This is a genomic window from Sphingobacterium sp. HMA12 (assembly GCF_002933815.1).
GTDB lineage: Bacteria > Bacteroidota > Bacteroidia > Sphingobacteriales > Sphingobacteriaceae > Sphingobacterium.
Genome location: NZ_BEYR01000005.1, coordinates 115,603 through 230,945 on the forward strand (window position 1 = coordinate 115,603; position 115,343 = coordinate 230,945).

Genomic DNA, 115,343 nt, shown 5'->3' on the forward strand with positions numbered 1-115,343 from the left:
TTAAGTGCCGAAGAGATCTACAGCATTAACCACTCGAGCTTAAAAGATGCGATCGTACAATTCAACGGTGGATGTACCGCAGAGATTGTGTCTGACCAAGGCTTGGTATTCACCAACCACCACTGTGGGTATGGTGCTATTGCCGAACTGTCTACACCGGAAAATGACCACTTAACAAATGGTTTTTGGGCAAAAACAAAAAGCGAGGAATTGAAACCAAAATCCCTATCTGTCCGCTTTTTCGTACGGATGGATGATGTTTCAAAACGCATCTTAGGTTTGGTCAACAATAAAATGACTGAAGATGAGCGCAACAAAATTATTGCCGCTGAGATCGCTAAAATCCAAAAGGAGAACAGCGAAAATGGGAAGTATGTTGTTGAGGTAAAATCTTTCTACCAAGGTAATGAGTATTATTATTTTGTGTACCAAGATTATAATGATGTACGTTTAGTGGGAACGCCACCAAATAGCATCGGTAAATTCGGTGGAGACACAGACAACTGGGAATGGCCACGTCATACAGGTGACTTTTCGATTTTCCGTGTCTATGCAGACAGAAACGGAAACCCCGCGGAGTATGCACAGGACAATGTTCCGTTGAAACCAAAACATTTCCTACCGGTCAGTTTAAAAGGTGTTCAAGAAGGCGATTTTGCGATGATTTTGGGATATCCCGGCCGCACAAACCGTTGGATGCCATCGGGTGGAATCAATCAAAACGTAAAATTTGCGTACCCGGCTTGGGTAGAGGCCTCCAAAACAGGCATGGATGCCATGAAAAAATTCATGGACCAAGATCAGGCGGTTAAGTTGAATTATGCGTCGAAATACTCTCAGGTTGCCAATTATTGGAAAAACCGTCAAGGTATGATTGACGCATTGACCTTACATAAAACAGCAGCTTCAAAAGCTAAAGATGAGGTTAAATTTGACAAATGGGCAAATAAGGCAGCCAACAAAGCAGAATACGGAGATGTGATCAAAACAATCAATGCTTACTATGCCGCAACCAACGAGAAAGCTAGACATGATAACTACCTCATGGGAATGATTCGCTCCAGTGCTATTGCGACACTGCCTTACACGATCGGTTCTGGCTTAGAAATTTATGCTGCGGGTGATGAAGCACGGAAAAAAGATATTCTTCCTCGCTTAAAATCGGCTATCGATGCTGGCTACGAAAAAATGTATATGCCTTTGGAAGAACAGGTGTTGATCGACGAATTGAATCTATATGCAAAAAAAGCAGGGAATATTGCCCCTTATGTTGCTGAGTTGGCTGCTAAAAACAACAATGATTTTACCGCTTACATCAAAGAATCTGTAAAGAACAGCATTTTTGCTTCTGCGGAGCGTCTGAACAATTATTTAGAGAACCCAAGTGCTGAAATTTTGGCAAACGATCCGTTGTACAAATTATCGTCCGCATTGATCAGTAAATACCGTCAGGAAGATCCAAGCTTAAAAACGGAGCAAGACAAGTTTGATGGAGCTTATCGTAAATACGTTGCCGGTGTATTGGCTTCCAATCCAAAAGGAAAATTCTATCCGGATGCAAACAGCACATTGCGTCTCTCATATGGTTCAATCAAAGGCTTGCCACAAGACCCACGTAATGACGCTGACAAGAACTTCTATACGACCTTAAAAGGCACTATCGCGAAGTACAAAAAAGGTGATGAAGAGTTCGATTTGCCCCAACGTTTGATGGATCTGTACAAAAATAAGGACTATGGACGTTACGCTGATAAAAAAGGGTATTTACCAGTAAACTTCCTAAGTGACAACGACATAACAGGCGGAAACTCAGGTTCTCCCGTAATAAATGGTAATGGTGAATTAATTGGCCTAGCTTTTGATGGTAATATTGAGGCCATGGCCGGTGATGTGATCTTCGACCATAAGCTACAACGTACAATTTCAGTTGACATTCGCTACGTTTTATTTATCATTGATAAATTTGCAGGAGCAACCAACATTATTGACGAACTTAAGATTGTTGAATAGTTTTTTTTAAGCTTTTTCGATAAAAAAAAACGAAATTTATTTTCTATTTGATTCGTTTTTGTATATTTAAGGAGTGTTTAGGAAAAACCATAAAAACTAAAATTATAATTATAAAAAAATGGAAAACTACGTAAAATTAAAAGAGTTAGTAGCTTCTATCGAAGCTGATGCAGACAAGTTCTTCAACAATGGTAATTCTGCTGCTGGTACACGTGTACGTAAAGGATTACAAGACATCAAAACCTTAGCACAAGAAATTCGTAACGAAGTTACTGCTAAGAAAAACGGCGGAAAATAATCTTTCCTGAGTTTACATAAAAAAGGCCTTTCAAATGAAGGGCCTTTTTTATGTGTTAATGGACTTAGCACTTGTTACAAGTAATAACAGCCCATTACAAGGTTATACACTTTAACACCAAGATAGTCTCCTACAACAGCATTTAGTTTGTCGTAAACTTGCTTTCTATTCAAAGGTTTGTCTTTTTTCTTAAGAAATTCGGCAGAAGAAATCGTTACTGGACTCAGTTCGACTTTGGTCGCAAACATATTATAATGAAGCTCAGGAACAGCCAACCCCAAAATCATCCCCGGTAAACCATTGAATGCGGAGGGTCCGCCAGATACTGGAATCTGATCCGTATAAAATGCCACAGCATAGATCGAGTCAAGCACAAGTCCATTTGCCCGCCGACATTGATATCCCGCGATCTCCCGGTACTCATTCGTAATTTTCCATTTTATCCTTAGCGTTGAATCAGCGATTACGATACGTTCTCCTCCCAATTCGAAGGTGGATTTGAATTCCTTTGTTTTCAGGTTCTGATAACTGCTAATTCCAGATTCAAAAATACCCATCTGCATTAACCCCTGTGTGACTTCAGGATAATCCTCAACAATATGCTCATACAACACTTCATTTGGAGAAAATTTCAAGGTCTTTCTCAACACTTGATTTTCTGGAGCCGCATCACCCAGTCCCTTAAAGGCATTACGGCTCTCTTCGTCTTTGGAATAGGCTGCATACCGCTTGATCAAATTTTTAAGAAATACGGTTTTCTCAAAAGTAATCGTCCCACGGTCCGGGAAATAAGCGTATTGCCCCATGGCCACTTTTCCCAAAAATAGGACTAAAAATAAGGTTATTGTATTTTTGATCGTTCTCATTTTATTTCGATTTGGCTATCATCTTGTTGATTTCCCAGCTTAGTTTTACCATATAATACCTACCGATTGTATTAAATCGACGCTCGGTAAGCAGCGTTCCGTTTTGATTTCGTTCAAAGCCAATATTTTGATTCAATATGTCATTAACCATAAAGGTTGCTTCGAGCTTCTCGTCTTTCATAAACTTTTTCGATAGTGCAGGGCTCAACACAAAACGTTCGAACTTTTTACTATACACCGCCGTCGGTGCCTGATATCGATAGTTAAAATCTGTCCGCAATACAAATTTAGCCGGAAGAAAGTATTTAAGACTTCCATTAGAAGATAATGTAAAACCTTTACTGTCTTCCATCTTACCAATTGAATTATTCTGAATGACATAGCCCGGTGAAACTTCAAATTCAAAATCCAGACCTTTTGTTGTGGACTTTTGAAGCCCATAATTCAATGAATAAGTTTGAAATTTCGCATTCGCCAAAACATTGTTCACATAATTATAATTGTTACCAATGGAGATAGTAGGTCCTCCACCGTGTCTCAATTGATACTTTTTCCACAGGATCCCATAATACATAGGACTAATGCTGAGCTGATTATTGGTATTGTGATTTAAGTTATCCCAGATAAACGTAGTCTTACCCACAGAATCGATTGTTGCATTTTGAACCAGGGCTTTGTTGGTACGGGAAGCATTGATGAAAATACCATAAAACTCACCTTTAAGAATTGAAAAAGATCTAAAACCTAAATTCAATTCATTGGTATAGGATGGTTTTAAGTTTTCGTTTCCTAAATATTCGTTCAACGGATCAAGGTTTGACCGTAGTGGCTGAATCTGATTGAGTGAAGGCAATCCATTTGTGCCTCGATAGACCATTGAAATTGACCTATTTTTTTTAATCTCATAATTTAAATCCAAAACAGGGTTATAAACAAAAAATGACCTGGACAGATGTGCATTATCGGCTCGGTTTAACTGCGACAAATCGCTATTTTCAAATCTATTTGCGATATTAATAACAAATTTTTCCAGCGGTTTATAGTTGACCGAAAGATTATAGGTATTCTTTGTGGTTTTATACAAAAAATCGTTGCTATAAACTTCATCCGGATCATCGTATTTTCCTGTGACAGGATTTTTGTTAGATGATTTTACCGAATTATTGTCGCGGTTAAAGTTGATGCCGTACTCAAACGCTAAAATAAGCTTCTTTGATAGTGGTTCAGAGTAAGACACATCCCCCCCCATTGCAAACGATTTATTTGCAATCACCTTCTCTTGATCTAAAATCGTATTGCCGACAGAATCACCATCCCTGTAATAGCTTAGATTGGAATATAGCTGCTGTCTTCCGTCCTGCTTGTTGCCTGATGTTGCATAGCTAAATGTTAATGAACGCCCCTTTTTCTTAAATCTCCTCACATAAATTGCCGAGGTATTATACTGTTCTGACTCGGTATCATTCTTAAAATTTCGGGTATTTCCATTAATCTGTTGATCAAATTGGTCAAAGGTCGTTGAAATGGTTGCTGAAGAGCTAATATCCCTTCTCCGATTCGCACCAGCCCAAACCGTCAGATCCGATAAAGAATCTATTTTAAATTCATATTTCAGTCCGACGTTATGTTTTTTATTGTCGCTGGAAGCAGCCGTATTATTGTCGCTGATCAAAATGGTATCCCGTGCTGCATTTCTGGTGAATGTACTTCTGTCCAGATCTACATTCGATTGACCGTACTTATAGTCAATACGCCACGTATGTTTTTTATTTGCTGTTTTATCTGAATATAGAAAACCTGTATTTAAGGACTTCGGCACCCCTTCGCCCTCAAAATTTCCAGAACCGTCACCATCACCACCTATACTTGATGCCTCTTGACCATTCAGCCCTGTTTTTCCGGTATTACTTGCGATCAGATAAGTTGAAATCCGAAAAGATTGATTGAAATAATTCAAAAAGCCCTGACCAAGGTAAAATTTATTATTTCCGACACCAGCATCGGCTTTCCCAAATATACCACGTTTTGCTTCCTCTTTTAGTTTTACATTGATGGTCTGCGTACGTACTCCATCATCAATGCCCGTTTTCTCCGCTTTATCGGATTTCTTCTCATAGACCTGAATCTTGTCGACCATATCCGAACGGATATTTCGGCTCACCAATTTCGGGTCATCCCCGAAAAACTCTTCGCCATCGACAAGCATCTTTTCGACCGTTTTCCCCTGTGCGGTAATCTTCCCCGAAGCATCCACGGTAATCCCGGGCAGCACTTTCAAAAGATCTTCAACCTTTGCATTTTTCTCCACCTTGAAACTCCTGGCATCGTATTCCGTTGTATCGCCTTTAATTGTTATGGGGATCCGTCCCGTTACAATCACTTCCTCTAATAAAGTCGTACTGCTCGTAAGTCCAATCGACAAATTCGTGTAATCCTTCTCAGGTAAGATGTCTGCATAATATTCACCATATTTTGGATAGGTAACAATAAGAATATATTGTCCGGTATCTGGTTTGGCCAAAGAGAATTTTCCGTCCTCATCGGAGCGCGTAAAATCCGTTAGTATCGAATCTTGGGCCGTCAACAACATGATCGTTGCATTTTGTAACTTTAGCTGATCCTTTACATCGTTGATCTTTCCCTCGATTTTGGATTGTGCTTGAACTATTCCGCAGGAGCAAAGTAGGAAAAGTAAAAGTGGTAACCACAGGCTTTTCATAAAATTTATTGAATGGTATATAATGATAAATTGTATTAGCAGGCAAAACTACAATTTTGCCACTATTATTTTTCACTTCGACTTAAAAAAAATAACCATGTAATGAAAAAAACATGAAAATAATCGTACTAATTCGCTTTTAACCTATCATATAGCAGCTAAATTTCGCATAAAATTATTCCGATCAACATTGATTTTACTTTTTCTTACCAAGAAAGGGCTACCTATCGGAAGCCCTTTCTTGGATAGGCACTTGAGTGCCGGACAAATTAAACACACTTATGCTTGATGCGTCGTTACAAATTGCCCAATTCCATAATAAACTGAACGGTTTCTTTATTCATGTGCTGTGACAGAACGCCCGAAATCTGATCGGTCATTGTCTTTCTGGTCATCCGTTTCACTTTACTTTTTTCGAATCTCTTTTTATCCATGATCACATCATTGCTCAATTCGACTTTCGTGGCAAAATAGGAAACATGCTGGCTCGGCACTACCAATCCTAGGATCATCCCAGGAAGACCGTTGATGGACTCAGGTCCGCCACTGATTGGAATCTCATTACAATAATAGCCGATTACATAAATCGAGTCAGCTGTAAGACCATTGGCTCTCCGGCAATTATATCCCGCGATTTCCCGATACTCGTCAGTAATTTTCCATTTAATACGTTTCATCGTATCTTCCACAATAATCTTTTCACCAACGATATCATTATACCTTAGAAAAGAACGGGTCGTCATATTGGACAAAGTAATTCCTTCAAAGTCCAATGCAAGCATCATGATGTATTGCTTGACCATCTGATCCAGATTATCATCTTTGACTGGTTCAAACAAGGTTTCATTGGCATTAAATTTTAGGGTCTTTTTCAATACAGCATTTTCAGGAAGTTTGGGTAACACCTGTTCAAAAAATATTTTTGATTTATCATCAGCCTTCGCTAAAAACTTTTTGCCCACAATATTTTTCATGTACATGGTTTTATCATAGGAAATGCTCCCAGACCTTCCAAATAGCGTGTACTGCGCCTTGAGGCTTAGAACTGTACAACAAAAAAAGAGAAAAACGATATATTTTAACATGGTATTTATCTTAAATTTTATAAAAACATTTTTGTGAAATCCCAGGATAACTTGAGCATATAATATCTACGGATCGTATCATAACGTCGCTGTGTAAAAATTGATGTTGATGCCGAACGGCTAAAACCTTTATTTTGGTTCAGTACATCGTTGATCATAAAATCCAACATCAAAGATTCATTCTTGAGGAACTTTTTACTTACTCCGGGATGCAACAAGAATTGTTCGAATTTTTCATCAAAAGCCTTCGTTGCTGCCTCGTAGGTATAGCTATAGTTTGTATATACTTTAAAGGTTTTATTGATAAAATATTCCACACTACCATTCGATCCAAATACAAAGCCATTACTATTCGTGTTACGTTCCAAGCTGGATTTCATTAAGCGATATTGTGGGCTGAAGTTTAAATCGAAATTCAATCCAGTCTTTGTATCTCTTTTAAAATTATACGTAAAATTGAAATTCGTTGTGTTGACGTTGTTTAATTGCTGGTTGAATAGATTATAATTATCACTCATATTCAGGTAGAACTGTGGCGAATTGGACAAGCCCAATTTTTTGCTCAATTTGAAATGGTATCCGGACCAGATATTCACGGAAGTATTTGTTTTACCCTTTACATTATTCCAGGTGTAGATATTGAGTCCTTTTACAGTATCAATATTTTGTGTGATCGGATTTTTATCCAAAGTGATATTCCCGCCCGCATAGACATAACTTCCAGTCAAAATCCGAAATGAGTTATAGTTGATATTTAAGGAGTTTCTAAAAGAAGGTTTTAAATTTTCATTTCCCAAATACCGGTTGATCTGATCCGAATTATCCAGAATAGGCTGAATCTGACTCATGGAAGGTAATTGATTCTTTCCGGTGTAATTCATCCATAACCCTTTGGTCTTTGTGAAGGAATATCCGGCACTTACATTGGGATTATAAGTAAAATAACTTCTGGAAAGCCCCTCTTGACTATAGTAATTATATTGTTTGAGCTTATCATTATTAAAATTATTAGCAACGGTAAACTTCAACTTATCGGTTGTATGCACGACGGCTAATTTATATCTGCTGCTCCGTCTATCAAAATCGTAATTGTTACTGAAACGACTGTCCAGATCATCATATTTTCCGTCCGCACCTTTATTGAATGATTCAACACGGGAAGAGTTATTACTACTCTCTATTCCAGTTCCGACAACAAGGTTCCAAACTTTCGACATTGGCTCTGTATAGGAAACTGAAGCCCCCAGTACATCATTTTTATTATTGCGTTCCTTGCGTTGATCTGTCGAGTCTATCGGTGTATATCCTATAGTATCCTTTTTAAGAGAATTCTGAACGGTTGAAAATAGATGACCATCACCTATCATTTCACTTCGTCTGAATTGACCGTCAAATGTAAAAGAACGTCCTTTTTTCTTAAATTTATGGGTAAAATAAGTACTAAAATTCAACTCATTGACTGTGTTCTTGATGGTCTCCTGCGTTTTTTCAGCTACAGTTGTATCCATATTCTGGGCAAACTGATAGGCTTCACGTTTATTGTCCGACCAGAGATTTTTGCGGGAAATTCCACCCCGGATCGTCAAGGTATTTAATGAATCAAAATTCAGATCATATTTCAAATTGGCGCGATGCTGGTCATTTTCTGTATCTATGGATTTAGTTGACTTATTATTGATCAATCCCGTACTGATTGTCTCATCATCTCCATCACTGCTTAATCTTCCGTATTTATAGTTAATATTGACGTTATGTTTATCCTTGTTGAATTTATCCGAAAAATTGATCCCCGAATTAATCGCTCGCGGTATACCAATTACACCCTGCCCTGAAAAAGGATCCGTAAAATTAGACCAGGACATGGACCCGTCATCCCCGTATGAAACACCCGAGTCACCACCGTATTTCTGTGCATCCTGCCAGTTCATGCTTGTCGTCCCGTTATTTCCAAAAAGACCATAAACGGAGATCTTTTGAGATCCTTTGAATTTGTTTAACATCAACTGCCCCATGTAATAGTCACTGGTACCGCCACCGAGTAAGGCTTTTCCGAACATGCCATTTTTGGAACCATCTTTTAGTTTGACATTAATAGTCTGTTCACGTTGACCGTCATCTACACCTGTTCGCTCCGCCTGCTCGGATTTCTTTTCATACACCTGTACCTTATCAACCATATCTGATCGAATATTGCGGGTCACCAATGTCGGATCGTCACCAAAAAACTCCTCACCATCCACCAATACCTTTTTGACAGTTTTACCTTGTGCGGTAATTTTTCCGGACGCGTCAACGGTGATCCCAGGCAAGACTTTCAACAAATCTTCAACCTTCGCATTTTTTTCTACTTTAAAACTACCAGCGTCATACTCCGTGGTGTCTCCTTTTATAGTAATGGGAATTCGACCAGTAACAATAACTTCCTCCAATAAAGTGGCCGTTTTGGTCAGCCCAACAGCTAACTTGGAATAATCTTTATCCTTAGAAATCTCTGTATAATAATCACCGTATTTGGGATAACTTATGATCAATAGATAAGATCCTGTATCGGGCTTGGATAAAGAAAAAAGTCCATTTTCATCTGATCTCGTAAAACCTGTCAATATGGAATCTTTAGCGGTTAGCAACATGACTGTTGCATCAGATAATTTGACCTGATCCTTGACATCACTTATTTTTCCGGCAATAATTTTGGACTGCGCGAGCGCCATTCCCTGAGTACCGAAAACGAAAAATAAGAGAATTTGAAAAACTCTTTTCATAAAATTGTTGGATAGTATATTAATATCAATATAACATTAGTAGATAAAACCAATGTTTTGTTACAGTAAATTTAATTTTATTTCTAAAAAAATTTCCCCGGTTGCTCCGACTCTAATTGAAACGAAATAAAAAGGTCATATCTCTAGGAAACAATACTTGGCAAATTTCATAAAGGGATCTGAATTATTGATAGCTTTTATCCTGCTGCATCTTGATCAATTTCCATAATTGCAGACAGAAAGAGCAGATCAATGCCACAAAAACAATCTGGAAGAATATCGAGATATAATTGCGGTATGCGGCCATCATTTCTATGCGCTCAAGCTTATTCATCCAATAGCTATTGAGTAGCATACCACAGATTGATCCCAAAAGAAAAAATACGATGGCATATTTTTTATCCGAATGCGCTTTAGATTTTGCATTTTCCAAACCTGCAATCTTCCCCATAATACGTTGTTCAAAGTCGTCAAATGGCATGCTTACTTTGCTCATTTGCATGACCTGTTTCATTTTCTTGTGTTCGTTATCCATGATATTCGGATTTTTTAATCAATTGACTCAATACCAGTTGCATATTTTTGCGCGCCCGATGTAGTATAACTTTTGTGTTAGCGAGTGTCCAGCCCATGATTTCCTGAATTTCCTCCATGGATTGTTCCTCCAGATAGAATAGGCGTAGGGCAACAGATTCCTTGGGTGATAATATAGCTAGGGCATCATTAATCATTTCTTTTCGCTCGTTGTCAATAATTTCATCGAGAACAGACGCATCATAGGCTAGGTCATGATCCGTCAGCTCAAAATTGATCAATGCTATTTTCTTATACCGTATGCTATTAAAGGCAACGTGGACAACGATACGATAAAACCAGGTACTAAATTTTGATTTGCCTTTGAAAGAGGATAAGGATTGATAGCATTTAATAAAAGCATCTTGGACAACATCTTCTGCCAAATGTTCTTGCTTGACAATGGAAAGCGCAACAGAAAAAGCCATATCCTGATACGTTTTTATAAAATACCGGTATGACTCAACATCTCCCGACAGTACTTTTCGAATATAGATTTCATCCATTGAATGGCTAAATATCGCGTTTTTTATCCAATTTATTCGCTACAATCATTGCCACACCGGCAGCTATGATTAAAATTGCGACCACGAGTGAATCAGGCAAACCAGCACTCACATAGTTTTGTAATATGCCCACAATAAATAGTCCAATGCCTATTCCCAATACCAGGATCCCCGGCTTTTGCCAATCAGCGGGTTGCCTCCTTCTTTCCTCTCCGGGTATATTGATTGCTGTACTGCGATAACGCATCACAAAATAAACACAAAGCGTGATACAGGTGAATAATCCCACAGCCATCACTGCTGCCATTTGCTCTTTTCCCATAATAATTTGATTTAATTTTAACATTAGTCACCATCGGGTTCGAAAAGGTTACAACAAATTGAGTTAAATGTGCCGATTTGTGTAAATTTGTTTCAAATACAAACAATATGCAAAACATTAAAGAATATGTAGAAGCAAACAAGCAACGTTTTTTAGATGAGTTGTTTGATTTATTGCGTTTACCTTCGGTTAGTGCTGATCCTAAATTTAAGGGCGACGTACAGAAGACGGCTGAATTTGTTGCTCAAAAACTGCGTGACGCAGGCGCCGACAACGTAGAAGTTTGTGCCACTGCTGGCAATCCAATCGTTTATGGCGAAAAAATTATTGATCCGTCATTGCCAACTGTACTGACTTACGGTCACTACGATGTACAGCCAGCAGATCCATATGAGTTGTGGGATACCCCTCCTTTTGAACCGACTATCCGCGATGGTAAAATATATGCCCGTGGTTCAGCAGATGACAAAGGACAATTTTACATGCATGTAAAAGCTTTCGAATATATGATGCAAAACAATGCGTTGGCATGTAACATCAAATTTATGATCGAAGGTGAAGAGGAAGTTGGCTCTGTCAACTTAGGTACTTTCGTTAAGGAAAACACCGAAAGACTTAAAGCCGATGTTATTGTTATTTCGGATACCTCTATGATCAGCATGGCACAACCGTCTTTGGAGACCGGCCTTCGTGGTCTGTCTTATGTCGAGGTCGAAGTCACGGGGCCAAACCGGGATTTACACTCGGGTGTATATGGTGGTGCTGTTGCAAATCCAGCAACCATTCTCGCAAAACTTATTGCTTCCCTGCACGATGAAAACAACCATATCACAATCCCTGGATTTTATGACGATGTCGTTGAGTTAACGGCTGAAGAACGCAAAGCATTGAATGAAGCCCCATTTGATATCGAAGAATACAAATCAGATTTGGGTATTCAGAATATCTGGGGAGAGCAGGGATATACAACTTTAGAACGCACAGGAATCCGACCTACTTTGGAGGTCAATGGTATCTGGGGTGGATATATCGGTGAGGGTGCAAAAACTGTGTTACCTTCCAAAGCAAATGCAAAAATCTCCATGCGTCTTGTACCGAACCAAAATTCTGAACGCATTACTGAGTTATTCAAAAAACATTTTGAGGGTATTGCTCCAGATTATGTTAAAGTAGAAGTAAAACCGCATCACGGTGGTGAACCAGTAGTCACACCAACAGATAGCGTTGCCTATAAAGCTGCTGAAAAAGCGTTGCATGAAACATTTGGTGTAAAACCAATCCCTACCCGCGGTGGTGGATCTATTCCAATCGTTGCTTTATTTGAAGACGTTTTAGGACTAAAAACAGTGCTTCTTGGATTCGGACTTGACAGCGATAACCTGCATTCTCCAAACGAGAAGTATGGAATAGAGAATTACCTCATGGGTATCTCTACAATTCCTTTATTTCATAAATATTACGCAGAACTAAGTAAATAATTTAGTTTTTCTTTAGATAAAGGGTTATTTTTAAATTTTAGAAATAACCCTTTATCGTTTTATGGATTTTGATTTTCGTCTCATCGTTTTTTATACTGCAGCTCAGCATCTTAATTTTACCAAGACCGCTTCGGCACTTTTCATCTCACAACCTGCAGTCAGCAAAAACATTCAGGAACTGGAAAAAAAACTTGGTGTACCTCTTTTTGAACGAAAGGGAAATAATCTGGAGCTAACTGAGCCGGGACAAATTCTCTATAAATACGCCCAGCAGATCATCAATCTCTACAATCAGGCAGGACAGGAAATACAAGAACTACAAACAGGACGTAAGGGAAACCTTGTATTAGGAGCCAGCACGACGATTTCCCAATATGTACTTCCCACGTTACTGGCAGATTTCCTCTCCCAATACCCAAATAACCGCATCCAATCTTTCCAGTCCAACAGCCGTAGCATTGAAGAACAGCTTATTGACAAAACATTGGATTTGGGTATCACGGAGGGTTCAACAGATAACAGAGCATTAAAATATATCCCTTTTATGAAAGATGAGCTCGTATTGGTCACCAATAGCGAAAACCCACTATTAAAACAATTAAAAAAACCCATTCTTTCGGATATTACACGTTTACCTTTAGTGCTTCGCGAGCAGGGCTCAGGTACGCGTACCATTATTGAAAATGCTTTAAAAGAACAACGTATCAGCCTCTCAGAAATCCAGATAGAAATGATATTACCATCAACAGAAAGTATAAAAGGATACCTGGCCCGCCGCCACAGTTTTGCCTTTCTTTCTATTCATACGGTTCAACGGGAGGTCTTAAATAATCAATTGACCATTATAGATATTCCCCAGCTGTCTATTGAACGTTATTTTTATTTCACGCATCTATACGGTGGTCTTGCCGGTACCCCAAATCTATTCTTGCAGTTCTGCCTGAAACAAAATTTCAAGATATAACATTTGGTTATATCTCATAAAAAAACTTCGTTTTAATCGCTGTTAATAGACCGGTAGATTTGTACAAACGAATTAGAGGCATGGAATACAAAAAACTAACAAATTACCTAAAGGCGCTCAGTTGGATTATTATTGCATTGTTTATCACCTGTACAACACTCTGTGTATTTCCGCTTAAGCATGGAAGCACCGGTCAATCGACTGATTCACTCGCTGCAAGCAATGACTCACTGATTACCCATGTATCACAGTTCAAAGCCATATCCTTCAAAGACAATCCAGAAGGTGAAATGGCTAGTTACGGCGAGAAGCTGATCAAAAACACTTATGACTATTTTTACGATGGGGAAATAAAAATCGGAAATAAATTAGCATGCAGCAGTTGCCACCTCAACGGTGGGACAAAAGCTTTCGCAGCTCCCTATGTTGGACTCACAAATGTTTTCCCAACCTATATCGGACGGGAAAATAAAGTTGAATCACTGGAGGAGCGTATTAACGGCTGTTTTGAACGAAGTATGAACGGCCGCGCTATTCCCGAAAACAGCAAAGAAATGCGTGCTATTGTCACCTATATAAAAAATATCAGCATCAATACGGTCAATAAGGGAAGATTAACCGGCCAGGGATTTGTCAAAATGGACATACCAAATCGTGCTGCGGATCTAAAACATGGCCAGTTGGTCTTTGAAGGCAAATGTACAAGCTGCCATGGAAAAGATGGACAAGGTATGCCACAGTCCACGGGTAAAGGATATTTATATCCGCCACTTTGGGGAAAAGACAGCTACAACGATGGAGCCGGTATGGCACGATTGCTTACAGCTACACGTTTTATTAAAGCAAACATGCCCTTGGGAGCAAGTTATGACGCACCAGAGCTCAACGATGATGAGGCCTATGACGTCGCCGCTTACATCAATTCTTTTGATCGTCCCAAAAAAGCAAACAAGGAATTTGATTACCCGAATCTAGCAAAGAAGCCAAAGGATAGTCCCTATCCTCCATACGCAGATAACATTAGTTTAGAACAACATAAACAGGGACCTTATAATTTTTAATATGATGAAAAAACATTTGACAATTGCCTGCATCCTCTTAGCGATGACAACAATACAAGCGAAAGCTCAAACCAGCAAACTACTACTTGACAACCACCGATATACGGGCGCAATTGCTAAGAAAAAAACGTATAAAGCGATCTATCAATTGGATAGTAATGATCCAAAAACAATTGAGAAAGCCATTCGCAATATCAACAATGTGCTGAAAGATCCGCGGTTGAAAGGACATCTTCAAATTGAACTGGTGGCTTTTTCAGGAGGTACCGAGGCCTATCTAAAAAAGAATAGCCAGTATGAAAAACCATTGCAGGACCTCGTCGAAAAAGGTGTTATTGTCGCACAGTGTTTAAATACGTTGGAAGAGAAGCATATCGCAAAAGAAGAGCTATTTGATTTCATCGGTTATGTTCCCAGTGGGAACGGCGAATTGATCTTAAGGGGAGATGAAGGTTGGGTCATTGTTAAACCATAGTAAGATGAGAAAATTAATCACATTAAGTCTCGCTCTGGCTTGTTTTGCCGTTTCAAAAATTAAGGCGCAGGAACATCGTTTTGATCCACCTTGGAACAACCCGCCGGAATCAGCATTGAATTTCACAGTACCGGGAATAGATAACATTCCGGATCTGTACGGCGATATTGAAAATCCGCAACTCACTGTCTTTTTTGCCGGCAACCAATTTATGGTCGTGGATGATTTACTGGCATCTTTCAAAAAAGAATACCCACAATACGAACGTATTTTTGTCGAAACATTGCCGCCTGGAATTCTAGCGAAACAGATTAAAGGGGGCTCCATCACCATTGGCAATCTACGCATTACACACAAACCCGATATCTACACCGCAAGCAAACGCGCGATTAATGAAATGGCCGATTATTTCAGCCATACGCAAACTTATTGTTACAACAACATCTGTTTGATGATTCCAAAGGGTAATCCCGCAAATATCAAATCGTTGAATGATCTGGGGAAAGTCAATGTACGGATTAGCATGCCTAATCCGCAATGGGAAGGCATAGGTGAACAAATTAAGGCTTCCTATAAAAAAGCAGGCGGCGAACAGCTGGTCAAGAAAATTATGGAAGATAAGGTAAAGGACGGCAGTACGTATTTGACAAAAATACATCACCGCGAAAGCCCCATGCGCATCCTTTATAGTCAAGCAGATGTAGCGCCAGTATGGACATCTGAGGTCGTCTATCAACAGCTTATTGGTCATCCAGTAGAAGGCATAGCCATTCCAGATGCCCAGAATACCACAGCGACCTATGTGGCCGCAAAATTGAAAAATGCACCACACGCAGAGGCTGCAGATGATTTTTTAAAATTTATGGACTCCCCCACAGCCAAGCAGATCTACAAAAAGTATGGCTTTACAATAGACTAAAAAGAAAATGGATAATTAATTATCCATTTTCTTTTTTTACTTTAGGTCAAAATTAGTTGAATTGTATGGTTCTATTGCTCAAAAAACTCCATCGTTATTGGTATTTTATTAGCGTTCTACTTGTTTTCATCGTATTATTCCCTTATATCTATTTCCTGGCCCTGCATCCGGAAAAGAACTACGCCCGGATTGCGCGTATGCGGCGTTGGGTATCCATAGGGGGATCGGCATTGGCGGGTGTATTTTTTAAGGTCACCTATGAATCAAAAATGGACTGGAACAGACCAATGATACTTTGTCCCAACCATACTTCAGTGCTTGATATCACGGCGCTAACCTACCTATGTCCTGTCCCGTTTTCATTTATCGGGAAGGCCTCCCTTCTTAAAAATCCCGTAACCCGTATATTTTTCAAAACCATAGACATTCCGGTCACACGGAGAAGTAAAGTATCTTCATTTAAGGCATTTCAACGTGCCAACGAGCTTGTCCAAAATGGCCGCAGTGTCGTCATTTTTCCAGAAGGAAAAATAGATGACGGATTTCCACCTCAGATACATGCGTTCAAGTCTGGGGCTTTTCGTATTGCGGTACAAAATGATGTGCCCGTAGTTCCCATTATCATTGAGAACGCCTGGGATATCTTTTTTGATGATGGCGCCAAAAGAGGATCCCATCCGGGGATTGTCAGGGTCCATGTTTTTTCACCTATTGAAACAAAAGACTTTGACGACAACAATGCCGCAGACTTGGAGAAAATTGTTTATGACAAAATGCATTCCTATTGGATTATGAAGAATAAATCGTATTTTCATCAACCAGAGAACGTCCAAAAAATATGTCAGGAAAGATATTAATCGAAATCAAGGATATTGCACGTGAATACCAAATAGGCTCAGAGACAATCCATGCACTCAGCTCAGTAACGCTCAATATTCATAAAGGAGAATTTGTAGCACTTATGGGGCCTTCAGGATCCGGAAAATCCACGTTAATGAATATTCTGGGTTGCTTGGATACCCCCAGTAGGGGTGAATATATCCTAAATGGGATTAATGTAAGTGACATGTCTGAAGACGAGCTAGCTGAAGTAAGAAATAAGGAGATCGGCTTTGTATTTCAAACATTTAATCTCCTTCCTAAAAGCACGGCATTGGAAAATGTGGCACTCCCTTTAATCTATGCAGGATACAATAAAGCCAAGCGTGAAGAAAAAGCGACGGGCGCACTGGAAAGTGTTGGATTGGGACACCGTATGGATCACAGACCCAATGAGCTCTCAGGGGGACAACGTCAGCGCGTGGCTGTTGCCCGGGCGCTGATTAATGATCCGTCGATTATATTGGCCGATGAACCAACGGGGAATCTTGATACAAAGACATCCATTGAAATCATGGGTTTGCTCGAGGAGATTCATTCCAGGGGAAATACCATTATCTTAGTCACCCACGAAGAAGACATTGCGCTACATGCACATCGCATTGTACGCATGCGCGATGGTCTAATTGAAAACGATTACCCCAATCCTGATATTAAATCTGTGTCACCGCGGCTAAGTGCCCTAAATGAAAAAGGGAGCGACTTTGAGAATATTTAAAAATATTATTTCATTATAAATCAAACACTTATATTATTGACACAAAAATAACAGTTGATTTACTTGTTTAAGTTAAATTAAATGATAGTTTTGCGAAAATAGAGAACTTAAATTGTTTTTATATGTATTGGACATTAGAATTAGCTTCGCATCTAGAAGATGCACCATGGCCAGCAACAAAAGATGAATTAATCGATTACGCTATTCGTTCGGGTGCACCAGTTGAGGTGATTGAAAACTTACAATCTCTTGAGGATGATGGTGAGCCATATGAAAATATTGAAGAAATTTGGCCCGATTATCCAACAAAAGATGATTTCTTCTTCAATGAAGATGAATATTAGCAAATAAAAAACGCCTTTAGTCAAAGGCGTTTTTTATTTCAGAGAATTAATCCATTGTTATGAAGTTCAGTCTTAAGCTTATGAAGATAAAAGTAAAGGTATTGTTATTGACTTTCATAAGCTGTATGCTATCTATTCCCTTATTCGCTCAGGAAAGTCCCGCGGCGACAGAAAATATTGCTGTGTTAAGAAGATTTGTCCATCGTCTAAATGATCCCGATCTGGCGACTGACATCATTTTAAGTCAGGATATATTAACGTCAAAAAACCTCGATGAAGACCAACAGGAGTATCTTTTGGCCAGCTTAGACGAAATCCGGATCAATGTACAAAGCAAAGATATCAGTCAATTAGAATACATCAACTTTATAGCAGCTGGCCGGAAAGAAACCTACGATATTGACCTGGAAGGAATAGATCCGCAACAAGTATATTTCGTGAGGTATCTCAAACGTTTTGTTTTTGCCGCTGTTATTCGGGACAAAAAAATTGCCTCTTTTACCTTGGTCTCCAAAGGAAACAATAAAGCACATTTTGTATTCTATTAATCTTTCACATGTGTTATGGTCTTCCGTTTTTTCAGGCAATCTTATCTTTTTAAAATACTCATTTAGTTTGCCGTTGATCATCCTATTCCGATATGGAAAAGCACAATACGCTTGACTTATTTCAGGATTTCACGCAGCTGAACTTATGAGCCATCTTAAGCTTAGACTGCTTTCTTAAAAATTTTTCAATAAAAACACTTGCATTTTAGAATTCTATCAACCATATTTGTAATAATAAAAACGGAAATGATAATAACTGTATTAAATAAGGCTTGGTGGTGGCACAACGAATAACGTTGTGGCAAACACCTATTGCATTATTTGATATATACATCAAGATATGATGGGCTTGCCTGAATAAGGTAAGCCCTTTTTTATTTAAAAAAATATTATGAAAGAAATTTTAGCCCATTTATTTGAATACAAGACCTTTTCGCGGCAAGAAGCTTACGAGATTTTGACGAACATTGCCAAAGGTAAATATGATAGTCATCAGATCGCTGCTTTTATGACAGCTTATGGTATGCGCAGTATTCGGGTGGAAGAACTTGGCGGATTTCGAGATGCCATGTACGATCTGTGCCTCAAGCTGGATTTTGATGGCTATGACTTGATCGACTTATGTGGTACTGGCGGTGATGGCAAAAATACCTTTAATATTTCTACCATTGCTTCCTTCGTGACAGCTGGCGCGGGTTATCAGGTTGCAAAGCACGGCAATATAGGTGTATCATCGAGCTGCGGCTCCTCAAACGTAATGGAGTATCTAGGGTATCAATTCAGTAATGACAAGGCCGAATTACGGCGTCAGCTCGATGAAGCTAATATCTGCTTCCTTCACGCGCCGCTGTTTCACCCGGCTATGAAAACAGTGGCCCCTATACGCCGCGCATTGGGTGTAAAAACATTCTTTAACATGTTGGGCCCACTAACCAATCCGGCTAATCCCAAATTTCAATCTGTAGGTGTATTTAGCTTAGAACTTGCCCGGCTTTACGGCTATCTATATCAAAATACAAACAAACAATATTCCATCATCCATGCACTGGACGGTTATGATGAGATATCGATGACTGGAGATTTCAAGGTTATCAACAATCAGGGCGAAAATTATTATAATATGGAAGAGCTAGGTTTTCATCCAGTTCTTCCACAGGAATTAGCCGGTGGTGAGAGCATCGCCGAAGCAGCACAGACCTTCTTGTCCATCTTGAACAATACAGGCACAGATGTGCAGAACAATGTTGTTTTGACAAATGCGGCATTTGCCATAAAAACATTTCATCCTGAAAAATCTTTTGGTGACTGTTTCTATGAAGCCGAGGAATCACTTATGGCAGGAAAGGCGCTCCAAAGTTTCAAAAAAATAATAAAGCAATAAAATGGCGATTAAGATAAAAGTTTGTGGCATGAAACACCCTGACAATATCGTTGGGGTGGCCGCCCTTGCTGTTGACTACATCGGTTTTATATTTTATGAAAAATCCAAACGTTTTGTTGGCGATGCTAATCAAAAATATATCAAAGGACTCAAAGGTGTTATAAAAGTTGGTGTTTTTGTCAATGCGAACCTCACGGAGATCTATCGCAAAATAGAGGAGTTCGACTTAGATGCAGCTCAATTGCATGGTGATGAAAGTCCTCAATTCTGCGCAGAACTTAAGCAACATGCACCAGTGACCGTGATCAAAGCTTTTGGTATTGACACACATTTTGACTGGTCAATATTGGAAGCTTATGTAGGGGTAATTGACTATTTTTTATTTGACACCAAAAGTAATTCCTACGGTGGTACCGGTCTACAATTTGACTGGTCTTTGCTCCATCAATACAAACTTGATTGTCCCTATTTCCTCAGTGGCGGATTAGATGCGAACAATGTGAAAGACGCTGTACAAACAAATGATCCCAGGCTATATGCCTTGGATCTCAATTCAAAATTTGAAGTAGAACCAGGATTAAAAGATATCGATCTTTTAGCCCACAGTATAAATAGTATTAAGAAATGAGTATATATCAAGTCAATGAAAAAGGATATTATGGTCCATTTGGTGGTGCCTATATCCCCGAAATGCTCTATCCCAACGTAAAAGAGCTACGTGAAGAATATCTCAAGATAATCGAAGAGAAAAGTTTTCAGGAGGAATTTAACCAACTACTCAGTGACTATGTGGGACGCCCCTCCCCTTTGTATCATGCGAAACGACTGTCTGAAAAATATGGTACAACGATTTATCTCAAACGGGAAGATCTCAATCATACCGGCGCGCATAAGATCAACAATACCATCGGACAGATCCTATTGGCCGAACGTCTCGGAAAAAAACGCATCATTGCAGAAACAGGTGCTGGGCAACATGGTGTCGCTACGGCTACCGTTTGCGCACTAAAAGGGATACAATGTGCCGTGTATATGGGGGAAATTGATATCCAAAGACAGGCACCCAATGTCGCCCGAATGAAAATGATGGGTGCGGAAGTCATTGCCGCAACATCTGGTTCAAAAACACTCAAAGATGCGACAAATGAAGCTTTGCGCGATTGGATCAATAATCCTGTTGATACACATTACATTATTGGCTCTGTCGTAGGTCCACACCCTTATCCCGATATGGTTGCCCGATTTCAATCCATTATCTCTGAGGAAACAAAAAAACAATTGCTCATTAAAACAGGTAAAGAGAATCCAGACATCGTATTGGCTTGTGTGGGGGGAGGATCCAACGCTGCTGGAATGTTCTACCACTTCCTTGACGATGAAGCTGTACAGTTATATGCCGTAGAGGCAGCAGGACATGGCGTTGATTCCGGTGAATCTGCAGCTACTACAGCCCTAGGAAAAGAGGGCGTATTGCACGGTAGTCGATCCATCTTAATGCAAACTGATGACGGTCAAGTAACTGAACCTTATTCGATCTCTGCCGGACTTGATTATCCCGGTATCGGGCCACAACACGCTTGGCTATTTAAATCCGGAAGAGGAAAATACGTTAGTATAACAGATGATGAAGCTATGCATGCAGGATTGGAACTCACTCGACTAGAAGGCATCATCCCCGCGATCGAAAGTTCACATGCACTTGCGTATTTGGGTAAAATCCCTTTTAAAGGTGATGAAACCGTTGTGGTTTGTTTATCAGGGCGCGGCGATAAGGATCTCGATAACTATATGAAATACTTTGATTTTTAAAGCATGACTACAATTGAAAAAAAAGAAGGTAATCCCCTTCTATCGATATATTTTACAGCTGGGTATCCGGAATTGGATAGCACTCTCCGCATCGCTAAAAAATTAGAAGAAGCCGGTGCTGACTTTCTGGAAATCGGTTTTCCTTATTCCGATCCTGTTGCGGACGGACCTGTCATTCAACACAGTTCGGAAGTCGCCCTGGCAAACGGAATGACTGTCAAAAAATTATTTGAACAATTGCGCGAGCTACGCCAACAGGTAAAGATCCCCGTCTTTCTGATGGGCTATGTCAATCCTGTGATCCAATTCGGCGTAGAGAAATTTTGTGAAGAATGCAAAAATGTTGGTGTAAATGGCGTTATAATTCCTGATCTACCGATGTACGAATACGAGGATCTTTATAAGGAAACTTTTGAAAAAAATGGTATTGCAAATATCTTCATCGTTACACCGCAGACTTCAACAGAGCGTATCCGGAAAATAGACAGTCTATCCAATAGTTTTATCTACCTATTATCCTCCAATGCAACAACGGGTAAAACGCTGGATGTAGGCGAAGATACCAATGCTTATTTCAAGCGGATACATGATCTTCAGTTGAACAACCCCTTGATCGTTGGATTCGGAATTTCAAATAAAGAGGCTTTCCAGAAAGCAAGTCAACATACTGCCGGAGCAATTATCGGCAGTGCATTTGTAAAAAGACTTGGGGAAAAAGATTATATGGATCAAATCCCTGATTTTATCAAATCAATAAAAGGGTAAAACAACAACGATGTACTAACGTGAGTTCAAGGCAAGGCGATGGACTCACGTTATTACCTATTAAGTACCTCAAAAAATGCTGTATCACACAGCTATTGAATAGCCTATAGTTCCACTCTCTTTAAAAGATATATACCAACTTCATACATAATTTACTAATATTGTAGCGTAAATACGCTTGAGCTAATAATATGCCTTTTAGGAGTGTTTATTTAACCAAAGACGGATATACACAATCTGATTACATTCTGTTAACAACCAATTCATGTATAACCAATAGTTTCGCGAAATGAAGAGTAAAGCTGAAGATCTGAATTATACCGCATGGATCATTCGCTTAAATGCAGGTGAAATGATAGCTTTTGAATGGTTGTACAATACGTACAAGCATCAGCTAGCAGGCAATCTGCTTAAACTCGTAAAAGCGCCCGATATTGCCGAAGATATCCTCCATGATGTTTTTGTTAAAGTTTGGGAAAATAGAACGAAGATTGATCCTGAACGTTGTTTTGAAGGCTATCTCTATCGCATAGCAGCCAATATGGTTGCTGACTTTTATCGAAAAATCAGTAAAGATCGAAATTATCAGGACTATCTTATCAATATCCAAGAAACGGTTTACCAACATATAGATGAGCTTTTGGAAAATAAATACAGAAGAGAACTGATAAATAAGGCGCTAACAGAACTCCCTCCTAAATGCAGGACCGTATTCCAATTATGCAAAATAGAGGGCCGTAGTTATGAGGAAGTTTCAGATCTTTTACAAATATCTCCAAATACCATTAGCAACCACCTAAATCGGGCTAATAAGAAAATATTAATGTTTCTACAGAATCCCGTAAATCTCCCTTATTTCCTTCTTCTTCTGTGGGCTAAATAACTCTTCCGAAAAAAATAAAAAATAATTTCAATTTGATGTAGTGACTTTTCTGTAGTAAGGCGTAATAGATATAAAACAAGTGCCTTGGAAAAGAAAAATTTGAATAAACTGTTTCAGGATTTTATTGTCAACCGTAGCTCAGCTGAGGACATTGAACAATTGATGCAACATTTTGGTTCTACAGCATCCACGGAGCATCTATATGATCTGATAAAAGAACAGCTTACTATCCCCCAATCCGAACAGTCGCCCCAAGCTGTTGAGTCAATAGTAGGTTCTGTTGATAAAAAAATAGCACAAACACTATCAACGTTTCAGGAAAGGGAAAAGAAGCAAAGAAAAACACAAAAATTATGGAGATTTGCTTCGGCAGCAGCAATTTTAATCCTCAGCATTTTAACTATATTTTGGCAATACAAACCGAATATCTCCAAAAATGTAACGCAACAACTTGTCGAAAAGCATCCGGAAGAAATCCTTCCAGGAAAAAAACAAGCCCGCCTGACACTTTACAATGGTGAAAAGCTGGAATTCGATAAACAACACACAGTCAATGAGAAAAATAGTGCAGCCAATCTTAACTATGAAGAAGGCCGGTTGGTTTATAGCGGAAGCTCTCCTGAAGAAGCTATTCAATGGAACATGCTCGAAGTTCCAAAAGCTGGGACTTTTGAAATACAGCTACCAGATGGATCAACTGTTTGGGTAAATGCCAATTCCAAGCTCTATTTCCCCAACCGTTTTCCAACAGACCAACGCTTTGTCAGAATCGAAGGTGAAGCCTTCTTTAAAGTACAGAAAGACAAAAAACGTCCGTTTAAAGTTCAAACCGGGGATCTCAATATCTCGGTATTAGGCACCTCATTCAATGTCCGCGCCTATAATAACAAGCATATATCAACTACACTGGTAGAAGGATCGGTTCAATTGACATATCATGATCAGCACATCATCATGACACCAGGGGAAAAAGCATTTATAGATGAAACAAACAAGCTAAAAATACAAACTATTGATATTGAAAGTGCTACTGCATGGAAAGAAGGATATTTCTATTTTAAAGATGAATCTCTAGGAAAGATATTGCAAGATATTAGTAATTGGTATGATCTGAAAGTCAGTATAATTGGAAATTTACCTAGCGGCCGATATAGTGGTAGTATGGACCGCAACAGTAAATTAAATGGCGTACTGAAAATGCTTGCCAATGTTGGTAATCTGGATTTTACCCTGAATGGCAATCACCTTACAGTTAAACAAAAAAACAAATAAAAAACCGCCTATGATAAAAAGTTAATATAAAAAAATACGGAGATGGTGGTAACATCTCCGCAATCTGTTCAAAAAAGCTGTTCAAAAAATCATTAAACAACCTTATTCAAAATTATGGAATATTTCTGTGATCGTAAAGAAACGATACGACTATATCGTTTCTTTACTGTGCATTATTTAATCATTAGAAGAATGAAATTGACAATCATCTTCATCTTGTTATCAATTGGGCTAAATGCTAAAACCAATGGACAACAAATCAACCTATCAGTCAAGCAGATGCGCTTAGAAAGTGTGTTAAAAAAAATAACACAGCAGACTGATTACAAATTTTTCTATTCAAGTGATCTGATTAACAAAGTAGAGTCGGTCAATCTTACCATAGAACGAGCTTCTTTAGAAGAAACATTGGAAAAGATCCTCACACCGAGAGGATTGAGCTACCAAAAGATGGCCAGAACAATTACAATTACCGTCGCCAATACACTCCAACAGCTCGAAGTGTCAGGCTCTGTTAGAGATAGTAAAGGCCCGCTCGCGGGTGTCAACATCTATATAAAAGCCGACAGCAAAATTGGAACACGAACAGACTCGGAAGGAAGATTCACAATAAGGATACCGGCCGCATCGACACTTGTTTTTAGTTTTCTTGGATATGAGAAACAAGAAATTCCTGTCCGAGATACAGAAATGCACATTATCTTAAACGCCGCTAATAATGCTATGGCCGAAGTTGTTGTCACTGCTCTGGGCATCAACAAGGAAAAACGTAAAGTAGCTTATGCAGCACAAGACATCAAGGGAGAAAGTTTGACCACCGCCCGTGAGCCTAATGTTGCTTCTAGTCTAGTTGGAAAAGTTGCCGGCCTCCAGATCAGAACCAAATCTACTTTATTTGAAAATCCCGAAATTACATTGAGAGGCGGTAATGCTACAATCGTCATTGATGGGGTTCCTGCTCCCGATGGTTTTGATATGTGGAGCCTGAATGCAGATGATATTGAAAATATCACGGTATTGAAAGGAACCGCCTCATCAGCTTTATATGGCTCAGTGGCACAAAATGGTGCTATTATGATCACAACCAAAAAGGGCAAAGGCGGAAAGTCGGGAATTGAACTCACTTACAACTCAAGTACAGAATTTCAAGCTGGATTTTTACGTATTCCCAAGACACAACAGGACTATGGTATGGGATTCAATGGAAAATACGCCTTTGTAGACGGCAAAGGTGGCGGTATCAATGATGCCTATGGTTACGTTTGGGGACCTAAGCTCAATCAACCTGACCCCAGTACAAGCAGTGGTTTTGTCGAAATACCACAATACAACAGTCCGATGGACCCGCAAACAAATAAATTAAAACCACTTCCGTGGATCAGTAGAGGAAAAAACAATTTGAACAATTTCCTAGACAATGGGTTAATTACAACACATAATGTAAGCGTAGCCGGTTCGACAGAAAAATCGGATTACCGCATTTCCCTCTCCCATCTTTATCAAAAGGGACAAGTCCCCAATACTAAACTAAATGCAACGACTTTGAGTCTTGCAGGCAAGCTTAAATTAAATAGTAAACTCGATGCCGAAGCGACCTTATCTTATAATAGACAATACTCTCCGAATTACCCAAATAGTGATTATTCACCCGACAATTATCTTTACAACATCGTCTTATGGATGGGCCCAGATGTAGCTATACAGGATCTGCGTAATTATTGGAAACCAGGTCGCGAAGGCTTAGAGCAAGTAACATACAACTACAGTTGGTACAATAACCCTTGGTTTTTGGCATACGAGAAGGAAAGAGCTTACACGAATGACGTGATTGTTTCTCAGGGAAATATCAAATACAGCTTTAACAATGACCTAAAATTACTCGTTCGCGGCGGTATTACCACAAATTTTGCTAACAGTGAAAGCCGTATTCCCTACAGTTATATTAACTATGGCACAGATGCGGCACCTTATGGCAACTATAGTGTCAATCGTAAAAATCGGATGCGCTTTGTCAGCGATGCCCTGCTGACCTATGACAAAAAAATAGCTCAAGACTTTACGATTACCGCCAGTGTCGGGGCAAGTACCAGATTAGACCAATACAACAAACTGGAATCAAAGACAACCGGCGGACTATCTGTACCGGAGTGGTACAATTTAGATAATTCTAGGGATCCAGTCCGCTCGACTAATGAACGTATTGAAAAACAGGTCTATGGAATGTATGGATATGTTGATTTGGATTATCGCAATATGGCAACCTTAAGTTTAACAGGAAGAAATGATTGGACCTCAGCGCTGCAATCTCCTTATAACTCTTATTTTTACCCTTCAGCATCACTAAGCCTAATTGTGTCTGAAATGTTTCAATTACCCAAAGTAGTCTCCTATTTCAAACTTCGCGGTGCAGTGACAGATGCCACCACAGATATAGATGCGTATAGCGCACTGCTAACCTACGAAATCGGCAGTCGATGGAATGGAAATCCGTCCTTGTATCTACCTAATGCCTTACGTCCTCCAGGATTAAAACCTAATAAAACAATCTCTCAGGAATATGGTGCTGAATTACGTTTGTTTCGCAATCGGATCGGCTTTGATTTTACCTACTTCAACTATGACCGAACGAACAATGTTGTTGAAGTCCCATTATCGGAAGCTTCAGGATTTGCAAAACTTCAGGTGAACGGTGACCGTTACCGCCGGAGAGGTATCGAACTTGTCGTATCCGGAACGCCTGTACAAACGGAGAATTTTAAATGGAGTACAACATTAAATTATTCAAGATTACGCAATACTGTACTTGAATATTACGGTGGTGAAGAAATTCGCGGTGGCGTAAAAGTCGGGGAACGAATGGATGTTTATCGCGGCTGGGCATGGCAAAAATCTCCCGACGGACAAATTGTTCATGAAAATGGGATTCCACAATATATTAATCAGCAGGTCAATCTAGGCTATACAGATCCCAACTGGGAATTTGGTTTTCTGAATAGCTTTCAATATAAAAACTTTGGACTTTCTTTTGCTTTTGACGGCCGTATCGGCGGCAAGACTTATAATGGTTTAGAAGCGAAAATGTACGAGGGTGGTATGCATCCCAATACCGCAAATAGTTATCGTGAGGAGGCCTATCTCGGCCAGAAAACATACATGGCGGGAGGTGTAACCCAAACAGGAGGAAATGTGACCTATGATGCACAAGGGAATATTATGACGGATTCTCGGACATTTGCCCCTAATACTAGCTCTGTAAACTATGTAGATTGGGTATTTGCAACTTATACAAACGGAATTGATGAATCTGTTCTCTACGATCGTACATTTGTCAAACTTCGTGAATTAACACTGAGCTATCAGGTACCTACAACTCTTTTACGTAAAACACCTTTTAAGACTGCCAGCGTTTCGCTAGTAGGACGTAACTTATTGTTATGGTCTAAAGTTCCTTATATGGATCCTGATGGTTATAGTAATTTACAACTCGCTGAACCGACTGTTCGCAACATCGGTTTCAATGTCAATTTCAAATTCTAATACGAGAACTTATCATGAAAAAAACATATATTCTTTGGCTCGTTTGCTTCTTCACCATAGTGGCTAGCTGCAAAAAATTTGATTATTATCAAGACAATCCCAATAAACCTACTAAAGCTACGCCAGCTTTATTAATGACTTATATCTGCCAGGATATCTTTAACAACAACCCCATCAGTGCTGCTTATGCCTCGAGACACCTCACCTATTATGAGCGCCCTAACGAATCCATCAATTACAATTGGAATCGCGGTTCTTTTGGCGGGTATGCTGGCTTACGTCAGGTGCTCAAACTAGAACCTCTTGTTACGGACAACAAAAATTTCCAAGGACTTGTCCATTTGTTCCGTGTAATCTATTTTGCGCAAATGACAGAAACCTACGGTGATATTCCCTATACAGATGCCCTTCGCGCCGAGCAGGATGGCCGTACTCCAATATACGACAAACAAGAGGATATCTACGAAGGATTACTGCAAGAACTAGAACAGGCTAATGCCTCATTGGATGTAGCAAATGGAAAAATAGATGGTGATATTATATATGGCGGCGACTCCAATAAATGGAAAAAATTGATAAACGCATACCGATTACGTCTACTGATACACCTCTCAAAGAAAGAGGGTCAAACCAAAATAGCGATCAAGCAGCAGTTTCAATCTATAATTAGCAATCCGTCAAAATATCCACTAATGGAGAATATCGGTGACAATGCACAACTTGTATTCAATACCTCTGATCCCTCAAACTATTACCCCACTGCCGGACACCTAAGCGTCTCAACCTTAGTCTCGCTCGAACAATCTTTTGTAGAAATGCTGCAAAAAAGAGAAGATCCGCGTTTATTCTCCTTTGGGGATCCAATCGCCGGCAAAACTGCGGGAGTTTTCGCAAACTATAAAGGCGTAGATGCGGGCCTCTCTCCTGCTGACCAACAAGCTAGTGCCGCACAATCTTCGCTAATTGCCAGAAGATTTGTCGATCTTCGTAGTCCAGTGAATGAGCCAATGATCTTTTTAAGTTATGCTGAACAGGAATTCCTAATTGCAGAAGCAATTCAACGGGGTTGGATCTCCGGAGATATGAACGATCATTATCAAAAAGGAATAACTGCATCAATGGCTTTCTATAAGATAACTGGAACGATCGTTTCTGATTACCTGAATAAGGATCTCGTCAAATTAGCAACAGGCGATCCGCTAACAAAAATATTAACACAAAAATATATTTCTTTCTATATGAATTCCAGCTGGGAACCTTTCTTTGAACAACGACGCACTGGAATCCCCGTGTTACGAGTTGGCCCCGGAACGTTAAATGGGGGGAAAGTACCTAAACGCTGGCAATATCCTCTTTCAGAGTCACAATATAACGAAGCCAACCTGGATGCAGCGGTAAAACGGCAGTTTACTGAAGGGGATAATGTAAATGCCACAATGTGGTTAATCAAATAAAAAACATGGATACACGAAGAGATTTTTTAAAAAAGGCGGCCATGCTTGCTGGCGGAGCATCACTTTCTCAGGTTATTCCGCCTGCTATTGCCAAAGCAATGGCCATCAACCCTGCTTTGGGGAGTACCTTTTATGATGCCGAACATGTGGTTCTGCTAATGCAGGAAAACCGGTCGTTTGATCATGCTTTTGGTACACTACGAGGTGTCCGCGGCTTCAACGACCCAAGAGCGATCCGCCAGCCAAACAACCACAAAGTATGGTTACAGACACAAAAAAACGGGGAAACTTACGCCCCTTTTCGGCTGGACATCAAAGATTCAAAAATCACATGGATGGGCTGTCTTCCCCATAATTGGACCGACCAGACCGATGCGCGAAACAACGGAAAAATGGATAAATGGCTAGATGTTAAACACTCCGGATTTAAGGAATTTGCAGATCTGCCCCTGACCATGGGCCATTATACGCGAGAAGATATCCCATTCTACTATTCACTCGCGGATTCTTTTACCATCTGTGATCAGCATTTCTGTTCCAGTATCACCGGAACAAATCCCAACAGACTTTATTTTTGGACAGCTAATATCCGGGAAAACCTGAACGGAAAGGCGTTGGTATGGAACGGTGATTCCGAATTTAGCGGTAAAGCAAACTGGAAGACTTTCCCCGAGCGTCTTTCAGCACTGGGTGTAGACTGGAAAATATATCAAAACGAAATTTCTTCAAGCAGTGCGGGATACAGTGGCGAGGCCAATAGCTGGCTGGCGAATTTTGGCTGCAATCCCATGGAATATTTCCCTCAATACCAAGTCAAATATAGTGCGCGATACAGGGAACTCCTTACAAGGAAAAAAGAGGAACTCGAACAAAAAATAGCCGTAACAACGGCGAAAGATAAGCTTGAAAAGCTGCGTAAGGAGCACGCACAGGTACGCGAAGAACTGCAGCAATACAGCGCGGAGAACTTCGAAAAGCTTGATGAACGCACAAAAGATATCCATCGTCGTGCTTTCGTCAATAACAGTGCGCAGCCCGGTTACATGGAACTCGAAACCATGCACTATCAGGAAGGTGATCAGCAACGGGAACTACAGATCCCAAAAGGCGATGTGTTATATCAGTTCAGAAAAGATGTTGCCGAAGGTAAACTACCTACGGTATCCTGGCTTGCACCGCCACAACTTTTCTCGGATCATCCCGATTCGCCCTGGTTTGGTGCATGGTATGTCAGTGAAATCATGGATATACTCACACAAAATCCCGAAGTCTGGAAAAAGACAATCTTTATCCTTACCTATGATGAGAACGATGGTTATTTTGATCATTTTGCTCCCTTTGTAGCCCCCAATCCTTATCAAGCAGATAGCGGTAAAGTGTCCCCAGATATTGACCCAAAATTGGAATTTGTCCGTCGTGACGAACAGTATTACCCCGAAAGTGGAAGAGAAAGCAATATCGGCTTGGGCTATCGTGTCCCTTTGATCATTGCTTCGCCCTGGACAAGAGGTGGCTGGGTAAACTCACAGGTATTTGACCATACCTCAAGCTTGCAGTTTTTAGAGAAATTCATTAGCCACAAAGTAAAAAAAGAAGCAAAGGAAACCAATGTGAGCAGCTGGCGACGTGCGGTCTGCGGGGATCTCACTTCTGTTTTTAGACCTTACCATGGGGAAATCATCAAAAAACCGTTGGTATTGGAACGTCAGCCTTTTATCAAGGAAATCCACCGGGCAAAATTTAAAGGGCTCCCAATGGGATTCAAATCATTGTCAACTGCGGAGATCGAACAGATTGAAAAGACCCCTGGCCTTTCACCCTATTTTCCAAAACAAGAAGAAGGACTTCGTGACTCCTGTATTCTTCCGTATGAGCTGTATGTACATGGCGAATATCTACCGGAAGGAAAATATCAACTGACCTTTGAAGCGGCAAATACGATGTTCGGTTCCCGTTCCGCAGGTTCACCTTTTACAGTATACCACTGTAAGCCTTATAAGGGTGAAGTCGGCACCTCCCGTAACTATGCCGTATCTCCGGGGGATCACATCTCGGACAGCTGGTCTATCCATGCATTTGACAAGGAAATGTTTCAACTTGACGTACATGGCCCCAATGGGTTCTATCGTATGTTTAAAGGTGATGCGCAACGACCAAACATTAAAATTCGCTGCACCTACGAGAAAAGTGAGAATGAGCGGTCATTTACGGGTCACCTCTCCTTCACTTGTATAAATCACGACAGCAAAAGTCATCGTCTTTTGCTTGAAGACATCAGCTACGGAAGAGATAAAAAGGAAGTCGAACTCAAAGCCGGAGCGTCAACAACAGTACTATTTGATCTTTCCAAACAAAGCTTTTGGTATGATTTCCGTGTTAGCTGTAAAAATGACAACGCATTTGAAGAACAATACGCAGGTCGTATAGAAGTTGGAAAAAGCGGAAAAAGTGATCCACTATTAAGCCGATAAAGACACCGAAACGGGGTTATTTTGAAAAAGAGATAACCTCGTTTATCAGTTATTTATGAAGAAAAATAGATGATCAATCTAAAATCAACTCGTTTAAGCTATAAAAAATTAACAAAGCCCCATCACTATTATTCTTGTATACGACGAATAACGTGATAGAACCCTTTATATAGTAAAACTGCGCCAACAATCAAAAAAACAGCTAATAAATATAAACTGATGGAGTTAATAAATAATAGACACATCATAACGGTAATTTTTGGTTTTTTATTTCTTATGTACAAGTTATAACATTTATCCAAAATATTACAAAAAAAAAATACAAATTTTCTCTACTTTTGTTGGGATGAGGAAAATTGCATTGTTTATCGGCTTGTTTTTTTATTTGCTTGCGGCAAGTGGTGCAACTTTACACTTTCATTTTTGTCAGGGTGAGGCGCAAAGTGTTTCATTAAGCCAAAATCACACGGCGCATTGTCCACTGTGTGCCAAGTCGGAAAAAAAGTCTCAAAAACACTGCCATCAAGAAGGTAGTTGTAAAGATGTCGTTATTGCCGCTCAAAAGGTCGATGATTTTAACAGATTATCACAAACACTTGATTTCAACAATTTTTCTCCCGCGATTATTACACGCCATTGGATACATAATTATTACCAGTTTTCTACTGATGAGGATAGCTCATCCAAATTAAGTGTAAATCCGGACACCTTTATAAAAGCATACAGTCCCGCTGTATTTATTCTAAATCAGAATTTCAGAATTTGATTCTTTTCTTTTTTGATTTTTTTAATCAAAAGTAACTGTCGATGATTTTACCTTCGACCTTACATGCTATGCACGATTTTTTCAGGCCGTACATTATCAAAAACTATGAATCAAATTTTAAAAAAAATATATATAACGACTCTTTTATTCCTATTTGCCCTGACATCCGTAAAGGCACAAAGCGATAGCACCCGAACGCTTACCGTAGCCGGCAACTGCGCGATGTGCAAAAAGAGAATCGAAACCGCTGCGAAACTACCGGGTGTCGAAAGCGCCGTATGGAATGCAAGCGATAACTTGCTACATCTTAACTACAATGCTCAAAAAGTTGAACTGGAAACCATCAAAAAGAATATCGCACAGGTCGGACATGATGTCGACAACTTAGTGGCAAGCGAGGAATCTTATGCAAAACTTCATGAGTGCTGTATGTACCCGAGACTGGAAAACGGAAAAGTTCCCGAAAAGAAAGTGGTTTCTACAGAAGGTGGGCACCATGACCATCCCCATACTGTCACAGGTGTTGTTGTCGAAGAAAACGAAAAAGGCGATCTAAAACCTATCGTTGGGGCCAATTTACATTGGGCAAACTTACCAACTAGAAATACCAGAAGTAATGAAAATGGTGTATTTAAACTGGAGCACAAAGAAGGTTTTGACAAATTGGTCGTCAGTTATGTCGGGATGAAATCCGATACAATAACGATCAAAGACCTCCATGAAGTCGTCATGATTACTGCGAAGGGAAATGTACTCATGGAAGTCGAAGTCAAAGGGACACGTCGGTCCAATTATATTGACCGTATGACACCAGCACGACTGGAAGTTCTTACAGGAAAAGAGTTATTTAAAGCCGCTTGTTGTGATTTAAGTGAAAGCTTTGAGACCAACGCTTCAGTGGATGTCATTAGTGCAGACGCCGTAACCGGCAGTAAACAGATTCAAATGCTGGGTCTTAGTGGTATATATACACAATTGACGGTAGAAAACTTGCCTGGACCACGTGGTTTGGCCTCACCATTAGGACTTAATTCCATTGCCGGTACCTGGATCGAATCCATTCAAATTGCCAAAGGAGTGGGTTCTGTCGCCAACGGCTATGAAAGCATGGCCGGTCAGATCAATGTCGAACTGAAAAAGCCACAAAATTCTGAAAGATTGTTTTTTAATGCCTATGCAAATAACATGGGACGTACCGATGTGAATTTAAATTTAGCTCAAAAAATAGGTCAACATTGGTCTACATCGGTGTTGTTACATGATAACTTTATGTATAATAAATCCATGAACTTTAGCCACAATGGATTTAGGGATGTGCCCGTTGGCAATCTTTTCTCTGGAGTAAACCGTTGGTTGTATGAGAATGGCAAAGGTCTGATGGTTCAGTTTGGCGTCAAGTATTTAAATGACGATCGTACTGGCGGGCAAATAGATTTTGACAAAAAAACAGATAAGGGCACGACGAATCGTTATGGTCTTGGTTTCGATATTGAACGTGTTGAAGGTTTTGCTAAAATCGGCTATGTATTTCCAGAAAACAAACATCGAAGCATTGGCCTTCAATTGGCTGGTTCCAACTATAATCAAAAAAGTTATTTCGGGCTAAAAAACTATAATTCCGAACAGCAAAATGGTTATGCGAACCTCTTGTTCCAAGATATCATAGGTACAGTAGCCCATAAATATCGCGTGGGCGCCTCCATCAATTACGATAATTACGATGAATGGTACCTAACCGATCAAAATTTCAAACGTAAAGAAGTCGTTTCAGGTGCATTTGCGGAATATACCTTCAGTCCATCCGAAAAATTTGATGCGGTAGTCGGACTACGCCAGGACTATAATTCATTATATGGTTGGTTTACTACACCGCGGTTGAATTTACGCTATGCTCCTATTGCTGGAACGACGTTCCGCGCAAGTTCAGGTAGAGGTCAACGCTCCGCCAATATTTTTGCTGAAAACACTGCAGTTTTAGCCAGTAGCAGAAGATTGATCATACAGTCTCAGGATATGTACAATAAAGCCTACGGCCTGCAACCCGAGGTATCCTGGAATACAGGGATTGCGGTAGACCAAAATATGCGCATCTTCGGAAGGGAAGCCTCTGCCTCTGTCGAATTCTTTCATAACAGCTTTTCCAACCAGGTGGTAGTCGACTACGAAAATCCAAGAGAAATCAGTTTTTACAACTTAACCGGAAAATCATTCTCAAATAGTTTGCAGACAGAATTTCGATTTATGCCGGCACCACATTTTGAAACGAGATTGGCTTACCGTTTATTGGATGTCCAGACCGACTTTCAGAGTGGAAGAAAAACAAAACCACTGTTGGCAAAACACCGTGGTTTCGTCAACTTAGCGTATAACCACCATTCTGGATGGAGCTTAGATTATACCTTGAATGTGGTCGGACCAAAACGTATCCCTTCAACCATGGATAATCCAGTTGAATACCAAATGCCTACAGCATCAAAAACGTACGCAACGATGAACGCACAGATCAGCAAAACTTTTGGAAAAGATAAAAACTTTACCGTATATGTCGGTGGTGAAAACCTCTCCAATTATTTCCAGAAAACACCCATCCTTGCGGCAGATCAACCTTTCGGAAACTATTTTGATACCTCTATGTTATGGGGGCCTCTAACAGGACGTATGTTTTATACGGGCGTTCGATATTTCATAAAATAGGAAGAAGTTAATATAAAAAAAAGCGGCTCGGCCGCTTTTTTTATATTAACTTCTTCAATTCCTGGTACAATCTCGCCGTTGGAAGCCCCACAACATTATTGTATTCACCTTCGATCTTCTCGATTGCAATTAAGCCTATCCATTCTTGAATACCATAAGATCCAGCTTTGTCAAGCGGCGAAAAATGAGTAACATAATAATCAATTTCTTGTGGATCCAATACATGGAAATGCACTGTTGTCGTCTCGACAAAGGATTGCACGACACCTTGCCAACGTATTGCTACCGCGGTAATGACCACATGTTTATTTCCGGATAGTTCTGCCAAAGTCTGCTTAGCTTCAGCTGCGGTCTTGGGTTTCCCTAAAATTTCACCTGCGGCCGAAACAACGACGGTGTCAGCACAGATCACCAAGCCGTCTGTTTTATCTTCAAAAGCCTCTGCTTTTTGTAGCGCAATCTGACGAACAGCTTCACGAGCAGGAAGACTCGGATCAACATATTCATCTGTCTCCCGTACCTCGACTTCAAAGGTAATACCCAATCCAGATAAGAGTTGTTTGCGTCTCGGAGATTGAGACCCAAGGATAACAGTTGTGTTCTTTAAATTTTCTAACATCATTAAATACTTTTTATCGTTTCGTCCTCATACCAATTTCCCTGCACTTTAAGTACTTTTTCAATCAGTTCCCGAACAACTCCTTTCCCACCATTGAAAGCCGAGACATAATGTGATATCTTCTTAATCTCCTCCACGGCATCTGCCGGCGCCACAGCCAAACCAACAGATCGCATACAACTAAAATCAGGGATATCATCACCAATATACATCAATTGATCAAGTCCCAGATGATAATCTTTAGCCAATACTTTTAATGTCGAAAGCTTATTTACAACACGAGAGTGAATTTCTTTCACACCCAACCCCTGTAAACGGCGCTCCACCCCCATGGAGCCCCCCCCAGTGATAATAAAGATCGGATAACCTTTTTTAATGGCCAATTGCATGGCATACCCATCCTTTATATTAAAAGTCCGTAGCTGTTCCCCAGCTTCGTTCACCTGTACAGTTCCATCTGTCAATACCCCATCCACATCCAATACAAATCCTTTTATTCTTTTAAATTCAGTCAATACCATTGAAATATATTTTTGTAAAAATAAAGCATTTCCGCTAAATATACGATTCCATCCCCCCTTCTTATTCACTCAATTTACGCCATAAAATTATTCAAATAAGCCAAAATATCATTTGTATGTCACAACATAGTTGTATCAGCAACTTATTTATAAAAAACATTTGGATGGAACCTGATATTTAGCGTATCTTTGTAGAAGATAATTAAAGGTTATCTCGCTATGAAAACACTAACAGCACTGTTCAAACAAACTATTTTGTTTAAAGCAGCGTAAGATTTAAAAAACAATCAACTTAGTTTTTCACGGCAAAAAACACGGCAACTAATTTAGTTTGGTCGCCCTTAAAAAGTCTTTTCATAATTTAGGTTTATAATTGGTTAGTAACAAACCCTGGTGCCCATCATCAGGGTTTTGTTTTATTAGGACTTTTTATTCCCTAATGTACAATATTGTATCTATTTGCTTTTTTGACTATTTTAGGAATAGCAAGTTTTTTTGTTATTTTACATATATCTTTTTTTCCCCAGGTAACATCAGGAAACTACCGACAGAAAAATGAACGATAGTTGGGCGATCAAAATTCATTAAACTCATTCTCGCATGGAGCAAAAAAACTATAGAAAGCAAATTACCATAGGAGTGATAATTTCTTTTTCGCTTATCTTTATTTCCGCCTTATACTTTTTTATCTCTCTACATCATATCGTCGATAATGAGCGTAATATTGTCCGGATCGCTGAAAACAAATTTAATGTGATCAATGAAGTCAGATCCAACATTGATGAGGTCAATGATATTAAACTTCATTACTTCACAAAGGAAGATCGGAGCTTATTTATTCCCTATCAAAGCGAAAGAAAGCAGATAGATGAACTATTGCGATCTATTGGTCGAGCCGATGAGCTCTATACCGTCTCCCCACACGCCATTGAAACGTTGCGTAAAGAAATTGCACTTTTCTACAATTTCGAAAAAGATATAACTTATGCCAAACTGAACAATGGTTCGCTGCCGCCCTATATTCAGGAACAGAAAACTACGATCTTAAATCAGATAGATATTCTATCCAGAGATCTGCTTGATCAAAGGGCAAGTCGACTGGAAAAATCGAGAAACAGTCTTCAATTGGCGCAGAACATTACCTATCTTTTTATTGCGATCGGCTTAAGCGGTTTTTTCTATATTCTAGCAAAATTTTCCAGTATTTCAAAAGTATTAAGAGCGACCGTCAAAGGACAAAGAGAATCCAATAACCGGCTTCAGCTTTTACAGGATCAAACCAATAATGATAACTGGATCTTGAATGCTATCAACCATGTTGATGAACAGCTAAGGGGCGATTACAGTGATAAAAAAATAGCCGAGATCAGCCTAAATGCGATTACCAACACAACGAAAGCGCTGGGAGGCACTGTCTATATTTTTGATGATAATTACCAAGAATATCAATTATGTCATAAAATAGGAATTGCCTCGACACAGCAGATTAAAAAAAGTTTTAAAGAAGATGATGGTATTCTAGGGGAAGTAACAAACAAACATACCGTAGTTAAAATCAAGGATATTGATCATAGTCATCTCGTTTTAGAAACTTCTTTATCCAACAGAATAGAAACTGAAATCTACATTATTCCATTCACCTATGAAAATCACTGTGTTGGTCTGATGGAAATCTGTTGTCCGATCGTGCCGGAAAAGGAGGAAAAGTTACGATTCAATTTCCTGGATAAAGTAAAAGGTAACATCGCAATTATCCTCAAAGTTGCGCAGACCCATGGTAAACTTGCCGATCTCTATGAAGAACTCCAACAGCAAACGGAAGAACTGGAGGCACAACAGGAAGAATTGAGAACCACAAACGAGGAATTAGTCCATAAAACTCATTTGCTGGAAGCTTCCGAAGAAGAACTCCGGGTACAACAGGAAGAACTTATCCAAACAAACAATGAACTTGATGAGAAGGCGAGATTACTCTTTGCCCAAAATGAAGATCTGGAAAAAGCAAGACAGGCCATCGCACAAAAAATTGAAGAAGTCGAATTATCAAGTAAGTACAAATCTGAATTCATGGCCAATATGAGTCATGAACTCCGGACTCCGCTGAATAGTATTCTTATACTTGCCAAATTGCTACAGGACAATAAAAAGAAAAATCTGAATGACGATCAGATAAAATATGCTTCCGTGATCCACAGTGCAGGTTCGGATTTACTCCACTTGATCAATGAGTTATTGGATTTGGCAAAAATAGAATCTGGAAAAGTTGAAGTTCAAAAGGAAGATATCAATACAAGTGACCTGGTCAATTACATAAAAGATTTCTTTCATGATACCGCAGAATCCAAGATTATCCAATTTAACGTTGAAATTGATAAGGATACCCCACAAGAATTTATTGGTGATGAACATCGCATACAACAGGTTCTAAAAAATTTATTGTCGAATGCATTTAAATTTACGGGTGAAAATGGCACGGTATCGCTCAAGATCAATGTAGAAAATGAGAACATCTATTTTACGGTTAAGGATAATGGTATTGGTATCGCTCCGGAAAAACAAGAACTTATCTTTGATGCATTTAAACAGGAAGACGGATCGACAAGCCGTAAATATGGTGGCACGGGACTAGGCCTTTCCATATGTCGTGAGATTGCAAGTCTGTTGAAGGGAAGAATTACCCTAAGCAGCAAAGTTGGTGAGGGCAGTACTTTTATTTTCAGTTTACCATTGGAGGAAGAAGCTGAAGTTGAAAACATCGCGGAACAACCTGTTATTGAACAAAAAAGCGTACACTCCCATCCACAATTAGAACATATAACTCTCGAAAAAAATCCTCATACTGAAAATAGTAACAGAAACAATAAATTACTGATCATTGAAGACGACTTCATTTTTGCAGATATACTAAAAGACTATGCGATACAAAATGGTTATGATGTTTATATCAGCTATGATGGACAAGATGGCCTTCATAAAGCGCAGAACTTAATCCCTGCTGCCATCATATTAGATATCATGCTGCCAAAAATGGATGGCTGGGAAGTGCTACGTAATCTCAAAAAAACAGATTTAACGAAGAATATTCCTGTACACATGATGTCAGCGGGAACTTTCCTCCATGATGAGCCAATATCTGCTGGCGCTATCGGATTTATGTCCAAACCAGTTTCCGAAGAATCCCTAGCGGAGACCTTTCTGAAAATTAAAGCTTCTACAAGCCATCCTATCAAGAAAATTCTATTGGTGGAAGATCAGGAAATTCAAAGTGATTTTATCAAACAATCTCTTGAAGAACAAAATATTCAGATATTTCAGGCCTTTGATGCACAACAGGCACTTGATCTCCTGGATCAGGAAAAAGTATTTGACTGCATTATTATGGATCTAAATTTACCAGATAAATCTGGTATCGAATTGCTTAATGACATCAAATCAAACAGCCAGTATAAAGATTTACCGATTATCATTAACACCGCTATGGAACTCAGTCCTGAACAAACATCAGAGATTTTGCACCATAGTCAGGCCATGGTATTAAAATCAGCGAAATCCAATAATAGATTGATCGATGAAGTCAATTTATTCTTAAATAAAATCCGGAGCAGCAAAACGGAATACCCCGCATTTAACAACAGCGCCTCGGTACTTCTGGAGAATAACCTAGCCGCTAAGACCGTCTTGCTAGCAGACGATGATATGCGTAATATCTTTGCCCTAAGTACAGCTTTCGAAAGCTATGATATGAAAATAGAGATTGCAAATAATGGTCAAGAAGCACTGGATATTCTAGCACGCAACGAGCATATTGACCTTGTTTTAATGGACATTATGATGCCTGTCATGGACGGATATGAAGCGATCGAAAAAATAAGGGCGAACAAGAAATTCTCAAACCTCCCTATTATCGCCGTGACAGCAAAGGCAATGAAAGGTGACCGAGAAAAGACAATTGCTGTAGGAGCAAACGATTATATTAGCAAACCCGTTGATGTGGATAAATTGATATCCTTAATGCGCGTATGGTTGAGTTAACTACTAAAGTAGCAGTAATGATCACTTTTGAAGAGTTGGAGGAAATTATTGATGTTGTCAAAAACCTTCACGGCTATGATGTGTCCGGATATACAAGAGCATCTCTCAAGCGGCGTGTCACCAGAATTATGGAGCTAAACAAACTGGACTTGGTCGAATTAAAATCCAAACTAGTTAACCAGCCGGGATTTAGCACCCATTTTTTACAGGAAATTACCGTCAATGTGACTGAAATGTTCAGAGATCCGGAATTTTACAAAGCATTAAAAAACGATGTATTTCCCTATCTGGCCACTTACCCCCATATTAAGCTGTGGAGTGCTGGTTGTTCGACGGGTGAAGAGGTCTACTCATTGGCAATTTTGCTAAAAGAAGCAGGCCTTTATCAACGTTCATTTATCTATGGAACTGACATTAACACCAAAGTATTGGAGAAAGCCAAAAGAGGCATTTATTCATTAGCAAAAGTGAAGGAATATTCTGAAAACTTTATTAAAACGGATCCTAAAAGCTCTTTATCTGAATATTATACAGCAATGTACAATGCGGCCACGATAAACAATAGCCTTAAAAAAAATGTCCTTTTTTCACAGCACAGCTTGGTTTCTGATCGGGTATTTAATGAATTTCAATTGATCACATGCCGTAATGTATTGATTTATTTTGACACAAATCTCCAGGAAATGGTATTGGATTTATTTTATCATTCACTTTGCCACCTTGGTTTTTTATGTTTAGGTTCAAAAGAATCGTTAATTAACTACAAGAATGCAGCAAAATTTAAGGTTGTAAACAAAAAACACAACATTTATCAAAAAATCGGTTAGGTTAAGATGGAACGGAAAATTCTTTTATTAGCGGGCTCTGCTGGCGGCTTTAGCGTTATTTTAAACATCCTGAAGGCATTGGAACGTCCGGTTCAGATACCGATTATCGTCATTGTTCACCGCAATCCCAAATACGCATCAAGTATAGAAGATACCCTTTCGAAAGCCTTATTGCAAAAGATAAAAACGGCTGACGATAAAGAGAGTATAGCGAATGGAACAATCTATTTTGCTCCCGCAGGCTATCATTTACTTATTGAGCCAGATTATAGCTTTTCATTGGATATCTCAGAACCGGTTCAATATTCAAGACCTTCTATCGATGTGACTTTTGAGTCGGCCGCCGAAATCTATAAAGAAAATTGTACTGCAATTTTGTTTTCCGGGGCCAACCAGGATGGCGCGGAAGGACTGTTAATGATAAAAAAATACGGCGGAAAAACCTATGTACAGGACCCACTTGACGCGGAAGTTCCGATAATGCCTCAGGCCGCAATAGACCTTAATGCGCAAGATAAGATCTTAAGTATTGCCGAAATAAAAGATTACATTATGCAATTAACCTAAAGTTGTATTTTAGATTTGATATAATGAAGAAGATTAATATATTGATCGTCGATGATAAAATTGAGAATATTATCAGTCTCACAGCATTGCTGGAGGATATCGAATATGTAAATATAATTAGTAGTACAGATCCCAATGAAGCATTAAAAATCTGTTGGAAAGAAGAAATTGATCTCGCTCTAGTTGATGTACAGATGCCCGAAATCAATGGATTTGAATTCGTCACCTTCCTAAAGAAAAATCCAAAGACGAATCACATCATCCCGATCATGGTAACTGCGATTTCCAAGGAGGATAAATACCTTATTCAAGGACTTAACAGTGGTGCTGTAGACTATCTGTATAAACCTCTCAATCCAGAAGCTACCATCGCAAAAGTCAAGTCTTTTGTTCAGCAACTGTTGATACAACAGGAAATTAAAGAAAAAAACATTGCATTGGAGGAGTCTAAGCAGGCAATTCTGAAAGCAAAAGAAGAAGCTGAACTTGCCCGAAAGTCAAAAGAAACGTTCTTGGCCAATATGAGTCATGAGATTCGGACGCCTATCAATGGTATTATGGGAATCACCCAAATGCTAAAAAATTCACAGCTTACCGTTGAACAGGAAAACTGGATCAATAAACTCGATTCGGCCTCTCAAAATCTACTTACGATCATCAACGACATTTTAGATCTCTCCAAAGTTGATTCGGGCATGATGAAGCTGAATATGGAATCTACCTCTGTGCATGATATTACCGATGATTTGAATAATCTGTTTATAGATAAGGCGAACTATAAAGGCTTGAATTTCTATATCGAGGTGGACGACCGGATAAACAGTTATTTTTTAACAGATCCGCTTCGCTTAAAACAGATTCTCACGAACTTTATCTCCAATAGTTTCAAATTTACTTCCGCGGGCTCGGTCATTTTAAAAATTCAGCTTCTAACGGAGAGTAACCAGCAAATTGAGCTACAGTTTCAGGTCATCGACACCGGTATTGGCATCGCAGAAGATGCATTGGAAAAAATATTCATCGCGTTTGAGCAAGGAGAAGACAGCATCACAAAAAAATTTGGTGGAACGGGCCTGGGCTTAGCAATTGTGAAACGTATCGCTGCCCTTCTCAGTGGAAAGGTTTTCGCATCAAGTGAATATGGCAAAGGAAGCACATTTTCTTTTGAATGCGCTTTTGACAAAATAGAAGATAAACCTATAGAAAAAGAAACACAAGTGCTTTATACCGAGTTACCAAAATTTAATTCACCGATGATCCTTATTGCCGAAGACAATGAATTAAATAGCTTTATGTTAGCAAATATCCTTAAGAGCTGGAATTGCGAGATCACCTTGGCAACAAATGGGCAACTTGCCCTCGAGGAAATAAACAGAAAAAAAATAGACCTGGTATTTATGGACGCGCATATGCCTCTCATGAGTGGTTTTGAAGCAATCAAAGAAATACGTCGCCATGTGGATCCAACGATTGCGAATATGCCCATCATCTCCATTTCTGCTTCAGTTTTAAAGGCAGAGCAGCAAGAAGCCTTGGATGCAGGAGCCAATGAAGTGGTTGGAAAACCATTTGATCCTATCAAATTATACAAAACAATTGAAGCTTTATTGTCAAAATTGAAATGATTGTTTCGATTTACCGATGAAATCATTAATTTTAAAGAATTAACAAAACATAATAATGAAAAAACTTTTTATGATACCAGCAGTTGCAGTTGCCTTGTCAATTGCATCTTGTGGCGGAAACAGTGAGAAGTCTGGCAAATCAGCTAGTACAGAATCGACAACTTCAACAGAAAACCAAGCGACAGAAACAGTACCTGGAATTGAAAACGTAGCTATTTCCAACAGCTTATCTTTAGAAGGTAATGATCAGATGAAATTTGACAAGGATTTATTCCGTGTGAAAGCTGGTGAGCCTGTGGAATTATCCTTCAAAAATGCGGGTACCATGCCAAAAGAATCTATGGGGCATAATGTTGTCATCCTTAAACCGGGTGTAGATCTCCCAACTTTTGGAGCTGAGGCAGCAGCAGCGGCAGCGGATGAGTATATTCCAAAATCGGCATTGTCTTCCATCGTTTCCCATACGAAATTATTAGGTCCGGGTGAAACAGATAAAATTACATTTACACTTGAAAAAGGAGTCTATCCTTTCATCTGTAGCTTCCCTGGTCACTACGGCGTAATGCAAGGAAAAATCGTTGCAGAATAATAACATACAACCAAAAAAGGATAGCTAGATATAGGTATCCTTTTTTGGTTCTACGAACTAGTATCACGCCGATGCCTGCTCCTATTAGTTGGCGGCTTATTTCCAAAATTACTTTTATCGCATACAGATTTATCGAAATTAAATTATTTTTCGGCTGCATACGACTATCCATTTATCAAAAAAATGTAAAGTAAGTCTATTCGCCGACAAATCGTAAGTTTTGATTTCCTATCCCATTAATAATCATTAAATTTGTACTACTAAAAATTAAAACGTAATCAATGCAATACGACGTAATTGTAATCGGAAGTGGTCCAGGCGGATATGTAGGAGCTATCCGTTGTGCCCAATTAGGATTAAAAACAGCTGTTATTGAAAAATATAGCACATTTGGTGGTACTTGTCTTAACGTTGGATGTATTCCTTCAAAAGCGCTTTTAGATTCATCGGAGCATTACCACAATGCTGCCCATAATTTTGATGCATTTGGCATCAGTTTAAAAGACCTAAAGGTTGATATGGCAAAAATGATTGCTCGTAAAGACGATGTCATTGCTCAAAATACTGCCGGTATCACTTTCTTATTCAAGAAAAATAAAATTGACAGTTTCCAAGGTGTGGGTTCATTTGTGGACAAAAACACCATAAAAATAACAAAAGCAGATGGTTCTACAGAGCAGGTTACAGCAAAAAATGTAATTATTGCCACAGGTTCAAAACCGACTTCTTTGCCTTTTTTGCCAATTGACAAAAAAAGAATTATCACTTCTACAGAAGCCCTTAACCTAAAAGAGATTCCAAAACACCTGATCGTCATCGGTGGTGGTGTCATTGGCTTAGAATTAGGTTCAGTATACGCCCGTTTGGGTTCAAAAGTTTCTGTTGTTGAATTTGCGAAATCTATCATTGGTACAATGGATGGCGGTTTAGGTAAAGAATTGCAACGTGTATTGAAAAAATCATTGGGCATGGAGTTCTACCTGGGTCACAAAGTAACAGGGGCAACTGCAAAAGGCAAAACTGTAAAAGTAACTGCCGAAGATCCAAAGGGACAAGAAATCACATTAGATGGCGATTATTGTATTGTTGCAGTTGGACGTACCGCTTATTCTGAAGGTCTAGGCTTAGAAAATATCGGTATTACATTGGAAGAAAGAGGCAAGAAAATCCCTGTAAACGCTCACTTAGAGACTTCTGTACAAGGTGTATTCGCAATTGGTGATGTGATCACTGGCGCAATGTTGGCACACAAAGCAGAAGATGAGGGTGTATATGTTGCGGAATATATTGCGGGACAAAAACCACATATCGATTACAATTTAATTCCCGGTGTCGTGTACACCTGGCCTGAAGTCGCTTCAGTTGGAAAAACGGAAGAACAACTGAAAGAAGCCGGTGTCAAATATAAAGCTGGATCTTTCTCCTTCAAAGCTTCTGGTCGCGCAAAAGCCTCAGGCGATACAGATGGTTTTGTAAAAGTATTGGCAGACGCTGCTACTGACGAAGTGTTAGGTGTACATATGATTGGTCCGCGTGCAGCTGACATGATCGGCGAAGCTACAGTAGCTATGGAATACCGTGCTTCTGCTGAAGATATCGCACGTATCTGTCATGCTCACCCAACCTACACTGAAGCTATTAAAGAAGCTGCTTTAGCAGCAACCGCAAATAGAGCAATACACGCTTAAGCGTTAATAGCATAAATCAAAGGGGAAAAGGAAACTTTTCCCCTTTGTCATAAATACCTATATAAGATGAATTTTTACACAAGAAAATGGGTCAAACCCGAAGACCTTAATCCGAACGGTACATTATTCGGCGGAACACTGTTGCGTTGGATAGATGAAGAAGCCGTAATTTACGCCATTGTACAATTGGGCAATCCAAAAGTAGTTACGAAGTTTATATCCGAAATCAATTTTGTAAACTCTGCGAAACAAGGGGATATTTTAGAGTTAGGTATCGAGGCCACTAACTTTGGCAGGACATCATTAACAATGCGCTGTGAAGTCAGAAATAAAATCTCAAAGAAAACGATCCTATCCATCGACAAATTGGTCTTTGTCAATCTGGATGAAGAGGGAAATCCTTTCCCACATGGAAAAGATAGCATCACCTACGCATACATGGGAATCGAGAAGACAGGCAGAGATGATTAAACATCTCCCCTGTTTTTATGGTATAGATCCTTCTTTTTTATAAAACTCTGCCTGGAAATGTGCAATCACAGATTATTAAGGACGCTGCCCGATATTAACGTCATCAGCCTATGGCTGGCTGGATCGGATTCCCTTTAGGGACAGTTCACATCCTATCCCTAAGATTTCTGTCTTTTTCCTTCAATTTCTTTCTTTAAATCAAGTTCCACCCAAAATCCGAGGATAGGAACCAAAGATGCCAAAAAATATTTCACCGACTTTAGAATAGGCCATTTATATTCGATAGTAGACATAATAAGCATCACAACGAATATCACGACAAAGAAACCATGAATGGAACCAGCGATCTTCACCGCTTCAGGTATTCCCGCAAAATATTTCAGGGGCATTGCAATAAAAAACAAGCAAATCGTGGAAATAGCTTCCCACAGCGCAATCTGTCTAAATATTCTTAACATAATGATAAACTGTGTATTGTGAACCTCAAAAATAAGACTCTAAATACGGTTGACCCATTATTTTTCACCCTTTTACCAAGACGTGACATTAGCACCGATGAGATGACATTGTTTTATCAAAAACCGCCAATTTTACAATAAATAGTTCATATTCATCAGAAAAAATACGTACTTTTGAATGAATATAAGGTTCGATACCTTGGTATTTGAAGCTATAACACTCAACTACAGAATATTTATTTATATGAATTACGACATCATTGTAATCGGTAGTGGTCCAGGCGGGTATGTTGCTGCCATTAGAGCCGCTCAGTTAGGGTTCAAAACAGCGATTATTGAACGCGAATCATTAGGCGGAATTTGTCTAAACTGGGGCTGTATCCCTACAAAAGCATTATTGAAAAGTGCTCAAGTATTTGAATATTTAAACCATGCCGCAGATTATGGCATCAATGTTCAAGGTGGTGAGGCTGATTTCGAAGCTATCGTCAAAAGAAGCCGCGGCGTAGCTGAAGGAATGAGTAAAGGTATTCAGTTCTTGATGAAAAAGAATAAAATTGATGTCATCAATGGAACTGCAAAAATTAAAAAAGGCGGTAAGATCGATGTCAAAGGTGCAGACGGTTCGACCAAAGAATATGCAGCAAAACACACCATCCTGGCTACAGGAGCACGTTCCCGTGAACTGCCTAACTTGCCACAAGATGGTAAAAAGATCGTTGGCTACCGCCAAGCAATGACATTACCTAAACAACCAAAATCTTTAGTTGTTGTTGGTTCTGGTGCTATCGGTGTTGAATTTGCTTATTTCTATAATGCAATTGGAACAAAAGTGACTATCGTTGAATTTATGGATAGAATCGTTCCTGTTGAAGATGAAGAAATCTCAAAACAATTAGAAAAAAGCTTAAAGAAACAAGGTATTAATATCCTTACTAAATCAGAGGTGCAATCCGTTGACACATCTGGAGAATTGAGCAAAGTTTCCATTAAAACTGAGAAAGGTATTGAAATCATCGAAGCGGAAGTTGTACTGTCTGCGGTAGGTATTGCTCCTAATATCGAAAATATCGGTTTAGAAGAGGTTGGTGTAAAAACTGATCGTGGCCGTGTTGTCGTAGATGATTTCTACAAAACAAATATTGAAGGTGTATATGCTATCGGTGATATCGTTAAAGGTCAGGCCTTAGCTCACGTTGCTTCGGCAGAAGGTATTACCTGTGTTGAAAAAATCAAAGGTCTTCATGTAGAACCTATTGATTATAACAATATCCCCGGATGTACTTATTGTTCACCAGAGATTGCTTCCGTAGGTTATACCGAAAAAGCAGCAAAAGAAGCTGGATATGAAATTAAAGTAGGTAAATTCCCGTTCTCTGCGTCAGGAAAAGCTTCGGCAGCTGGAGCGAAAGACGGTTTCGTAAAAGTTATCTTTGATGCAAAATACGGTGAATTCCTAGGTGCACACCTGATTGGAGCTAATGTTACCGAAATGATCGCAGAAGTTGTTGTTGCCCGTAAATTGGAAACAACAGGACATGAGATGATCAAAACAATCCATCCGCACCCAACAATGAGTGAAGCTATTATGGAAGCATGTGCCGATGCATACGGTGAAGTGATCCACTTATAGCCGCATATCACATAAAAAAGAGGGGAAAATCAAATGATTTTCCCCTCTTTTTTATGTGATTCAATTCAGAAAAACTACATTACCAATCTCGACTTAAAAACAATCTGTTGATCTGCCACATCTGAATTCTCAATTCGTTCAAATAGAATTTCGGCTGCCTTACGTGCCTGCATACCGGGAAACTGCTCAATACGTCCCATTGGTGGGTTTTCCATATATTGCCACAGTGGATAATTAGCATAACTAATGAAAAAGATATCTTGATTTAGGACTAGCCCTTTGTTGCGCGCTGCTTTCATCAGATCCAGTGTAACAAAGTCATTGAAAGAAATAATCGCTGAAGGCCGTTCGGACATCGCAAATATAATATCCATGGCTTTTTCATTTCCCGCTGTGCTCAAGTCTGTTTCAATAATATTCTTTTCCAGAATATCCATTCCATTTCGCTTCATTGCAGACAAATACGCTACTTTTCGGTCCTCGCTGGCAGGCAATGTCTTCGGTCCATTAACTAAAGCAATCACTTTATGCCCACGGGCGACAAACGCATCTACAGCCTCATTCATGCCGGTCGATAGATCACTTTGAACTTTATTGATATTCGGCAAACTAGGAACACAATCAAAAAAGACAACCGGTATTCCAGATGACTCTAGTTTTTCGATAAATTCTAAGTTTGTCGTCTTTTTCCCGATCGACATTAATATACCATCTACACGATGATTTTTAAATGTCTTTAAAATCTGTTCTTCCCGATCCGGATCGTCCAATGATTGCCCCATTAAAACAGTATACCGTTGTGCCGAAGCAACATTTTCTATTTCGCTGATCGCGAAGGAAAAAAATGGTTCGGATAAACTAGGCAGGATAACAGCAATGGTAAATGTCTTGCGTTGTTTAAAGAAAATAGCTGTTTGATTGGGTTCATAGTTCAATTCTTCGGCCATTTTTTTGACACGCATTGTCGTTACCAATCCAATACTTGGATGATCATTCAATGCTCTCGACACCGTGGAAGGACTGATTTTCAGCTTCTTGGCAATTTCCTTAATCGTGGCAGGCTTGTTCACTTTATTCATAAATCCAAGGGCTTTATATAAAAATAGGGCTTTTATATCCCTAATCATAATTTTTTTTCAACAATGTTTTTCAGTATATTTCTATCTTCAAAACTTTGTTGGTAGATAATACAAAGATAATCACTACAAATTTAGTCCACAAATTGAATTGCAGAACTATCCACTGCAAATTCCAGGGCTAAGAAGGACATGGGATCGATCTGCCGGAATATAAGTTCATCCTGAAAATAAATTTTTATCTGATCGCTGAACGCTCCCCAATCCACAAATCTCACTTTGTTCAGTTGCTCCAGGGGATTTCCCTTTGTCAAAATACATATTATTTTACCCTCAGTATGCAATTGCGAAAATAATGTGGTGATATGATCAAACAGATGCAGCTTTAATGGCAAAACGGCATTTACATGCAATCGTTCAAAATTTTCCTTATACTTCATGTCAAAGCCAAATGTTGCTTGCGCATGTTCAAATAAGGATTCTTCCCCTTGGTTTTCCAAATGGTTTTTCATAAAATTAACCAGATCGCCCTGGGGCGGAAATGTCTCCGTGAATTCGATAAAATTAGCAAAGAGATAATAAACTTGGAGCAAGTAATCTTTTTTTGGAAATATAACATCATCCAATTCAAAGACATATACTTTTTTTTCTTCTGGAAATAGCATCACAAATAAACCTTTAAATAAAAAAAAAGTCACGCAAGCCAGGCTCAGCATATGGCGAACACAATAGCAAGATCGTTTTATTTCGATACGCAGACTAGTGCAAAATCTTCCTCAGAATCCGACCGGACCAATAGTCCATCCGCGGCAAGTTCAGCTACATCGTCACCCAATAAATTTTTGCCTTTGGAAAGCAAAACATAAGGAAGATCAGCAGGAGGATTTTCAATGATAGGGAAAGTGCCGAGAATATCTTTATCCGGAACAAGCACAGCTATCTGGTACTCCTCAAATAATACCTTGGCTTCAGCCAATGGTTCTAGTTCGAATCCCCCCAAAGGTAGCACATAGTCCACCTGCTGGTCCAAGCTCAATTTGAGCAGCTCATGTGCAAATGTGGGAAGCAATCCTTTGGGGATAGGCATATAATTCCCCGATTTTAAAAGTAATTCAGGAATATCTTCCGAGCTGGCATATAAAACTTCAAAACTACCTGTAAGTTTTTTGGCAATACGCATTGCCAGAGGTCTTGTTCCGAAGGTTATTAATATTTTCTTCATTAAAATAATTTGTTTTTCAATGGCGATCGGCTATCCTTGATCCGCCCTATAATACAACCAGTCCGTCACGCATATGAATTGTCCGGTCTGATATCCGGGCTAATTCTTCATTATGGGTTACGATGATAAAGGTTTGTTGGAATTTATTTCTAAGATCAAAAAATAGCTGGTGTAATGCTGCTGCATTTTCGGAATCTAAGTTTCCGGATGGTTCATCCGCCAAAATGATAGAAGGATCATTCATCAGGGCCCTAGCGACAGATACACGTTGTTGTTCACCACCGGACATCTCAGCAGGCTTATGATCAATACGATGCGAAACCCCAAGCAGATCCAATAGTTCCTTCGCTTTCGCTTCGGCTTCAGCTCGCCCCTGTCCATGGATAAATGCAGGAATACACACATTTTCCAATGCAGTAAATTCAGGTAATAAGTGATGAAACTGAAAAACAAAACCGATATGCTCATTACGAAATGCACTCAGCTTTTTGGCATTCAATTTATGGATATCAACACCATTAATAAATATCGAACCTTGATCGGGTTTGTCCAATGTTCCGATAATATGTAAAAGTGTGCTCTTACCTGCTCCTGAAGCTCCGACAATACTCACGATTTCACCTTTTTCCACGCTTATGTCAACGCCTTTTAAGATGGGCAATGCCCCATAAGCTTTGTGAATTCCTTTGGCTTGTAACATCATAGGACAAAGATAAATAAATTTACGATATCACGCCTTTGAATAAATAAGCAGTTATTTCTCTATTTCAGCCATTTTATTTTTCACAAATGTCAAAAAATAGATAAAAGAGCAATTTATCCCTTGTCTTATCCCTCAAAAAAACATATTTTTACGCCAAATATTTTTGCAAATGAACATTCACGAATATCAAGGAAAACAAATACTAAAGAGCTTTGGTGTGCGCGTACAGGAAGGTATCGTAGCAGATACTCCAGAGCAAGCTGTGGAAGCGGCTAAAAAAATGAAAGAAGACTACAATTCCGACTGGGTTGTTGTCAAAGCTCAAATTCACGCTGGTGGCCGTGGTAAAGGTGGTGGTGTCAAGTTAGCTAAGAACTTAGATGAAGTCAAACAAAGAGCAACTGACATCATTGGTATGCAATTAGTAACGCCTCAAACTGGACCTGAAGGTAAAAAAGTAAATAAAGTTTTGGTCGCTCAAGACGTTTACTATCCAGGTGAAAGCGAAACAAAAGAATTCTACATGTCTGTCTTATTGGACCGTGCTACAGGACGTAACATCGTTATGTACTCTACAGAAGGTGGTATGGACATTGAAGAAGTTGCAGAAAAAACACCGCACTTGATTTTCAAAGAAGAAATCGATCCAAAAGTAGGCTTACAAGGATTCCAAGCACGTAAAATTGCTTTTAATCTAGGTCTTTCTGGTGCTGCGCACAAAGAAATGGTAAAATTTGTTGCTGCCCTTTACAAAGCATATGATGCTACTGATTCTTCGATGTTCGAGATCAATCCAGTATTAAAAACTTCTGACGACAAGATCTTAGCGGTTGATGCCAAAGTAAATCTTGACGAGAACGCATTGTACCGTCATCCTGATTACGCTGCTATGCGCGATGTAACAGAAGAAGATCCAACAGAAGTTGAAGCTGGCGAGTCAAACCTTAACTATGTTAAACTAGATGGTAACGTAGGTTGTATGGTGAACGGTGCCGGTCTTGCTATGGCAACGATGGACATCATCAAATTGGCTGGTGGAGAACCTGCAAACTTCTTGGATGTTGGTGGTACTGCAAATGCTGAAACAGTAAAAGCTGGTTTCAATATCATTTTGAAAGACCCTAATGTAAAAGCTATCTTGATCAATATCTTTGGTGGTATCGTTCGTTGTGACCGTGTTGCGCAAGGGGTAATTGATGCTTACAGTGAAATTGGTAATATTCCTGTTCCTATCATCGTACGTCTTCAAGGTACAAATGCTGAAGAAGCGAAAAAATTAATCGATGAGTCAGGCTTACAAGTTTATTCTGCAATCTTATTGAAAGAAGCTGCCGAATTAGTAACGAAAGTATTGAAAGGATAATTCCTTCAATCATCATAAAGCTTAAAAGCGGATCGACTCAGTTGATCCGCTTTTTTTTGCCTCAAAGACAGTTGGCTCTTGTTGGATCCGATCTAAATATGAGTTCTGAAAAATTAAATCTAAAAGCTTATTGATCCTGCATTCAGCGAATTAAATCAACATTTATACCCAATAAACCAACAGAATAGCTTATTTTTGTATTGCTTTTTTAACAAAGCATCTTTTACAAGTCATTCTCCAAAAATTAAGATGGAACACACAAGAATAAAGGAACTATTGAATGCCACAGAATTTGGCAAAGAGGTCGTTGTTAAAGGTTGGGTAAGAACTTTCCGTAACAATCAATTTATAGCAATTAATGACGGTTCGTCAATCAATAATATTCAAGCAGTAGTCGATTTTGAAAATACACCTGAAGATATCCTGAAGCGTATCACTACCGGAGCAGCAGTTCGTGTAAAAGGTCAATTGATAGAATCGCTAGGTAAGGGGCAAAAAGTAGAAGTTAAAGCTACAGAAGTAAGCATTATTGGTGATTCAGATCCCGAAAAATACCCTTTACAACCGAAGAAACACAGCTTAGAATTTCTACGTGAAATTGCGCACTTACGTTTTCGTACAGGAACATTCAATGCAGTATTCAAAGTACGTAATGCCTTGGCATTCGCCGTACATAAATTTTTCCAGGAAAATGATTTTGTGTATATGCACACACCGATTATCACAGGTTCTGATGCAGAAGGAGCCGGTGAAATGTTTCAGGTGACGACGCTAGATCTGAACAATCCGCCGCGTAAAGAAAATGGCGAGATTGACTTCAAAGAGGATTTCTTTGGAAAATCCACTAATCTTACGGTATCCGGCCAATTAGAAGGTGAACTTGGTGCAATGGCATTTGGAAATATCTATACCTTTGGACCAACCTTTAGGGCGGAGAACTCAAACACGACACGTCACTTGGCTGAATTCTGGATGATCGAACCAGAGATGGCTTTCTATGAACTGGAAGACAATATGGATTTGGCTGAAGCCTTATTAAAATACGTGATTAAATACGCTTTAGAAACTTGTCCTGAGGAAATCGAGTTTCTGAAAAGCCGTTTGTTAGAAGAAGAAAAATCAAAACCAGCAGCAGAACGTTCTGAATTAAATTTGGTTGAAAAACTGAACTTTGTCTTAGAAAATGATTTCGAACGTGTAACTTATACTGACGCTGTTGAAATATTAAAACGTAGTAAGCCAAACCAAAAGAAACAATTCAAGTATTTGATTGATGACTGGGGAGCGGACTTACAATCTGAACACGAACGTTATTTGGTAGAGAAACACTTCAAGAAACCTGTTATCCTAACTGATTACCCAAGAGAGATCAAATCTTTCTACATGAAGCAGAATGAGCCAGATGCACAGGGCCGTAATACAGTCCGTGCCATGGACATTCTTTTCCCGGGTATCGGTGAAATGGTCGGTGGATCGCAACGTGAGGAGAATCTAGACCGGCTATTAGCACGTATGGCCGAGGTGGGTATACCCGCTGAAGAAATGGAATGGTTTTTGGATACCCGCCGTTTTGGTTCGGTTCCACATTCAGGATTCGGAGTAGGTTTTGAGCGATTGGTATTGTTCACAACCGGAATGACGAATATCCGCGACGTGATACCATTTCCTCGCACACCGAAAAACGCGGAATTTTAACATAAAGAACAACAGCCAAAACAAAATATTTTGGCTGTTGTTCTTTTACATAGATACGTATTTGGAATAATCCTTCGAAAACTCTACATGACATCTGTCCTGTTCGGCAGATTCCTGATAAAAAGCGACGATTTCCATATACCTTTATAAATAGACCATATTTGACATGCTCATTAAAATATATAACGACAACCCCAATCCAAAAGCCATTGCACAGGCCGTTGACATCCTTAGACGTGGTGGAGTAATCATTTACCCCACCGATACCGTCTATGGTATCGGATGTGATATTACACAACAAAAGGCAATTGAACGCGTCTGTGAGATCAGAGGTTTAAAACCGGATAAAGCTAATCTATCCTTTATCTGTTATGATCTGACCGATATTTCTCAGTACACCAAGTCTTTTGATACCACCGTATTTCGTGTCCTAAAGAAAGCACTCCCCGGCCCCTTTACCTTTATCTTTAACGCAACAACTAAAGTCCCCAAGTTATTGAGTTCGAAAAAGAAGACTGTAGGTATTCGTGTTCCAGACAATAACATTGTCCGCGAAATAGTGAAACAATTGGGCAATCCAATCGTAACCACATCTATCCACGATGAAGATGAAATAATCGAATATTCCACTGATCCCGAATTGATCTATGAGAAATATCAAGATCTCGTAGATGCCGTTATCGATGGAGGATACGGAGACAATGTCGCTTCCACTGTAGTCGACTTAACAGAAGGAACCTTTGATGTCATTCGTGAAGGAAAAGGCGATCTGGAACAATACTTATAGCATACGCAACATAGCGTATAATGATCTAACATTTCAACAGCTATATCAATGGGCCAGCGCATCTACTCAAATTATAGTGTTGGCATTTTGTGTATAAGATTCACTTTGTAGCACTTCAAATTCAACTTATCAACAAAAACGTCCACTTATTAACACCATAAATGTTAATAAGTGGAATACCTGTGTATGAACACCAACACGAAATGTGCATAACCTAACACTTATAAACACTAAAATGTTAATAACAAGAAAAAACAAACCCAATAATTAGCTTAAAATGTGTAAAATTCACACCTTATTAACATAAAAATGTTGATAAGGTATTTAAATGCTTTCTGATTTCAAAAATCATTGTGCAAAACAAAACAATATTCACATCTTAATGTTGAAAGTTAACACCAGATTCCACACGCTGCTTTATTGCCAGATTGAAGAGATCAAATCCTTGCCTTGTTGTCGATAACAATTTTCCAAAAAATGGAATTATTAATCCGGAGAATAGTTCACCTTGAGTGAGCCTAACCAAGTTGGGCTCCACTTGATCCAATATAAAATAATGTTCACCATCAAAGATGCCGGGAATAAATAACTCCCCTTTCCAACGCAACTCTCGGTCGGGATCAATACGCAAAAAGCGTGGATTCATCTTTATCTTAAAACCATTCGGTTGTTCTAACAGCACTACACAACGCTTCCCCAACACGGGCTCCCGTTCAAAACTTTTAATTGTTGGACTCCACAGCGGGTAAGCACTAAAGTTTATCAATACTTGCCAGACTTGTTCTACTCTCGCCAGAATCATAATACTTGTTTCAATCTTTTTCATCATTATATTGCTTTTACGGATGCTGCTCTCACGCGTATTCTTATTGCCAAGTGCAATAACGATAGCTCATCAGCGCAATCCCGTCGGATATACGTCTCCAGGAAATAAGTACCTACACTCGTCTGTATTGTATTGCATGCACGACTATACGAGCATTAGCACAATGCAAAGCATACTAGCTCAACTTGCCACTGGAGATAAAACAAAACTAGGATAAGTAGAAGAGATGGCTCTTGACTTTTATCAAGAACTTATTTTAGCGCGGATGCGACTGAGCGTTTCGGGACTCATTCCCAAAACTGAGGCGATATATTGAAGTGGCACCTGATGGAATAAAGGTTTATATTGCTCAAAATAGTGTTGGTAGCGTTCTTCAGCTGTCAGACAGATAAAATCTGATATCCGTTGCTCCATAGTACTAAAACATTTTGCCAAAAATGCCTTTTCAAATTTATTCCATTCAATGACTTCAGATTCCATCTTTTGGTAATCAAATTTAGATAGGCGATACATACGACAATCACTGATACATTGGAAATTCCATTTGGAGGGGATATCGAAAATAAAAGAAGAAAGATCTGTCACGAAGTGATTGGCCGTACCGATCCATTGCGTAAATTCACCTTTTTTGTTCCACCCGTATTGACGGATCAAACCGGACTCAATAACGAATAAATTGGAAGAGTAATCTCCTTCTTTGATGAGATAGTCACCCCGATTGAATTCAACTTGTTCAAAACGAGCGAACAGCTTTGCGCGCGCAGCTTCAGGGAGAGGAAATAGGTGATCAAACAATGGATTAAACATAGCTACGAAAGCAGGCTACAAAATCACGACCTCTTCGATGATAACATGCCCGACATACTCATTTACCCTTCCGAGGATTTGACGACGCATTAAAGCAAGTTCATTTTTAATGACTGCAGACTCCACACGAACAAACAACTTTTTGTCACGTACATACAGCTGTTGCGTGCGATTGGCAATTGCCTTTCCAATCAATTGAGGCCATACCGAGGCGATTGAGGTCTCATCAAATTTTCGACGTAGTTTATAAGCTTCTAGGAGACGCTCTACCCCCTGCTTAATGGTCATGTCATCGCTTGACCGGATAAATTCCAGGCTCTTTTTCGTTGGTTGCTTCTTATACATTCACTTGTCCTCCTTCGATACCAAATATACGAACAGGGCGATTGATTTCGTCAAAGATTCGTTGAATTCTTTTTGAGTCTGTATCCGTTAGAAAAATCTGTCCAAAATCATCGTCAGAGACCATCTGCATCAATTTATGCGTACGACGATCGTCCAGTTTATCAAAGATATCATCCAGAAGAAGTAGAGGTTTAAATCCTTTTTTTTGTTGTAAATAGGAATATTGGGCAAGTTTTAATGCAATGAGAAATGATTTTTGTTGCCCTTGGGAGCCGAACTTCTTCAGCGGCATTCCACCATGGATAGTAAATATCAGATCATCTTTATGAATCCCCTGACTAGTACGTTCCAAAATACGGTCACGCTCGAGGTTTTTCGTTAGAATATTCAAAAAGGAATCCGACATTAGGGGAGACTCATACTGCAGTTGGACAGATTCAGCGTCTTCGGTCAAGAATTCATAATGTCGATCAAACTCAGGTTGAAACTCTTCCATAAATGATCGCCTCTTCGCAAAGATCATATTGCCGACCTCCTCAAGTTGAAAGTTAAGAATTTCGATTAATCCCAGGTCCAGCACACTGGTTTGACGCGCCTGTTTGAGCAAGCTATTTCGTTGAGCTAAGAACTTGTTGTAGATAATTAGCGTATCCAGATATTTATTGTCCGTTTGGGAAATCACATTATCCACAAACTTTCGACGTTCCTCGCTCCCGTCCGTAATGATTATACTATCATTAGGTGAAATCATAACCAAAGGAAAAAGTCCAATATGATCGGCCAGTCGAGGATAATCTTTTTTGTTCTTTTTAAACTGCTTTTTTTGATTCTTTTTTAGGCTGCAGGAAATAACATCGCTATTCGATTCTTTATCAAATTCACCTTGTACCATGAACCAATCATTACCGGATTTGATATGTTGCGAATCTATAGGATTAAAATAGCTCTTACAAAGTGATAAGTAGTGGATTGCGTCCAAAAGATTGGTTTTGCCAACACCATTATTCCCTGTAAAAGCATTTACTTCAGGGAGAAATTCCAAAGAAGATTCCGAGTAATTCTTGAAATTTAGAACAGAAAGTTGCTTAAGCCACATAGCACAAAGATACGCTATTTGGGCCGCTTAAAATTATTTTATTTCCTCAAAATCGACAAACTCACCAGCCGTTTCCGTCCCTTTGCGCTCGGGTGTTTCCTTCGGTGGAATATAATCAACTTTGATTTTGCCTTCAGGCTGAGATCTTTTATTTTCTTGCTGCCCCTGACCGGTAAACTCATAATAGAAAGTACCACTTTGTCCCTGGCCGCTATATGCTCCCCCCTGTTCCTGCGCTTTTTTCATCAGCTTTTCAGCTGCTTTACGCATCGCAAACGGTAATAATAATTTGAATAAGAATCTTATTACAAAGTAAACAGCGAATGTAATAAGTATAAATTTTAAAAATGCCATAGTTAATTCGTTGCTATTTTATCAAATTTAACCAATAACTCCATAAACTGTTGTCTTTAAAATGTCAGATAAGAAATTATTAACAATTTTTAAGATTTCCCCAGTTTTCCCTTTGTTTCCATGATGGTACGGTAAAGTTCTTCTTGCCGCTGGGTTCCCAGCACGTAGGTCAATCCATCTTTATCCGTTAGGAAAACAGCGTTTTTACCCCCTGCAAAAAACTTAATCTTTCCTTTTGTATGCAGGTTATAAACAGGGTTATTAAAAAAAAATGTGCTATATGGACCCTTTTCAACCCTAGAAATAGAAGCTAAATCTATTTTCACCACCCGGGTGGACCAGAGGCCACTGATCAGGATATGGTCCTGAAATACTTCTATGCGAAACAAGACCATATACATCATAACAATGGATGTAATGATAATCCCCACTCCGACGATGAAAAACAATTGACTGGAAATCAAATGGTCCAAGTTCAGATAAAATGCGGTAAAACAAAATAACACAAGTACCAAACGTACGCTTATCCAAACACGATCGCGTCCTAAATATTGATTTTCCGAATAGAATACACCTTCTTTCATTTCTTTTTTTATAATAGGATACTGGAACAATTTTTCCCTTGCTCCTTAATCATTACCACATTTACAGACTAAAGTAAGGACTTTTTTTGTATTGCTGGTAATCTTATAGCGATTATCCATCCGATATTTGGCGAGCCAAAGAATATCGCCATTTCCATTCACTAGGATAGGAATATTTTCCTTTTCAAATAAGCTGATTTTCTTATTGATGAAAAAATCACTCAGCTTTTTCCGTCCATCCATGCCCAGAGGATAGAAGCTATCCCCAATCTTCCACGAACGGATCGTCAACGGAAAGACAAGCAGATCATAATCAAATTTCGCGATCTCTATGCTGTTGGTGATGGTCAGTTCTGTTGATACCCCTGCATGAAAACAATACTGTTTCCACTCCACTGTAGACGTTTCAGAAGTAATGATCGCTTCATCCGAAGATATGAATTCCTTTTCTCTGATAAAAAGTTCATTTCTATCCAAAAGCATATGATAACAATCCGATTGGAAAATACGTCCCGATTCACGTGTCCAGGTTTGCTGCAAATCGCTTAATACCGCTTTTGAAAAATTAAAACCGGAGAACAATTCATACAATAGTGGCAAATTGTGCAAATACTCTTCCAAGTCTTCTTTACGTACCACCCAGCCATCACCCGTCGACTGAAAAAGTTTATTCCGGATCGGTTCAACAAATTGCTGTAACAATTGATACGACTCCTTAAAATGCGTAATATTTTGTTCAAAAATCTGTTCAAAATCAGGTTGCAGCTTTTTGAAATGAGGAATAATATCTATTCTTATCTTATTGCGTGCATACTTTGTTGAAAAGTTAGATTGGTCATCCCGATAGGCAATGGCATATTCCTGGACGTAATATTCGATTTCACTTGCTTTGAGAAACAAAAGAGGCCGGATGATTCGATCTCGTACAGGCAAGATGCCCTGAAGCCCTTGCAGACCAGTTCCACGTGAAAGATTTAACAACACGGTTTCGATGTGATCGTTTAGGTGTTGAGCCACGGCAATTCGGTCAAACTCAAGTTCCGCCCGGAGTTTCTCGAACCAGGTGTAACGAAGTTCGCGTGCCGCCATCTGGATAGAAAGTTGATTTTCCCGGGCATAATTCTTGGTGTCAAATCGGTTGACAAAAAGAGGGATGCCATTGTCAGCTGCAAACTTTCTCACCAAAGCCTCATCCAGTTCAGCGTCCTCACCACGTAACTGGAAGTTACAGTGCGCAATAGCAATATTAAAGCCGGCTTTTGCGAATAAATGTGCCATCAGCATCGAATCCTTTCCCCCACTTACCGTAAGCAATATCTTGTCATGAGGCATCATTAAATGCTCCTTTTCAATATATCCCTTTAATCTTTCCAGCACATTCATACAACAAAGTTACGGTATATTTTGGCTGAATGATAAATTCACATCTTAAAATTTGTGAAATCCAATAAAGTAGCAATTAAAATCCATATTTTTGCCCTTGTGAGACAATACATTTTTACCCTTATTGTATTAATTTTAACTGGCTTGACGGTGCAAGCCCAGAAACAGGACGAATTAAAATTACTTTCTTCGTCACATATTATTACTGGAAAGAACGGTAACGTCGTTTTCTACCGTCCAGTTTACGAGCATGTTGGTTCGACCTTATCATCTGACAGTGGATATTTACACAATGATAAACTGGGGCGACAATTCTTTGAGGCCTATGGAAATGTGATCATCACCCAACCCGATGGCACACAGATATTTTCCAATAAACTACATTATGAAGCCGCAATGCAGCTCGCTACATTGACTGGGGCTGTCCGTATGGTCAGTACGAGTGGATCAATATTAACCACCGATCATCTGGTCTATAACATGCGCAGTAAGATCGGAAATTACTATAGCGGTGGACGTATTCTCTCCGGAAGTGACACCATCACCAGTCAACGCGCTACCTATTTCGAAAATACCGGCGAATCATATTTTAACCAAAAAGTTGTTGTCAGATCGACGAATGTAAAAGTCTATACGGACTCCATGAAATACAATGGCAACACCCGAATAACGGATTTTTATGGTCCTACTAATATGAAAGGGAACAAGGGCGAAAATCTATATACCGAGAAAGGCCGTTATCATATGGCTACCGGCCAGGCCTATTTTTCAAAGAACAACCTTTATACAGAAGGCACTAAATTCCTGAAGGGAGATAGTCTTTTCTACGATAGACAAGTCGGCATCGGTAAAGCCGTAAAAAATGTTGTCTTTGTGGACACATTGGACAAATTCTATGCTTATGGCGGGTTTGGCCTCTACAATGGAAAAAATGAATCCATCACAATGACTGACAAACCCTTGGTTGTTTCCGTGGTAAAAAAGGATTCAACCAAAAAAGATTCTGTCGCCTCCTTCTCACCTGTACAGAAAAAGTCTGAAAAGGAACTAAAAAAAGAAGCTAAGGAATTAAAGAAAGCTGAAAAAGAAGAACAGAAAGACAAGGAAAACAACAACAAAGCGGAGATTGTCACTGATAAGGATCCTAAGAAGACCGTAGTGGAAAATAAGAACGCCATCGGCAAGGAGGAGAAATTAAAGGAAAATTCAGAGATGGACTCTGTTTTTATGACTGCCGATACCCTATTCTCACAGATGATCTTCCGACGAGATTATATCGCCCGAGATTTTAAGTTGAACCGTGAGGGGGGAGCCATCGAAGAAGACAATGAAGTCGATTATGGTGACAACGATTCCACATCTTCCGCTATTGACTCAACCAGCAACCTACAACAGGTAGCAGATAGTCTAAAGAAAGGCATAGATAGTCTGCACAAAAAGGAAATCAAGAAGCCTGTCCTTGACAAGGAGGTTAAAAAATTACCGGATACAGTGACCACTACCAGACAGAATATTCCAAAAAAACAACCTGTGATCGTGGGTGATCAGAATCGGATAGAAATTGAGAAAAACTTGAAAGCTGATAGCGTATTACGAAAAAAGGCAATCATCCCAAAAGGCGGGGAATCCGATCAGATTATGGGCGCCGCATTGAAAAATGCACAGGAGGGAAAAAGAGATTCTCTGCCCCAAGATACGGCCAAAACAAGGATTCTAAAGGCCTACTATAATGCACGACTATTCAAATCTGATTTGCAGGCGGTTGCCGATTCCATGTATTATGGTATGCAGGATTCGATGTTTAGATTGATGGGAAAACCAATGATGTGGGCTGAGAATTCGCAGATATCCGGCGATACAATCTTCTTGCAGGTCAAAAATCAAAAACTGGACAATTCCCTTTTAGTCGGAAATGCATTTATGGTCAATGCCACGAGCGATTCATTAAAGTTCAATCAGATCAAAGGGCGAAAAATTACCAGTTTCTTTACCAATAACCGGATGGAACGCCTCTTTGTGGATGGAAATGCTGAAAACATTTTCTATAATATAGATGAGAAAACAAATGTGACCACAGAACTCGTTCATGATCGGAGCAGCCGTTTTAAAATTCTGATGGAAGACAATAAACTCAAAGAATACGTTTCTATCCGAAAAGTCGATGGCAAAGTCTATCCGATAGCAGAGGTTACCGCAGACAAAGAGTTTCTGCCAAACTTTACATGGCGTCCTGAGGACCGTCCTAAATCAAAAGCGGATCTACTAAATAGAAAACGTGACCTTTCCAAGTCATCTTTCACGGCTCCGACAGAAAAGGAAACGGAGGAAAATGGGAAAATGAAATCCAAGCCTAAAGAGGATAAGCAGGGCCAGGAGAAGAAAGGGAATGACACGAAAGCCGGAGCAAAAGCTGTTTCGAATAAAACAAGCAGTACGCCTAAAGCAACAAGCCCCGAAGTAACAATGGCTAAGCCGCAAGTAAAAAAAGACATTACGCCAACAACCGATAAAACAGCTGTAAAACGGGATTCAACAAATTTAAAACCGTTGACAGTAGCAGCTCCAGATAGTACCCAAACGTCCAAAAAGAAAGAAGCGAAATAGTCCATATAAAAAGGTAAACACAAACGGGGCAAAATAAATATTTTGCCCCGTTTGTGTTTACCGTCAAGGATAAAGTTTATCAACTAAAACTGCGCCTAAGCATTATTTTGTTTTTAGATATTCAGCAAGTTTGCCGACAGCAATCGCACGATGACTGATCGCGTTTTTTTCTTGGGCACTCATCTCAGCAAAAGTTGTATTGTAGCCATTAGGGATAAAAATCGGATCATAACCAAATCCATCCGCTCCCCTACGCTCTTTGATGATCTTCCCCTCGATACTTCCCTCAAAAAAATGCTGTTGTTCATTCAGGTGCAACGAAATAACAGTTTTAAATCTAGCCGTACGGTTTGGATTATCGCCCAATCTTTCCAGGACCAGATCTATATTCTTTTCCATATCCCTAGAACCCGAATAACGTGCCGAATACACCCCCGGTTCGCCATTTAAGGCATCTATTTCCAGCCCTGAGTCATCACCAAAACAATAAAGTCCATATTTGTTTACCAAATAGTCCGTTTTTTGTTGTGCATTTTCTTCAAATGTTACCCCAGTTTCTGGTATATCATCCTGACAGTCGATATCGTTTAAACTTTTAATAACAAAAGCATCTCCCACTATTGCCTGGACCTCCTCCAGTTTATGGGCATTATTCGTTGCAAATACAAGTTCTAGCATCTTCTTCAATTTTATATTGCCAAAAGTAGAAATTCTTATTTAAAAGACGGCAATCATTGTGATGGGACAAAAATCGCTTTTAAAAATTAAGAAACAATAAATGTTTTAAACTCGTTCCAGAACAGTTTCTTTTTATTGACATCGGCAAACATCTCCTCAAAGCTGAAGGTATTGAACACCGTCGCTATGCGCCCTTTCATATAGGAATTGTGTTCGATCGGAGGAAGCTTTAAGGATGCGGGCTCCACACCTAATAGAATAATCTTTGTAGGCTCAAAGAACTGCATGATACGTTTAAAATCATTTGGGTTATGTGCATTGGCTAAGTTAACCACCGCAACATTTTCCTTCGTCAATTTTAAGGCACCAATCGTCTTTTCAAATGCATCAAGAGCCGCTGGAGAGAAATAAGGATATTCTACATAACGCAGGATAAAGAGTATCCCTTGATCTTTGCTGCCCTGATAAATAAATTCTCCACCTAATACCTCCAGTGCATTGACAATACCCTTTTGATCTTTTTCGCTGCCTAGCGCACTTACTTCATTGCTTTTGTCTGTAATAGCTGGTTTAGCGAGATGATCAACCGAGGGAATTCCAACAGCGACATATTCCGTATCCTTTGCTATGGCTACAGCTTCCGGTTCCGACCGGAAGTCATACCCATTGAAAAAAATAGTTTCATCCATCAAGGCTTGAAGGGCTACTGGATTGTCTGTTGTTAAATTGCTCATCGTTCGAAAAGAAAATAGTGGAAAGTAAAGATAAACAAGAAAAGAGTAAAAGAAAAAAGGAGTAAAGAATAAAGAACTTGTCTGAGTCAAATTCTTTGTTCCCCACTCCTCTTTCTATAGAAAAGATTAATGTCCTAAGATATAAGAGAAAATCAAAGGCGCTACGATTGTCGCGTCAGATTCTACGATAAATTTAGGTGTGTCAATATCCAATTTACCCCAAGTGATTTTTTCATTTGGAACTGCTCCGGAGTAAGACCCATAAGAAGTCGTCGAATCTGAAATTTGACAGAAATAAGCCCAGAAAGGCACTTCTTCCCATTCCAAATCTTGATACATCATCGGTACGACACAGATTGGGAAATCACCGGAAATACCACCAGCAATCTGGAAGAAACCTACGCCTTTTCCAGCGGAGTTGTTACGGTACCATTCCGTCAAATAAATCATGTACTCAATACCCGATTTAACGGTGCTCGCTTTCAATTTACCCTTGATCACATTTGACGCGAAGATGTTACCTGTAGTTGAATCTTCCCATCCCGGACATACAATCGGCAAATTTTTCTCAGCAGCAGCTACAATCCATGAGTCTTTTGGATCAATTTCATAATATTGTTCCAATACACCAGAATTAACGACTTGATACAAGAACTCGTGTGGCAAATAACGCTCACCTTTCGCTTCAGCGGCATGCCACACATCTTCAAGATGTTTCTGCAAACGACGGAAAGCTTCTTCTTCTGGAATACAAGTATCTGTTACACGGTTGTAGTGATTATCCAATAATTCTCTTTCTTGTTCAGCTGTCAAATCTCTATAATTCGGAATTCTTTTGTAATGTGAGTGAGCAACTAAGTTCATCACATCCTCTTCCAAATTAGCCCCAGTACAAGAAATAAAGTGTACTTTATCTTGACGGATCATTTCTGCCAAAGAAACACCCAATTCTGCGGTAGACATTGCACCTCCTAGGGAGATCAACATTTTTCCACCATCCAAAAGATGTTCCTCGTAACCTTTTGCAGCATCTACTAATGCCGCTGCGTTAAAGTGACGGTAATTATGCTCAATAAATTGAGAAATAGGTCCTTTTTGAGTACTCATGATATTTTCTAACTTTTATAAAATAATAAGTACCGCAAAGGTACTGAATATAATCTATTTTAGGTTCCCTCTACCGCCAAAACAGCAATTGGTTGCTTATTTTTTAACAAATGTAAAAAAGAATGCCAGCACCATAAATAGAATTACATTCTTGAAACTTCCGTTTCGAGTGAGGTTTTCTGAGCTTTTTGTTTTTGATAGAGCCCAAATGTATAATTGAAATTTAAACCAACAATTTGTGAATCATTTATGGTTTTAGAACGGATGTTGAACCGATCTCCAACTATTTCACGTTTGATCACATTTGTATGAAATAAATCCCGTATCGTTAAAGCCAGACTGAGGTTATTGGAAAACTGTTTATTGATCGCCAGGTGCATCTGGTACAGTGGTTTAATAACTGTTTGTGCATAAAGCACATTTGTCCGATACGAATTGGTCCAATTTATTGTCAATTTATGCGGTAGCTTTACCTGTATCATCAAATTACTTTGGAAAGACCAAAGATTTCGATCAATCGATAGGTTATTTAGCTTATCAGGTGTGTTTTTATAGTGGATATATTGAATCTGACCAAAACCGTACAGTGTTAAGCTTTTAAAAATTTCTTGGCCCCCATTCAAGGAAATAGCAGCACTCCGAACAGCCTCAATATTTTGATAAGTCTGGGCATAATTCTTTTCATTAAGCTGATGGATCATGGATATATAATTTCGATGGTTAAGGAAAGTTACACCGATATTCCAACGCTGGCCATGCACATATTTTAACTCCATATTATCGGTCAGTTGTGGCACCAAATGAGCATTGCCCTGGTAGCTCGTATTAGCATCAAAAAAAAATATTGCAGGATTCAGATCCTGATAGTTGGGACGTACGATCCTTCGTCCGTAAGCAATTTGTATGGCTTTGTTATTTTCTTTATTGATTTTGTAAATGCCAAATAAAGTAGGAAAAAGATATAAAGTTTGTTTACGCTTGCCCAATTCGACATATACATCATTAATTTCGTTATGAAATTGCGAATATTCAGTTCTTAAGCCCAATTTAAATTCCCACTGTTTTAATTTTATTTGAAAATCTGTATATAGTGCTTCCAGATACTCTACTTGTCTAAATGCGCTTTCAAGTGCGTCTGCATCCCGCAGATTTTGGTCAGTTTCCCCCTTTTTGTAATATCCACGTGAGCTACGTGCCGATCGGCTTAGCTGGAACCCCGCTTCTAGCCCAAACCGTTCTTCAAATTTTCGCTGGAAATCGGTCTTAATTCCACAAAGATCAACAACAAAAGGATTGTTGGAATATAACAACTGCTCATCTTTACGCTGATGCGCAGCTCTCTGCATGATCATTGTTGTTAAATCTTGCCACCTATTACTTGTATAATTTAGGTAATCGACATCCCATTGAATGGTTGTCTTTTTATTTTCAGCGGCATAATCGTAGTGTAGGTTAGCACTATTTTTATGAACAGGATTGCGTAGGTTACTCCATGATGACGTGGATTGAAATAAGTCACCTGCGTTGGAAAAACTGGTCTGATAATCCCCTAATTCCTTATAGTTATTTTGAAGAAAATTCCAGTTCAATTCAATCGAAGAATTCTTGCTTATCCGATATTCAAGTCCGATTCGTGCATTCATTTCCAGTGCATGATTACGCTCTTGGTTGTGCTGAGCAATTGTATTGATCTCATTGTCCTCGGCTACCAACTGACGTTCGCGAGCAACATCGAAATAATTGGAAGACCGGGCAATAGAAAACCCCGAGTTGATGGTCCATTTTTTCGTGCCATATTGGATCAGCATACCATTGTTGTATTTCCACAGCCTGCCCTTTGATTCGCCCAAAAATACGGTTCCTTTCAACCCTTTTAATACATCCATTTTTGTCCTAATATCAATTACTCCAGCATAACCTTCAGCACTCCATTTTGCTGGTGGTATAGACATTAAATCAATGTTTGCTACTGATGTCGCTGGTATAGATTTCAGATAACTTATCAATGCCGTCCCAGTGAGGTGAGTTTGCTTACCATCTATGGTGACGAGCACGCCCATTTTCCCCTGCAAAGCCAAGTTCCCTAATTCATCGATCTGTAAACTCGGGATGTTGTTCAACACATCAAATGTATTTCCATTTAATAAAACAGAATTGCTTCTGGGACTAATCCGCACGCGATCCAAAAGTTGCTGTTGGAGTGGTATGTTTCTTTTAACCTCGACGGTATCTAGCTTTTGTGGATCGTGACCAGGCGGCTTCACTACGACGCTATCCCGCGATTGCACCGCATTTTTTGGCCCTACCTGCGCCAATAAAAGACATGGCAAGCCCAGGGATAGCCATAATAGTATCCTAAATCTCATGCTGTTTTATCCTTTAAAATTTAATGATCGAAGCTTTGATCTATTGCATTGGCTAATTTCCTGATAAAATCAGGTTTCACATTTTTATCAATAGCATTGATATTGTCCAGATCGAGTAAGAGTGCAGGTATGTTTGCATTACGTAGCACAGCATGATTTGTACTGATCTGGGGACTGCTCACCTGCAATCCATTTTGTTTCAGTTTCTGGTCTAAGCTAAACGCAAACCTCTGATTATGCTGTTCGAGTGCGTTATTGGTAAACCCTGATTGGTACAGAATCCGAATAGGGAGTGTCTCTTTTGTTTTTACGAGATCAAAATGAATGGAAAGAAATAAATCCCCTTCAATATTGGACCGCTCCTTCAACATCTTAAACTCGTCCCCTGCGCGCGAAAGCACCACTTTATATCCCTTGTGCTCTAACTCCCGCTTCAAGAGTAAACAGGTTTCCCATGTGAGTGATTTTTCAGTTAATCCGGAGGACGTTGTGGCTCCGGCATCTTTCCCCCCATGTCCCGGATCTAAGACAATTGTCTTCATACCGCCTTCTTCTACAGCATTAAAAATGGAATACAACGAACGCTTTGGCGGATTGATAAACGAATAAAACAATAGCGAAAGACATAAGACGGGAACAGTCAATATGTATTTCCATTTTGATCGGGCAGAAGATGGTTTAGACATCATTACCTGGACACGTTCTACCAGCTCATGCTGGTTATTAAACAAACTGCTCTGTAATCCGATCGGCTTTTCTTCCTGCGAAAAGGCAAGCAAAAAGCGAGCATAGCCGCTTTTCCCGTATGTATCAGCCAAAATACGATCGACTTGATATTCATGAGTAAGGTACAATTGCCCACGCAGCCAATAAATTAGTGGGTTCAACCAAAAAAGGCAACGAAAAATTTCGATAAACCATTTATCCAGACGATGCTTGAATAAAATATGTTGGCTCTCATGTTCAAAAATTAACTGCCCTGCCGCCGTATCGAGCAACTGCTCCTCCATAACGATAACGTGTTGTACAGAACAGTTTATATATTGATCAAATGGATCTACGATGATAAATCCCCTGTATTCACGCGGGTGCAACTGTCTAATTCTCCTACGTAATGTAATGTAGCGCACGATACAACGAAGTAACAGCAAGACTGTAACGAGTAGATAGAGATAAGCAATCCAATGACCAAGCGAAATTGAGCTCCACAGCGAATCGGCCATTTCTACTTCCGTGAATAGATCTCCGCCTACTTGTATAGTGTTTAATACTTTCCCGACCTCAGCAACTTCTGGGGCTGTAGTTACCGACGAAAAGAATAATTCCGCCATGCGAAATTTACCAAATGGCAATAGCAAGCTCAACAAACAGATTCCGATCAAATAATAACGGTTCCATTGAAAAAAAGAAAGACCTTTGATCACCAGAAAATAAAGGGCCGCTCCCAGCATTAGGCTGCAATTGACCTCAAACAGATAATAAAGTATATTATTCATGATCTTCATTCTTTTTGATGAGTTCTTCAATCTTCTGTATATCTTCAGCCGAAAGTTTCTTCTCCTTTACCATAAAAGACAGGAGATTTTCGACGGAATCGTCGAAGTAGTTATCCAGTACCCTCGAAAATGAAAATTTTCTATACTGCATTTTCGAAATCAATGGATAGTATTGATAAGTCTTTCCAAAAGCCTTATAACCTACATAACCTTTCTTTTCCAGTATTCTAACAATCGAGGAGATTGTATTGTAAGGGATTGAATTGGTAGGGTCCAAGTACTCTATGACATCTTTGACAAAGACCTCCTTTAGATGCCAGATTACTTGCATGACTTCTTCTTCTTTTTTTGTTAGTTCTTCCATAATATAAAGATGAAACTTATTTTTCAGTTATACAACTTATTTTTCAGTTTAAAAACTGAAAAATAAGTTGTATAATGAATTTCAATAAAAAAAAGAATGTCTAGAGGCTTATTTTTACTTCTTTAATAATCTCGAAAAGAAGAAATATGCAGCCATTAAGAAAATGATAATAACAATAAGGACGACAATCTCCTGAGCGCCTATCCCCCAGTTCATACTATTCATACCTTCCGTATATAAGTTAAATCACCCATTTTTCACAGCCATCCAAAAATGCCTGGTCTATATCTGCGCCAATCCCCGGTTCGTCCGATATATGGATTTTGTACCCGTCATATTGAATCCCCCCGATGACCGGATCCTCTAGGTGCCCAACCATGCAAGTATCTAAATCAAAAAATTTGACATTGGGAGCTGCATAGGCAAAATGGACTTTTGCTGCCAGGGCCAACCGAGATTCGAGCATTCCACCGATCATACAGTTAATCCCATATTCCACAGCAACGTTATTGATTTTCAGCGCTTCTTGAATTCCCCCTGATTTTGAAAATTTGATATTGATATAGTCACAAGCATCCGCTTTGCAAAGTCGTTCCGCATCATGATGCGAATAAACCGACTCATCAGCCATAATCGGGACAATCGTTTCTGTACGCAATTGGGGCAACAATTCATCATTCCAGGCGCGCATAGGCTGCTCACAAAATTGAATTTTAAACGGTTCTAAGCCCTGTAAGGCTTCCACCGCCTCTTCGTAGGACCAACCTTGGTTTGCATCAATCCGGATAGGCATCTCAAATCCTACCGCTTTACGAATTTCACGGATACGGGTCACATCTGTTTTCGGATCTTTGCCCAGTTTTACTTTCAGTAGCACGGCGCCCCCATCCTGCAGACGCTTAGCTTTCATTGCCATCTCCTCTGGAGACGCTATGCCCAGCGTTATATCCGTTGTTATCTCCCGTTTCGTACCCTTCAAAAACTGATAGAGCGGAATACCGGCATGTTTGGCCGCCAAGTCATGCAATGCGACATCAAAAGCAGATTTGATCGTTCGATTCCCTGCAATATACAAATCCAGCTCAGCCAGTCGTTCAGCAATGGCCAGTGGATCCTTTCCTTTCCAGATCTTAGCAAAATCACGTGCCAAAACCAGACAGGTATCCTGTGTTTCTCCCACGATCATGGGGAATGCAGAGCATTCACCGACACCGTAGATTCCAGTATCGGTATGAACACGTATAAAAGTATTCTGGGCATAATCCATAGTTCCGGTCGCAATAACAAATGGCTCCATCGGAATGCTTAGCCGGTATATCTCTATGTCAGTTATTTTCATCCTATGTCTATAAATTAAGTCATTTTTAATAGAGCACCAACGGTGTGCAATACTTTGCCTAATTTATACATATTATTGCAATCCCACGATGCTTTTTCCATATCCAATAAAAATTTATCGCCAAATGATGCATTATTCGTGTATCGTAAAAGCGTATTAGCACAACAAAACAACAAATGCAATATCCATAACAAAAACATTAAAAAGAAACAATAAAATCAAAACAATCACATTTTTATTAGAATATTTATAATTTTATTCATTTTTATTCCTATATTAGCAATGTATAATATTTGAAAAGGAAAGATGATTCAACAAAGACCGAAAACGGAGGGCCTTTACGACCCTAATTTTGAGCATGACGCCTGTGGAGTAGGCTTTGTCGCCCATATCAAAGGGAATAAATCACACGCACAAGTAAAAGACGCTTTGACCATGTTGGAGAACATGGAGCATCGTGGTGCTTGTGGTTGTGATCCCGAAAGTGGAGACGGAGCTGGTATCATGATTCAGCTGCCACACGAATTTTTGTGGGAAGAATGTATCAGCTTAGGAATACAGTTAGAGGAACCGGGATATTATGGAACAGGAATGGTATTTCTTCCGAAAGAAGAAGGCATGAACAAAATATGTCGGGACTTGATTGAGGAAGCCGCAGCCGAAAGGGGTATGAAATTCCTTGGCTACCGTCCAGTACCAGTCAATCGTGAAGGTATTGGACCAACAGCGCTCAGTGCCGAACCTGAAATCGTCCAATTTTTTGTTAGCAGACCGGACGGCGTTTCAAATACGGAAGAATTTGAACGCAAACTTTTTGTTCTACGTCGCCTGATCATTCAAAAAGTTAAACAACAACAAGAATACCCTCTCCCACTTTACTTTGCATCGCTTTCTTGCAAAACTATCATTTACAAAGGTCAATTAACAACATACCAAGTCGGCACCTATTACCTGGATTTACGTGATCCTCGAGTGGTATCCGCGTTTGGATTGGTACACTCACGCTTCTCGACCAATACTTTTCCTTCCTGGTCACTAGCACAGCCATTCCGTATGTTGGCTCATAATGGTGAAATTAATACCCTAACAGGTAACCTCAATTGGTTTTACGCTGGAATGCGTGCCCTTTCGTCACCTTATTTTACCGAAGACGAAATGGAAATCCTGCTTCCTATCGTTGATCGAGGGCAGTCGGATTCAGCCTGCCTTGACAATGTTGCCGAGCTCCTTTTACACAGTGGTCGTAGCCTGACACACGTCATGTTGATGTTGGTACCTGAGGCATGGGATGGTAATACCCAAATGGATCCACTGAAACGTGCGTTCTACGAGTACCATGCAACCTTGATGGAACCTTGGGATGGACCTGCAGCGCTATGTTTTACCGATGGTAAACATATCGGAGCAACACTAGACCGTAACGGTTTACGCCCATTACGTTATGCCGTTACCTCGGATGACCGTGTTGTGGTTGCTTCCGAAGCCGGGGCCCTTCCGATCGAAGAATCTACTATTATTAAAAAAGGCCGCCAACAGGCAGGAAAGATATTTCTCGTCGATATGGAGCAAGGCCGTATCTTGACGGACGATGAAGTAAAAGATCAATTGATCAACCAACAACCTTATAGTGATTGGTTGGACAACTATAAAATCAAGTTAGAAGAACTGGAAGAACCTCGTGTCACCTATACCTATCTTTCCAAAGAATCCGTTTTCAAATATCAGAAGACATTTGGCTTCTCCAGAGAAGACCTCGAAACAATCCTGACGCCAATGGCATTGACCGGGTATGAACCAACAGGTTCGATGGGTTCGGATGTTCCGCTAGCTATTCTTTCTGATCAGCCACAACATATCTCAAGTTACTTTAAGCAATTTTTCGCACAAGTAACCAACCCACCGATCGATCCCATCCGCGAGCGTTTGGTCATGAGCTTGGCGACCTTTATCGGTAATGCGGGAAATATCCTGATCGAGGACAAAAAATTCTGTCACTGCGTGACTTTACCTCATCCGATCCTCACCTCCAAAGAACTTGAAAAATTACGTTCCATTGATACCGGATTGTTTCAGGCAAAAACCATTCAGTCCTATTTCCGTTCAGACGGAAAGCCGGGTTCGCTGGAAGCAGGTTTAGAGCGTCTATGCAGATATGCCGATGACGCTGTACGTGATGGTTTTCAGGTATTGATACTTTCGGATCGTGCCATAGATTCCAAACATGCGGCGATCCCTTCTTTGCTTGCTGTATCAGCAGTGCACCACCACTTGATCAAAACCGGTAACCGTGGTGCTGTAGGACTAGTCGTCGAAGCCGGCGATGCTTGGGAAGTACACCACTTTGCCTGTCTATTGGCCTTTGGTGCTACTGCGATCAACCCGTATATGGCACTGGCAAGTATCCGTACCATGAAGGAGCAAAACACCTTGGATACCGAACTTACCTGGCCTGAGCTATCCAAAAACTACGTAAAAGCAGTTAACAATGGCTTGCTGAAAATTTTCTCCAAAATGGGGATTTCAACATTACAATCTTATCATGGCGCTCAGATCTTCGAGGTACTTGGTATCGACAAATCTGTTGTTGATAAATTCTTCTGTGGCGCAGTATCCCGTATCGGCGGTATGACACTGGATGACCTGGCCAAAGAGGCTTTATCTAAACACTGGCGTGGATTTGAAAAAAGCCGTACACCACAGAACCTATTACCGGAAGGTGGTATTTATCAATGGAAACGTCGTGGCGAAGGTCACTTGTGGAATCCAGATACCATTCACTTATTGCAGCAAGCATGCCGAACCGGAGACTATGCCACGTATAAAAAGTATGCGACCAAGATCAACGAACAGAAAGAACATATGTTTACCCTGCGTGGACTGTTGGATTTTGCAAAACATCGCAATTCCATTCCATTGGAGCAAGTTGAGCCGGCAAGCGAAATTTTAAAACGTTTTGCTACCGGAGCGATGTCCTTTGGATCTATCTCCCACGAAGCGCATAGTACCCTTGCCATTGCCATGAACCGCATCGGCGCAAAATCAAACACCGGTGAAGGAGGTGAAGATGAATTGCGTTATCAACCTCTTCCAAACGGAGATTCCATGCGTTCGGCAATCAAGCAAGTTGCTTCTGCGCGCTTTGGTGTCACCTCCAATTACCTGACGCAAGCTGATGAATTACAAATCAAAATGGCACAGGGTGCTAAACCGGGTGAAGGTGGTCAATTACCGGGTCCTAAGGTGGATGCCTGGATTGCGAAAACCAGACACTCTACACCGGGCGTCGGTCTGATTTCCCCGCCACCACATCATGACATCTACTCCATCGAAGATTTGGCACAGTTGATCTTCGATTTGAAGAATGCCAACCGTCAAGCAAGGATCAATGTAAAATTAGTATCTAAAGCCGGTGTAGGAACGATTGCAGCAGGTGTTGCTAAAGCACATGCAGACGTTATCCTCATCGCAGGTTTTGACGGTGGAACAGGTGCTTCACCGATCAGTTCGATCAAACATGCCGGATTACCTTGGGAACTTGGTCTTGCCGAAGCACATCAGACGCTTGTGAAAAACAAGTTGCGTAGCCGTGTGGTTTTACAGGCCGATGGTCAGGTAAAAACAGGTCGCGATATCGTTATCGCAACACTCTTAGGCGCCGAAGAATGGGGTGTATCCACAGCTGCCTTGGTGGCTGGAGGTTGTATCATGATGCGCAAGTGTCACTTAAATACATGTCCAGTAGGTGTAGCCACACAAGATCCCGAATTGCGTAAACTTTTCTCCGGGAAACCCGAAGATATCGTCAACCTATTCACTTTCCTTGCCGAGGAAGTGCGCGAGACCATGGCATACCTTGGATTCCGTACCATCAACGAGATGGTAGGCCGTGCCCAGTTCCTCAAAAAACGGGAGAACATCGAGCATTGGAAAGCAAAGAAAATCGACTTTACAGATATTCTCCATGTTGAGCGCAATGAACCGGGACAATCGTTGTACAATACGGAGGAGCAGGATCACGGCATGGCCATGATTTTGGACTGGGGACTATTGAAACAATCCAAACTAGCGTTGGAAAGCAGAACACCGGTTTTTGGAACATTCAAAGTAAAAAATACCGACCGTACCATCGGAACAATGCTATCCAATGAGATCTCCAAATTATACGGATCTGAAGGATTACCGGATAACACGGTCAATTTCAAATTTGAAGGATCGGCAGGTCAGAGCTTTGGTGCATTTTCAACAAAAGGACTGTCGTTCGAATTGCAAGGAGAAGCCAATGACTATGTTGGTAAGGGCTTGTCAGGTGCGCAGTTGGCCATTTATCCGGTAACGGAAAGTGCCCTTGTACCCGAAGATAACATCATTATCGGCAACGTAGCACTATTTGGAGCCACTTCAGGACACCTATTTGTCAATGGCCAAGCGGGCGAGCGTTTCGCTGTGCGAAACTCCGGAGCGACGGCTGTCGTTGAGGGTGTAGGTGATCACGGTTGTGAATATATGACCGGCGGACGGGCACTGATCCTCGGCGCAACAGGACGCAATTTTGCAGCCGGAATGAGCGGCGGTATTGCATGGATTTACGACATCAATGACGATTTCCGCGAAAACTGCAATCAGGAGATGGTGGACCTAGATCCATTGGAAAGTGAAGATGAAACAGCAATTATTGCCCTATTGAAACGTCATGTATTATTGACCAATAGCCGTAGAGCAGATTTCATCTTACAAAACTGGGCCCGGGAGAAAAATAAATTTATTAAAGTATTCCCTAGGGAATATAAAAATGTCATTCGTCAAAAATTAGTTGAAGCATAAAATAGGAAGCACAGATCATGGGAAAAATTACAGGTTTTAAAGAATTTGAGCGCGTGCTTCCAACAAAAGAAGCTGTTGAAGGCCGTGTGCAGCACTTCAAAGAATTTAATAAAGGATATTCTGAGAATGAGCTGAACAAACAGGCCGCGCGTTGTATGGACTGCGGTATTCCGTTTTGTCATTCAGGCTGTCCACTGGGCAATGTCATTCCTGAATTCAATGATGCCGTATACGATGGAAAATGGGAAGAGGCTTATCAGATCCTGACCTCTACCAACAACTTTCCTGAATTTACAGGTAGAATATGCCCTGCTCCTTGCGAATCGGCCTGTGTACTGGGTATCCATAGCACAGCGATCACCATCGAAGAAATTGAAAAGCATATCATTGAGATAGCATTCAAAAAAGGCTATGTTAAGGCCCATAAGAGCTATTTAAAAACAGGCAAGCGTATAGCTGTGGTTGGTTCTGGCCCTGCCGGACTCGCCGCCGCAGCACAATTGAATAAAGCGGGCCATGACGTCACCGTTTTTGAACGTGACGATCAGGTGGGCGGCTTACTCCGCTATGGTATTCCGGATTTCAAATTGGAGAAGTCTGTTATCGACCGCCGGATTAATTTAATGAGAGAGTCAGGGATTGAATTCAGTGTAAATACAGAGGTAGGAAAAGACATCAGCTTTTACGAATTGAAAGCTTATGATGCCGTGGTATTGGCTACTGGATCGACCGTACCTTGGCATATGCAGTTGCCCGGACATGAAGCCAAAGGGATCCATTTCGCCATGGATTTCTTGAAACAGCAGAACAAAGAAGTCAGTGGCATCAGCATTGATCAAGAACGTATTTTAGCGACAGATAAACATGTGGTCGTGATTGGCGACGGTGATACAGGTTCGGACTGTATTGGTACCTCCAACCGCCACCGGGCCAAGAGCATTACCCAAATTGCCCGTAAACCAACTCCAGCGAAAGAACGTTTAAAAAATAATCCTTGGCCAATGGACAAAGTAACCTTCGGAACCTCCTCTTCGCAAGAAGAAGGCTGCGAGCGTCTTTGGGCAACGGAAACGCAAGAGTTTGTTCACGACGAAAATGGCCATGTCAAAGCGGTAAAAATTAAGGAAGTTCAATACGAAGTCGACGAATTTGGACGCCGTACAAGACTGGGGGAATCCGAAGTTCGGGAAATTCCTGCCGATCTGGTTTTATTGGCTATTGGCTACAAACATACCGAGCAAAGACTATTGGAGCAACTCGGTGTACGTGTGGACGAAAAAGGAAATATCCTAGCGAACGATAAAGATTATCAAACTTCTGTGGAAAATATCTTTACAGCAGGTGACTGCCGTAAAGGGCAATCATTGGTGGTCTGGGCGATTTCTGAAGGCCGGGAGTGCGCACGGAAAGTAGACGAATACCTTATGGGATATTCCGAACTTGAAAGCAAGGATTTCTTGGCAGTGCAAAATGCCTAGCTATTGCAGTTCCAAGATATTAAACTCTTGCGCAAAGAAAAAGCAAACCAATAAGCAAGAGCTGGTTCTTTAGATTTTTGAATTAAATAAAAAACGCCTGCTGACATGAATTATCAACAGGCGTTTTTTGATATAAGCCAAAATAATTATTTCAACGGAGTCTTTAATTTAATAAAATAGATGCTATTCTTATCAACGGTGTTTATCGCTGGTAATATCTTCGATTTATAAGTCCCCTCTCCCGTAACGCCGAAATCATCATCATTACATACCGCAATTAAAGACGAATTAATAACAGCTAAACCCTCCGCTTTATCGTGTGGATATAGTTCCTTAATATCCGTCATTAAATCAGCAACCAAGGTTTTTGTTACAGGTTTGATATTATTCGCAGCCAAGGTAGCAGCATCTTTTAATGCTTCAACTGTTTTCTTTTCAGTCCCAAATAGTTTTCCTTGATCACCATTAATAGGATCTGATATATCCGTTGCACCCGCAAGATCTATCTGATAGATTTTCTTAAAAACAGTCCCCCGTGTCGCTTCTGTTGCATATTCTCCGTCACGTTCCAGCACAATAAAAGTAGAATTCGATACCGCAGCAATTTCACTGACAGCTTGCAAGTCTGGCTTTTCCATCATATACACAAACTGCTTGGTATTTCCTGTTGCAATATCCATAGTGACGATACGGATAATCAAGGAATTCTTCACCGCATCCTTGGAAGGATTATAGAGTGGGAATTGCATAATACCGACCAAAGTTTTACCATCTGGTGTTATGGTCAATCCCTCCATCCCACGATTTGGGCGACGTTTGGCGAATACCAATGGTAATTTTTTCCCTGTTGTCCAAGGGTTGATCCGCTCAATCTCCTTTCCTGAAGCATCAAAGTGAACGATATGTGGTCCATACTCATCACTTACCCACCAAGAACCATCGGCAGCTCTTGCCAAGCCTTCCGAATCGATGCCATCTTCGCTTTTCCCTAAATCCTTTCCATTCGTATCCAAAGCTTTCTCTCCCGAACCACCTTTACCCTCAGGGTTCGGCAAGCCGTTCAATTTTACACCGTTTTTATTCTTTAATTCAATAGCAGACTCGAAAACCAGCACATTATCCTTCAATCGAAATTTACCGATCTGAGGGGTGAACATCGGGTTAGCAAAAACTTTACTCTCTTTTTCTGTACCATCAATATTTGGCCCACGATCTGTTAAGAGGTAAAACACCGTTTTATCATTTGGGTCCTGAACCATAGAAGAGCCATACCCACCATTATATACCTTTACCTGCCCAACCGTACCCAATACTTTTGGATCTGTGGCAATGGCCTTATCCGGATAAGTTAAATTGACAATCGGATCAATGATCTTTGATACATCATCCTTACTGCAGGAAGCACACAAAAGAGCAATACCCAATGCGCTGTATAGTTTTTTCATAATTTATTCTATTATCCTGCAAACATAAACCTCGCATATTAGGCAATCATTAACAAATGTTTAAATAACTTACATCCACCGACCAAATCATAATGACAAATAAAAATAGATTGTCTTTATGGAATTTCCTTTTTCATTGCATCAAAGAAAAAATGGACAAAGGAGGGATGCGATGTCCCCTTGTTGATCGGGTTATGACAAATGAAACAGCCAAAGACGATACGAATGCTCGAAACGAAAATTGAACTTATGACTTAAAAATTTGGGCTAGACCAGCCCATTAATACCGATAAGACCAAAAAAATATGCTGCGGAAGGCAGCGAGCATATGTAAAAAACAAAATAATTGATAAGCAAATTATTCCAAAGATGAAAAAAACAGTATTAGCCCTCCTCACCCTATTGGTATTTTCCAATGTGGATACAAAGTCTCAAATAAAACCCACCCGTGAGGTACCCAGCTTAAAAATAAAAAATGAGCAAGGTGTAGACGCAACAAAACTCGTCGATCTAAAAGTAGCAGTCAATATTTTTGGAAACATTGCAAAAACATCGATGACCATGACTTTCGAAAACACGTCAAATCGGGATCTTGAAGGAGAACTTACCTTTCCGATGCCTGAAGGTGTTTCCGTTAGCGGTTATGCCTTGGATATCAATGGAAAACTACGGCAGGCGGTACCTGTGGACAAAAATAAAGGCACCGAAGTTTTTGAAAGTATAGAAACACGACGCGTAGACCCCGGACTGCTTGAAAAAGTAGAAGGAAATAATTTTCGCACACGTATCTATCCTTTGCCTTCAAAAGGCCGGCGTACCATTCAGATTAGCTATTCCGAGAACCTAATTCCAGAATCCGATCAGGCATTATACTATTATTTGCCTTTGAACTATAACTCCATTATTGAAAATGTTGAGCTGAACATCAACGTTTACCAAGAGAATAAGAAGCCAAGCTTTACTGAGCAGCCTGATGGATCCTTGGCATTTGCAGAACAAAACCATAACTATACCGCGACATTACGCAAGCAACAGTTTAAATCCTCAAAAAATCTCGCAATTAAACTTCCTTTAAACGAAAACGCCACCTCAGGATTAAAACAATCCAACCAAGATGGCAGTTTTTACTTTCTCGCCAATGCGAAAATGGAAATACCTAAACAAACACAAAAAAAATGGGGTAACAGCCTCGCCATTATTTGGGATCGTTCACTAAGTTCAAAAAATAGGGATCTGGAAAAAGAGTTCAGCCTCCTGGATCGGTTTTTCCATGAAAATCAGAATATATCAGTGGATCTAGGTTATTTAGATATTCGTTTCAGCAAAGCCCGAACATTTCAGATCAGCAACGGAAACTGGACGGAATTGAAGAATTATCTGAAACAGACCGTCTATGATGGTGGAACCGACTATAGCCAAGTAAAAAGCGGAGTACTGCATGGGGCAAATTATCTCTTTTTCAGTGACGGACTCGCTACATTTGGCCAGGGCAAAATTGTGCTTGATCAGCCTACCTACTGTATCACCTCCTCAACCAGCTCAGACTATGCCAACCTCAAACAGATTGCCCAGACTCATTATGCGAAAATGGTTAATTTGACAAATACAACGATCACGCAAGCCTATAAAACGTTAAATTCGATCGACCAAATCTTTTTGGGAATAAAAGAACAATATGCTTTTACCGAAATCTACCCCGAAAAAGGCTCACCAGTTCAATCCTATTTTTCTGTTTCGGGACTTAGCAAAGACAGTGGAGCAAAAGAAATCACACTGTTAGTTGGTGATGGAACAGACCTAATTAAAGAAATCAAAGTTCCATTAAAGCCCGACACTGGTGAGATTGATCTGCAAAGGATCTGGGCGCAGAAGAAAATAGAGGCATTGGACATCCAATACGAAGACCACCGTGAGGAGATTGAAGCAATTGGAACACAGTTTGGCATTGTCACCCGGAATACAAGCTTAATCGTACTTGAAAATGTGGAAGATTATATACGCTATGCAATTACACCGCCAGCAGAACTGCTTCCCGAATTCAATAGACTCAAAAAAGAAGAACGTATAGAAAAAGAAGAGCGTGTGGCGGATCTATTATCTCAGGCTCAAAATATCAGCGAACAGCTCCAGTCTTGGTGGAATACCGATTTTCAGCAAAAAACGAAATATCCACAACGGGAGCGCCGGACTACAGATTCCATGGCTGCGGCAGACGAGCCCACCGCAACTATTGTTGCTCCGCCAATGCCGTCTCGTCCTTCGGCAAGCCCAGTGGCTACACCCCCGGTCGTAGAATCCAGATCAGAGGTTGCTAACAAGAGCCTCTCTGCGTCCGCCAATTCAAGGGCAGCTAACGCAGCAGTCAGCGAAGTAGCGCTAGAGGAGATCTCATCCGCCGACGCACTTAAAGAATCCGTCACCATACTCGCTGATCAAGCTCTAGATGTGCCGGTAGCTGGAGTACGGATCCCTAATACGCTCGGTAGCACAACCGAGAAAATCAGTATCCCTGAAATCAAAGAAGACCAAGCTTATCTACAGGAGCTTAATCAATCCAAAGATCCTTACAAAAGCTATATTCAGCTTCGGGATCAGTATATGGGTACACCAACGTTCTATTTCGATGTCGCCAACTTCTTTTTCAAAAGAGGAGATAAACAAAAAGCATTACTTATCCTAAGTGCCATGGCAGACCTGCAAATTGAAAATGCTGATCTTTACAAAACCATTTCATACAAACTGAGGGAATGGGGGGATGTTGACAACGCTTTGTACATAACCAGTAAAGTACTGAAATGGCGACCAATGGATCCACAGAGTCATCGTGACTACGCCTTAGTATTACAGGATAAGGGGCGTTACAAAGAAGCCTTGGAAGAACTTTATGGCATCTTGACACAAAGCTATTCAGCGGAAGCCGCAAATAGAGATGATGGAATCGAAGAAATCCTTGTGATGGAGATCAATAACCTCATTAAACTTCAGAAAAGCGCAACTGCAAAAGTTGCTGTGGAGAAAAAGCTGATTGCCGACCTACCCGTTGATATGCGCGTCGTCATCAACTGGAATTCCCAAAACACCGATATCGATCTTTGGGTAACTGATCCAAACGCCGAAAAATGTTTCTACAGCAACCCCGCAACAGCAATTGGAGGCCGTCTTAGTAACGACTTTACCGGAGGATATGGTCCAGAACAGTTCTTATTAAAGAAAGCGTTGAAAGGAAAATATAAAATAGAAGTTGATTTCTACAACGATAGTTCCCTGACCCTGGCTGGCCCCGCTGCTGTTCTGGCAGAAATTTACACCTATTATAGTACTGGGAGACAGGAACGGAAACTCACGACAATTTACCTTAACAGAGATCAGGAGAGAAATGTTCTGGTAGGTGAATTCTCCTTTTAATCCGCCCGGTGGCAATTGGATGCTTGATATGGTGACCAATCAAAGCGAACCACTGCCAGCAACATGAGCGTGTACAACAAAAGATTACCGGGACTGTCCGTCTTTTTGGACAGCCCGGTAATCCTTAATGTAATTTTCGGATAATAAGATCTTTCTGCCTTTTCTCCAATTTCGTTTTCACATAAGGATAGGTAAACACTGCACCGAGGACAATACAAGCACCGAGATAAAATCCACCGCTCATGGTTTCTTTTTGCCCAAAGATCAACATGGCCAAAAGTATTCCATAGACAGGCTCTAAATTCGTCGTCAATGCAACCGTAAAAGCCGATAGCTCTTTCATGACCGCTACCCCCATGACATAGGCAACCGCCGTACAGACTACTCCCAACAATAAAAGGTAAATCAGATCCTGCTGTCCTAATTTCATCTCTGCATTGAAATCCCCCGTAAAAAACATCAGTATACTGATCCAAAAACATGCACCCAACATTTCGTAAAATGTGATCAGTGTCGGACTCGATTTCTTAACCATCCTTGCATTGGCAATGGAAAATATACTGGCGCAAAAAGCACAGCCAAGCCCCGCCAATAAGCCGACCAAATAATGTGTTTCAAAGGAAAATATGGTATAAATCCCCACGATAATCACCAGGCCAACGACAATATCCAATAGTGCGATCCGTTTTTTATTGATAATCGGCTCTAATATTGCCGTAAACAATGTCACCGAAGATAGCGTTACCAGAGTAACCGAGACAGTAGAGACTTTGATGGAATAGAAAAATAAAACCCAATGTAGACCAACCACGGCCCCCACCATAAAAAACTGGAGAAACTGCTTTTTGGAAACTACTATCGTTTGTTTGGTCAACAGGAAATAGGCCAGCAAAGAAATAGAAGCTATCGCCACGCGGTACCAAACCAGATGAATCGCAGAAACAGAAATGAGACTCCCTAGAATCCCCGTAAATCCCCATATCAGGATTGTTAAATGCAGAATTAAGATATTCCGATTTAGATGAATTTTGGACATATTCGATAGAATATAAATTATTTGTAATGGCAATGAAAAATCACCATGCGCAGCACTTATTTTCCCTTTAATCGTAAACTGCTTAAGCTGGTGATCGTAATCGGAGTTATTTTGGCGCCTTTACCGCCAGGTAAATTGCAACCAATAAAAAAGTCACATTTGGAATCAATACCGCAATTATTGGTGGTAATCCGCCTTTCAGTGAAAACATGGTGGCAAATTGGATAAAAACAATATATGTAAAACTTAAGCCGATTCCGATACCAAGACTTAAACCGATACCCCCTCTGACTTTCTTGGAAGAAAGCGCTACCCCCATGAGCGTCAGAACAAAAGCCGAAAATGGGTAAACATAGCGTTTATATTTTTCCAGCAATAGATCATTCATTACACCCGTTCCTCTCGTTTCCTCTTTATGGATACGGATATTGAGTTCACGCGTATCCATGGCAGTAAACATATTGTCCCTTAATTCAAAATCAGAGGGCTTCATATCCAAGGTCGTATCTTTGACTGTTCCTTTGTCCATTCGCTCGCGTAGGCCATTGATAATCCGATTGGTGTATCCCTCTATTTTCCATTTCGTCGCCACTGAATCCCAAGTAATACGGTCTGCCATCATCTTCTCCTTTAATGTATCCCCTTTGAAAATCTCAAGCACAAAACCATAGCCGGTCTTGGTCGTATTATCAAAATTGTCAATATATACGTAGCTGTTTTTATCCAGCTGCATATGCGTTGATACCCGGGAGTTATCCTTCAATGGTTTCACATAGATATTCTCAAAATCCACCTTCATTTTATTGGTATGCGGAATAATGAATATATTGAATACGAAAGATACAGCAAAAATTATTGTTGCAGCAATCATATAAGGCCGCAGCAAACGGTTAAAACTGTAGCCCGCACTTAATATCGGGACAATTTCGGTCTGATCTGCCATTTTCGAAGTGAAAAAGATCACCGCGATAAAGTTAATTAACGGACATAGAAAATTAAGGTAGAATGGAATAAATCCGGCATAATACTCAAAGATAATCTTATCCAATGGTGCTTTGTATTTCAGAAAATCATCCAATCTTTCGGACACATCAAAGACAACCATAACCACAGTGAATATGGCCATCGTGAACACAAATGTTGTCAGATACTTTTTGATGATGTAACGATCGATTAACGAAAGCATATTTTTAGATTTGAGTATTAAGATATGAGGTTTGAGACTCTACTTCTGCAAGCCCCAGGGCTCACATACTTTATCTATATTATTTTTTTATTTGACTCCATTACAAACGTTGATCCAAGATTTTCACCATTTTATTTTTCCAGTCATAGAATGTACCGTCTATGATTTTTTCCCGGGCTTGATTGACCAACCAAAGATAAAAATGTAAATTGTGTAATGAAGCAATTTGTGCGCCTAAAATTTCCTGTGATTTTATCAGATGTCTTAAATAAGCCTTTGAATAGAATTGATCGGTATGTAAATCACTTTCTGCTTCAATAGGCGAAAAATCATCTTTCCATTTTTCATTCTTGATGTTGATGATACCGTTTTGTGTAAACAACATACCATTTCGCGCGTTACGCGTTGGCATCACACAGTCAAACATATCAACGCCCAAAGCGATATTTTCCAAGATATTTACAGGAGTACCTACCCCCATTAAATAACGTGGTTTTTCTTGAGGTAGAATATCACAAACCACCTCGGTCATCTCGTACATTTCCTCTGCTGGCTCACCCACGGATAATCCACCAATTGCATTTCCATCCCGATTAAAGGATGCTATTGTCTCTGCGGATTTTATTCTTAAATCTTTATAAACCGATCCCTGCACAATAGGAAATAATGTCTGATCATATCCATAAAGGGGATCAGTGCTATCAAAACGATCTACACATCGCTTCAACCAGCGGTGAGTCATATCCAATGAACGACGTGCATAACCATAATCACATGGATAAGGCGTACACTCATCAAATGCCATGATGATATCCGCACCGATAATACGCTGCGTATCCATCACGTTTTCTGGCGTAAAAAGATGTTTTGAACCATCAATGTGCGAACGGAAAGTAACCCCTTCTTCTTTAATCTTACGTACTTCTGTCAAGGAGTACACCTGATAACCGCCAGAATCCGTCAAGATCGGACGATCCCAGCCATTAAACTTATGCAATCCCCCAGCCTTATTCAATACGTTCAATCCTGGACGCAGATAAAGATGATAGGTATTCCCCAAAATAATCTGTGCTTCAATATCATTTTTCAACTCATGCTGATGGATGGCCTTCACTGTACCAGCGGTGCCAACAGGCATAAAGATAGGAGTTTGAATGGGACCGTGTGCAGTTTCGACAACACCCGCACGTGCTTTTGATAGTGTATCTTGTGCTTGTAGCGTAAATTTCATTAATATTTTCCTCTGAGACTAATTTCATTTTAGTAGACAGACTTCCACATGTGTTTTTCCCGTTAATATGCGCAAGACAGTTTTCCCACAACGGAAATTTGGTTCCGCTTACGTGAATGTTTACGCCCGTCCTTTCCTAAAATATGTTGCAAAAATACTACAAAAAGATTTGCAAACAGGATGTTTCAGGAATAAATTATCATTTTCCTTTATAAAAAGATTATGAATGCGCTTATCTTTGTGGGCTATGCTTGACCTACATGTATTTTTGGCCAATCTTCCATATATTATATTTGGAATATTAGGTCTTTTCCTATTGGCACAATTATATTACATCTTATTTGTTTACAGCAAATTAAGCAGGTACCAAATTGAAGCTTATCAGGAGGGAACGGATCTCCCGGCAATATCTGTCATTATCTGTGCGCACAATGAGCAGGATAATCTCCGTGAATACTTGCCCAGTATCCTTGAGCAAGATTATCCCAATTTTGAGGTTATTGTCGTTAACGATTTTTCGACCGACGAAACACCCTGGATACTCCAGGAATTTGTTGAGCAATATGCCCATTTAAAAATTGTCGACATCAAAGAGCATATCCGATTGAAGCATGGCAAAAAATTCGCTGTAAGTATGGGGATCAAGGCTTCAAAACATCAGACACTGGTATTTACCGATGCAGATTGCGCTCCTCAATCTAATCAGTGGCTGAAAGAGGTCGCATCAGCTTTTAGACCGGAGACCGAAATCGTATTGGGCTACTCGCCTTATTTTAAAAAAAGAAGCTTACTCAATTTGCTGATTCGCTTCGAAACGAGCCATACCGCGATGAGCTATTTATCCTATGCGCTCAAAGGAGATGCCTATATGGGCGTGGGTCGAAACATGGCCTACAAAAAAGAACTCTTCTTTCGCAACAAAGGATTTGCAGCCCACATGCATATCAAATCCGGTGATGATGATCTTTTTGTCAACCAAAATGCCACTGCAACCAATGTCAATATCGTCCTCGCACCAACCGCTATTGTTTACTCGGCTCCCAAAACAACTTGGAAAAGCTATTATAAACAAAAAGCAAGACATTCGGGAGCCTCCACCATTTATAAAAAACGTCACCAGCGCATGCTGGGTACCCAGCTCGTATCTGCGGTACTGTTTTACGTAACCTTGATTGCTGTTGCGATTGCTTTTCCTGTGTTCTGGTACGTTCCACTTACCGCTTACCTGCTCAGACTATTCGCCCAATGGGCCGTTTTCTCATCTATTTACAAGAAACTCGAAGTGAAAGAACTGATTTGGTGGCTTCCTTTGGTAGACTTCATCTACTATTTCTATATTTGTATCAATGGTTTGTTCAGCCGAAAAAAGAAAAAAATAAGCTGGAAATAATTCACCCCTTTAAAAAATCACATGTTGAATCCTACAGTCGATATCATATACTCCTATTTTCCGAAATTAACGGATATACAAAAAGAGCAGTTTGCCAAACTTGCGGACCTTTATACTTTTTGGAATAGTCAGATCAATGTAATTTCACGTAAGGACATTGATAGTCTATATCTCCATCACGTATTACATTCATTGGGTATCGCCAAATTTGTGCAGGAGTTGGCCCCGGGAACACAAATTTTGGATGTCGGTACCGGAGGTGGGTTTCCGGGCATTCCCATGGCGATCCTTTTCCCGGAAGTCAAGTTTCACTTAGTCGATTCGATCGGAAAAAAAATCAAGGTAGTCCGTGAAGTTGCGGCCGGATTAGGCCTGAAAAATGTCGAAGCCGACCATATTCGGGCAGAACAATTGGACGACAAATATGATTTTGTCATCTCGCGCGCAGTAACCAGACTTGGGGAATTTACCCCCTGGATTCGCAACAAATTCGCAAAGAAAGATAAAAACGGAATTCCAAACGGAATTCTTTATCTGAAAGGTGGCGACCTGAGCGAAGAAATCAAAGAATCCAAACTAAAAGCCGAATTGTACCCGCTCTCAGGCTATTTTAAAGAGGACTTTTTTGATACAAAATATTTAGTATATGTACCTATGTAATCAAAGTCTTACTTCATCCATGGGCAATTGCAATTGCCTATGGATGATCTCCACTGAGTCTAGATAATTTTTCAAACATTTCTGGATATAAGCGACCTTTTCATAGGTACCGAGTTGCTGCACCCATTTTAATGAAGGTTCATAATACTGCCTGAATTTTTGTAAAGAGTCCCCCGATAATGTCGTATACTTCGTTGTTAAAGGAAACCATTCTGCACGGATGAGATCAGACTCATATTCACTTTCGAACCCGCGTTGAAGTCTTCTTGCATGCCGTCCCCTTCGGCTCAACTTATTGTAAAGTTTACTGATACTTAAGCCGATGCCCCCTTTCTTGGGTAAATTCACCATTTCTTTTGTATCCCCCAAAGCGTAAATGGAACTGTACGTCTCTTTTTTCTCGTTAAATTTATCCTCGGCAGTGTTATTTTTAGGATCAATCTGAATCGTATCCAGTCGGAGTGTATCTTTTCCGTTCTTCTTCTTCACGGTATCCTGCAAAATAACTGCTATAGGGTGCGCGAAAATCGGCCGATCAAAGGCATAATAAATGCAAAGAGCGATTAAAAACAGGAAACCAATACGTGCCATATCTATAATTGATTACCCTAAAATAATCAACGTCAGACAAGTGCGAAATGATTTTAACCATCTTTAACTTTCTGTCCTATCGGCTCAGTTCCTTTTTGATCTCCTCCCCAATCAGATTGACCTCTTCATCCATACCAAACATCGGCAATTCGGTTTCAGGATTTAGCTTCAGCCAAGTCGTATCCGTATCCTTTATAATTTTCACATATTCCATTCCATCTTTAAAGATCACATAGGTATCTTCCTCTTCCGGAAAAACAGAATAAATCATGTCGCCCAATTCTATATCAAAAGGTTCTTTCATTTCCATGCAAAAAAATATTGTTAATCCGACAAAGCTACCAAATCCAAACATTCTTCCCAAAAACAGCCCAAAATTGTTACCCTAAAAGGAACGCTTCCGAAATCACAGCTTCCCCCTATACGATAGCGCAAATACTGTTCTAGGCCATATATAAATCAATATTCGATCATTGTGCGGTATACGACCAGCAATACGATCTCCGGACTATGGCTGATCAGAGAAAACGGCCCACTTAATACTTGTAGAAAGCAGTCCCAAAATCAAATGATCAATTCTAATGAAAAAGCACTACGAGATTTATAATTTTTCACTATATTTAAAGTACCCAATTATGAAACTAATCTATCCCATAGCTTTGACTAAGATCAAGGGCATTGGCCCTAGAACAGCGCGTAATATCATGGCCCATTGCGACAGCTTAGCGGATTTCTTCTCTTATTCAAAAAAAGAACTGATGCAGATCCCGGGGGTGAAGGCATCTATCGCCGATGCTATCCGTAACAAAACTTACCTGCCAGCCTGCGAAAAAGAGCTCGCTTTTATAGATAAACATCAGATTAAAGCGCTATGGATCGAAGATAAGGAATATCCCAATAGACTAAAACAATGTGACGATGCTCCCCTCATGTTATATTACAAGGGAAATGCTGTGCTCAACGCAGCAAAAGTCATCAGCATCGTCGGTACAAGACATGCGACGCATTATGGGCAGAAAATATGCGAGGACCTGATCCGTGATTTAAACGAAAACCAGGACACACTGATTGTCAGTGGACTAGCCTACGGAATTGATGCCCTAGCACACCGCAATGCCTTAAAAAATAATATTCCAACCATCGCAGTATTAGCGCATGGGCTGGACCGGATATACCCAGCATCACATCGCGAACTTGCATCAAAAATGCTCGAAGAGGGAGGATTATTGACCGAATTCGCCGCAGAGACCATACCCGAACGGGTCAATTTCCCAATGCGTAATCGCATTATCGCCGGTATGGCTGACGTTACGATCGTGGTAGAAGCAGCGGACAAAGGCGGTGCATTAATCACTGCTGAAATTGCAAATAGTTATCATAGAGACGTATGTGCCTTTCCTGGATCCATTTACGAAAAAAGCAGTGAAGGAACCAACTATCTGATCAAAACAAATCGGGCCCACATGATCAGACAGGCACAAGATCTCGCTTATGTCATGAATTGGGAAATCAGTAAAAAAAACGATGCAAACCAGCAGCTAGCCCTCCCATTGCGTTTGACTAAAGACCAGGAAAGCCTGTTCAATCTCATTCACGTAAGTGGACAACTGGAGCTTGATCAAATGATCAAGGTGCTCAACTGGCCGCAGAGTAAGCTAGCCCTGGTCTTGTTAGAATTGGAAATGCAATCTTTGATCCGGTCACTCCCAGGAAAAATATATAAGTCGCTAGGGCAGTCACCATTGGTGGCCAAGTGATTGTCTCAAGGCAAACGAATAAAGGTAAAAATTAATTCAATTTCGACACGAAGCAAACATAACACTAAACCGATTATTAATGAACGAAAACAGTACAAAGAGCATCTGGAAAGTCATCGGCGCCTCATCCATGGGCACACTCATTGAGTGGTATGATTTTTTTATTTTCGGAAGTCTCTCCATCGTAATTTCAACGAAATTTTTTCCTGCCGACAATCCCACAGCGGCGTTTCTATCGACATTGGCTACTTTTGCCGCTGGATTTGTCGTAAGACCTTTTGGCGCATTGTTTTTTGGCCGCTTGGGCGATATCATAGGGCGCAAATATACCTTTATGGTAACACTCATGCTGATGGGTGGCGCAACATTCCTGATTGGCTGTATTCCGAGCTATGAAACGATCGGTTTCTGGGCGCCATTGATTGTTTTGATCCTACGGCTTTTACAAGGGCTCGCGCTGGGCGGCGAATATGGTGGTGCAGCTACTTATGTCGCCGAACATGCTCCTTTGGGGCAACGTGGTTATTGGACCTCGTGGATACAGACCACAGCCACATTTGGGTTGTTTATATCGCTTGTGGTTATTCTTTTAACCAAAAGTTTTCTGAGTGAGACACAATTTGACAGTTGGGGATGGCGGCTCCCTTTCCTGCTCTCCTTAGTGATGGTCTATGTTTCATACCTCATCCGCAAAAAAATGAAGGAATCACCTGAATTTAGCAAAGCGAAAGCAGAAGGTAAAACAAGTACCAATCCACTAAAGGAAAGTTTCGGAAATCGCTACAACCTCAAATTTGTGCTACTAGCCTTATTTGGCGCCGCCATGGGCCAGGGAGTCGTTTGGTACACGGGGCAGTTCTACTCCATGAGTTTTATGAAAACAGTCATGCACCTGCAATCCGACCAGGCAGATACCATTTTAGGTATCGCGTTGTTGTTAGGAACCCCATTTTTTGTTGTATTTGGATGGCTTAGCGATAAGGTTGGTCGCAAATGGATTATGCTGGGCGGTATGCTCCTGGCTGTACTGACCTATCGTCCAATCTACGAATCCATGTATCAGCTATCAAATGTACAGCAAAAAAACAAGCTGGACGAAACAACAGAACCGACCATACAGCAAAATTCAACCATTGTTACCATCACAAAAAGCCAATATGCCGATGGGACAGAAATGACCAGTTCAAAAATACAACATCAGGAAGGTGAACTAAAAGGAAAAGAAACAGTCAAAACAACCGTGCATTTGAAAGGTAAAAATTACATACTGCTCGTTGCCCTCATATTTATTCAGGTCATCTATATTACGATGGTATACGGCCCTATTGCTGCATTTCTGGTCGAACTATTTCCCGTAAAAATCCGATATACCTCCATGTCTTTACCTTATCATGTGGGCAACGGCATATTTGGGGGACTCCTTCCGGCAGTTTCTACCTACCTTACCACAAATGCAGAAGCATCGCATACGCCACAGTTTTATCTGGCGGGACTAGGGTATCCCATCCTTATAGCCGCCGTCTGCTTTATTATTGGTAGTCTATACATCAACAACAAATCAACACCTCCGAACCATGAATAATCTAAAAAAGCTTCTTGGTATTGTATGGATCCTTTTAGCCATATACACCGCATACTTTTCCATTTTTGAATTGGCATTACCAAAGATTTCAACAGGACATCAAGAGGATCTGGTCTTTGGTATCATCATACTCTGTATCTTAACACCGATCATTTCCCTTGGTTTGGGTCTGTTTGGTTACTATTCTTTGTTGGGCGAGTACGACAGAAAGAAAATGTAATGCATTAAAAAAACACTTCATGGCCATCTTAATGGATAATTTATACCAGCAAGATGGCCCTTAGAACAATTTATTCTAATGAGAATCAGCACCCTAGAATAAAAAGGCATTTTTTCTTTCCTAAAACTATTTTTTTTTCTACTTTTGTGGCGGGTAAGTCTTCTACGACCAGCTCCCATTGACTCCCCCAGGTTGGGAACAAAGCAAGGGTATTTGGTTGAGCGGTGCGATAGAAGTAGCTTACCCTTTTTTTGTGTCCAAATTTTTGATCAGGGATTGTCCTTAACCTCAACCCGGCCAATTCAGCCCGACAATATGTACTCAAATAGAGTGTCTCATCCGCTTCCAATTTATCGACGAGCATCCGTACCAAACGAAACAATTGATTTACTGCTATTTACATTCAACACAATTATAATTGTATATAAAAGCATTTTTATCTAAGTTTGTAATCGAATAAGAACTATCGTATGAGTTGGTTTAAAAGAGAAAAAGCTGGTATTAGCACAGCTACCGCTAATAAAAAAGAAGCACCGGATGGCATGTGGAACAAGTGTCCCACCTGTAAAAAACCACTGTTGCATCTTGAACAAGTAGAAAATGACTATGTTTGTCAATATTGTGGCCATCATTTAAGAATTGGCTCCAAAGAATATTTTTCAATTTTATTTGACAATAACGAATTTACTGAACTATTCCCTAACCTAAATTCTGGTGATCCACTGGAATTTTTCGATTCAAAACCATACCCTGAACGCTTAAAAGAAAGTCAAGCAAAAACAGGCCTTAAAGATGCGATACGCTCTGGTCACGGTAAAATGAATGGCCAGGACATCGTGATCGCTTGTATGGACTTTAGCTTTATTGGTGGATCGATGGGATCTGTCGTTGGAGAAAAAATCGCGCGCTCCATTGATTACTGTCTTGAGCATAAAATTCCTTTTATGTTGATCTCAAAATCAGGTGGTGCACGTATGATGGAAGCCGCATTCTCTTTGATGCAAATGGCAAAAACTTCAGCCAAATTGGCGTTATTAGCACAAGCAGGACTTCCTTACGTCTGTCTATTGACTGACCCGACCACAGGCGGAGTAACAGCATCTTATGCCATGCTGGGAGATGTTAATATCGCTGAACCCGGCGCGTTGATCGGATTTGCCGGCCCTCGTGTTATTAAAGAAACAATCAAAAAAGACCTTCCTAAGGGATTCCAGACATCTGAGTTTGTACTTGAACATGGATTCTTGGATTTTATCGTTGACCGTAGACAATTAAAAAACAAAGTGGCTACTTATCTCAAATTGGTCGGTTAAAACGTAAAATTAAATATACAAAAAGGCTCTTAATATATTTTAAGAGCCTTTTTTATGCAATCTAAATTGCTGATCGAACTAATTATATGTATTGCCAAAATGCCCAGATTTTTCTTCTTGTTAAGTAGACAGGATCATCTTCGTGGCGATAAGCTTCCCGTTCAAAGGAAATCTGGCGGTAAGCTTTGTCAAAATCCCGAAAACGGACAAAGCGAACCACAAATTCGCATAAATACCACAGATAAAAAAAGATAATCCCCAACTCTAAGGCTTGCCGCAAGTGGATACGCTCATGGCGGATCAACTCCTCGTTGTCCCTAAAAAATCCATGTTTCAGAAATATAATTGGAAAAATAGTAATTGCATTGGCTTTCCCAAACGAGAATAAATTTGTCCAAAATTTGCTAACGATAATCATCCGATCTGTCCATATAGGTTTCAATCCCAGTCAAACTTAGCTAATTTAGTCCTTATTTACAATGCGCATCCTAGCGCTACAAGAACAACTTGCTATGTCATAATCCCAAAAGATCATAGATAGGTCAGAATTCCAATTACCGGCTCTCTTTCACCGCTTTGTTTCCCGGCAAGCTAAAATAAGAAACCGCAAAATTTCTTTTTGAATTGGAATTTTTATTAAGTTTGCTATAGATTAATTGCGAAGATATGCCGTACAAAGAGCGTGAAATAAATAAATTGTATTATACAATGGGGGAAGTTACAGAGATGTTTGATGTAAATGCATCCCAGATACGTTTTTATGAGCGTGAGTTTGACATTCTTCAACCCAAGAAAAATAAAAAGGGCAATCGCCTCTTTACGCAGGAAGATATCGCAAACCTCAAAATCATCTTCAATCTGGTAAAAGAAAAAGGATATACACTACAAGGTGCAAGAGACTATCTCCGTGACAACAAATCCGAAGCAAAAGAAAATCAACGCGTTGTGGATTCCTTAGAACGTCTAAAAAGCTTCTTGTTGGAGGTACGTGACTCGTTGTAAGAAATCTATATATTCATCTTAAGGTCTTAGTCATAGCCCGGTCCTTTAAAGATGGATGACGCCAAGCAAAAACGCACTATAAAACGAGCAGCAGTTTTTCAGACTGATAAAATCTCATCTTACAAACTCCATAAATAGATCTATTTATGGGCTATCTCTCCTTGAGCTCAATCACTTCAAGGTTTTCGATCTTGTCTTTATTGATCTCAAAGCGCATAAGTGTTCTGACTTTATGCCAACCATGTTTGCCTGCAGCTCCTGGATTGAGATGAAGGCAACGGATTTTTGGATCAAAAATAACCTTGAGGATATGGGAGTGCCCAGTGATGAACAATTTTGGTGGATGAGCCAATAGCTCGGCCTTGATTCGAGGAGCATACTTCCCTGGATAGCCACCAATATGGGTCATAAAAACCTCCACTTCCTCGCAGGTAAATCTTAAATCTTCGGGAAAACGCAAGCGAAGATCTTTCCCGTCAATATTTCCATACACCCCACGCAAAGGCTTAAATGCTTCCAGCTGATCCGCAATATCAGCGTCCCCAAAATCCCCGGCATGCCAAATCTCATCGCAATCAGCAAAGTAATTGAATACAGATTCATCTAAATAGGAATGTGTATCCGAAAGAAGTCCAATTTTTGTCATAGTCTAGAAAGCTAAAAAATAAGGCGCTAAAGCATCCTTGTACGATTCCGAGTAAACGCCCCTGGATTTATAAATCACAAATTCACGTCGGTCGACCGTCGCTGTTGGTATACGTCCAAAAGTGACGATCTTTCGAATCACAGGATCCCCAACGAAGGAGCTTATTTGAATTTCAGCAGTACAATACAAGCGATGTGCTATTGCTAATGCTGTTACTGTTTCAGCCAGCTGTGTAGGAAGAATCAGTACTATTTTACCTTTAGAAGTTAAATACGACGATGCGAACTGTAGTAATTCTTGAAAAAAGTCCAGATCCGTATGCCGGGCTAATTTTTTCCGGATATCTGGGTTATGCAGTGAATCTGTGTAAAAAGGAGGATTCGATACAATCAGATCGTAGTGATCGCTTATTTGTAAATGCTGAAAAGCAGTCGCATGCAATACGAGCCGATCCTTAAACGTCGAATTATTAAAATTTCTGCTCGCCATCGCTGCTGCAAGTTGGTCTATCTCCACAGCCTCCACTTGGCTATCAATCATTCGTTGAGCAAGCATTAGTGCGATCACACCTGTGCCCGTACCAACATCCAGAATGCGCCTCGCACCATCCGTATCGACCAACGATGCCAGCAATACGCCATCTGTATTGATCTTCATCGCACAATTGGATTGATCAACTTCAAATTGTTTAAATCGAAATATCGACGCCATGAGCCAAAGATAAAACTTTTGAGATGTTTGCCACAAATAACAAAGACATCATTCAATTTATTTATTAAATTAGTCACTGATAAATCCATAAGCCATGATGATCCGTCAGTTCATTTTTGCAGTATTTGCTTTCATTTGCTTTCTTGCTCCACAACAAACTTGGGCGCAAGAAACATGCGAAAAACATACCGCAGAGATTCTTCCCTTACTAACAGGAGCGCTGAACAGCAATGAGTTCGACAAAATTGACCCCTTATTGAATACCTTACAGGCCAGCTGTGGCGTAACGGAATTCGGCCAACGCCTACGTATTCTCCTGCTCATTATCGATAAAAAAGATAGTGGTACAGAAATAGAACGTTATATCGGTAATCAATTGGACAAGACATTTGTTCAACGTTTAGATGCTGCAGACCAGGATGATTTTGCGTCTCAGTATGAACAAAATAAAGGAAAGTACAATTTCTACCCCTTGCGACATCCCTTGGATAATTTAATCAAGATCAGAGCCAAGGCGCTCTTGTCATCAGGCAATTATACGCTCAATAATGATGAAAGAACTATTCTTCATTTGTTTGCCGACACCAATAGCCCTGAAGATGAACAAGCTCCCCAGAATACCGAACAACCGATGAATCGCCCACAGACCTACGGAAACCGAAGCAGATCCAAACTGGGCTATGTTCCACTCATCGGTGTGATGAGTCCCCTTGGAGGCGCAAACAAGGTTTTTGGAACTAATTTCATGTTTGGATTTATGTTAATGAGTTCATTGGAACGCAAATTGATATTCGAGGGTGGTTTCAATGTGCGGATCAATTCAAATGATAAAAATATCGCCTATAATTATGAAGGATCCGATGTTACGGTCAATTCTTCCGCAACGGGGTTTATAGGCGGTTCTGTGGGCTATAAAATTTTTGACAATGAAAAATGCATCCTGATTCCCAAGGGAATAATAGGGATAGATATTACAGATACAGGCATCACCGAAAGCATCTATTCAGATGGATATTATGACCCAGATGGTTACTATTATGAGGGCGGTTACAACGATCGCATGGTAACCATTAATAATGTTCACTTAGGCTTGGGTTTTTCCTCTCTTTTTCAGATGAAAAACCAGAAATATGTCGGAGTTGAGGTGGCTTACCACTATGCTCCTTATGATGCGAGTAGCAAGGTCTTGACACCGATACAATCGAATTACGGAACTGCAGCATTCTTCTTCAGGTTCTAATTCTCTTTATCATCAATTGCGTCCACATTTGAAGCGCTCTTGCGCCTGTTAACGCAAGATCCTCGGGATCGACACGCACAATAAGCCAAGCTGTTTTTATCTAATTTTTTAGCAAACGCTGAATTTCATCTAATTTCATCAAGGCCTCCACTGGAGTAAGTGAGTTAACATCCAGGTTATTCAACATGTCCCGGATTTTATTCAGGACTGGATCATCTATGGAAAACATTTGCAACTGATAAGCCTGTTTCTGAATCTTACGCATACTATCTTTAATCTGCTCTCCTCCTGTACGTTCCTGTTCCAATCGTTTTAAAATTTGATTGGCACGGTTCAACAGCTTCGGCGGCATTCCGGCGAGCTTGGCAACATGAATACCAAAACTATGTTCGGATCCTCCGGGTACGAGCTTACGCAAAAAGATCACCTTACTATTGACCTCCTTGACCGTAACATTATAATTTTTTATGCGGTCAAGCGAGGTTGACAATTCATTCAATTCATGATAATGTGTCGCAAAGAGAGTCTTCGCTTTGGCAGCAGGATGATTATGTAAATATTCTGCTATTGCCCAGGCGATCGAAATTCCGTCATACGTACTTGTACCACGTCCAATTTCATCCAAAAGGATCAGACTTCGATCCGAAAGATTATTCATGATACTGGCGGTTTCATTCATCTCCACCATAAATGTAGACTCCCCGGAGGACAAATTATCCGAAGCCCCTACCCTGGTAAAAATTTTATCTACAAGACCTATTTTGGCTTCTTTGGCTGGCACAAAACAACCAATCTGCGCCATCAAGACAATTAGCCCCGTCTGGCGAAGTAAAGCCGATTTACCCGCCATGTTCGGACCGGTGATAATAATAATCTGCTGTGCTTTGGGGTCAAGATAAGTGTCGTTGGTAATATAATCTTCACCAATCGGCAGATTTTTTTCAATGACAGGGTGGCGCCCACCTTTTATATCCAAAATTTTGCTATCACTCACCTCCGGTTTGACGTAATAGTTTTTTTCTGCCACAATGGCAAAATTAAGTAGCACATCCAACTTGGCAATCAGCTGTGCATTCAATTGAATCGGCTTAATGTATTCTGCAATCGCAACCAATAGTTCAGCGTAGAGCCTATTTTCTAATGCCTGGATCTTTTCCTCGGCTCCAAGAATCTGCTCCTCATATTCTTTCAGTTCCTCTGTGATATATCGTTCCGCATTGACCAAAGTTTGCTTGCGGATCCACTCCGTTGGAACTTTGTCCTTATGTGTATTTGTTACTTCAAGATAATAACCAAATACATTGTTGAATGCGATCTTTAGGGACGGGATACCCGTCAGTTCCGATTCCCTTTTTTGAATTTCCAACAAATAATCTTTACCGCCAAAAGAAATCTTACGAAGGCGATCCAATTCAGCATCGACTCCCGCAGCAATGACGTTGCCCTTATTGATGGCCACAGGCGGTTCAGCCTGTATTTGTTGTTCTATTCGTTCTCGAATAGCGGCACAGGCATCCAATTGATCAGATATCAGGACCAGCGATTGCGCATCCTTACGGTCGGTCAGTTCCTTGAGTTTTTCTATGGCATGTAAAGCACGTTTCAATTGAACGATCTCTCTCGGGTTGGCCTTTTGAAGCCCGATCTTTGATATCAACCGCTCTAGGTCGCCAACTTGTTTGATCTGACCGATCAGCTCGTCCCGCAGTTCACGATTGTTAAAAAAGAAATCCACCACGTCCAAACGCTCCTGGATCCCCTTCTTATCTTTCAATGGCATGACAATCCAACGCTTCAAAAGCCGTGCGCCCATTGGACTGGCTGTATGATCGAGGACATCTGACAGTGTAACTGCATTTTCATTCATGGAACCGATCAGTTCCAGATTGCGGATCGTAAATCGATCCAGCCACATAAACCGGTCCTCTTCAATGCGGGAAAGTGTCGATATATGTTGTAGGTTACGGTGTTCCGTCTCATTGAGGTAATGTAGGGCAACACCCGCCGCGACGATGCCTGCAGACATACGTTCCACACCAAACCCCTTTAAGGAGGCAACTTCAAAATGTTTTAATAAAGCTTCAGTAGCATAATCACCGGTATACGGCCATTCGTCCAAAAAATAAGTGTAATAATGTGCGCCGAATTGCTCAATAAAATCCTTGCTCTGTTTCTTCGGTAAAATGATTTCCGTCGGCTTGAAGCCTTGAAGCAATTTATCTATATAGGATGTACTTCCCTGAGCGACTAGAAATTCTCCGGTCGAAATATCCAGAAAAGCAATACCGATTTTATCTTTATCTGTAAAAATAGAGGCCAGATAGTTGTTCGATTTCTGCTGAACAATGTTATCATTATAAGAGACTCCAGGAGTAACCAATTCCGTGACGCCACGTTTGACGATTGTTTTGGTTGTTTTAGGATCCTCCAGCTGATCACAGATTGCTACCCGTTGACCTGCACGCACCAATTTAGGGAGATAAGTCTCCAGAGAGTGATGTGGAAAACCCGCCAAAGCTGTCTCGGATTCCGAACCATTTCCTCGTTTTGTCAAAACGATACCCAAAATTTGAGCCGCCTTGATTGCATCCTCACCAAATGTCTCGTAAAAATCGCCAACACGGAACAACAATAACGCACCGGGATACTTAATCTTGATCGCATTATATTGTTGCATCAACGGAGTTACTTTCTTTTCTTTTGCCAACTTCTAAAATCAAATTTGTGAAGCGTAAAAATAGGATAATATCGTCGCTTTGACAAACAATACGCTCAACTTCTCGATAAAATCATTTCCATTAAACAAGAATATACGCTAAGTTTGTATCCGAAAAAATTTAGTCATGGCCATCAAAAGATCTGGTAAGCAAAATACTGCCAGCAAGCAAAAAAATACCTTTAAAAAAGTTTCCTTCAATCCGTTGAAGTCTATCAAATCGCCCATTCTACGCATCATAAGCAGAGTCGTCCTCTATTTTATTGGTATCAGCCTTTTTTGGGTAATTAGCTTACGCTTTATTAACCCGCCTATTACCTGGCTCATGATTCAACGTGGCTTTGAACTCAAGGAACAGGGAAAGGGATTTAAACTAGAAAAAAACTGGTTGAGTTACGACGAACTTTCGGACAATTTAAAACTAGCAGCCATTGCCGGTGAAGATGCCCATTTTATGACCCACTGGGGTTTTGACCTAAAGGGTATTCAAAATGCCATCAAGAAAAATGCGCAGGGTAAAAAACTGCGGGGCGGAAGTACAATCAGTCAGCAGGTCGCTAAGAACGTCTTTCTCTGGCCGGGACGCTCCTGGTTAAGAAAGGGATTCGAAACTTACTTTACCGTATTAATTGAAACCTTCTGGAGTAAAAAACGTATTCTTGAAGTCTATCTCAATGTCATTGAAATGGGACAGGGAGTTTATGGCGCTGACGCCGCGGCTGAATACTACTTTAGCAAAACCGGAAGCAATCTTTCCAAAAAACAGGCCGCATTGATTATTGCTATCCTGCCAAATCCCCGCGAATGGGATGCGCGTAATCCTTCTGCTTATGTCAACAGAAGAGCAAATGCAATTGCAAAGTATATGCATCATTATACTATTCCTGAATAGTCTATAACACAAAGTGTATCACATTTCTGTGCTCCCAATAGTTAATCACATTTTTAATGATAAGAAAAAGCAACAAAATTTTAAATCTAATTTAAGCTTGTAAAAAGCCGGAACAGCAATATCGCTCATTTCAGTCCCCTGGTAAAGAATTTTTGATCAAATTGAGAGATGGTCTAGCTTTATAAACAAAGGAAAAGGATCTTCAGTACATTTAAAAGATTGATGTTTGACTCAATTCGTAAAGAAAGCCTATTTTTGAAATAAAATCCGTATATATTTCGATCCTATCTCATGTGTCCCGATCATTGAACATTAGAAATGACTGAACATGTTTGGTCTGATAGAATATGTAACACGGCAAAAAAAGACCATTGTAGTAGTCAGTTTATTATTTACCATTCATTATTTCAATCAAGGAGCTACAGCTCAAAGAGTCACTCCCGGTCATCAACGATATGAGTAAATGGATCTTCCAGGAGATAAAAAACACATTGTCGAAAAGCCGGATAGGGAAGGCTATGGCCTATGCATACGCACGTTGGGACATGCTGTCGGAATATTTGCGCGATGGAAATCTGCAGATTGACAATAATCTTATCGAGAATGCCATTCACCCAGTTGCCCTGGGACGCAAAAATTGGATGTTCGCAGGAAGTCATGAGACAGCACAGCGTGCAGCAATGATCTACCTTATTCTTCGCTATCTGCAAAAAGCATGAGGTCACCCCATTTCAGTGGTTAAAACATACGCTAATGAATATAGCATCAATAAACCTCAAAATATAAAAGAGCTTTACCCGCAAAACTTCAAAAAATCAATTGACATGTGTTTCGTCCGGCGGATACGGATCTATGGACCAATAAAAAAAGATCTTAAATACTGTCTTCGATATTATGATAATAAAGTATAAAACTCAAGTTAAACAGAATGGGCCCAATTGAATATCGAGCCCATAATTACAAATCTAATAACTCAATTTGTTCATTCAGAAGGTTCAAGTACCATTTGTTTCTTAAGCGCAACTCATCGCTAAATGCATCCCACAGTATATACCTACTCCAGCTACCGCTGAACATTGAATACCGTCACTACATGTATAGGTTTTGCTTTCTGCCCCACACTGTGTTGTACACATACTGCCTGGCGTATGTGACCCGAATCCGCCGATCATTTTCTTCATTTCCTCTCTTGTAAGAACATCCTCGACATTCATAACACTAATTTTGATTTTTTTCATACCATAATTATTTATAATTTACAGCAAATTAATAAAAAAAATTAAAATAAAAAAAAATAAAAAAACCAATTACTATTTATTATATTTTTCTTCAAAACATTCTTTTTTACGTTTACAACCAATAATGCTAGCTCATAACGACAACTGACATAATCTCATTGCGACTATGTCTTTCCAGTTAATAATGGAATATAGGTGTGTAATAAAAAAACTTAGAATTCAGAATTCCTTTCGTACGGAGTTAAAAATGAGTTTATGGACATTAAAGAAATTTACTTAAGACAGGAAAAACCGGTAAATAATCTGTATATTGATTCCTTAACTCGAAGCTTAGGGGATTAATGTCTGGATGCGTACTATTCCTTAATAATTGGAAGACCCAATTAGCCAGAAATATATCAAACTTTCGGGCACAGTTGTGTAGGAGGTCCAACATAAGTATTACCTATTCTCGCTTAAGGCACCTACAAATAATTAAAAATGTATTGTCGAAGAAGAATATATAAAAAACTCAATGTAAAGAAGTTTAATCTGGTTCCAAATCACCTTTTAATTAAGCAAGAACACTGAGCATGGAAAAGAGAAGACAGCAATTTGTCTATTTTAATATTGATAAAGATTACAAGCATCATAATATCTCTATCCTCTTGCAATGGGCTACTTCATATAAAATCAAATTATTATTAAAAAATGAAAAATGAAGACTTACGTAATTAACCTTATAGAACGATACGATCGTTTAAAACATATAAAACAAGAATTCGAAAATCGGCATGAATTTGATGTCACTTATATAGAAGGTATCAAACATGTCGTTGGCTCTATTGGCCTTATGGAATCTTTTAAGATATGTGTCAAAGATGCAAAAACTAAAGGTTTGCCATTTGTTTTAATATGTGAAGATGATCATATGTTTACATCTGCTTACACATGGGATAAATTGAAAGCATGCGTATCGTGCGGAATGTACGATAAGTTTGATATTCTCTTAGGAGGTGTTAGTGGATTTCAGAACGCAATACCTTACAATGACAACTTATTTTGGATAGAGAATTTTAGTGGGGCTCAATTTACAATTGTCTTTCAGAAATTCTTTGAGAAATTTCTAGAGATTGACCTAGGGCCTTCACAAAATATGGACATCGAATTAAAAAAATATACAAGTAATATTTTTGCAATATTTCCACAAATTTCTGTCCAGAAGTCCTTTGGATACTCAGACATAACGAAAAAAAACAACACAATAGATGTTGAAAGTTATTTTAAAATTTCAGAGGAGCGATTTAAAAAGATTTTAACCATAGATGCATATTATCGAAAAGTAAATAATCGATTTATAGTAGAAGATTTAGATTTTAATATTCCAACATATGTCATTCCGTTCCATGCTCAATATGATATTAAACATTTGAAAATCGAATTTAAGGGCAAAAATGAGTTTGATTTAAGATTTGCATCTCTTGTTAAATTAGCCGATGGATCCATTGATCGATTAAATACATTGAAAAACATTGTAATGGGGGCTAAAATGGCGGACGAAGATGTTATCATTGTGTGTGACGATACGCATACTTTTACCACTGATTACAACTGTTCTAATTTTAAAAAGGCAATTATAAATGCATATTATCTTAAAACTAAAATGTTATTATGTGCTCTTTTAGGGGAAGCTAATAATATCTTATTTATAAATAATAGTTTTTTTTGGATAGATAGTTTTTTAGGTACATCCTTTATTGTATTATATAAAAGCAGTTTTCAGAATATATTAGATCTCATTCCTGACAATATGCTATGTTATGAAGAACAATTATCATCTATAACTAGCAATAAACTTGTATTATTTCCAACTATATCAGTTTCTCGAAATAATAGTGATATAGACGCGCAAATGCGCGCGCAGCATTATGTATGGAATACTTCATACCTATTGACTAAAGAACAACTAGAAAAATTGTTCAAAAAAAGTGTGTTGCTAGGTAGAGTTTAAAATTACAATCTCAAGGGGCATTTTCTATAGCGTAGTGTACAGTTCTGCAGCAGGTATCAATCGGGATTACTTTTTCTTTACGCTGCAAGTCGGTAAACCGTTTTCTTGTTAAGTATCCCCTCGGTCACCGAATAATAATTATGACGGTAGCTCATATGTGCCGGGCGCGTAACTTTTCTGAATCCAACTCCATTGATCTCACACCTTGCTGCTAGCAGGGGAGCAGCGCATCCTCTTCGTGCTGTTCGAACACAATCATCGGGATACAGCTCGTAGTTCCGTGTACGCGCTAAGTGCATGTCTGTTCGTTAACGGCTTTAGTCTGATTGATTCCAGATAGCTTACGAACTCCTTCATCTGCATGTCGATGACACTGTCGACTGCGAAGCGTTCTTTTAGGGGCGGCCAGTGTGCTGGTATCATAAAACTCGCAAAGTACGTTGACAATCTTGACAATATCTTTGTTGCACTTGGAAAGTGTAGAACAATCAAACTTACCAAATAAATCGAGTAGGTATAGCTGCCCAATCTGCGAATTGAAGTTCATGGCCTCGTTTTTCACTAACTGTTGCTACATGCACCACCAATAATTGCAGTACCATTTGACAGTACTCTGTATCCGCCCGATAAACACCGTCTATGAATAATTTTTCCGAGTTGTTATTTTTGCTAGATGAGCAAAGAAGAAAAAAGATTGCAGATGTTTGCGATGATAGCAGACTGGCATCAGAGCGGCCTGAGCAAGAAACGCTACTGCGAGGAAAATGGTGTCAATGAGGCTACATTTTATTATTGGTTTTCGCGCAGTAAAGAAAACGATACTGCCAGCGGAAGCTTTGTAGCGATGGATAATACCGGCAGAAAAGGCGATGTTGAGGTTTATCTACCCCAATGGGGTGCGGATCAAGGTAGATACCGATCTTGGTCTACTTTCCCAGTTGATCCGTCTTTACTGATATGTTTTCATTGGGGTCTTCTCACCGTTTTTATTTATATGATGGACACTGCGACATGCGCAAGAGTTTTGACGGGCTATGCGGCCTGGTTATATCGGTGATGCAGCGGCAGCCGACCAGTGGAGAGGTATTCGTGTTCCTAAACCGTAGCCGTACCCATATCAAGCTGCTACACTGGGAGCACGGGGGCTTCGTGCTGTACTACAAGCGTCTGGAGCAGGGTACTTTTGGCTCACCGGGACTTAAAAAGAGGGAGTTTTCCTGGAGTGGCCTGGTACTGCTGGTCGAGGGTATACAGGTGGTAAAGAGCATACAGAAAAAACGTTATTCACTGCCCGGAAAACAGCTTTTTTGATTGCGGGAATGCTGGTAAAACCGTATCTTTAGGATATGGAAACAGCGCTGGGATCCCTCTCGAAAGAAGACCTTCTGAAGGTTATTTCCAGCCGTGACCGTACATTGAAAGAGCGTGACGAAAAGATCACAGCCCTATTCGAAGACTCCTCCAAAAAAGACGAAAAGATCGGATATCTGGAATCCCAGCTTGCCATGTACAAACGCATACAGTTCGGACAGAAGCGTGAGCGTTTTGAGGGCGACCCCAACCAGACCGCACTCCCGTTTGAAGCAGGGCCTGTAGAAGTAGAGCAACAGCAGGAAGAAACCAAACAAAAGATCGAGTATACACGCAAGCGCCCTAACCATAAGGGACGTGCTAAGTTACCTGAACATCTACCTGTAGAAGAGATCAGGATCTATCCCGAAGGTGACCTATCGGATATGATCTGCATCGGAAAAGAGGTCACCGAAGAACTGGAGTGCGAACCGGCAAAGTTCTATATCAAACGTTATATCCGCTATAAATACACGCCTAAAAATGGAGATGGCGTACGTATCGGCGAACTTCCCGAGCGTGTCATCGACAGGGGTATCCCCGGAGCAGGCTTATTAGCGATGATACTGACCGGAAAATATCAGGACCACCTCCCGCTGTACCGACAGAAACAGATCTTCGCCAGGGAAAATATACAGATCGCTTCTTCCACGATCGAAGGCTGGACAAAAGAAGCGCTGATCAAGCTTGAGCCACTTTATGAACAATTGGTCTTCGATACAAGAACAAAAGGTTACCTGCAGGCTGACGAGACACCCATAAAAGTACTTGACAGCGATAAAAAAGGCGCTGCCCATCAGGGCTGGTATTGGGTATACCACTGCCCATTGGACAGGACCGTACTGTTTGACTATAATCCTTCACGTGGTGGTCACGTGCCTAAATCCATGCTGGATAACTTTAAGGGTTATCTGCAGACGGATGGATATCCCGCCTATGATAAATATGGCAAAAAGAAAGATATCACCCATCTGGCCTGCTGGGCACATGCACGTCGTGAGTTTGAAAAAGCCTTGAGCAATGATCGCCCAAGGGCTGAAAAGGCGCTGCTGATGATACAGGGGCTTTATAAGATCGAGCGTAAGGCAAAAGAAGAAAACCTATCACCCCAACAGATCAAGGAGCTTCGTCTAAAAGACTCGCTGGATATCATCAACGATATGGGCAAATGGATCTTTGAAGAAATCAAGAACACCTTGCCAAAAAGCCAAATAGGAAAGGCCATGGCCTATGCCACTGCACGATGGGATGCGCTTTCGGCATATCTGCACGATGGAAGCCTGCAGATAGACAACAACCTCGTGGAGAATGCTATCAGACCCGTGGCCCTCGGTCGCAAAAACTATCTTTTTGCAGGAAGTCATGAGGCTGCTCAGCGATCGGCGATGATATATTCATTCTTTGCTATCTGTAAAAAGCATGAGGTGAACCCGTACCAGTGGTTAAAACATACGCTAATGAACATAGCATCCATAAACCATAAAAATATAAAAGACCTTTACCCGCAGAACTATAAACAAATTAGCGACAAATCAAATATGTAGTTCATAGGGCGGATACGTACTCTTGGATCTTAGAAGCTTGTTTGACAGTTCTTCGCTTGCATCAAGTATAAGTTGATCAAAAGCGTTAAGTATCTTAATAGTTGTTTTATTAATGGCCACGACATTGTGACCATTAATAAAACACATGATTATGTATAACCCAGTTTATGTAAAGTTTTACATAAGCTGAGACGAAAAAACTACCTCTTTTGCTAGCAGTCATGAAGAAGCAAAGCGTGCCGCTATGATCTATTCATTCTTTGCCATCTGTAAAAAACAGGAAGTAAACTGGTTCCAGTGGTTGAAATATAACTTGGAAAATATCATGTCCATCAACCACAAAAATTTTAAAAATCTCATCCGCAGAACTTTAAGGATATTACACTGCAATCAAACATGTAGTTCGTCGGCCGGACACGTTGCTCCCCGGATTTCAGGTTGTCAAGTTTGACAGTACGCGGAATATCTCCAAAGTACTCGAAAGCTTTAATATGGCAGTCCAGAAATTCGTCAACCCGCTGGCTGGTCACCAGTTTATAAAAGCCGAAACGGTTATCGTACCGAATCATTAAAATTTCTTACTTTTATTAGGATGGGCATTTCTGTGGAACCTGCCCATATATCACGAAATCTACGTGGCATTCTTCTTCCAGATCGCTATGTAGGGAAAAAAACTCTGCTTCTTTAATGTTTCGATACTCCTTCCCATACTTGGGTAGGATTCATCCCCAACATACTAGTTACGAAGGTGCTGATGGATAAGTATGGTACCCAAACCCATTTCCTTATACATCTGGGTATCATCCAAGCAGTCGTCAAGCAGCTTTGCCCCAACTGGCACAACGGCTACTCTAAACCATGGGACAGGTCTTCCTATATTCGGGAAACGGTCTTGCGGCACAACCCAAGTTCCGAGGCTATCTCACATATGGATTTCCCGTGGGATAGCAGTGTTTTTATCGTATTATGCATTGCTACTTTATACATAATGTCTGACTTAAATACCCCGACAATTAGACCTTAATTAGACGATTATGGTGGCAGCCTTCTAGTGAGAATATATGGGGGAGTAGTGATATTTAACACTCCCCAAAGCATACCAGATACACCTTTACCTATGTTCACTGTTTGGATGTTTTCTTTTATTATCATGAAGACAGGTTGGACTTAGGAGCGAACATTTTACATCTTATTTAGAAACATATAATCACAAGTGTAAAAATAAGTTAACCTAACTTAAGTTTATCAATCAATAAATTTTGAAAAATAAAAATTTTATCCTACCTTAGTTGTACCCCAAGGGAGTTAGATTAGCCTTTGCTAATTAATAGTCAATATAAGTCGTTATTAAGAAACCGAAAATATAATTGAAATTTTGTTCCGAAAAGAAATTAAAACTTATTTAGTTTCTGTAAAAACAATTTATACTAGATGCCTAATAATAATATAGTCAGAAGCTTATGGATAGGATCGACATTGTCGAAAATTGAATTATTATGTATCAATTCATTTCTACAAAATGGACATGACTTTTATCTGTATATATATGATGAAATAAAAAATATCCCTGAGGGCGTTAAGATTAGGGATGCAAATCAAATAATTCCCAAAAATGAAATCTTTTTAGACAGTTCAGATTCTTGGGCCGCTTTTTCTGATTGGTTTAGATATAAATTACTTTATACACATGGAGGTTGGTGGACAGATTTAGATGTAATTTGTCTTAAATTTTTAGATTTTAAAACGTCTTATCGTTTTGCATCAGAATTGTATTATAAGGATAATGAGCCACATCCTTTAGTTACTACATCTCTGATTAAATCGCCAACCAATGCTGAATATCTTTTTGAAATTTTAGATTATATTGAAAATGAAACACATTCTAACGTCAATTGGGGTGAATATGGCCCCAAATTATTTGACTTAATTTTAAAAAAATATAATTGTACACCTTATATTGAGCCACCGGAGGTTTTTTGTCCAATCAATTGGGATAAAATAAATTTATTTTTTCTTAAAGATCCACCTACAATTTCGTGTAGATCCTATACAATTCATTTATGGAATGAGATGTGGACTCGATTAAAAATTAATAAAAATACTACTTTTGAACCTTCTAGTTTACTGGAGGTTTACAAAAATAAATTTAATTCTTATTAATTGTTTTTCAATTATTTTGGTAGCAACCAAAATCCTAAATATCTTGTTACGAGCTAAACTGCTTGCGCTAAGGATATATTTGAAATAAACATAGCTCCGAAAATATGAAGAATGAAGTATCAGTTATTATGCCATGCTATAATGCCTCGGATTACATAGAGATGGCAATCGAATCTATTTTAAATCAAACAATGGAAGATTTCGAGTTTATCATAATCCTTGACGGCTCCGATATTAAAACTTTTTCGATAATTAAAAAATATAGTGATCCAAGGATTCGATTATATAAATTCAAAATAAATAAAGGGAATTATATTGCTCGAAATTTTGGAATTCGCCAATCTAGGGGACGATATATTGCAATGTTTGACTCAGACGATATATCTACACCTGATAGGCTAGAAAAACAGTTAGACTATTTAAAAAACAAAAAAGAGGTCGGGGCTATTGGAAGCAATTATAATTTGATCGATAAAGATAATAAGGTTATAAGCGATGAGATCAAGCGACCGTCTGATTATGAAACATTTAAAATAAAATTACTAGAAGACAACTATATGCTTCAATCCACTATCTTCATTAATCGACAATTTTTAGATAAATATAATATAACTTATAATGAATCTTATAGATTTGCCTCTGACTATGATTTTGTCTTTCAGTGCAGCAAATTCTTTCCGATATATAACCTTGATCAGAACTTAGTAAGCTACAGGGTTCACGAAAAGAGCATTAGTACTAGCACTTTTGACGAACAGCAAGCCTTTGCTTCTGAAATCAGAAAAACAATCTTTTTACACTATTTTCCGGAATTAAACAACCAAGATTTGGATAACTTAGACATTTTGTTAAACCGATTTACTTTACAACGTAAAATTAACATGACTTCTTTACAATGTACAATAGACAAGTTATTAGATTTTGATCTTCAACACATTAGTTTTGGTAATGATAGAATTTATAGTTTCTTGTCTGAGAATATAGAACGATTATACACCCGAATTAGATAGTGTTCCTTTATTAGAGATATATTGTATTTGATCTCTCCCCGAATTTAGGGGTATTCTAAAGTAGAAAATTCCGCTGGTTTGACCTGGTTTTCGATAAACATTTCCGGTGTCAAATCTCTTAAACAGCTGTGAGGTCTGAAGGTGTTGTATCCACCCTCCAGACTTCAATTTTTTCCTTGGCATCTTCCAATGAAAGGAACCAATGTACGTTTAAGCACTCGTTCCGAAAACTTCCATTGAATGATTCAATATACGGATTATCTGTTGGTTTTCCCGGCCTGGAGAATACTAACTCCACCTGATGTTCGTAAGCCCACCTATCCAGTTCCTTCGAAACATCAAACTCTGATCCGTTATCAACTTGGATTTTTCTCGGCGTTGTCTGCTGGAATAGCCTGAGTTCTTCTAAAATAGCGACCACATCGCTTCCTTTAAGCCCCTGTCCGACTTCAATAGCCATGCATTTACGGCTATAGTTATCCACTATAGTTAAGCAGCGGATTTTCCTACCATCGAACAGTGCATCAGCGACAAAGTCCATACTCCAGCAGTCATGCAAATTGGAAAAAACCGGTCTCTCGGATCGATGCGCGGCGGCGCGGCAGCGTCTGGGCCTTTTCACCCGTAGATTTAAGCCTTCTTCCTTATAAATTCGATAAATCCGTTTTTGATTATCGCGCCAGCCTTCACATTTCAATAGAACAACGATCCGTTCTATACCGTAACGGACACGTGTTTCAGCAATGCTTTTTATGCGAAGGCGTAACGGACCGTCATCGCGTCTTTTGTGTTTATAAAACCAAACTGAGGTGCTCAGCAGAGATACCTCGCATGCTCTGCGTAGGGAAATTCGATAATCAGAAATGAGTCCGCTAACCATTGTTCTACGCTGCGAAGGCTTTAAAACTTTTTTTAATACATCCTGGAGCATCTGTTTGTCCAGACTGAGATCGGCCACAAGCTTTTTCAGCTGTGCATTTTCTTCTTCCAGTTGCCGAAGCTTACGTAACTCCGACACGCCCAGACAGCCATATTTCTTCTTCCAGTTGTAGAATGTAGCCTCGCTGATACCCATTTTTCTGTAGACCTCTTCCACGCGGATACCGGTCTCGGACTGTTTGATCGCAAAGGCGATCTGTGCTTCGGTAAACTTTGATTTTTTCATCGCTTTTCCTCCCTTTTAAAATTAGTAATTCATACCCGAATTCCCTACTTCTAAATGCTCCAGTTTTTTTGGGAGAGGTCAGAATCGTTATGCCTTAGTATTGATTCCCATTTAAATTTGATATTCCATTAAAGATTCTAAACATTTTTCTGCACTTTGCATGATTTTAAATACTTTTTTTCCGACATATAATGTGGCAGAATCCGCTACTCTTTTCTCATCAAAGAATTTCTTCAAGATCATCGACCTTATATCCCTCTGGCAATTCTCTTCCATTAACAAAGATTGTAGGTGTTGCGCGTATTTTCATTTTATTACACCATGAGTTCATTTTTTTCACCTTTTCAATTTGCAATTTAAAATCTTCGTTTATGGGAAACCTTGAAGCAAAGCTATCATAATTTTTATCTTGGTCTAAATACCATGCATCTAATGCCATTGTTAGTTTTTCTTTATCAGATTTTTCATAAAGATCCAAGATATGTGCAACTGGAAAAGTCGCTTTATCATTTAACTCTCCCGATGCTGTAAAGATTATTCGAACTTTTATGTTATTACTATTTTTAACAATACGATCCAAAATCAAATGGGCTCTCGAACAAGGATTACAATAAGGATTGCAAACTTTTATTATTTCAAGTTCAGCTTCGGGATTCCCAATAATTACTCCTAAATCACTCACAGGAAAAGAAATGGTTGCACTTTTATTTAATAAGCTATCGAATACTGTTGGATCATACCTCAATCTTTTCCATCTTTTTTCATACTCTTTAGAGTTATGAGCGGTCTTTATAATAGGAATAACGTAAGAAAATAGTACAAATATAAGTGCTCCATATGATATTAACAGAATTGTATCTAACCAATGAAATGCCAAAGCCCCCCCAAAAATATTAAATATTATATATAAAAATAAATTAACCAGAAGAACAAGCTGAATTCCTAAGCACATAACACACCATTGTTTAACGACTTTCCATTGGTAATAGATAGAATATACAATGTAAAAAGAAGCTAAAAAAGAAGTAATTTCCCAAAAATAGAATATGGAGATTTGTTTATTGAAAATTAAAAGACTTGTAAATAAAAAAAAGAAATAACTTCCACCAATCACTGACCAACTTATACCTAAAAGCTTGGCTCCTTTGGACAAAAGTACAGCATCACAATTCACGCCCTGTCCAAAACCACCACATATCTCCCGAATAAAAGGATTTTGTGAATCTATCTCATGCCAAATAATTATTAAAGATAGAACAAATCCTATGGTACTCGTCATAGATAATCCAAATCTCAGCAAAAAAAATTGGTCTAAATTTAACCCTTGAAAGATTATACAACTTGAAAAGAAAATCAATAAAAAATAAATTGGAATATGAGAAGTCATCTTATAAATCCTCTCTCTCTTCTCATTCTTTACAAAGTCAATTTCGTCTACCTTTTCAGTTCCATCTATTAACAAAATTACTTCCTTATCTATACTTTCAAATTCTTTCAATGAATTTGTTATTAATATATTTTTGTGAGGATCTAAATAGGTTATTTCATCTTCACCAACGCAAGTAACTACAGTAAATTCAGGGTCTCCCCAATCTTTTTTTTGAATTGCACATATAAATGGTATTTCAAAATCTATATACTCATATTTGTTTTTTTTTACTGCTGCACTACTAATACCAAATTTCCTTAGAGCTTCACTTACCGTCCAAAAAGATGGATAATCAACATGTTCTTCCAATAGTGTTTTTAAATTACTTTTTGTAAATCTAATTTCTAAAATATTTAATATATATTCTATTGAAAGAAAGGCGCTCGACCGCCGTTTATTAAAAAATGAGAATCCCATAAATAAGTTTATATAATTTAAAATAAAGATATTATACTTACACGATCTTTCCAAATTAAATTATCATAGTATAAATCAAATGAGATTATTACTTTACATTATCTATAGCTTGACATCACCTTTATCACAAAAGCCATCATAGAAAAAGAATCGTTGAGATGAATACCGCGAATTGGTATAGACGGATAACAGTAAAGAAAGACCTAGGTGACTTTCGACCTTTATATGGAGCTATCAAAGATTGCATTTTGATAGCTTTTTTCTTATTTATTCAAAGTACAAAGGTAAGCCTTAAAGCGACGCTAAAAAATATGTAATTGTGGGTGAATACCTTCCTATTCTACAGATATTTGCTACAAAACGTACAATGACTTTCAACTAAACTAGCTCCTTTAAATCTAGATTTTTTGTCAGATTATTCCAAATACGTCTAAAAATAGACCTATCTTCTGTAATGATTTCACTTTCTCCAAATAAACCAGGTTTAAGTTGAATCAATGAATTAGTTCCAGCAGTATCAAGGCTAACCGTTGTAAAGAACACACTGTCTCGGATCGGAATATCTGAAATATATTTCACTCTCCCCCTTAGATAACCGTATTCTTCAAAGGGATATCCGTTCACTTTAATCAAAACTTTTTGTCCTTTTTTCACTTTTGCTGAAGCATTTTGAGGCAATAATATCTCGCCGTAATATTTCTCGCTTTTGGGATTGATATAGAATAATTTTTGCCCAACTGTAACCTGTTGATTTATCTGCAAGAATTCTCCATAAATTAGCTTTCCACTGACAGGACTGGTCATGACATACTGTTTTTTCCAGTTCTCAGTCTCACTGATAAAACTATTTAATGCTTGTATAAATTTTTTCTGTTCTTCTCCGATCTGATTTTCAATTTCTGCCAGTTCTTTATTTTTAGACAGGATATTTCCTTCATAACTGATCAGATTATTTTCCATTTGGGGGATCATCTGGCGCTTAGCCAATAACAGAGCTTCTTTCTGCTCCAGTTCAGCCGGACTGATCACCTTCTTTTCTGCCAATAGTTTGTATTTCTCATACTCCTTCTCCGCCAGGCCAAGCTGACGCTTCTGCAATTCAAAAGATTGGCTATTCTTCTTGTACTGCTCCTTGAAATTTATAACTTCTTGATTGATAACCGATCGACGTTTTTGGTAGATCCCATGGTCTCGCGCGGAAATATAACTCAAATAGGAAAGATAGAAGTTCTGATAGGCCCCTTGTAGCTCGCCTAAATGGAGGTTCTTTGGTTCGTTCAATGCTTCCAAATTATAAGTAGCATTTGGTTGTTGTCGTATCTGCTGCAATTTATCCAATAGATCAACAATTTGGTCGTGATCCGCCGTACTTTCGAGATAGGCTAACGAGCTGTTTACTTCTACCCATTCGCCATCTTTCTTTAAAAGTTTCACTAAACTCCCATTTACTTTTGCAGAAAGAATTTTTGGGGCATCTGTTGTATTGAATCTAATCTTACTCTCCACTGTTTCAGGATAACGTATAAATACGGACATACCCAAAATAAGCAATACTATTAAAAGGATAAATGTTATTCCTCTTCTTAAAAGCCAAGATGGTGGCTTCGCAATAATAGCCTGTAAATCCTCTGAATGGATATCAGATTCTATAATCGATGATTCTTTCATAGTCTTTTTAATTTCCCAATTCCAATTGGTTTTTTACAAGTTCGAAATATTTCCCTTTTGACGCCGTCAGTTCTGCATGTGTGCCTTGTTCAACAACATTTCCCTTTTCCAATATGATAATATTATCTGCATTTTTGACGGTACTAAGCCTGTGAGCAACAACAATTACCGTTCTTTCCTGAAAGAAACGGTCAAGATTCTCGATAATAACTTTTTCATTATTAGCATCAAGAGAATTGGTAGCCTCATCCAAAAATATAAACTCGGGTTCTTTATATACTGCTCGGGCAATCATCAACCGTTGCCGTTGCCCCTGACTTATGCCTTTACCAGCAGTGCCGATTTTGGTCGCTAGACCAAAGGGCTGCTGTGCGACAAATTCATTTAGATTTGCGATTTCGATAGCAGTATGCAACCGTTGTTGATCTGGGAGCTCTTCATTGACCGCAATATTACGTTCTATTGTATCCGCATATATATAGTTATCCTGTAATACAACTCCACATTGATCCCTCCAGAGCGAGAAATCAAA

Annotated in this window: 96 protein-coding genes, 1 other RNA gene and 2 pseudogenes (2 of these 99 only partly in view); 54 read left to right on the forward strand and 45 right to left on the reverse strand. The window is 39.7% G+C overall.

Annotated features, from left to right (window positions below):
- On the forward strand, nucleotides 1-2,010 hold the 3' portion of the coding sequence (locus tag HMAT_RS21520; RefSeq protein WP_104384912.1) for a S46 family peptidase. The gene continues 129 nt to the left of window position 1, outside the view; the window shows 2,010 of its 2,139 coding nt (coding positions 130-2,139); its start codon lies beyond the left edge, outside the window; it ends in the stop codon at nucleotides 2,008-2,010.
- A gap of 118 nt (nucleotides 2,011-2,128) precedes the next feature.
- Entirely contained in the window at nucleotides 2,129-2,308 is a 180-nt protein-coding gene (locus HMAT_RS21525; protein ID WP_104384913.1) for a histone H1, read from the forward strand.
- A gap of 74 nt (nucleotides 2,309-2,382) precedes the next feature.
- Here HMAT_RS21525 and HMAT_RS21530 read toward each other — a convergent pair whose 3' ends face one another.
- The 7 genes from HMAT_RS21530 to HMAT_RS21560 form a co-directional block, all read right to left on the reverse strand.
- Nucleotides 2,383-3,174 (reverse strand): GLPGLI family protein, encoded by a 792-nt coding sequence (locus HMAT_RS21530; RefSeq protein WP_104384914.1) that lies wholly within the window; start codon nucleotides 3,172-3,174, stop codon nucleotides 2,383-2,385.
- A 1-nt stretch (nucleotide 3,175) separates the two neighbouring features.
- Nucleotides 3,176-5,893: an outer membrane beta-barrel protein gene (locus tag HMAT_RS21535; protein ID WP_104384915.1), complete on the reverse strand. Its 2,718-nt coding sequence runs from the start codon at nucleotides 5,891-5,893 to the stop codon at nucleotides 3,176-3,178.
- Between the two features lie 296 nt (nucleotides 5,894-6,189).
- Nucleotides 6,190-6,978 (reverse strand): GLPGLI family protein, encoded by a 789-nt coding sequence (locus tag HMAT_RS21540; RefSeq protein WP_104384916.1) that lies wholly within the window; start codon nucleotides 6,976-6,978, stop codon nucleotides 6,190-6,192.
- 17 nt (nucleotides 6,979-6,995) lie between these two features.
- Nucleotides 6,996-9,740, reverse strand: coding sequence for an outer membrane beta-barrel protein (locus tag HMAT_RS21545; protein WP_104384917.1), 2,745 nt, complete (start codon nucleotides 9,738-9,740; stop codon nucleotides 6,996-6,998).
- A gap of 184 nt (nucleotides 9,741-9,924) precedes the next feature.
- Entirely contained in the window at nucleotides 9,925-10,275 is a 351-nt protein-coding gene (locus tag HMAT_RS21550; RefSeq protein WP_104384918.1) for a hypothetical protein, read from the reverse strand.
- Nucleotides 10,268-10,819 carry an RNA polymerase sigma factor gene (locus HMAT_RS21555; RefSeq protein WP_104384919.1) on the reverse strand — a complete coding sequence of 184 codons (552 nt, stop codon included), beginning with the start codon at nucleotides 10,817-10,819 and terminating at the stop codon, nucleotides 10,268-10,270. The genes HMAT_RS21550 and HMAT_RS21555 overlap by 8 nt, the downstream gene beginning before the upstream one ends.
- A 7-nt stretch (nucleotides 10,820-10,826) precedes the next feature.
- Nucleotides 10,827-11,141, reverse strand: coding sequence for a hypothetical protein (locus tag HMAT_RS21560; protein WP_158656039.1), 315 nt, complete (start codon nucleotides 11,139-11,141; stop codon nucleotides 10,827-10,829).
- Nucleotides 11,142-11,248: 107 nt separating this feature from the next.
- On the opposite strand from HMAT_RS21560, the gene HMAT_RS21565 reads away from it, so the two are divergent.
- The 19 genes from HMAT_RS21565 (at nucleotide 11,249) to HMAT_RS21660 (ending at nucleotide 35,559) form a co-directional block, all read left to right on the forward strand.
- Entirely contained in the window at nucleotides 11,249-12,619 is a 1,371-nt protein-coding gene (locus tag HMAT_RS21565; RefSeq protein ID WP_104384921.1) for a dipeptidase, read from the forward strand.
- 61 nt (nucleotides 12,620-12,680) lie between these two features.
- Nucleotides 12,681-13,583 carry a LysR family transcriptional regulator gene (locus tag HMAT_RS21570; protein WP_104384922.1) on the forward strand — a complete coding sequence of 301 codons (903 nt, stop codon included), beginning with the start codon at nucleotides 12,681-12,683 and terminating at the stop codon, nucleotides 13,581-13,583.
- Nucleotides 13,584-13,663: 80 nt separating this feature from the next.
- A complete protein-coding gene (locus HMAT_RS21575) occupies nucleotides 13,664-14,644 on the forward strand; it encodes a c-type cytochrome (RefSeq protein WP_104384923.1) in 981 nt (326 codons plus the stop codon).
- A 1-nt stretch (nucleotide 14,645) separates the two neighbouring features.
- Nucleotides 14,646-15,119 carry a DsrE family protein gene (locus HMAT_RS21580; RefSeq protein ID WP_104384924.1) on the forward strand — a complete coding sequence of 158 codons (474 nt, stop codon included), beginning with the start codon at nucleotides 14,646-14,648 and terminating at the stop codon, nucleotides 15,117-15,119.
- Between the two features lie 4 nt (nucleotides 15,120-15,123).
- Nucleotides 15,124-16,038, forward strand: coding sequence for a substrate-binding domain-containing protein (locus tag HMAT_RS21585; protein ID WP_104384925.1), 915 nt, complete (start codon nucleotides 15,124-15,126; stop codon nucleotides 16,036-16,038).
- A 65-nt stretch (nucleotides 16,039-16,103) separates the two neighbouring features.
- On the forward strand, nucleotides 16,104-16,895 hold the full coding sequence (locus tag HMAT_RS21590; protein ID WP_104384926.1) for a 1-acyl-sn-glycerol-3-phosphate acyltransferase: 792 nt from the start codon (nucleotides 16,104-16,106) through the stop codon (nucleotides 16,893-16,895).
- Nucleotides 16,877-17,635 (forward strand): ABC transporter ATP-binding protein, encoded by a 759-nt coding sequence (locus HMAT_RS21595; protein WP_104384927.1) that lies wholly within the window; start codon nucleotides 16,877-16,879, stop codon nucleotides 17,633-17,635. Before HMAT_RS21590 ends, HMAT_RS21595 begins: the two co-directional genes overlap by 19 nt.
- Nucleotides 17,636-17,757: 122 nt before the next feature.
- Nucleotides 17,758-17,979 carry a DUF2795 domain-containing protein gene (locus HMAT_RS21600; RefSeq protein ID WP_028072584.1) on the forward strand — a complete coding sequence of 74 codons (222 nt, stop codon included), beginning with the start codon at nucleotides 17,758-17,760 and terminating at the stop codon, nucleotides 17,977-17,979.
- A gap of 80 nt (nucleotides 17,980-18,059) precedes the next feature.
- Nucleotides 18,060-18,527 carry a hypothetical protein gene (locus HMAT_RS21605; protein WP_104384928.1) on the forward strand — a complete coding sequence of 156 codons (468 nt, stop codon included), beginning with the start codon at nucleotides 18,060-18,062 and terminating at the stop codon, nucleotides 18,525-18,527.
- Between the two features lie 391 nt (nucleotides 18,528-18,918).
- The gene (gene trpD, locus HMAT_RS21610; protein WP_104384929.1) at nucleotides 18,919-19,908 is read left to right on the forward strand and encodes an anthranilate phosphoribosyltransferase; all 990 of its coding nucleotides are present in this window, start codon (nucleotides 18,919-18,921) and stop codon (nucleotides 19,906-19,908) included.
- 28 nt (nucleotides 19,909-19,936) lie between these two features.
- On the forward strand, nucleotides 19,937-20,536 hold the full coding sequence (locus HMAT_RS21615; protein WP_233789487.1) for a phosphoribosylanthranilate isomerase: 600 nt from the start codon (nucleotides 19,937-19,939) through the stop codon (nucleotides 20,534-20,536).
- Entirely contained in the window at nucleotides 20,533-21,717 is a 1,185-nt protein-coding gene (gene trpB, locus HMAT_RS21620; RefSeq protein ID WP_104384931.1) for a tryptophan synthase subunit beta, read from the forward strand. The genes HMAT_RS21615 and trpB overlap by 4 nt, the downstream gene beginning before the upstream one ends.
- Nucleotides 21,718-21,720: 3 nt before the next feature.
- Entirely contained in the window at nucleotides 21,721-22,482 is a 762-nt protein-coding gene (trpA, locus tag HMAT_RS21625) for a tryptophan synthase subunit alpha (protein ID WP_104384932.1), read from the forward strand.
- Nucleotides 22,483-22,771: 289 nt separating this feature from the next.
- Nucleotides 22,772-23,365, forward strand: coding sequence for an RNA polymerase sigma factor (locus HMAT_RS21630; protein ID WP_104384933.1), 594 nt, complete (start codon nucleotides 22,772-22,774; stop codon nucleotides 23,363-23,365).
- An 84-nt stretch (nucleotides 23,366-23,449) separates the two neighbouring features.
- Complete coding sequence (locus HMAT_RS21635; protein ID WP_104384934.1) at nucleotides 23,450-24,637, forward strand: FecR family protein; 1,188 nt, start codon at nucleotides 23,450-23,452, stop codon at nucleotides 24,635-24,637.
- Nucleotides 24,638-24,829: 192 nt separating this feature from the next.
- Nucleotides 24,830-28,174, forward strand: coding sequence for a SusC/RagA family TonB-linked outer membrane protein (locus HMAT_RS21640; protein WP_158656040.1), 3,345 nt, complete (start codon nucleotides 24,830-24,832; stop codon nucleotides 28,172-28,174).
- 14 nt (nucleotides 28,175-28,188) lie between these two features.
- Complete coding sequence (locus tag HMAT_RS21645) at nucleotides 28,189-29,628, forward strand: SusD/RagB family nutrient-binding outer membrane lipoprotein (RefSeq protein ID WP_104384936.1); 1,440 nt, start codon at nucleotides 28,189-28,191, stop codon at nucleotides 29,626-29,628.
- Nucleotides 29,629-29,633: 5 nt separating this feature from the next.
- Nucleotides 29,634-32,099: a phosphocholine-specific phospholipase C gene (locus HMAT_RS21650; protein ID WP_104385123.1), complete on the forward strand. Its 2,466-nt coding sequence runs from the start codon at nucleotides 29,634-29,636 to the stop codon at nucleotides 32,097-32,099.
- A gap of 871 nt (nucleotides 32,100-32,970) precedes the next feature.
- Nucleotides 32,971-35,559, forward strand: coding sequence for a TonB-dependent receptor domain-containing protein (locus HMAT_RS21660; protein ID WP_233789488.1), 2,589 nt, complete (start codon nucleotides 32,971-32,973; stop codon nucleotides 35,557-35,559).
- Nucleotides 35,560-35,599: 40 nt separating this feature from the next.
- On the opposite strand, the gene HMAT_RS21665 is transcribed toward HMAT_RS21660, so the two are convergent.
- Nucleotides 35,600-36,181, reverse strand: a complete 582-nt coding sequence (locus HMAT_RS21665; RefSeq protein ID WP_233789490.1) for a nucleoside triphosphate pyrophosphatase — start codon at nucleotides 36,179-36,181, stop codon at nucleotides 35,600-35,602.
- Nucleotides 36,181-36,699 (reverse strand): HAD family hydrolase, encoded by a 519-nt coding sequence (locus HMAT_RS21670; RefSeq protein WP_104385124.1) that lies wholly within the window; start codon nucleotides 36,697-36,699, stop codon nucleotides 36,181-36,183. Before HMAT_RS21670 ends, HMAT_RS21665 begins: the two co-directional genes overlap by 1 nt.
- Before the next feature lie 600 nt (nucleotides 36,700-37,299).
- Between HMAT_RS21670 and HMAT_RS21675 the strand changes: the two genes are divergently transcribed.
- The 7 genes from HMAT_RS21675 to HMAT_RS21705 all read left to right on the forward strand — a co-directional run bounded on the left by HMAT_RS21675 (nucleotide 37,300) and on the right by HMAT_RS21705 (nucleotide 46,498).
- Complete coding sequence (locus tag HMAT_RS21675; RefSeq protein WP_104384940.1) at nucleotides 37,300-40,731, forward strand: response regulator; 3,432 nt, start codon at nucleotides 37,300-37,302, stop codon at nucleotides 40,729-40,731.
- Complete coding sequence (locus HMAT_RS21680) at nucleotides 40,719-41,558, forward strand: protein-glutamate O-methyltransferase CheR (RefSeq protein WP_233789491.1); 840 nt, start codon at nucleotides 40,719-40,721, stop codon at nucleotides 41,556-41,558. Before HMAT_RS21675 ends, HMAT_RS21680 begins: the two co-directional genes overlap by 13 nt.
- 6 nt (nucleotides 41,559-41,564) lie before the next feature.
- Nucleotides 41,565-42,125 carry a chemotaxis protein CheB gene (locus HMAT_RS21685; RefSeq protein WP_104384941.1) on the forward strand — a complete coding sequence of 187 codons (561 nt, stop codon included), beginning with the start codon at nucleotides 41,565-41,567 and terminating at the stop codon, nucleotides 42,123-42,125.
- Nucleotides 42,126-42,148: 23 nt separating this feature from the next.
- On the forward strand, nucleotides 42,149-43,750 hold the full coding sequence (locus tag HMAT_RS21690; protein ID WP_104384942.1) for a response regulator: 1,602 nt from the start codon (nucleotides 42,149-42,151) through the stop codon (nucleotides 43,748-43,750).
- Nucleotides 43,751-43,820: 70 nt separating this feature from the next.
- Nucleotides 43,821-44,339: a plastocyanin/azurin family copper-binding protein gene (locus HMAT_RS21695; protein ID WP_233789493.1), complete on the forward strand. Its 519-nt coding sequence runs from the start codon at nucleotides 43,821-43,823 to the stop codon at nucleotides 44,337-44,339.
- A gap of 281 nt (nucleotides 44,340-44,620) precedes the next feature.
- Nucleotides 44,621-46,027 (forward strand): dihydrolipoyl dehydrogenase, encoded by a 1,407-nt coding sequence (gene lpdA / locus HMAT_RS21700; protein ID WP_104384944.1) that lies wholly within the window; start codon nucleotides 44,621-44,623, stop codon nucleotides 46,025-46,027.
- 66 nt (nucleotides 46,028-46,093) lie between these two features.
- Entirely contained in the window at nucleotides 46,094-46,498 is a 405-nt protein-coding gene (locus tag HMAT_RS21705) for an acyl-CoA thioesterase (RefSeq protein WP_104384945.1), read from the forward strand.
- A gap of 158 nt (nucleotides 46,499-46,656) precedes the next feature.
- Here the strand turns inward: HMAT_RS21705 and HMAT_RS21710 are convergent, their stop codons facing one another.
- Nucleotides 46,657-46,956 (reverse strand): DUF3817 domain-containing protein, encoded by a 300-nt coding sequence (locus tag HMAT_RS21710; protein WP_104384946.1) that lies wholly within the window; start codon nucleotides 46,954-46,956, stop codon nucleotides 46,657-46,659.
- Nucleotides 46,957-47,200: 244 nt separating this feature from the next.
- Here HMAT_RS21710 and lpdA (HMAT_RS21715) point away from each other — a divergent pair, with 244 nt between their 5' ends.
- Nucleotides 47,201-48,589 (forward strand): dihydrolipoyl dehydrogenase, encoded by a 1,389-nt coding sequence (gene lpdA, locus HMAT_RS21715; protein ID WP_104384947.1) that lies wholly within the window; start codon nucleotides 47,201-47,203, stop codon nucleotides 48,587-48,589.
- 74 nt (nucleotides 48,590-48,663) lie between these two features.
- On the opposite strand, the gene HMAT_RS21720 is transcribed toward lpdA (HMAT_RS21715), so the two are convergent.
- The 4 genes from HMAT_RS21720 to HMAT_RS21735 all read right to left on the reverse strand — a co-directional run bounded on the left by HMAT_RS21720 (nucleotide 48,664) and on the right by HMAT_RS21735 (nucleotide 51,587).
- Nucleotides 48,664-49,668 carry a LacI family DNA-binding transcriptional regulator gene (locus tag HMAT_RS21720; protein WP_104385126.1) on the reverse strand — a complete coding sequence of 335 codons (1,005 nt, stop codon included), beginning with the start codon at nucleotides 49,666-49,668 and terminating at the stop codon, nucleotides 48,664-48,666.
- A gap of 131 nt (nucleotides 49,669-49,799) precedes the next feature.
- Nucleotides 49,800-50,330, reverse strand: coding sequence for a hypothetical protein (locus tag HMAT_RS21725; protein ID WP_104385127.1), 531 nt, complete (start codon nucleotides 50,328-50,330; stop codon nucleotides 49,800-49,802).
- Between the two features lie 77 nt (nucleotides 50,331-50,407).
- Nucleotides 50,408-50,887: a hypothetical protein gene (locus tag HMAT_RS21730; RefSeq protein ID WP_104384948.1), complete on the reverse strand. Its 480-nt coding sequence runs from the start codon at nucleotides 50,885-50,887 to the stop codon at nucleotides 50,408-50,410.
- 46 nt (nucleotides 50,888-50,933) lie between these two features.
- Nucleotides 50,934-51,587 carry an ABC transporter ATP-binding protein gene (locus HMAT_RS21735; protein WP_199768740.1) on the reverse strand — a complete coding sequence of 218 codons (654 nt, stop codon included), beginning with the start codon at nucleotides 51,585-51,587 and terminating at the stop codon, nucleotides 50,934-50,936.
- Nucleotides 51,588-51,759: 172 nt separating this feature from the next.
- Here HMAT_RS21735 and sucC point away from each other — a divergent pair, with 172 nt between their 5' ends.
- From sucC to HMAT_RS21750, 3 genes are all read left to right on the forward strand, one after another.
- A complete protein-coding gene (gene sucC, locus HMAT_RS21740; RefSeq protein WP_104384950.1) occupies nucleotides 51,760-52,953 on the forward strand; it encodes an ADP-forming succinate--CoA ligase subunit beta in 1,194 nt (397 codons plus the stop codon).
- Nucleotides 52,954-53,202: 249 nt separating this feature from the next.
- Complete coding sequence (gene asnS, locus HMAT_RS21745) at nucleotides 53,203-54,648, forward strand: asparagine--tRNA ligase (protein WP_104384951.1); 1,446 nt, start codon at nucleotides 53,203-53,205, stop codon at nucleotides 54,646-54,648.
- A gap of 166 nt (nucleotides 54,649-54,814) precedes the next feature.
- Nucleotides 54,815-55,435 (forward strand): L-threonylcarbamoyladenylate synthase, encoded by a 621-nt coding sequence (locus tag HMAT_RS21750; RefSeq protein ID WP_104384952.1) that lies wholly within the window; start codon nucleotides 54,815-54,817, stop codon nucleotides 55,433-55,435.
- A gap of 379 nt (nucleotides 55,436-55,814) precedes the next feature.
- Here HMAT_RS21750 and HMAT_RS21755 read toward each other — a convergent pair whose 3' ends face one another.
- From HMAT_RS21755 to tilS, 7 genes are all read right to left on the reverse strand, one after another.
- Nucleotides 55,815-56,264 carry an SRPBCC domain-containing protein gene (locus HMAT_RS21755; RefSeq protein ID WP_158656041.1) on the reverse strand — a complete coding sequence of 150 codons (450 nt, stop codon included), beginning with the start codon at nucleotides 56,262-56,264 and terminating at the stop codon, nucleotides 55,815-55,817.
- Nucleotides 56,265-56,504: 240 nt separating this feature from the next.
- Nucleotides 56,505-57,068, reverse strand: coding sequence for a Crp/Fnr family transcriptional regulator (locus HMAT_RS21760; RefSeq protein WP_104384954.1), 564 nt, complete (start codon nucleotides 57,066-57,068; stop codon nucleotides 56,505-56,507).
- Between the two features lie 15 nt (nucleotides 57,069-57,083).
- Complete coding sequence (locus tag HMAT_RS21765) at nucleotides 57,084-57,413, reverse strand: DUF721 domain-containing protein (protein ID WP_077437878.1); 330 nt, start codon at nucleotides 57,411-57,413, stop codon at nucleotides 57,084-57,086.
- A complete protein-coding gene (locus HMAT_RS21770; protein WP_104384955.1) occupies nucleotides 57,406-58,509 on the reverse strand; it encodes a DNA replication/repair protein RecF in 1,104 nt (367 codons plus the stop codon). Before HMAT_RS21770 ends, HMAT_RS21765 begins: the two co-directional genes overlap by 8 nt.
- 33 nt (nucleotides 58,510-58,542) lie before the next feature.
- Nucleotides 58,543-58,863, reverse strand: a complete 321-nt coding sequence (locus tag HMAT_RS21775) for a DUF4834 family protein (RefSeq protein WP_104384956.1) — start codon at nucleotides 58,861-58,863, stop codon at nucleotides 58,543-58,545.
- A gap of 89 nt (nucleotides 58,864-58,952) precedes the next feature.
- The gene (locus HMAT_RS21780; RefSeq protein WP_233789495.1) at nucleotides 58,953-59,447 is read right to left on the reverse strand and encodes a hypothetical protein; all 495 of its coding nucleotides are present in this window, start codon (nucleotides 59,445-59,447) and stop codon (nucleotides 58,953-58,955) included.
- A gap of 45 nt (nucleotides 59,448-59,492) precedes the next feature.
- Entirely contained in the window at nucleotides 59,493-60,830 is a 1,338-nt protein-coding gene (gene tilS / locus HMAT_RS21785) for a tRNA lysidine(34) synthetase TilS (protein ID WP_104384957.1), read from the reverse strand.
- A 150-nt stretch (nucleotides 60,831-60,980) separates the two neighbouring features.
- Here tilS and HMAT_RS21790 point away from each other — a divergent pair, with 150 nt between their 5' ends.
- Nucleotides 60,981-63,434 (forward strand): OstA-like protein, encoded by a 2,454-nt coding sequence (locus tag HMAT_RS21790; protein WP_158656042.1) that lies wholly within the window; start codon nucleotides 60,981-60,983, stop codon nucleotides 63,432-63,434.
- 102 nt (nucleotides 63,435-63,536) lie between these two features.
- On the opposite strand, the gene HMAT_RS21795 is transcribed toward HMAT_RS21790, so the two are convergent.
- The 7 genes from HMAT_RS21795 to HMAT_RS21825 all read right to left on the reverse strand — a co-directional run bounded on the left by HMAT_RS21795 (nucleotide 63,537) and on the right by HMAT_RS21825 (nucleotide 71,518).
- Nucleotides 63,537-64,112, reverse strand: coding sequence for a non-canonical purine NTP diphosphatase (locus tag HMAT_RS21795; protein ID WP_104384959.1), 576 nt, complete (start codon nucleotides 64,110-64,112; stop codon nucleotides 63,537-63,539).
- Between the two features lie 86 nt (nucleotides 64,113-64,198).
- Entirely contained in the window at nucleotides 64,199-64,846 is a 648-nt protein-coding gene (locus tag HMAT_RS27485) for a hypothetical protein (protein ID WP_233789496.1), read from the reverse strand.
- A 126-nt stretch (nucleotides 64,847-64,972) separates the two neighbouring features.
- A complete protein-coding gene (locus HMAT_RS21805; RefSeq protein ID WP_046674101.1) occupies nucleotides 64,973-65,953 on the reverse strand; it encodes a deoxyhypusine synthase family protein in 981 nt (326 codons plus the stop codon).
- Between the two features lie 143 nt (nucleotides 65,954-66,096).
- Nucleotides 66,097-68,319, reverse strand: a complete 2,223-nt coding sequence (locus HMAT_RS21810; RefSeq protein ID WP_104384960.1) for an outer membrane beta-barrel family protein — start codon at nucleotides 68,317-68,319, stop codon at nucleotides 66,097-66,099.
- A gap of 20 nt (nucleotides 68,320-68,339) precedes the next feature.
- The gene (locus tag HMAT_RS21815) at nucleotides 68,340-69,815 is read right to left on the reverse strand and encodes an N-acetylmuramoyl-L-alanine amidase (RefSeq protein ID WP_158656043.1); all 1,476 of its coding nucleotides are present in this window, start codon (nucleotides 69,813-69,815) and stop codon (nucleotides 68,340-68,342) included.
- Entirely contained in the window at nucleotides 69,808-70,179 is a 372-nt protein-coding gene (locus HMAT_RS21820; RefSeq protein WP_104384962.1) for a BlaI/MecI/CopY family transcriptional regulator, read from the reverse strand. The genes HMAT_RS21815 and HMAT_RS21820 overlap by 8 nt, the downstream gene beginning before the upstream one ends.
- A gap of 241 nt (nucleotides 70,180-70,420) precedes the next feature.
- Complete coding sequence (locus HMAT_RS21825) at nucleotides 70,421-71,518, reverse strand: mandelate racemase/muconate lactonizing enzyme family protein (protein ID WP_104384963.1); 1,098 nt, start codon at nucleotides 71,516-71,518, stop codon at nucleotides 70,421-70,423.
- 306 nt (nucleotides 71,519-71,824) lie between these two features.
- Between HMAT_RS21825 and gltB the strand changes: the two genes are divergently transcribed.
- A complete protein-coding gene (gene gltB, locus HMAT_RS21830; RefSeq protein WP_104384964.1) occupies nucleotides 71,825-76,339 on the forward strand; it encodes a glutamate synthase large subunit in 4,515 nt (1,504 codons plus the stop codon).
- Nucleotides 76,340-76,356: 17 nt separating this feature from the next.
- Nucleotides 76,357-77,817 (forward strand): glutamate synthase subunit beta, encoded by a 1,461-nt coding sequence (locus tag HMAT_RS21835; RefSeq protein ID WP_104384965.1) that lies wholly within the window; start codon nucleotides 76,357-76,359, stop codon nucleotides 77,815-77,817.
- A 146-nt stretch (nucleotides 77,818-77,963) separates the two neighbouring features.
- Here the strand turns inward: HMAT_RS21835 and HMAT_RS21840 are convergent, their stop codons facing one another.
- Entirely contained in the window at nucleotides 77,964-79,262 is a 1,299-nt protein-coding gene (locus HMAT_RS21840) for an esterase-like activity of phytase family protein (protein ID WP_104384966.1), read from the reverse strand.
- Between the two features lie 369 nt (nucleotides 79,263-79,631).
- Between HMAT_RS21840 and HMAT_RS21845 the strand changes: the two genes are divergently transcribed.
- Nucleotides 79,632-82,667, forward strand: a complete 3,036-nt coding sequence (locus HMAT_RS21845; RefSeq protein WP_104384967.1) for a VIT domain-containing protein — start codon at nucleotides 79,632-79,634, stop codon at nucleotides 82,665-82,667.
- A gap of 124 nt (nucleotides 82,668-82,791) precedes the next feature.
- Here HMAT_RS21845 and HMAT_RS21850 read toward each other — a convergent pair whose 3' ends face one another.
- The 3 genes from HMAT_RS21850 to tgt all read right to left on the reverse strand — a co-directional run bounded on the left by HMAT_RS21850 (nucleotide 82,792) and on the right by tgt (nucleotide 86,120).
- Complete coding sequence (locus tag HMAT_RS21850; protein WP_104384968.1) at nucleotides 82,792-83,703, reverse strand: DMT family transporter; 912 nt, start codon at nucleotides 83,701-83,703, stop codon at nucleotides 82,792-82,794.
- Between the two features lie 106 nt (nucleotides 83,704-83,809).
- Complete coding sequence (locus tag HMAT_RS21855) at nucleotides 83,810-84,889, reverse strand: LptF/LptG family permease (protein WP_104384969.1); 1,080 nt, start codon at nucleotides 84,887-84,889, stop codon at nucleotides 83,810-83,812.
- A 100-nt stretch (nucleotides 84,890-84,989) separates the two neighbouring features.
- On the reverse strand, nucleotides 84,990-86,120 hold the full coding sequence (gene tgt, locus HMAT_RS21860; protein ID WP_104384970.1) for a tRNA guanosine(34) transglycosylase Tgt: 1,131 nt from the start codon (nucleotides 86,118-86,120) through the stop codon (nucleotides 84,990-84,992).
- Nucleotides 86,121-86,346: 226 nt separating this feature from the next.
- Here tgt and HMAT_RS21865 point away from each other — a divergent pair, with 226 nt between their 5' ends.
- Both HMAT_RS21865 and rsmG read left to right on the forward strand, forming a co-directional pair.
- Nucleotides 86,347-87,510, forward strand: a complete 1,164-nt coding sequence (locus tag HMAT_RS21865; protein WP_233789499.1) for a glycosyltransferase — start codon at nucleotides 86,347-86,349, stop codon at nucleotides 87,508-87,510.
- Nucleotides 87,511-87,531: 21 nt separating this feature from the next.
- Nucleotides 87,532-88,170: a 16S rRNA (guanine(527)-N(7))-methyltransferase RsmG gene (gene rsmG, locus HMAT_RS21870; protein WP_199768734.1), complete on the forward strand. Its 639-nt coding sequence runs from the start codon at nucleotides 87,532-87,534 to the stop codon at nucleotides 88,168-88,170.
- On the opposite strand, the gene HMAT_RS21875 is transcribed toward rsmG, so the two are convergent.
- Together HMAT_RS21875 and HMAT_RS21880 are read right to left on the reverse strand one after the other, a co-directional pair.
- Nucleotides 88,171-88,761, reverse strand: coding sequence for a hypothetical protein (locus HMAT_RS21875; protein WP_104384972.1), 591 nt, complete (start codon nucleotides 88,759-88,761; stop codon nucleotides 88,171-88,173).
- 76 nt (nucleotides 88,762-88,837) lie between these two features.
- Nucleotides 88,838-89,071 (reverse strand): hypothetical protein, encoded by a 234-nt coding sequence (locus tag HMAT_RS21880; RefSeq protein ID WP_104385130.1) that lies wholly within the window; start codon nucleotides 89,069-89,071, stop codon nucleotides 88,838-88,840.
- 325 nt (nucleotides 89,072-89,396) lie between these two features.
- Between HMAT_RS21880 and dprA the strand changes: the two genes are divergently transcribed.
- The 5 genes from dprA (at nucleotide 89,397) to accD (ending at nucleotide 93,633) form a co-directional block, all read left to right on the forward strand.
- Nucleotides 89,397-90,518: a DNA-processing protein DprA gene (gene dprA / locus HMAT_RS21885; protein WP_104384973.1), complete on the forward strand. Its 1,122-nt coding sequence runs from the start codon at nucleotides 89,397-89,399 to the stop codon at nucleotides 90,516-90,518.
- A gap of 79 nt (nucleotides 90,519-90,597) precedes the next feature.
- Nucleotides 90,598-92,100: an MFS transporter gene (locus tag HMAT_RS21890; protein ID WP_104384974.1), complete on the forward strand. Its 1,503-nt coding sequence runs from the start codon at nucleotides 90,598-90,600 to the stop codon at nucleotides 92,098-92,100.
- A complete protein-coding gene (locus tag HMAT_RS21895) occupies nucleotides 92,093-92,320 on the forward strand; it encodes a DUF6814 family protein (RefSeq protein ID WP_104384975.1) in 228 nt (75 codons plus the stop codon). Before HMAT_RS21890 ends, HMAT_RS21895 begins: the two co-directional genes overlap by 8 nt.
- A gap of 151 nt (nucleotides 92,321-92,471) precedes the next feature.
- Nucleotides 92,472-92,569: signal recognition particle sRNA small type (gene ffs, locus HMAT_RS21900), an RNA gene on the forward strand.
- 221 nt (nucleotides 92,570-92,790) lie between these two features.
- The gene (gene accD / locus HMAT_RS21905; RefSeq protein ID WP_104384976.1) at nucleotides 92,791-93,633 is read left to right on the forward strand and encodes an acetyl-CoA carboxylase, carboxyltransferase subunit beta; all 843 of its coding nucleotides are present in this window, start codon (nucleotides 92,791-92,793) and stop codon (nucleotides 93,631-93,633) included.
- Nucleotides 93,634-93,715: 82 nt separating this feature from the next.
- On the opposite strand, the gene HMAT_RS21910 is transcribed toward accD, so the two are convergent.
- Entirely contained in the window at nucleotides 93,716-94,075 is a 360-nt protein-coding gene (locus HMAT_RS21910) for a hypothetical protein (protein WP_233789500.1), read from the reverse strand.
- A gap of 224 nt (nucleotides 94,076-94,299) precedes the next feature.
- Here HMAT_RS21910 and HMAT_RS21915 point away from each other — a divergent pair, with 224 nt between their 5' ends.
- On the forward strand, nucleotides 94,300-94,635 hold the full coding sequence (locus HMAT_RS21915; protein WP_077437903.1) for a MerR family transcriptional regulator: 336 nt from the start codon (nucleotides 94,300-94,302) through the stop codon (nucleotides 94,633-94,635).
- A gap of 151 nt (nucleotides 94,636-94,786) precedes the next feature.
- Here the strand turns inward: HMAT_RS21915 and HMAT_RS21920 are convergent, their stop codons facing one another.
- Nucleotides 94,787-95,281, reverse strand: a complete 495-nt coding sequence (locus HMAT_RS21920) for a metallophosphoesterase (RefSeq protein WP_104384978.1) — start codon at nucleotides 95,279-95,281, stop codon at nucleotides 94,787-94,789.
- Nucleotides 95,282-95,284: 3 nt separating this feature from the next.
- Nucleotides 95,285-95,992 (reverse strand): tRNA1(Val) (adenine(37)-N6)-methyltransferase, encoded by a 708-nt coding sequence (locus HMAT_RS21925; RefSeq protein WP_104384979.1) that lies wholly within the window; start codon nucleotides 95,990-95,992, stop codon nucleotides 95,285-95,287.
- Nucleotides 95,993-96,086: 94 nt separating this feature from the next.
- Here HMAT_RS21925 and HMAT_RS21930 point away from each other — a divergent pair, with 94 nt between their 5' ends.
- Nucleotides 96,087-97,232 (forward strand): hypothetical protein, encoded by a 1,146-nt coding sequence (locus tag HMAT_RS21930; protein ID WP_158656044.1) that lies wholly within the window; start codon nucleotides 96,087-96,089, stop codon nucleotides 97,230-97,232.
- A gap of 100 nt (nucleotides 97,233-97,332) precedes the next feature.
- Here HMAT_RS21930 and mutS read toward each other — a convergent pair whose 3' ends face one another.
- On the reverse strand, nucleotides 97,333-99,939 hold the full coding sequence (gene mutS / locus HMAT_RS21935) for a DNA mismatch repair protein MutS (RefSeq protein WP_104384981.1): 2,607 nt from the start codon (nucleotides 99,937-99,939) through the stop codon (nucleotides 97,333-97,335).
- 136 nt (nucleotides 99,940-100,075) lie between these two features.
- Between mutS and mtgA the strand changes: the two genes are divergently transcribed.
- Nucleotides 100,076-100,840 carry a monofunctional biosynthetic peptidoglycan transglycosylase gene (gene mtgA / locus HMAT_RS21940; RefSeq protein ID WP_104384982.1) on the forward strand — a complete coding sequence of 255 codons (765 nt, stop codon included), beginning with the start codon at nucleotides 100,076-100,078 and terminating at the stop codon, nucleotides 100,838-100,840.
- A 413-nt stretch (nucleotides 100,841-101,253) separates the two neighbouring features.
- A pseudogene (locus tag HMAT_RS21945) lies at nucleotides 101,254-101,655 on the forward strand (transposase); the annotation flags it as partial.
- Nucleotides 101,656-101,853: 198 nt separating this feature from the next.
- Here the strand turns inward: HMAT_RS21945 and HMAT_RS21950 are convergent.
- Entirely contained in the window at nucleotides 101,854-102,054 is a 201-nt protein-coding gene (locus HMAT_RS21950) for a hypothetical protein (protein WP_158656045.1), read from the reverse strand.
- A gap of 721 nt (nucleotides 102,055-102,775) precedes the next feature.
- Between HMAT_RS21950 and HMAT_RS21955 the strand changes: the two genes are divergently transcribed.
- Nucleotides 102,776-104,068 (forward strand): hypothetical protein, encoded by a 1,293-nt coding sequence (locus HMAT_RS21955; protein WP_104384984.1) that lies wholly within the window; start codon nucleotides 102,776-102,778, stop codon nucleotides 104,066-104,068.
- 289 nt (nucleotides 104,069-104,357) lie between these two features.
- Here HMAT_RS21955 and HMAT_RS27110 read toward each other — a convergent pair whose 3' ends face one another.
- Nucleotides 104,358-104,615, reverse strand: a complete 258-nt coding sequence (locus HMAT_RS27110) for a hypothetical protein (protein ID WP_158656046.1) — start codon at nucleotides 104,613-104,615, stop codon at nucleotides 104,358-104,360.
- A gap of 126 nt (nucleotides 104,616-104,741) precedes the next feature.
- On the opposite strand from HMAT_RS27110, the gene HMAT_RS21960 reads away from it, so the two are divergent.
- From HMAT_RS21960 to HMAT_RS27490, 4 genes and pseudogenes are all read left to right on the forward strand, one after another.
- Nucleotides 104,742-105,125 (forward strand): hypothetical protein, encoded by a 384-nt coding sequence (locus tag HMAT_RS21960; protein WP_233789501.1) that lies wholly within the window; start codon nucleotides 104,742-104,744, stop codon nucleotides 105,123-105,125.
- Nucleotides 105,080-105,379 (forward strand): IS66 family insertion sequence element accessory protein TnpB, encoded by a 300-nt coding sequence (gene tnpB / locus HMAT_RS21965; protein ID WP_158656047.1) that lies wholly within the window; start codon nucleotides 105,080-105,082, stop codon nucleotides 105,377-105,379. Before HMAT_RS21960 ends, tnpB begins: the two co-directional genes overlap by 46 nt.
- Nucleotides 105,380-105,414: 35 nt before the next feature.
- Entirely contained in the window at nucleotides 105,415-106,962 is a 1,548-nt protein-coding gene (locus tag HMAT_RS21970) for an IS66 family transposase (protein WP_104384986.1), read from the forward strand.
- 186 nt (nucleotides 106,963-107,148) lie between these two features.
- Nucleotides 107,149-107,364 (forward strand): annotated as a pseudogene (locus HMAT_RS27490) (IS66 family transposase); the annotation flags it as partial.
- Nucleotides 107,365-107,835: 471 nt separating this feature from the next.
- On the opposite strand, the gene HMAT_RS27820 reads toward HMAT_RS27490, so the two are convergent.
- Entirely contained in the window at nucleotides 107,836-107,949 is a 114-nt protein-coding gene (locus HMAT_RS27820; RefSeq protein ID WP_158656048.1) for a helix-turn-helix domain-containing protein, read from the reverse strand.
- Nucleotides 107,950-108,393: 444 nt separating this feature from the next.
- Between HMAT_RS27820 and HMAT_RS21980 the strand changes: the two genes are divergently transcribed.
- Both HMAT_RS21980 and HMAT_RS21985 read left to right on the forward strand, forming a co-directional pair.
- Complete coding sequence (locus HMAT_RS21980; RefSeq protein WP_104384987.1) at nucleotides 108,394-109,122, forward strand: glycosyltransferase; 729 nt, start codon at nucleotides 108,394-108,396, stop codon at nucleotides 109,120-109,122.
- A gap of 104 nt (nucleotides 109,123-109,226) precedes the next feature.
- A complete protein-coding gene (locus tag HMAT_RS21985; RefSeq protein WP_104384988.1) occupies nucleotides 109,227-110,132 on the forward strand; it encodes a glycosyltransferase in 906 nt (301 codons plus the stop codon).
- 44 nt (nucleotides 110,133-110,176) lie between these two features.
- Here HMAT_RS21985 and HMAT_RS21990 read toward each other — a convergent pair.
- From HMAT_RS21990 to HMAT_RS22005, 4 genes are all read right to left on the reverse strand, one after another.
- A protein-coding gene (locus tag HMAT_RS21990) for an IS3 family transposase (RefSeq protein ID WP_371412057.1) occupies nucleotides 110,177-111,297 on the reverse strand; the annotation gives its coding sequence in 2 pieces (ribosomal slippage) (nucleotides 110,177-110,283 and nucleotides 110,283-111,297; 1,122 coding nt in all).
- Between the two features lie 220 nt (nucleotides 111,298-111,517).
- The gene (locus tag HMAT_RS21995; protein WP_104384990.1) at nucleotides 111,518-113,143 is read right to left on the reverse strand and encodes a vitamin K epoxide reductase family protein; all 1,626 of its coding nucleotides are present in this window, start codon (nucleotides 113,141-113,143) and stop codon (nucleotides 111,518-111,520) included.
- Between the two features lie 378 nt (nucleotides 113,144-113,521).
- Nucleotides 113,522-114,811, reverse strand: coding sequence for an HlyD family secretion protein (locus tag HMAT_RS22000; protein ID WP_104384991.1), 1,290 nt, complete (start codon nucleotides 114,809-114,811; stop codon nucleotides 113,522-113,524).
- 7 nt (nucleotides 114,812-114,818) lie between these two features.
- A protein-coding gene (locus tag HMAT_RS22005; RefSeq protein ID WP_233789505.1) for a peptidase domain-containing ABC transporter crosses the window boundary here: on the reverse strand, nucleotides 114,819-115,343 show its 3' end. The gene runs 1,662 nt beyond the window's last position; the window shows 525 of its 2,187 coding nt (coding positions 1,663-2,187); its start codon lies beyond the right edge, outside the window; the stop codon is at nucleotides 114,819-114,821.

Excerpts from the sequence above, each read along its gene's own strand:
- HMAT_RS21525 (WP_104384913.1), top strand. The coding sequence starts at position 2,129 with ATGGAAAACTACGTAAAATTAAAAGAGTTAGTAGCTTCTATCGAAGCT.
- HMAT_RS21530 (WP_104384914.1), bottom strand. The coding sequence starts at position 3,174 with ATGAGAACGATCAAAAATACAATAACCTTATTTTTAGTCCTATTTTTG.
- HMAT_RS21535 (WP_104384915.1), bottom strand. The coding sequence starts at position 5,893 with ATGAAAAGCCTGTGGTTACCACTTTTACTTTTCCTACTTTGCTCCTGC.
- HMAT_RS21540 (WP_104384916.1), bottom strand. The coding sequence starts at position 6,978 with ATGTTAAAATATATCGTTTTTCTCTTTTTTTGTTGTACAGTTCTAAGC.
- HMAT_RS21545 (WP_104384917.1), bottom strand. The coding sequence starts at position 9,740 with ATGAAAAGAGTTTTTCAAATTCTCTTATTTTTCGTTTTCGGTACTCAG.
- HMAT_RS21550 (WP_104384918.1), bottom strand. The coding sequence starts at position 10,275 with ATGGATAACGAACACAAGAAAATGAAACAGGTCATGCAAATGAGCAAA.
- HMAT_RS21555 (WP_104384919.1), bottom strand. The coding sequence starts at position 10,819 with ATGGATGAAATCTATATTCGAAAAGTACTGTCGGGAGATGTTGAGTCA.
- HMAT_RS21560 (WP_158656039.1), bottom strand. The coding sequence starts at position 11,141 with ATGGGAAAAGAGCAAATGGCAGCAGTGATGGCTGTGGGATTATTCACC.
- HMAT_RS21565 (WP_104384921.1), top strand. The coding sequence starts at position 11,249 with ATGCAAAACATTAAAGAATATGTAGAAGCAAACAAGCAACGTTTTTTA.
- HMAT_RS21570 (WP_104384922.1), top strand. The coding sequence starts at position 12,681 with ATGGATTTTGATTTTCGTCTCATCGTTTTTTATACTGCAGCTCAGCAT.
- HMAT_RS21575 (WP_104384923.1), top strand. The coding sequence starts at position 13,664 with ATGGAATACAAAAAACTAACAAATTACCTAAAGGCGCTCAGTTGGATT.
- HMAT_RS21580 (WP_104384924.1), top strand. The coding sequence starts at position 14,646 with ATGATGAAAAAACATTTGACAATTGCCTGCATCCTCTTAGCGATGACA.
- HMAT_RS21585 (WP_104384925.1), top strand. The coding sequence starts at position 15,124 with ATGAGAAAATTAATCACATTAAGTCTCGCTCTGGCTTGTTTTGCCGTT.
- HMAT_RS21590 (WP_104384926.1), top strand. The coding sequence starts at position 16,104 with ATGGTTCTATTGCTCAAAAAACTCCATCGTTATTGGTATTTTATTAGC.
- HMAT_RS21595 (WP_104384927.1), top strand. The coding sequence starts at position 16,877 with ATGTCAGGAAAGATATTAATCGAAATCAAGGATATTGCACGTGAATAC.
- HMAT_RS21600 (WP_028072584.1), top strand. The coding sequence starts at position 17,758 with ATGTATTGGACATTAGAATTAGCTTCGCATCTAGAAGATGCACCATGG.
- HMAT_RS21605 (WP_104384928.1), top strand. The coding sequence starts at position 18,060 with ATGAAGATAAAAGTAAAGGTATTGTTATTGACTTTCATAAGCTGTATG.
- trpD (WP_104384929.1), top strand. The coding sequence starts at position 18,919 with ATGAAAGAAATTTTAGCCCATTTATTTGAATACAAGACCTTTTCGCGG.
- HMAT_RS21615 (WP_233789487.1), top strand. The coding sequence starts at position 19,937 with ATGAAACACCCTGACAATATCGTTGGGGTGGCCGCCCTTGCTGTTGAC.
- trpB (WP_104384931.1), top strand. The coding sequence starts at position 20,533 with ATGAGTATATATCAAGTCAATGAAAAAGGATATTATGGTCCATTTGGT.
- trpA (WP_104384932.1), top strand. The coding sequence starts at position 21,721 with ATGACTACAATTGAAAAAAAAGAAGGTAATCCCCTTCTATCGATATAT.
- HMAT_RS21630 (WP_104384933.1), top strand. The coding sequence starts at position 22,772 with ATGAAGAGTAAAGCTGAAGATCTGAATTATACCGCATGGATCATTCGC.
- HMAT_RS21640 (WP_158656040.1), top strand. The coding sequence starts at position 24,830 with ATGAAATTGACAATCATCTTCATCTTGTTATCAATTGGGCTAAATGCT.
- HMAT_RS21645 (WP_104384936.1), top strand. The coding sequence starts at position 28,189 with ATGAAAAAAACATATATTCTTTGGCTCGTTTGCTTCTTCACCATAGTG.
- HMAT_RS21650 (WP_104385123.1), top strand. The coding sequence starts at position 29,634 with ATGGATACACGAAGAGATTTTTTAAAAAAGGCGGCCATGCTTGCTGGC.
- HMAT_RS21660 (WP_233789488.1), top strand. The coding sequence starts at position 32,971 with ATGAATCAAATTTTAAAAAAAATATATATAACGACTCTTTTATTCCTA.
- HMAT_RS21665 (WP_233789490.1), bottom strand. The coding sequence starts at position 36,181 with ATGATGTTAGAAAATTTAAAGAACACAACTGTTATCCTTGGGTCTCAA.
- HMAT_RS21670 (WP_104385124.1), bottom strand. The coding sequence starts at position 36,699 with ATGGTATTGACTGAATTTAAAAGAATAAAAGGATTTGTATTGGATGTG.
- HMAT_RS21675 (WP_104384940.1), top strand. The coding sequence starts at position 37,300 with ATGGAGCAAAAAAACTATAGAAAGCAAATTACCATAGGAGTGATAATT.
- HMAT_RS21680 (WP_233789491.1), top strand. The coding sequence starts at position 40,719 with ATGGTTGAGTTAACTACTAAAGTAGCAGTAATGATCACTTTTGAAGAG.
- HMAT_RS21685 (WP_104384941.1), top strand. The coding sequence starts at position 41,565 with ATGGAACGGAAAATTCTTTTATTAGCGGGCTCTGCTGGCGGCTTTAGC.
- HMAT_RS21690 (WP_104384942.1), top strand. The coding sequence starts at position 42,149 with ATGAAGAAGATTAATATATTGATCGTCGATGATAAAATTGAGAATATT.
- HMAT_RS21695 (WP_233789493.1), top strand. The coding sequence starts at position 43,821 with ATGATACCAGCAGTTGCAGTTGCCTTGTCAATTGCATCTTGTGGCGGA.
- lpdA (WP_104384944.1), top strand. The coding sequence starts at position 44,621 with ATGCAATACGACGTAATTGTAATCGGAAGTGGTCCAGGCGGATATGTA.
- HMAT_RS21705 (WP_104384945.1), top strand. The coding sequence starts at position 46,094 with ATGAATTTTTACACAAGAAAATGGGTCAAACCCGAAGACCTTAATCCG.
- HMAT_RS21710 (WP_104384946.1), bottom strand. The coding sequence starts at position 46,956 with ATGTTAAGAATATTTAGACAGATTGCGCTGTGGGAAGCTATTTCCACG.
- lpdA (WP_104384947.1), top strand. The coding sequence starts at position 47,201 with ATGAATTACGACATCATTGTAATCGGTAGTGGTCCAGGCGGGTATGTT.
- HMAT_RS21720 (WP_104385126.1), bottom strand. The coding sequence starts at position 49,668 with ATGAATAAAGTGAACAAGCCTGCCACGATTAAGGAAATTGCCAAGAAG.
- HMAT_RS21725 (WP_104385127.1), bottom strand. The coding sequence starts at position 50,330 with ATGCTATTTCCAGAAGAAAAAAAAGTATATGTCTTTGAATTGGATGAT.
- HMAT_RS21730 (WP_104384948.1), bottom strand. The coding sequence starts at position 50,887 with ATGAAGAAAATATTAATAACCTTCGGAACAAGACCTCTGGCAATGCGT.
- HMAT_RS21735 (WP_199768740.1), bottom strand. The coding sequence starts at position 51,587 with ATGTTACAAGCCAAAGGAATTCACAAAGCTTATGGGGCATTGCCCATC.
- sucC (WP_104384950.1), top strand. The coding sequence starts at position 51,760 with ATGAACATTCACGAATATCAAGGAAAACAAATACTAAAGAGCTTTGGT.
- asnS (WP_104384951.1), top strand. The coding sequence starts at position 53,203 with ATGGAACACACAAGAATAAAGGAACTATTGAATGCCACAGAATTTGGC.
- HMAT_RS21750 (WP_104384952.1), top strand. The coding sequence starts at position 54,815 with ATGCTCATTAAAATATATAACGACAACCCCAATCCAAAAGCCATTGCA.
- HMAT_RS21755 (WP_158656041.1), bottom strand. The coding sequence starts at position 56,264 with ATGATGAAAAAGATTGAAACAAGTATTATGATTCTGGCGAGAGTAGAA.
- HMAT_RS21760 (WP_104384954.1), bottom strand. The coding sequence starts at position 57,068 with ATGTTTAATCCATTGTTTGATCACCTATTTCCTCTCCCTGAAGCTGCG.
- HMAT_RS21765 (WP_077437878.1), bottom strand. The coding sequence starts at position 57,413 with ATGTATAAGAAGCAACCAACGAAAAAGAGCCTGGAATTTATCCGGTCA.
- HMAT_RS21770 (WP_104384955.1), bottom strand. The coding sequence starts at position 58,509 with ATGTGGCTTAAGCAACTTTCTGTTCTAAATTTCAAGAATTACTCGGAA.
- HMAT_RS21775 (WP_104384956.1), bottom strand. The coding sequence starts at position 58,863 with ATGGCATTTTTAAAATTTATACTTATTACATTCGCTGTTTACTTTGTA.
- HMAT_RS21780 (WP_233789495.1), bottom strand. The coding sequence starts at position 59,447 with ATGAAAGAAGGTGTATTCTATTCGGAAAATCAATATTTAGGACGCGAT.
- tilS (WP_104384957.1), bottom strand. The coding sequence starts at position 60,830 with ATGAATGTGCTGGAAAGATTAAAGGGATATATTGAAAAGGAGCATTTA.
- HMAT_RS21795 (WP_104384959.1), bottom strand. The coding sequence starts at position 64,112 with ATGCTAGAACTTGTATTTGCAACGAATAATGCCCATAAACTGGAGGAG.
- HMAT_RS27485 (WP_233789496.1), bottom strand. The coding sequence starts at position 64,846 with ATGAGCAATTTAACAACAGACAATCCAGTAGCCCTTCAAGCCTTGATG.
- HMAT_RS21805 (WP_046674101.1), bottom strand. The coding sequence starts at position 65,953 with ATGAGTACTCAAAAAGGACCTATTTCTCAATTTATTGAGCATAATTAC.
- HMAT_RS21810 (WP_104384960.1), bottom strand. The coding sequence starts at position 68,319 with ATGAGATTTAGGATACTATTATGGCTATCCCTGGGCTTGCCATGTCTT.
- HMAT_RS21815 (WP_158656043.1), bottom strand. The coding sequence starts at position 69,815 with ATGAATAATATACTTTATTATCTGTTTGAGGTCAATTGCAGCCTAATG.
- HMAT_RS21820 (WP_104384962.1), bottom strand. The coding sequence starts at position 70,179 with ATGGAAGAACTAACAAAAAAAGAAGAAGAAGTCATGCAAGTAATCTGG.
- HMAT_RS21825 (WP_104384963.1), bottom strand. The coding sequence starts at position 71,518 with ATGAAAATAACTGACATAGAGATATACCGGCTAAGCATTCCGATGGAG.
- gltB (WP_104384964.1), top strand. The coding sequence starts at position 71,825 with ATGATTCAACAAAGACCGAAAACGGAGGGCCTTTACGACCCTAATTTT.
- HMAT_RS21835 (WP_104384965.1), top strand. The coding sequence starts at position 76,357 with ATGGGAAAAATTACAGGTTTTAAAGAATTTGAGCGCGTGCTTCCAACA.
- HMAT_RS21840 (WP_104384966.1), bottom strand. The coding sequence starts at position 79,262 with ATGAAAAAACTATACAGCGCATTGGGTATTGCTCTTTTGTGTGCTTCC.
- HMAT_RS21845 (WP_104384967.1), top strand. The coding sequence starts at position 79,632 with ATGAAAAAAACAGTATTAGCCCTCCTCACCCTATTGGTATTTTCCAAT.
- HMAT_RS21850 (WP_104384968.1), bottom strand. The coding sequence starts at position 83,703 with ATGTCCAAAATTCATCTAAATCGGAATATCTTAATTCTGCATTTAACA.
- HMAT_RS21855 (WP_104384969.1), bottom strand. The coding sequence starts at position 84,889 with ATGCTTTCGTTAATCGATCGTTACATCATCAAAAAGTATCTGACAACA.
- tgt (WP_104384970.1), bottom strand. The coding sequence starts at position 86,120 with ATGAAATTTACGCTACAAGCACAAGATACACTATCAAAAGCACGTGCG.
- HMAT_RS21865 (WP_233789499.1), top strand. The coding sequence starts at position 86,347 with ATGCGCTTATCTTTGTGGGCTATGCTTGACCTACATGTATTTTTGGCC.
- rsmG (WP_199768734.1), top strand. The coding sequence starts at position 87,532 with ATGTTGAATCCTACAGTCGATATCATATACTCCTATTTTCCGAAATTA.
- HMAT_RS21875 (WP_104384972.1), bottom strand. The coding sequence starts at position 88,761 with ATGGCACGTATTGGTTTCCTGTTTTTAATCGCTCTTTGCATTTATTAT.
- HMAT_RS21880 (WP_104385130.1), bottom strand. The coding sequence starts at position 89,071 with ATGGAAATGAAAGAACCTTTTGATATAGAATTGGGCGACATGATTTAT.
- dprA (WP_104384973.1), top strand. The coding sequence starts at position 89,397 with ATGAAACTAATCTATCCCATAGCTTTGACTAAGATCAAGGGCATTGGC.
- HMAT_RS21890 (WP_104384974.1), top strand. The coding sequence starts at position 90,598 with ATGAACGAAAACAGTACAAAGAGCATCTGGAAAGTCATCGGCGCCTCA.
- HMAT_RS21895 (WP_104384975.1), top strand. The coding sequence starts at position 92,093 with ATGAATAATCTAAAAAAGCTTCTTGGTATTGTATGGATCCTTTTAGCC.
- accD (WP_104384976.1), top strand. The coding sequence starts at position 92,791 with ATGAGTTGGTTTAAAAGAGAAAAAGCTGGTATTAGCACAGCTACCGCT.
- HMAT_RS21915 (WP_077437903.1), top strand. The coding sequence starts at position 94,300 with ATGCCGTACAAAGAGCGTGAAATAAATAAATTGTATTATACAATGGGG.
- HMAT_RS21920 (WP_104384978.1), bottom strand. The coding sequence starts at position 95,281 with ATGACAAAAATTGGACTTCTTTCGGATACACATTCCTATTTAGATGAA.
- HMAT_RS21925 (WP_104384979.1), bottom strand. The coding sequence starts at position 95,992 with ATGGCGTCGATATTTCGATTTAAACAATTTGAAGTTGATCAATCCAAT.
- HMAT_RS21930 (WP_158656044.1), top strand. The coding sequence starts at position 96,087 with ATGATGATCCGTCAGTTCATTTTTGCAGTATTTGCTTTCATTTGCTTT.
- mtgA (WP_104384982.1), top strand. The coding sequence starts at position 100,076 with ATGGCCATCAAAAGATCTGGTAAGCAAAATACTGCCAGCAAGCAAAAA.
- HMAT_RS21950 (WP_158656045.1), bottom strand. The coding sequence starts at position 102,054 with ATGAATGTCGAGGATGTTCTTACAAGAGAGGAAATGAAGAAAATGATC.
- HMAT_RS21955 (WP_104384984.1), top strand. The coding sequence starts at position 102,776 with ATGAAGACTTACGTAATTAACCTTATAGAACGATACGATCGTTTAAAA.
- HMAT_RS27110 (WP_158656046.1), bottom strand. The coding sequence starts at position 104,615 with ATGAACTTCAATTCGCAGATTGGGCAGCTATACCTACTCGATTTATTT.
- HMAT_RS21960 (WP_233789501.1), top strand. The coding sequence starts at position 104,742 with ATGAGCAAAGAAGAAAAAAGATTGCAGATGTTTGCGATGATAGCAGAC.
- tnpB (WP_158656047.1), top strand. The coding sequence starts at position 105,080 with ATGCGCAAGAGTTTTGACGGGCTATGCGGCCTGGTTATATCGGTGATG.
- HMAT_RS21970 (WP_104384986.1), top strand. The coding sequence starts at position 105,415 with ATGGAAACAGCGCTGGGATCCCTCTCGAAAGAAGACCTTCTGAAGGTT.
- HMAT_RS27820 (WP_158656048.1), bottom strand. The coding sequence starts at position 107,949 with ATGTATAAAGTAGCAATGCATAATACGATAAAAACACTGCTATCCCAC.
- HMAT_RS21980 (WP_104384987.1), top strand. The coding sequence starts at position 108,394 with ATGCCTAATAATAATATAGTCAGAAGCTTATGGATAGGATCGACATTG.
- HMAT_RS21985 (WP_104384988.1), top strand. The coding sequence starts at position 109,227 with ATGAAGAATGAAGTATCAGTTATTATGCCATGCTATAATGCCTCGGAT.
- HMAT_RS21995 (WP_104384990.1), bottom strand. The coding sequence starts at position 113,143 with ATGGGATTCTCATTTTTTAATAAACGGCGGTCGAGCGCCTTTCTTTCA.
- HMAT_RS22000 (WP_104384991.1), bottom strand. The coding sequence starts at position 114,811 with ATGAAAGAATCATCGATTATAGAATCTGATATCCATTCAGAGGATTTA.